Below are 115343 nucleotides of genomic sequence, written 5' to 3'. Positions count from 1 at the left end.
TGAGGGTGAGCTGGGCCTGGGCGTTGGACAGCTGGGCCTCCGCGCTCATCACGTCCGCGCGAGCGACCTCCAGGCGCGCGTCCAGGTCCGCGTGGTCCAGCTCCACCACCACGTCGCCGGCCTTCACCGCCTGGTTGTCATGCACCAGCACGCGGGCCACCTGGCCGGCCACGCGCGGCGACACGTTGGCGATGCGGCCCTCCACCTGGGCGTCGTCGGTGGACTCGTGACCGTGGGTGAGCAGGAAGCGCGCGCCACCGCCCAGCACCGCCACGCCCACGAGGATGGGCAGCACCTGCTTCGCGCGGGAGCGCTTCGCGGGCTGCGCGACGGCGGGGGCTTCGGTGGAGGGAGCGGCTTCCAGTGAAGGGGCGGTACGGGTCGTCATGGTTGTTGCTCGGTACAGCGTTGAAGAAGGGGTGTGGGAAGGGGCTCAGGGGTCCCGCAGGGCGGGGATGCCGGTGGACACCTTGGCGAGCAGGGCGCGAAGCGTGTCCCGCTCATCCATGCTCAAGGGAGCCATGAGCGCGGCGATGCGGCGGTAGTGGTCGGGCATCATCCCCTGGATGAATTCGCGGCCCTTCGAGGTGAGGTGCACGGAGTACATGCGCCGGTCCTCGGGGTGATCCGTGCGGGAGATGAAGCCGTCCTTCTCCAGCGTGTCCAACAGCCCGGTGATGGTCGCGCGGCTGCAGCTCGCCAGCTCCGCGAGGTCCGCGGGGCGCAGGGTCTCCCCCGCGTCCTCCGCCGCGAACAACTGCACCAGCACGACGAAGCGCCCGTGGGACACGCCGTTCCGCGCGAAGTGCGCTTCGTAGGCCTCCGTCAGCTCATTGGAGAGACGCAACATCGTGAGACATGTCTCGATGGCGCTGGGGTCGAGCGCCGGGAAGCGCTTCGCCATCTGCTTCAGCCGCTCGTACCTGGGTACAAGCTTCATCGGCGTGGCGTTTTTCGGACGAGAAGGGACCAAGACGAGGCGTCTAGTAAGGCCCCTAACGATTTTGCGCAAGTTGATTTCGTCGCCTGACTAAATCCTTGATTTCCCGGTCGGGGAATGGACCGTCTGGCTACTCGACCGCCATCACATCCGCGGCGGTGGGACGCGTCCTCAGGAGGACGGCGGTGCGCAGCTCCGGGTGACGGTCCTGCACGGAGCGCACGGCGCGCAGGTCGAAGGACTGCACGTCCGTCCTCTGGACGAGCCCTGCTCCCTGGATGACCCGGGCGACCGCGTCGCCATGGGCTGGAGCGATGTCTGTCTTCTCTGATGTCCGTTTGAGTTCCACATTGAAGCGGATGCGGCGGGCGATCCGGGCGCGGAGCGGGTCGCGGGCTTCATGGGCGGCGTCCGCCTGGTCCGCCGCGAAGGCGAACACCTGGCTCAGGGTGGGGACGATGTAGGGGTCCGGGAGTCCCACGCGGGCGGCGAACGCGACGGCTTCCGGGGAGCGGGCGCGGTCGTTCGTCTGGTCCGGACGATCCTCCAGGAGCCGGTCGCAGACGAAGCTGGCTTGGAGCTTCGCGACGGTGAGGGTCGCGATGGAAACGGGAGCGGTCAGCGGGCTTCCATCCGCGTGGCGGCACTTCGTTGGGAACAGGTCCAGGTCGTGGGAGACCACGGGGACGCCGTCGGCGGTGAGGACGGTGTCCAGTTCCAGCGTGTTCATCCCGTGGTCGAGCGCGGCCTCGAAGGACGGCAGCGTGTTCTCCGGCCGCAGGTTCCGCGCGCCCCGGTGGCCCTGCGCATCGAAGCGCTTCGGGTCGATGAGCCCGTCCGCGTCCAGCAGGTCTCCAGGAGTGCCGTCGCCATTGGCGTCGAAGTCGCGCACCGCCTGCATCAGGAGGTCCGGCTGGTCGCTGATGATGCCGTCCACGCCGCGCTCGAGCAGGGCCTGCATCGTGGGCAGGTCGTTCACGGTCCAGACGACGACCGGGTGACCGGCGGAGTGGAGGCGCTCCAGGTCGATGCCGCCTCCGGGCTGGAGCAGCCGAGCGTCCGGGGCGCAGAAAGGGGCCTCGCCGTGAGCGTGCGCACGCAAGGTGTCCATGAGGCGCACCGTGGGGTCGTCCGCTGGCGTGTGGGAGGAGCGGCCCGTCCCCGAGCATGCGCAGGTGAGGAACGCCAGGAGCACCGCGAAGGCGCGGCGGGGGGACCGCTGATGGATTGATGTCGTGCGCATGGGCTGCCTTCCTTCCGGGTGTCGGTTAGGAAGATGGGGCGATGGATGTGAAGGATGCCACCGTGCAGGCAGCGCTGCTTCAGGCTTGCGACGACGCGGGACTGCCCCAGTCCCTGAGGGGCTGCGTGTATCCGCTGCTGCGGGACCCGGAGGGCGACTGGGTGCCCTGCTGCGGCGGGGGCTGCATGCCGTGTACGTCCACACTCGCGGATGTGGCGCTGCGCACGCTGGAGCTGCTGGGCACGCCTCGACGCTCGCCGCTGCCTCCGGGGTGATCAGCGGTACTTGTGGTCCACCAGCACCTCCGTGCGCGGAAGCGACCAGTGCATCTGGACCATCCGCCACTCGGGGCCCCGGCGTTCGAAGGCGCAGGTCACGCGAAGGCCCTCGAAGGTCACGGGCTTGCCGCCCGCGACCAGGGCGATGTCCATCGCGGGCACCGTGAGGCAGGCCATCGTGGAGGGCGGTGCGCCCCCGTGCCAGAGCTGCTCCGAGCGCAGCGTCACGCGGATGTCTCGCAGGCTCCCGAACTGGGTGCGGAAGGAGTGCGCCACCTGCGCCCAGCCGATGAAGTGGAGGTTGGAGTGCGTGCCCACGACCACGATGTCGTCGTCGTGCCAGAACAGCTCGGACAGGGCCTCCAGGCTCCCGCGCTCGTAGGCCTCCACGAACGCGGTGAAGCACCGTGAGAGCTCCGTCTTCCATTCATCCCGCGTCGAGGTCATCGCGTTCCCCTCCCCTTCCCGCTGTCAGCTGCTCACGGATGAGCCTCGCCACCTCCGCCACGTGGGGCTCCTCCATGACGGTGAAGTGGTTGCCGCGCAGGTCGTGGGACTGGAACGAAGCGGTCGTCAGCGCCTTCCACCAGGCCGCCGCGTGCGGGTCCAGCACCGCGTCCCGCTCCGTGGCCCGCAGGTACACGAGCGGCACCGCGTGACGTCCCGGCGCGTATGCGGCGATGGCCTCGTTGGTGGCGAGCACCACGTCGCGCAGCCGCGTGTCGAGTTCCATCGCCGTCCGCAGCCCGTCCGCCGCGCGCGGGGAGATCTCCTGGAACGCGTCGATGAGCCGGAGCACGTCTCCCATGCTCCGGATGTTCAGCCTGCGCGAGTCGTCCACCGTCACCGTGTCGACTTGGATGACTCCCGCCACGGAGTGGCCTCGCTTCAGCAGCTCGACCGCCATCTCGTACGCGATGACGCCGCCCGAGGAGTGGCCGCCCAGCCAGAAGGGGCCCTGGGGCTGGAAGGCCAGCAGCTCATCCACATATGCGCGGGCCATCGCGGGCACGTCGCGGAAGAGCACTTCGCCGGGCTCCAGCCCCGACGCTCGGAATGCGTGGACCGGCGTGTCCGCGCCCAACCGCTTCGCCAGCGGCAGGTACGTGTAGACGGTGCCCCCGATGGGCTGCACCAGGAAGAGCGGTGTCCGTCCGCGTCGTCCCTCCTGGAGTTCCATCCTGAGCGGTGCCGCCTTGGTGAGTGGCCGCCCCGTACGCTCCAGCTCGTCCTGGACCGCTCGCACCCATGCGCCCAGCGTCGGGTGTTCCAGCACCGCATGCAGTGACAGGCTCACCGACAGCCGCGACTTGAGTTCGCGGTTGAGCTGCACGACCAGGAGCGACGTGCCTCCAAGTTCGAAGAAGTGGCTGTCCGGCGTCAGCGTGTCCACGCCGAGCAGCTCCTTCCAGAGGGCTTCCATGGAGGCATGGACCTCTTCACGGCTGAGCGGCCGGGGCTCGTTCGTGACTTCAGGCCGAGGCAGCCGTGGCGTCTTCTCCGCCAGCGAGTACCGCTTGCGCTCGAAGGGATACGTCGGCAGCACGACGCGCCTGCGCGGGCCGCTGCCGCGCACCATGCCCCAGTCCACGGAGAAGCCCGCGGACCAGAGCTGTCCCACGGCATGGAGCAGGGCCTGTTCATCACTCTCCGGTGGATGACGCCGTCCCATGGGCACGCCGAGCGTGTGCAGCACGAGCCGCTCCCGCCCCACCCGGGGGTTCAGCAGCGTCAACGCGGAGAGCGTCTGCCCCGGTCCCACCTCCACGAACAACCGCTCGCGGTCCTCCAGCAGCAGCTCCAGCCCCGAGGAGAACCGGACCGTGTGCCGCAGGTGGCGGGCCCAGTACGTGCGGTCGTGCGCGTCGTCCGCGGTCAGCCAGGTGCCCGTGACGTTGGAGATGAGGGGAACCGCCGGGGACTTCGGGCGCATCGACCTGGACAGGTCCGTGAGCGGTTGCATCGCGGGCTCCACGAGCGCGGAGTGGAACCCGCTCGCGTTCGGCAACCGCTTCGTCCTCACGCCCCGCTCCCGCAGCCGCGCCGCGAAGTCCTCCAACGCCTCCAGCGCCCCGGACACCACGCACTGCCCGGGTCCGTTGACCGCGGCCAGGGACAGCCCGGGTGGCAGCTCCTGAGTGAGCACGCTCTCCGACAGCGGCACGGCCAGCATGCCGGACGGTGGCAGTGCATCGCAGAGACGACCGCGCAGCGCGATCAGCGCCACGGCCTGCTCCAGTGACAGGACGCCGGAGAGGCACGCGGCGGCGTATTCACCCAGGCTGTGGCCCAGGAGGCTCGTCGGGTGGAGACCCCATGCGCCCAGCAACCGCGACAGTGCGTACTCCGTCGTGAAGATGGCGGCCATGCCCAGCGAGGGCAAACGCAGCGCCTCCTCCGCCTGTGCTCCGCGCTCGTCGGTGAGCAGCGCGGCGCGAAGTTCGCGCTCTACTTCCGGGCCGAAGAGCGCGGCGCATGCATCGAAGGCTTCGCGATACGCCGGAGCGCGCCGGTACCACGCCGCGCCCATGCCCGCGTCCTGCGTGCCCGTGCCGGGAAACAGGAAGCACACTTCAGGCAGCGGGGACGCAGCGTGCCGCACGGGTCCGTCCCGCCGGAGCTTCGCGATGGCCTCCGCGGGTGTCTCGCACGCGATGGCGCGCCGGTATCCGAACGCCGTCCGTCCCTCCTGCAACGTGTACGCGACGTCCGCCAGGGACTGCTCCGGATGCCGCTCCAGATGATCCGCGAGCCGCCGCGAAGCCGCGTTCAATGCATCCCCGCTCCGCGCCGAGAGAACCAACACCTCCGCCGCCGTGCTCACGTCGACGGTGGGCACGGGGCGTGCCTCCTCGAGGACCACATGCGCGTTCGTTCCTCCAATGCCAAACGCGCTGACTCCCGCGAGACGCGGGAAACCCTCGGGCAGGGACCACGGCCGCCCTTCGCGACTCACGACGAACGGAGAATGCTCCAGGCCCGCTTCCGGATGGGGCTGCTCGAAGTGGACGGTGCCTGGGAGAAAACGGTGCTCCAGGGCCAGCGTCGTCTTGATCAACCCCGCCACCCCGGCCGCTGAGTCCAGGTGTCCCACGTTGCTCTTGAGCGCGCCCAGGACCACCGCGGGCTCCGACACCTCACGCGCTCCGAAAGCGAGCCGCAGCGCCTGGACCTCCAGCGGGTCGCCCAGCGGCGTCGCCGTGCCGTGGGCTTCGACATAGGTGATGTCGCGAGGGGCCACGCCCGCGTCGACGTGTGCGCGTGTGATGACGTCGCGCTGGCCCGCCACGCTCGGGGCGGTGAAGCCGACCTTGGCGTTTCCGTCGTTGTTGATGGCCGAGCCCCGGACGACGGCATGGATGGAGTCTCCATCCCGCAGCGCATCCTCCAGGCGCTTGAGCACCACGATGCCCACGCCGCTGGAGGGCACCGTTCCCTGCCCCTTCGCGTCGAAGGGACGGCAGTGTCCATCCGGAGAGGTGATGCCACCTGCCTCATGGAGATAGCCGGAAGGACCGGACGCGAAGAGGGAGATGCCTCCTGTCAGGGCCACGTCGGACTCGCCCGCTCGCAGGCTCTGGCAGGCCAGGTGCACGGCCACCAGTGACGTGGAGCAAGCGGTCTGCACCGTGAGCGCGGGCCCACACAGGCCCAGTTGATACGCCGTCGCCGTGGCGAGGAACTGCCATGGATTGCCCAGGATGGACCGGTACGCCTCCGCGGCCACGGACAGCGAACGGAAGCGCGGCATCACCTGATCCAACCAGTAGCGCGGCACTCCCGAGCCCGCGAACAGCCCCGCCTTGCCGGGCAGCCGCTTCGGGTCGTAGCCCGCCGCTTCGAGTGCCTCCCATGCGCACTCCAGGAACATGCGGAGCTGCGGATCCATCAGCCGCGCGTCCAGTGGGCTGTAGCCGAAGAAGGCTGCGTCGAAGAACTCGACGTCCTCCAGCAGCCCGGAAGCACGGACGTAGGAAGGATCGTCCAGGAGCTGGGGATCCTCGCCCGCATCGAGCAGCGTCTCCCGGCTGAACCGGGACAGGCCCTCGCGGCCCTCCACCAGCAACGTCCACAGCGCTTCGACGCTGGGTGCTCCCGGGAACCGTCCGGCCGTACCGATGATGGCGATGGGGCCAGAGGAACGCGCGAGGGTTCGCGCGGGCTCCGGCGTCACCGGTTGCACGGCAGAGTCCGCGTCCAGGTGCCGCGCGAGGGATTCGATGGTCGGGAACTGGAACAGCGTGGCCATGCTCACGCGGATGCCCAGCTCCGAGGCCAGCGCCGACTGGACCCGAGTGAGCAGCAGCGAGTTCCCACCCGCGTCGAAGAAGCCCTCCTGCCTGCCGACGCGTTCCAAGCCGAGAATCCGGCACCAGATGCGCTCCAATGCCTTCTCACGCTCCGTGGACGCGGGCGCTTCGGGAGCAGCCTGGGCATTGCCGGAAGGCAACGGCAGCGCGTCGCGGTTGAGCTTCCCTGTCGGCCCCATCGGGAACGCATCCAGCAGCACCAGCTCCCGAGGAACCATGTGCGGCGGAAGTGTTTCACCCAGCGATTCCTTGAACGCAGGCGTCAGCAGGTGTGACGCCGAGGCGGCATCCCGGGGGATGACGTAGCCCACCAGGTGCCGCTCTCCCGCGAGCAGCCGGGGTTCGACCACGGCGTCCCGGACATCGGGGTGCTTGCGCAACGCGGCCTCGATCTCGCCCAGCTCGATGCGGAAGCCGCGCAGCTTGAGCTGACGGTCGGAGCGCCCGTGGAAGTCGATGCCGCCGTCCGGGCGATGGCTCGCGATGTCTCCGCTCTTGTAGAGGCGTGCGCCCGGCTCAGAGCTGAAGGGATGCGGGATGAACCGTTCCGCGTCGAGTTCGGGACGGTGCAGGTAGCCGTGCGTCAGTCCCTTGCCTCCAATGTAGAGCGCGCCGCGCACGCCCACGGGGACGGGGGTCAGGGTTTCATCCAGCAGGTGGACCTCGTAGCCGGAGAGGGGTGTCCCGATGGGGTACGGGCCCTCGCCGGCCACGCACTCCGCGGCCGTCGTGAAGACCGTGGCCTCGGTGGGCCCGTAGACCTGGATGAACCGGCGGCCCGGAGCCCACGTGTCCACGAGCCGCGCGGGAAGCTCCTCGCCTCCAATCGCGAGCGTCTTCAGGTCCGGAAGCGCTCGCCACGTCATGGAGCCCAGCGCCGACGGCGTGAACATCGCGGTGTGGATGCGCTGGGTCTCCAGGAAGTCCGCCAGTTCCTCACCGGCGGCCACGTCCTCCTGGGCCATGAGGTACAGCGTGGCGCCGGAGGAGAGCGTCGGGAAGATCTCCGCGACGGAGAAGTCGAAGCCATACCGCGCGCACTGCGCCACGCGCTGTCCCGGTGCGAAGCCGAAGTCCCAGGCCACGGTCTCCGTCAGGTGCACCGAGCTCCGGTGGCTGATGCACACGCCCTTGGGCTGACCCGTCGAACCGGAGGTGTAGATGACATACGCAAGGTCATCCCCGGTGACATGGACCCGTGGCGTGTCCTCCGGACCACCGCGCACCTGCTCCAGCGCGACCACCGGGACGCCCGCACCGTCCATGAGCGCGAGCGTCGTCTCCTGCGCGAGGATGCGCTTCAGCCCCGCATCCCGCACCGTGAACTCCAGCCGTGCCCTGGGATAGGCAGGGTCCAGCGGCACGTAGGCCGCGCCCGCCTTCAGCGTCGCCAGCAGGGCGATGATCAGCTCGAAGGAGCGATGGATGCAGACGCCCACGAAGTCTCCAGGCCGAACGCCCTGGGAGATGAGGTCATGGGCCAGCCGGTTCGCTTCCGCGTTCAGCGCGCGATAGCTCAGGGACCGGCCCTGGAAGACGAGGGCCGGCGCGTCTGGCGTGCGCTCCACCTGTGCTTCGAACAGATGGTGCAGACAGTCCGCGTGAGGCACGTCCCGCACGGGTCCGTGAGCCCAGGCGAGCACCTGTGTCTGCTCCACCTCCGAGAGCAGCGGCAACGCCGAAACCCGTTGCTCCGGGTCCTGTGCGGCCTCGCGCAGCAGCGTCACGAAGTGCTGGCCCAACTGGTGGATCATCCAGGGCTCGAAGACGTCCAGCGCGTACTCCCACCGCACGGACATGCCGTCGGGCCGCTCATCCAGCTCGATGGAGAGGTCGAGCTTCGACGTCCCCGTGTCGACGTCGTGGGGCTCCACCCGCCAGTCCGAGGCCGGCACCGCGATGCGCGGCTCGAGCGTGCAGCACACCTGGAACAACGGGTTGGCGCCAGGGACGCGCGCCGGGTTCACCGCCTCCACGATGCGCACGAGCGGCGCGTCTTGATGTTCGAGCGCCTCCAGACAGACGCGGCGCACCTGCGCCAACAAACCTCGAACCGTCAGCCCTTCGGAGAAGCGCAGCCGCAGCGGCAGCAGGTTCACGAAGTGTCCGGAGATGGCTTGCGACTCCTCGCGACTCCGCCCGGAGAAGGCACCGCCGACGATGAGGTCCTCCGTCCCGGAGTAGCGGTGCAGCAGCGCGCCGAACACGGACAGCATCGTCATGAAGAGCGAGGTGTCCTCGCCGCGCCCCAGCGCCTTCACGGACTCCAGGAGGTCCCTGGGGATTCGCACGACGTGCTTGGCCCCGCGGAAGCTCGGGACCTGGGGGCGGGGATGCTGCGTGGGCAGCTCCAGGTGCGGAGCCCCCGCGAGCGTCTGCATCCACCACTCGAGGTGTGACGCGATGGCTCCCTGGTAGCGAGGCCCCTGCTGCCAGACGGCGACGTCACCGTACTGGAGCGGCAGTAGCGGCAGCGACGGTGCCTCCGTCAGGTAGAACCCGTGCAGTTCCTGGAGGAACGTCGCCATCGTGAAGCCATCCACGATGAGGTGATGCATCACCAGGGCGAGGCGACTCTCCGCCGCGCTCAATCGCATCCACGTCGCACGCAGCAGTGGTCCGTGTTCCAGGTCGAAGGGCTCACGCGCCTCCTGGGTGGCCAACTGCAACGCCTTCGCGCTCCGCAGGCTTCCGGGCACGGCGTGCAGGTCCACGCGCCGCAGGTGGAACGGCATGTCCGGATGCACGCGCTGGAACGGACCGTCCGGAGTGGAGCCGAAGGTCGTCCGCAGCACTTCATGCCGGGCGATGAGTGAACGGAATGCGCGCTCCAGTGTGTCGGGCTGGAGGTCACCGGGCAGATACAGCGTGAAGGGCTCGTTGTAGACGGCGCTCCGAGGCACCAACTGCTCCAGGAGCCACAGTTGCCGCTGGGAATCAGACAGGGGCAGGGGCTGTGTCCGGTCCACGGGGACGATGGGTGGCACGTCGATGCCTCGACCCGTTCCCCGTGCCGCGTCCACCCACCGCGCCAGCTCCGCGATGTTAGGGCTGTCGAAGAGCGTCCTCACGGGCAGGCGGACCGACACCGCCTGCTCCAGCCGTTCAATGAAACGAATCGCGAGCAGCGAGTCGCCACCTGACTCCATGAAGCGGTCCTGCGTTCCGGCCTGCTGCGTCCCCAGGACCTCCGACCAGACGCGAGCGATCTCCTGCTCCAGCAGCGTGCGCGGTGTCTCACCCTCCCCCGAACCGAAGCGCGGCACTGGAAGCCGCGAGGGGTCCACCTTGCCGCTGGCGTTGAGCGGCATGTGCTCCAGCGCCATGACCGCATGGGGGAGCATGAAGTCCGGCAGCTTCGCGCCCAGATACGCGCGCAGCTCCGCGTCCTCCAACGCCGTAGCACCGCGCGGTGAGACATACGCGACGAGCCGCTTGTCGCCCGGGGAGACCTCGTGCACGCGGACCACGGCGTCACCGACTTGCGAGTGGGTGCGTAGGACGCTCTCGATCTCCGCCAGCTCGACCCGCGCGCCGCGGATCTTCACCTGGTGGTCCACCCGCCCCAGGAACTCCAGGTTGCCATCCTGGAGCCACCGCGCCCGGTCTCCCGTCCGATACATCCGCGCCCCGGGCACATCGCTGAACGGATCCGGGAGGAATCGCTCGCCGGTGAGGACGGGCCGGTTCAGGTAGCCCCGCGCGAGCCCCTCTCCGCCCAGGTACAGCTCCCCCACTTCGCCCACGGGCAGCGGCTTCCCCTCGTCGTCCAGAACATGCAGCTGGAGCCGCGCGAGCGGCCTGCCAATGGGGATGGACACGCCCGGCGCTGGAGGCGCGAGGAGCTCATACGCCGTCGCGGAGGTGGTGCACTCCGTGGGGCCGTAGCTGTTGAGCAGCCGCTGGGGCTTTCCCTTCGCCATGACTCGCGCCACCCACTTGGGGTCCATCACGTCGCCGCCCACCATCAGGACACGGAGCCCGCCGAACGCATCCGGGATGGCGGCGGCCAGTTGATGGAACAGCGACGTGCTCAGCACCGCGGCGGAGATGGCATCCCGCTGGAGCTTCGCCGCGAGGAGCGGAGGCGACAGCAGGGTCTCCCGTGAAACCAGATACAGCGTCGCGCCGTTCAGCAGCGCGCCCCAGACCTCCAGCGTCGAGGCGTCGAAGGCATACGACGCGGCCTGGAGGACGCGGTCCTCGCGCCGGAAGCCCATGAAGCCCTCGTCCAGCACCAGCCGCGCCACGCCCCGGTGCGGGATGCACACACCCTTGGGCCTGCCCGTGGAGCCGGACGTGTAGAGCACATACGCCAGCGAGTCCGGCCCCGCTCCGCTCTTCACGTTCACGGCATCCTGTTCCTCCAGAGGTTCATCCGAATCGGGAGGCTCGACGACGTGCCCCTGGAAGCGCAGCCCCTGGACCGCCTCACGCCGTCCGACGAGGACCCGCATCCCGGAGTCCGCCACCATCGCGGCCAGCCGCTCCGGAGGATGACTCGGGTCCAGAGGGAGATAGGCGCCTCCTGCCTTCAGGATGCCCAGCAATCCCACCACCGTTTCCGGTGTGCGGTCGGCGAGGATACCCACGGGCTGGTCGGGCCCCACACCGAGCGCTTGGAGCCGCCGCGCCAGCCGGTTCGCGCGCCGGTTGAGCGCGTCATAGCGGAGCACACCGCCCTCAGAATGCAGCGCCACGGCCTCGGGTGTGTTTCGTGCGTGCGCTTCAAAAAGCGTGGCGATGTCCAGCCGCGGGTGCGCGGAGATGAAATTCATGATGAGTCATTGCCCCCCACCTTCTCAACGCACTGCCCCGGGAACCTTCGCCGTGGACCTGGCATGCCGTACGCTAGTGCACACCCATGAATCCCATCGTCCACGCCGAATGGTCCTGGCTCCTCTCGCAAGGCCTGCGCGAACGGCGTGACCGCGTCCTGGTCACCTGCGCGGGGCTCGCGCCGGACCTGGATGGTTTGTCATTGCTGGCGGGTGAAGAGTTTTATTCGCGTTATCACCACGTGATTTTCCATGGCTACGTGGGAGTGCTCGTCACCATGGCGGTGTGTACGGCGCTGGCGCGGCAAAGAGCAGCGGTGGCCCTGCTGTCGGTGGCTGCGTTCCACGGTCATCTGCTGTGCGACCTCGCCGGCAGCGGCCCGGACTGGCCCATCCACTACCTGTGGCCCCAGAGCATGGAGCCGTGGTCGTGGTCCGGGCAGTGGAACCTGGGCTCCTGGCAGAACACGCTCATCGGGCTGGCCGCGACGCTGGCGTGCCTGGCGTGCGCCCTGCCCTTCCGGCGGACCGCGCTGGAGTTGCTGTCACCGCGCTGGGACGCGGAGGTGGTCCGGACCGTGCGGCGGCGCTTTTCCAGACAGGCTGATTCGCAAGCCCATTGAGCTGAAGGCAGACGCGACCCCAGAATGCAGCCATGGTCCTGATGGGTCTGGGAGTGCTGCTCGTGGGGGTGCTGGGCGCGGCCGTGGAGAAGGAGGACACCACGGTCACCGTCTACAAGGACCGGACGCTCGTGGAGCGGACCACCACCATGAACCTGGCTGGCACGGAGCGCGTCGTGTGGCCGCTGTTGATGGGCAAGGTGGAGGCCACCTCCGTGCGCGTGCAGACGGAGGGCGCCGAGGTCCAGCGCGTCGAACTTCGCCCCACCTACGTGCCCGCCTTCACCGCCGAGGAAGCCCACGCGGCGCTGGAAGCCCTGGAGCCTCGCCCTCCTCCTCCTGGAGATGAAAGATATTCGCTCCCCCGGGACTGGTACCAGGCAGCGGCGAAGGTCGAAACCCTGGCCACCCAGCCTTCGCCCCCCGCGCTGGAGGTGGCCGCCATCTTGAAGGGAACAGGCGCCACGAGGGTGGTGCTGAGGTACTTCCTGCCAGCCGTCAGCAACAAGTACATCCCTTCCCTGTCCGTGCGAAGCCAGGCTTCCCAGGTGGAGGCGGAGTTCCGGGGGCAGATCTTCCAGAATACAGGCTCCGACTGGAACGAAGCCCTCCTCCACTTCGCCCCTGGACAGTCGAGTCCCGTCTTCGATGCTCCCCGCCCCACCCCTGTGTGGCTGCACCAGCCGGATGCGCTGGAGGAAGAGGCAGTGCTGCGCCGCCAGATGTTCGACAGCATCGGGTATGCCACCGCGTCCATCTGGGCCCATCCGGAGTCCCGCCAGCCGGGGGACGCCCCCACGGTCCTCACCGGAACGGTCCTGGACGTGAACACGGGAGCGCCCCTGAAGGATGTGGTGGTCAACGTCTTCTCCGAACACCTCCGGGATGACGTGTTCGCGTTCACGGACGTGCGGGGTGAGTACCGCATCACCGATCTGCCCCCTGCGTCCGCTGGCTACAGGCTGTTCTTCCGGCGCGAGGGCGTCAGGCCCTGGATGCGCGAAAGGATGGACATCCCCCGAGCCAGCACCGTGCGAGTCGATGTGCGCCTGTGGACCGGAGTCGGGCCGGAGCCGGAGCCGCCTCCACCCCCTTCGTCAGAGTACAAAGGCGGGTGTGGTCCTGACGCGATACATCTGGACCCCGTGTTCATGGATTTCGTCATGACGCGCCTCGGTCAGCCCGAGCCCGCGACCATCCCTCCGCCCCGGGACTTCGCGCGACTGGCGGTTCCCGCTCGCGGCTCCCCCAAGGTTCCGGATTGGCGTCTCACGGTTCCGGGACGGAATACCCGGCGGGACAGGACCGCGCCCCGCTTCCCCCTGTTCACGGAGACCTGGCCCATGACGGTTCACCGTCAGGTGTTTCCCGCGCAGGACGCCGCCACCTATCTCGTCGCGGAGGTCCATGCCTCGCCGACCAGCGAGCTGATCATGCATGAGTGGGTCCCCCTTGCCGTGGACGGACAGCCGCACAAGTCCGTGAAGCTTCTACCCCTGGGGCCGGGAAACACCTTCACCCTCCCGCTCGGCACCGACCCGAAGGTCCGCGCCGTGCGAACCGTGCAACGCGCTCCCGTGGAATGGAATGCCCGCGAAGTCCACGACGTCACCGTGCGGGTGCCCAACCCGTATCCCGTGCCCATGAGCGTGCGTGTGCTGGACACCTGGCCTCAAGGAAGCCGGCTCGTCCGCACCACGCCCGGTGCCCAGCGGGACGACGCCACGGGAGGCCTGACGTGGGACCTGAAGGTGCCACCGTCCAGCACGGGCACCGTGTCCTTCCGCTACGCACGCTGACATGCGCTACGGCGTGGCGGCGGGCCCCACCAGCGTGACTTCGAAGAGGTCGGGCCACAGCTTGCCGGTGAGGAACAGGCGGCCGGTGCCGGGCTCCAGCGCGATGCCGTTGAGCACCGCCTCGTAGCTGCGCACCCGGCCGCGCACCGCCTGCGCCAGCGCCGACGCGTCGATGACCGCCAGCACGCGGCCCGTGGCGTAATCAATCTTCAGGATGTTGTTGGAATGCCAGACGTTGGCGTAGACGCCATCCTCCGCGCACTCCAGCTCGTTGAGCATCTCCTGCGGAACGCCCTGCAACGTCACCTGCACCTGGGACTTCACGTGGAAGTCCTTCGGGTCGTGGAAGCGCAGCGTGGACGTGCCGTCGCTGCGCACCAACTGGCCCTGCCAGTAGCACAGGCCCCAGCCCTCGCCGTCGTACTCCACCTGCTTCTCCTGCGCGGGTGGCGCGCCGTTCCACACGAAGAGCGTCTCGTCCTGCCAGGTGAGCTGATACAGCCGCGGCCCGTCGCTCGCGAGCCCCTCCGGGAACACGTCCGGCAGCGGCTGCTTCCACAGGGGCTCCGCCTGCTCCAGCGAGATGCGGCGCAGGTCGCCCTTCTCACCGGTGCTCTCGTAGAGCTGGCCCTGGTGGAACTGGAGCCCCTGCGTGAAGGCCGTGGGGTCGTGCGGGTAGGTGTGGACGATGTGCGCCACCAGCTTCTTGGGCGTGGCCTCTGGAGTGCCCGCGTCCGGCGTCTGGCGCTGCGTGGGCGCGCATGCCAGGCACAGGAGCGACAACGACAGGGACCAGGGGAGGCGGCGCATGGGCTTCCTTGCGACAGGCATTGCCGCGCCACCTTAGCGCGCCATCACCCGGGGTGGCGTCACTCGCGTGTCACCGCGAGGGCCACCTCCACCGCGCCTCGCAGCTCGTCCATGTCGAACGGCTTGTTGAGCACACAGGCAGCCCCCAGGCGCAGGGCCTCGCGGTGCAGCTGCACGTCTCCAAAGGCGGTGATGAGGATGACCGGCGTGTTCCACTGCTCGCGCCTCAGCCGGGCGAGCACCTCCAGGCCCGTGAAGCCCGGCATGCGCACGTCCGTGATGATGAGGTCGGGCGCGCGCGACTCCTCCGCCGTCAGCCCTTCAATGAGGACGCGCACCAGGTCCGGCCCGTCCGACGCCTCCACCACGTCATAACCGCGCCGCACCAACATCTTGCGGATGAGCGTGCGCATCTCCGTCTGATCATCCGCCACCAGGATGCGCGGAGGCCTCGCGGGCTCCGAGTGGGGGTCTTCCCAGGCCGCGCCGCGCGCGACTCCTTCTGATTGCTCGTGCACCATGGGCGTGAACTCCTGGAGGGGTTGAAGGTGCCGCGGCGGCGACGCTCGCGGGGGGACCTTTCGCTCCATGAGCATCCGCCGTGCCATGTCCAGCGGGAGCCACGGGGGTGGGGCGTGGGGCACGCCACCCCCGGGCGAAATGCCCCGGTTGGGGCACTTTGCCCCGCGCCCTGGGGCCTTCTGGGGCCCGGCTCCCCTCTGAAGGGGGGTTCTGGAGGGGTTGGCCCACGGCCTGCAATGAAGTCCCAGCGTCGGACCGGATGCGGGGCTTCCTCCAAGAGCTCCCTTCAGGCAGCTGGGCCACCGGTGGCTCCCGGTGTCGCTGGTGGAACGGGACCGCTGCCTCCTTCCCAGGGCGCCCACCGCATCCGGTTCGACTCTTTCTTTCCCATCTCCGACCGGAAGGCCCTCTTCCGGCCGCCACTCCTCAAGGAGAACGCACGATGGTCCGCACGCTTCCGTCCCGCCGCCACCTTGCCCGCGCGCTCACGCTGATGCCCCTGGTCGCCCTGGGGGCCTGCAAGCCGGCCGCGGACGTGGCTCCCCCCGCACGCCCCACGCTGTCGTTGAAGACAGCCACCACGCCCTCGGGCGCGAAGGTGGAGCCTGCGGTCTATTCGCCCACGCCCGGGTCACCCGGCGCGCTCATGTCGCTGGCGCCGCTCGTGGACACGGTGAAGGGCGCGGTGGTGAACGTGGAGGTGCTGGCCCGCGCACGCCCCGCGATGGGCGGGATGATGCAGGGCCTGCCCCCGGGCCTCGCCGAGCGCTTCGGCATGCAGGGCGGACAGAGCCCCTTTGGCGGGGGCGGCTCGCCCGCGAAGCAGGGACTGGGGTCGGGCTTCGTCATCGACCCGTCCGGCCTGGTGCTCACGAACAACCATGTGGTGGAGGGCGCGGACACCGTCCGGGTGAAGCTGGAGGACGGGCGCTCGTTCGAGGCGGAGGTGCTGGGCCGCGACGCGCTCACGGACGTGGCGCTCATCCAGTTGAAGGGCGTGTCCGGGAACCTGCCGTTCGTGAAGCTGGGGGATTCGGATGGCCTGCGCGTGGGCGACCCGGTGATGGCCATTGGCAATCCGTTCGGGCTCGCGTCGAGCGTGAGCGCGGGCATCCTGTCCGCCCGGGCGCGCGACATCCACGCGGGTCCGTATGACGACTTCCTGCAGACGGACGCGGCCATCAACCCGGGGAACTCCGGCGGCCCGCTCTTCAACATGAAGGGCGAGGTGGTGGGCATGAACACGGCCATCATCGGCGGCGCGACGGGCATCGGCTTCGCGGTGCCGGCGAACCTCATCCAGGCGCTCCTGCCGCAGCTCCAGGAGACGGGCGTGGTGCACCGGGGCTGGGTGGGCCTGGCGGTGCAGGACCTCACGCCGGAGCTGGCGCGCGCGCTGCGCGTGGACGCGGCGAAGGGCGCGGTGGTGGCTGGCGTCAGCGCGGGCGGCCCCGGTGCGAAGGCGGGCCTGCGCGAGGAGGACATCATCACGTCGGTGGGCGAGCGCGCGGTGGACTCCGCCGGGTCGCTGACGCGCGCGGTGGCGCTGCTCAAGCCGGGCAGCGAGGTGAAGGTGAGCCTGGTGCGCGGCGGCAAGGCGATGGAGGTGCCGGTGAAGCTGGGCACCCGGCCCACGCAGCGGGGTGAGGAGGAGATGACGCCTCGGGACGCGACGCCCGCGCCCCTGTCGAAGCGGATGGGCCTGCGGCTGTCGGAGGCGCAGGACGGCAGCGGCGGCGCGCAGGTGGTGGCGGTGGAGTCCGGCAGCCCCGCGGAGCGCGCGGGCCTGGCGCCCGGGATGGTGCTGACGCAGGTGGGTGACCAGAAGGTGTCCGGTGTCGCCGAGGCGGCGCAGGCGCTGACGTCCGCGGAGCCCGGAGCCGCGCTGCTCCTGCGCGCGCGGGTGCCTGGACAGGATGGGTCGCTGCTGCGTGCGATTGAGGTGCCACAGCGGTAGGACTGTTGTTGTTGGCGCGCTCCGCCGGCCGGGGTGGAGCGCGCCGTATTTCTTTCAGCGGGTCTTGATGAGCCCGGCCCGGGTGAGCAGCTCGCGCACGCGATTGGCCAGCGCCACGTGTTCCGAGTTGGTCACGGTGAAGCGCTCCGGGGTCAGGACGATGAGCGTGCCCTTGTCCTCCACGGGTTCGATGCGCACGGGCGCGGGCAGTGGGGGCACGGTGCCTCGCTGCTTGGAGAAGTAGGTCACCCAGCCAACCCAGGCGTTGGTCCTGTTGTCCGGATCATCCAGATCCCGATGATCTCTGGACATGGCCGCGATCCAGTCCGGCTCCCACGCGGCCACCATGCCGCGCATTACGGCCTCCAGCACGGAAGGGGTCAACACCCGCTCCGCGGTCGGTCCGTCGAATGGGAGGGACAAGATGCAGTTGTTGGGACTGGGGTCGTCGAAGGCTCCGCATTTGATGCTCAGACGTGCGTCATCGGAGGCGGAACCTCCGTTGAGGAAGCCGACGCGGAGGCCCAGTTCCTCGATGACGGGTCCTCGGCCCTCACGGTTGACGCCCCGTCGGAACAAGTCCGTGAGCACCGACACGTCGGGCGGCATCAATGACAGCTTCTGCGTGCCCTTACGGGAACGGATGGATTTGTACCAGTGGGCCAGGAGCGGATCGCATGCGGCCAGGAGCTCCAGGAAGACCGCCGCACGACGCGCGCACGCTTCTGGCGACTCCCGACGTGCCCCCCAGTAGGCACCCACAAAGAAGCTATCCGGGTAGGCCTGGGGCTTGGACTCGGTGGTCAAGGGGTCCTCTGATCAGCGTGCCGGAGTGTGAACGACTTCGATTCCGTCCATACCATCACCCTTGAGAAGGCTCCGGATGGCATCCGCCGCTTTCTTCTCCGCGACATGCCACTCGATGCGGACTCCCATGTTCCGCGTCTTTCTCCACTGCCGCTCCGCTTGTTCCCGGAGCTGCCTGGCCCCCGTTTCCTCGAACCAGACCTTTGGCTCCAGGTTGTCGAGGAACTTGTTCGCGTAGCCCGGGCCCTTGGCCTCCCGTAGCACTCCGTCCCGGAAGCCGTCGAACTTCACGCCGCCGCTGTTCCTTCCCACGCCGCCGACCCAGTAGGCCTCGTCCGCTGTGTGTCCGGAGATCTGCTCCTGGTAGCGCCGGGCCCGCGCGGACATCGACTCCTCGGCAGGCCCCCACTTTCCTGGCTCGGCTGGAGCCGGTGTCGCGTTGGCCTTCTGGAGGACGATGGCCGCCCCGGGTCCTCCACTCAGCACCGCCGCCGCGCGTCCCACGGGCACCGCGACGCGCTCGACACTGAGCAGTCCCTCCGCGGACACCGCGAGCACGGGCACGGTGGCCTCCACTCCCGCCGCTGCTCGCGTCAACGTGCGCGTCGTCACCGAGGCCGTGCCCCACAGCGTGATGACGTTCGTGGTCAGCCGCGCTGCTTCACGGATCTGCTCGCCCTCCGTCATGTACCGGAAGCGCTCCCAATACTCGGGCGATGACGCGATGAGCGCCGCCACGCCCTGCGGGAGATGGCGCAGGCTCGCGAAGCTGTCCGTGGGATGGGACAGCAACTGCCCCATGCCGTGGTACAGCTCCACGAACGCGTCCTCCGCGCCATCCAGGGATCGACTGAGGACATCCGCGTCGTCGTACACCTCCGCGAGCGGGCGCCAATCCGCCGCACGCAGCTGCGCATCGACTCCGCGGAAGACACCGCCCTTGCCGCTGTAGAAGCGCCCCAGCTCGAAGTTGCCCGCGCGGAAGGTCCCGTCCTTCCACTGCACGCCCCCCACCTTCTGCTGCGTGCGCCCATCGAGCGCCCAGGCCAGGTACCCGTCCGGCCGCAGCACCGCCACCTGCTCCCGGACGAACCGCTCAACCCGGCGCTCCAACTCCTCGCGAGACACCGCGCCGCCTTCCAGCACCTCGCGCAGCACGAAGCCCGCCGCCATGCGAGGCGGGTACGTCCCCAGCGTCACCGGCTCCTCCATCAGCCGGTTCAGCACCTCCGCCGCGTCCTCGGGCGTGAAGGGATTGCGACGGACCGGCGGCTCCTCCAGCCCGGCGCGCAGCAAGAGCTTCTCGAACGCGCCCACCTCCAGCAGGCCCAGCTCCACCGCCTGCCGCGTCCGCTCCTCCGCGCTCCCGATGAGCACCGTTCCCGGAGGCAGGCGCACCGGAGCCGCATCCCCCACCGTGCCGCCCGCGCCCTCGGACGCCGTGTCCCCATGCAACGGTGCCGGCGAGGCGCTGTGGTAGCGCGCGTAGCCGTGCAGCCCCACCGGCAACGAACGGGCACGTCCCCCCGCGCAGCCCACCAGCCCCGCGACGAGCACCAGACACAGCCACTCGCGCCGAAGCCATTCCCTGCTCCGTGGCGACTGAATCCCTTTCATGCCTGTTCCTCCTGTTGAACAGGGCTAGCAGGAACTCCTGACATCCTTGCCGCGTTGCGGTGTGAATTGACGCAGCCGGTGCGCGGTCGACCCGCTGAGCCGTTGGCTGCCCCGGATGTCCGGTGTCGCGTGGTTCACAGGATGTGACGCCTGGAAGCCCTCCGGGCTTCTGACTGATGCTTCACGCGTCCGTTGAATGGCCGACCCCGGGGTTCGGAAATCACGGCGGCGCTGGCATAGAGTGGCGCTCGTGCCGCGCTGCCTCACATGCGGGCGGCGTTGGGAGGGCTCTCATGCGCCATGCCCGCCCGGCGTCTCGCCTCCCGTCGCTCCGCCATCCGATGCCTCGCTCGTCGTGCCCGACGTCCCGGGCTACCGCTGCGAGAAGGTCATCGCGCGCGGTGGCTTCGGCGTGCTGCTGGCCGCGCACAAGCGCTCCGCCGACGGCACCGAGGGTGAACGCATCGCGCTGAAGCTGGCGCGGCCCGGCATCGCGCTCGCGGAGGCGCAGCTGGCCCGCGAGGCGGAGGCCCTGCGCGTCATCGGGCCTCCCACCGTGCCCGCGCTCCATGCCGTGGGCACGCTGCCCGGCGGACAGCGCTTCGTCGACATGGAGTACGTGCCGCTGCCCACGCTCGCGGACTGGCTGGCCCGGGTGTCCGGGCCCATGTCGCCGCAGGAGTTCGGGCCTCGCGCCAACGCGCTCCTGGAGGCGGTGGCCGTCGTGCACGCGCACGGACTGGTGCACTGCGACCTCAAGCCCGAGCACGTCTTCCTGGACGACGCCCACAAGCGCGCCCGCGTCTTCGACTTCGGCCTGGTGCAGCGTCCGACCCCCGGCGTGCTCGCGGACGACGGCACCCCCGGCGACACGTCCTCCTTCGCCGGCACCGCCGAATACATGGCGCCCGAGCAGTGCGCCGGCCACGCGGTCCTGGACGCGCGCACGGACGTGTACGCGCTGGGCGTCATCCTCTACGAGCTCATCGCAGGCCGGCCGCCCTTCTTCGGCTCGCTCACGGAGGTGCTCCAGGCGCACCTGTCGCTGCGGCCCCCGCCTCCGTCGGAGTACGCCCCGGTGGCGCCGCCCGTGGAGGAGGTCGTGCTGCGCTGCCTGGCCAAGGAGCCCGCGCGCCGCCCCCGCGACGCCGCCGCCGTGGCCCAGGCCCTGCGCGCGGCGCTGGACCACGCGGGCCAGTCCTCCGTGCAGCCCGCGCCCCGGCTCACCCTGCTGCCCGAGGTCCGCCCCGCCCAGACGCGCCGCTCGGTGGCGGTGCTGTTCACCTTCTCGCGCGCCAACCCCGTGGCGATGCAGAAGGCCCTGGCCGCCTACGGAGGCCACATGGCCTTCGCGGAGGGCGAGCGCTTCGCGGGCGTCTTCGACCCGGACGTGGGAGAGAACCCCGTGCGCCGCGCGCTGCGGGCCGCCGAAGGACTGGCCGAGCGGGGACTCGCCCCGGTGTCCATCGTGGACGTGGCCAACGTCACCGTGCAGCGCCGCCGCGACGGCGCCCCCCGCTACCTGGGCGCCATCTTCGCGCGCGAGGACCGCTACCCCCACCTCGCGGAGCTGCGCGGGCTCCTGCTCTCCCCCGCCGCCGCGGAGGCCGTACCGGAGGTGCCTTGCGTGCCGGTGGCGGGACGGTCCGGGCTGATGCGCCCGGCGCCCTCGGGCGCCGCGCCCCGGCCGGACGCCACCGTGCTGCAGCTGGGCAGCGCGATGCTGGTGGGCCGCGACATGGAGCTGGAGCAGCTCCTGGAGAGCGCCCGGTCCGCGGTGTCGGACGCGGCGCCCACCATCGTCACCGTGCGCGGTGACCGGGGCCACGGCAAGAGCCACCTGTCCTCCACGCTGGGCCTGCGCCTGAGGGCCGCGCTGCCGCACGCGCGCGTCCACTCCCTGCGCGCGCGTGAGCCCGTGCAGGGCGACCCGGAAGGCACGCTGCGCACGCTCTTGCGCGTGGCGCTGCACGGCTTCGACCGCGACGACACCGACACGCAGGAGGACGGCCGCACCGCCATCCTCGACCGGCTGGGCACCCGGCTGGGCATGGAGCTGTGGCCGGGCGTGGCCGCGACGCTCGGGTGGTACGCGCCGGGCGGGCCAGAGCTGCACAGCTGGGCCGCGGCCCCGGGCGCGCTGCGCTCGCTGGCCATGCGCGCCACGGGCGAGCTGCTGGCGGCGCACGCCCGCGAACGGCCCCTGTGCCTCATCGTGGACGACGCGCACTTCGCGGAGGAGACGGCGCTGGACGCGCTGGAGTACGCGGCGCTCGCGGAGACGCGCGTGCCGCTGTGGATCTGCGTGCTGGTGCGCCCGGGCTTCGAGCAGAGCCGTCCGGCGTGGAGCGCCCGCGCCGCGCGCCAGTTGGACCTGCCCCTGTCCGGCCTGGCCCCGGGCGACGCGCATGCCCTGTGCCGCGCGCTGCTCAAGCCGGTGGAGAACGTGCCCGCGCAGGCGGTGGAGCGCATCATCGACCGCGCGCAGCGCGTGCCCCTGTTCCTGGTGGAGCTGGTGCGCGGCCTCAAGCGTCAGGGGCTGGTGCGGCAGCGCGCGCCGGGCGGCAACTGGTACCTCGTCACGGACGAGCTGGACCGCCTGCCGGAGCTGCGGCTGGTGGAGTGGCTGGCGGACCGCGAACTGGGCGCGCTGCCTCCGGCGCTCGCCGCGCATGCCCGGCTGTGCGCGCTGCTGGGCGCGACCTTCACCGGCACGGCGGCGGACGGCGTGGTGCGCGAGCTGGAGCGCGACGGGGCGGCGTCCCAGTTCCCGCTGGACATGGGGCATGCGACGCGGCGGCTCCTGGACCTGGGGCTGCTGGTGGAGCACCGCTCGGAGGGGCTGAGCTTCCGCAACGAGCTGGTGCGCGAGGCCGTGGTCGCGGGCCTGCCCGCGGAGGAGAAGGCGCGCATCCACCACGCCGCGTACCGCCACTACCTGAGCCCGGCGGGCGCGCAGGAGCGCCAGCGGCTGGCCCGGCTCGCGCTGCACGCCGCGTCGGGGGGCCTGCGCGATGAAGCGGCGGCGCTGACCATCGACCTGGCGGAGTCCGCGCGCGGCCGTCACGCGTACCTGGACGCGGAGGCCATGTACACGCGCGCCCTGGAGCTCATCGAGCCCGAGGACGAGCTGCGCAGGCTCACGGCGCTGCGCGGCCGGGGCCTGATGCGCTACCGCATCGGCCGGTACGAGGACTCGCTCACGGACTTCGCCATCGCGCGCGAGCGGGCGCGGAGCGTGGGGGATGCGCGCGCGGAGGTGGAGCTGCTGCTCGACGAGGCGGTGGCGCTCGACTGGGTGAACGACTACGCGCGCAGCGAGGCGCGGGTCCAGGAAGCGAAGCAGCTGACGGAGACGGTGACGTCGCCCTATGTGCAGGCGCGGCTCCTGCTGGCGCTGGGCCGCACGCAGTTCCGCAAGGGCGAATGGATGGACTCGCTCATGACCCTGGAGGCCGCGGCGGAGCGGGCGCGGAAGCTGGGAGACGCGGGCTACGAAACGCTGGTCGTCTCCCTGCTCCTGCTGGTGGCCATCCTCCCGAGCCTGGGCGACATCGACGCCGCGGAGCGGGTGCTGGACGAGCTCATCTGCGCGTGCACGGAGCGCGGAGACCGCTTCCACCTGGGCTCGGCCATCAACAACCGCCGCAACCTGAGGGTGGCGCGGCGCGACCTGACGAACGCGCTGAAGGACCAGGAGCGCTTCATGCAACTGGGGCGCGAGCTGGGCGTGGTGGGCTGGGAGTACTTCGCCGAGTACAACCTGGGCGAGCTGTACTACCAGGCGGGCGACGTGGAGGCGGCGGCGCCGCACATCGCGCGGGCCATCGTGCTGGAGCGCCGGCATCCGGAGGTGGCGCACCGGCCCTGGGCGCTGCTGCTCCAGGCGCGGGCCATGGCGTGGACGGACCGGCACGACCGGGCGCGAGACCTGCTGGAGCAGGTGCGGCAGGCGATGGCGACCAACCGGCACGGCGTGAACCTGAGCCCTTCGGAGGAGGTGCTCTTCTTGATGGTGGAGCTGGCCTCGAAGGACGCGACCGTGGAGGAGTGGCACGCCCTGCGCGAGCGCTCCGCCCAGGCCTCCGTGGAGCAGGAGCCGCTGGAGGTCCTGGAGATGATGGGACTCGCGGCCTGGCGCCGGGGCGACTTCGCGGAGGCGATGCTCGCGCTCGGAGAAGCGCTGGCGCGCGCGGCGCACATGCCGAACCTGATGGAGGACCGCATCCGCCGCTCGCTGGAGCGGGTGCGGGACCTCACGCCCGCGGCGTAGCGCGCGCCTCACCGAGGGGACGCGCCGTCAGCGGCGCATCCAGGGGCTCCAGGACCTGTCGCTACGCCGACCGCGAGAGCACCGTCGTCGCAGCGACGAAGAGTCCCATCAGCGATTCCCCCACCAGCGCTCCGGCACCCACCGAGGAGACGTGCGCGTCCGTCGTCTTCGGCCACTTCCGCGCGAGCATCACCATCCCCGCGCCCAGGCACAGCGTCACCGCGAAGTAGGCGGGAGTGATGAAGCCGATGCCCATCGCCACCGGCGACGGCAACCACCGCGAAGCCCGGCTCCTCGCGGCCAGCGTCGACAGCGCCCCCACCGTGAAGCCCACCAGCGCGGCCCAGCCCGCGTAGAGCGGCAAGCCCGCCAGGCCTCGCACGGACACCTCCGCCACCGCCCGGAACTGCGCCGCCGCGGGCACCGGCAACACAGCCGTCCCCAGTCCGTAGGTGTCCACCAGCAGCAGGTAGGCAGGCACCGCCACCACCGCGCCCACCGTCACGCCCACCAACTGCGCGGCGAGCTGCCTGGAGGCCGACGCCCCCAGCAGGTGCCCCGCCTTCAACGACCACAAGCTCACGCCCGTCTGCGCCGCCGCGCCCGCCACCACCGAACCCGCGGCCACGTTGGACGACAACTCTCCGGGCCGCACTCCGCCAAAGATGACCTGCGTGAGGTTCCCCACCTGGCCCACGGGCGACACGTCCGTCTGCCCCGCGCCTCGCGCGCACACCGCGCACAGCGGCACCAGCAGCGCGAGCACCACCAGCATCGACGGGACTCCCAGCCCGAAGAGCATCCCGCCCAGCACCACCGCCAGCACGCACGCCACCGCCGCCACGCCCAGGCTCCACCGGGGCAGCCCTCCCCGGCTCACGCCCACCGAACGCAGGTCCTTCACCGCGCCCAGGAAGTCCCGCGCCTGCGCCGCCAGCGACACCACCGCCCCGCCCACCATCAACCCCACGCCGGGCCATATCAGCCACGAGGACAGCGGTTCGTACCCCGAGCCCGCCACCAGGCCCGCGTCCAGGAGCCGCGACGCGAGCACGCCCCACGCCAGCCCCGACCCCAGCAGCATGCTCAACGCCAGCTGTGGGCCCGTCATCATCCCCACCGCCAGCAGCATGGGGCTCAGGCCCACGCCCCACGTCAGCGACTCCAGCGAGACGCCGCCCACGCGGCCCGGCAGCGCCACCATTCCCGGCAGCCAGCCGCGCGCATCGCGCATCCACGTGAGCGCCATCGCCACCACCCCGGCGCCCACCAGCGTCCGGCCCCGTCCCGTCCGCGTGCCTTGCGCTTCGGACGGCGTGGCCGCGTGCAGCGTGGAGATGAGCTCCGCGGTGGCGATTCCCGTGGGGAACGGCAGGGCCTCCTGCTCCAGCAGGCGCCGCCGCAACAAGCCCGCCACCAGCACGCCCACCACGCCCAGGACCAGGCCCCAGGCCGTGATGCCCCAGCCCGGCACCCCCGTGCCCAGCAGGGCCAGCGCCGGCATCGCGGCCAGCAGCCCTGCCGACGCGGGCATCGCGCCCACCGCCGCCGCGGCCGTCTGCGTGAGGTTGTTCTCCAGCGGCGTGTAGGGCACGCCCCGCCTGCGCCCATAGGGCGCCAGGGCACTGAAGCCCAACACCGCCGCGGCGATGGAGCCCGAGTCCCACAGGCCCGTCTTCAATCCCATGTAGAGGTTGGTGACGGCCAGCAGCGCGCCGATGAGCAGGCCCATCCCCAGCGACCGGGCCGTCCACTCCCGGCCCTCGGAGACCTCCGCCCCCGCGAACTCCCTCCCCACTGGCGCCACGGGCCCAGGAGCCTCCGGCCCCGCCGCGACCTCCGGAGGAGCGGCGGGGTGCCCGGAGGGAGCGCTCATCGAGACGCCTCCGCCGAGCGGCCGACCAGTTCGCGCAGCTGCGCCAGGTCCAACGGCTTGCTCAGCTTGAGGTTCGGCACGTCCCGCAGGAACGACGTCGTGCGCGGCGTGAACGCTCCGCCCGTCATGAACACCATGCGCCCCGCCTGCTCCGGCACCGAGCGCCCCAGCTCGAAGTACAGGTCCATGCCCGTCATCCCGGGCATCATCACGTCGCAGAGGATGAGGTCGAAGCGGCCGCCCTCGTTCACCAGCCGCAAGGCCGCCTGCGCGCTGTTCGCCGTGGACACCTCGTGCTCCGAGGCCAGCGAGCGCTGCAGCGCCACCGTCACGTTGGGCTCGTCATCCACCACCAGGATGCGCGCCCGCGCCCCCACCGGCGCCGTCGCGGACAGCCGCGGGTAGAGGTCCACCTCGTGCGCCGCCGAGCGCAGCACCACGCGGAAGGTGCTGCCCTGCCCCGGCGTGCTCTCCGCGTGGATGGAGCCGCCCATGGACTCCACGATGCCGTGGCAGATGGACAGCCCCAGCCCCGTGCCCACGCCCACCGCCTTGGTGGTGAAGAACGGATCGAAGATGCGCCCCAGCACCTCCGGCGTCATGCCCACGCCGGTGTCGCGCACCTCCACCACCACCTTGCCCGGCTCGCCCGGACGGATGATGGCGCGAATCTCATGCTCGGTGACGGAGGACGGATGCTCCGGAATGGCCTGCGCCGCGTTGAGCAGCAGGTTCAAGAACACCTGGCACAGCCGCGCCTCGCTCGCCTCCACCGCGGGGACGGGTTCAAACTCCGTCACGAGCCGCGCGCGGTGGCGGATGACGTTGTCCGCCATCTTGCACGCCAGCTCCACCGAGCGGCGCACGTCCACCGGCATGGGGCGCGACTCCTGCTCGCCGCGCGCGAACACCTTCAGGTCCCGCACGATGGTCGCGATGCGCTCCGCGCCCTCCGTCGTCTCGCGCACCAGCTGCTGGATGGAGGCCACCGGCTCGGACGGCGCGCCCTGCGCCTCCATCTTGTCCAGCCCCTCGCGGATGAGGTGCAGGTTCACCAGCATGTACGCCAGCGGGTTGTTGATTTCGTGCGCCACGCCCGCGCCCAGCGTGCCCACGCTGGCCAGCCGGTCCGCCACCACCAGGCGCGCCTGGAGCTGCCGGCGCTCGCTCAGGTCGCGGTGCACCATGATGTTCGCGATGATGCGCCCTTCCGCGTCGCGCAGCGGCACCACCACGGACTCGCAGACGCACGCCATGCCGTCCGAGCGCTTGAACTCCATCTCCCCGCTCCAGCGCCCGTACACCTCCAGCGCTGTGAGGACGGCGCCCGTCAGCCGGTCCGGCTCACCGGGGTGCAGCACGCTGAAGAGCGTCTGTCCCATGGCCTCCTTGCGGCTGCGGCCGAACATCCGCTCCGCGCTGGTGTTCCAGTCGATGACCCCGCCCGCCAGGTCCGTGATGACGACGCCGTCGGAGATGCTCTCGAAGATGAGCGCCTGACGGTGCAGCTCCTGCTCCGCCTGCTTGCGCGCGGTGATGTCCATCACCGTGCCCGTCACCCGCGCGGGCTGCCCTGACGCGTCCAGCAGCACGTCGCCCTTGCACGAAATCCAGCGGTAGCCGCTGCCCGCGGGCTCGATGCGGTACTCCACGTCCACCTGCGAGCGCTGCTGCAGCGCCGTGGCCAGCCCCGCGCGAAGCCTGGGCAGGTCCGCCGGGTGCACCACCTCCTCCAGGTCCATGGCGCGGCCGGACAGCTTGCCCACGGCCAGGCCCAGGAGCCGGTCCACGTGCTCGCTCCAGGTCACCTGCCCCGTCTTCGCGTTCCAGTCCCAGATGCCCACGCGCGCGGCGGACAGCGCCTGCCGCAGCTGCTCCTCGCGCTGCTCCAGCACCTCGCGCCGGGAGAAGCGGAACACCGTCACCGTGCCCACCTGGAGCCGGTCGCCCTCCTGCAGCTCCGCGGTGGACACCGGCAGGCCGTTGAGGAACGTGCCGTTGGTGGACTCCAGGTCCGTGACGAGGCACGCACCGTCCGACTTGCGCTGGATGCGCGCGTGCTTGCGCGACACCCCGTGGTCGTCGATGCGCACCTCCGCTTCCGACCCGCGCCCGATGACGTGCTCGCCCGGCTCCAACCGGTACGCCTTGCCGATGGCCGCCGGCGTCGTGGTGCTGATGAGGATGAGGCACGCCCCGGTCGAGGACGGGGCCGTCACCGACTGGCCCGCACAGGTCGTGAGCTCGTCCACCAACGTCATCATGTATGCAAGCCCCCTGGCGTCCCCCTGCGCTCGGGCTGGCAGTGTCCTCGCCGCCTGTCGTGCATGACGCCGCGCTCCGTTTGGGCCCGAAGTCCTGGCCCGGACCGCGACCATACCCCAACGGCTTCCAATGAACGTCCCCACCCCCTTCAGGACAGGGACCCTGACTCCTGGTGAACGACCAGGCAGGCAAGCAGGGCAGCCAACCCGGCACGGGCACTCGCGACCCACCCCGTGGATGGTAGGGTGCGGGGTATTCATGGCGGTGGATTCCGAGAGCACCTTCCGCATCCAGGCACGCGCGAACGCGAATACCTCGGACAAGGGGCACGACACACCCAGCCGTGCCGAGCGCGGGCCGGGCACCCTGGCGGGTGAATACGTCCTCAAGGCGATGCTGGCGGCTGGCGGCCACGGCAGCGTCTACGAGGCGGAGCACCGCATCCTGGGGCGGCACGCCGCGGTGAAGGTGCTGCACTCGCACCTGGCGGACCAGGGGGAGATGCTCCAGCGCTTCGTGCGCGAGGCGCGCGTCGTCAATCAGATCCACCACCCGAACATCGTGGACGTCTACGACTTCGGGCTGATGCCGGACGGCAGCCCCTACTACGTGATGGAGCTGCTCTCCGGGCGAACGCTGAGCCAGGTGGTGCAGGAGCGCGGGCGGCTGTCCGCGTCCCGCGCGCTGGCGTACCTGGAGCCCGTCTGCGGCGCGCTGGAGGCGGCGCACCGCGCGGGCGTCGTGCACCGGGACTTGAAGTCCAGCAACATCCTCGTCGTGGAGGAGGGGGAGAAGCCCCGGCTGAAGCTGTTGGACTTCGGCATCGCGAAGCTCATCCAGCAGGAGCCCGGGCAGGAGGGGCTCACCACCGCGGGACAGCGACTGGGCACCGCGCACGCGATGGCGCCCGAGCAGTTCCGCGGCGGCACCATCGGGCCGCCCACGGACGTGTACGCGCTGGGCGTGCTCCTGTATCAGCTGCTCACCGGCCGCTACCCCTTCCAGTCCGATGATCGCCTGGAGCTGGAGCGCATGCACCTGGAAGCCCCTCCTCCGCGCCCCAGCGTGAAGGCCCCGGTGTCCCCCGCCGTGGACGCGGTGGTGCTCCGGTGCCTGGACAAGGACGCCACCCGCCGCTACCCCAGCGTGAACGCCTTCCTCACCGCGCTGCGCGAAGCCACGGAAGAGCCCAATCAGGTGGAGAGCCAGACGCGGCTCGTGCTGGCCGTGAACGCGGAGGTGGTGCTCCCCGCCACGGACATGGACGACGACACCACCTACGCCGCGCTCGCCCACGTGATGGACACGCTGGAGCAGGGCCTGCGCGCGGAGCACTTCATCCTGGCGCTCCAGACGGGCACCGCGCTTCTGGGCGTGCGGCCCGTGGCAGCCGGCATCACTCCCGCGCTCGCCCTTCAGCCCCTGAGAGAACTGCAAGCCGAGGCGCAGCGTCTGGCCGAAGCCGTCCACGCCCGCGTCCACCTCTGCCTCCACCATGGTGAGGCGGAGACACGCGGCGACTCCGGCGAGGCCGAGGTGGTAGGCGGCCCGGTCACGCATGTGGCAACCTGGAACGTAAGGGACCCCGGTGGCTTCGCCATCACGCGTCCCGCGTCCCAGTACCTCGAAGCTCCTCCTCCGCAGTAGGCCGTCCCCGCCGTCCCCGCACTCCTCCTCCCCCGCGGCACCCCGCTTGAATCGTGTGGTCCCATGCCTTTCACCGGCACACGTCCGCCCCCGTGAGAATTAGACCCACACCATAATTTTTTGACGAAACCGTATTTATTTTAGATCCTGAATCCGTCACGATTCCCCTGTCTGACAGTTTCAGCACCTTTCTAGGTGAAAGCCTGGACTGCCTGACATTCTGGAAGCCGGTCCTCCGACTTCCCTCGAGCGGGAGCCCCTACATGCGCCTCACCCCTGCTTTTCGGCCTGGAAGTGGATGCAGCGAGTGGTGGAACCAAGTTGCCTCACGCCAACCCCTGAAGGCGGTGTTGATGACGGGGGCGTTGTTCGCCCTCGTGGGTTGCGGTGGCGCGATGCCGGAGGACGCGGCGCTGGAGGCCGATCCAACGTCGGTGGATCAGGCGCAGCAGGCGGACAACGGGCTGACCGTCAACGGCTTGACGGTCAACGGGCTCACCGTCAACGGACTGACGGTCAACGGGCTCACCGTCAACGGACTGAACACCGAGAGCTTCAACGCGTGGTTCAGCCAGAACGCGGACACGGCGCCGATGCTGATGGCGTACATCGTGAAGTGCTCGGTGCCTGAAGGGCAGACGCGCACCTTCCAGTCCACGTCATCCGGGGCGAAGTACACGTGGCAGGGCAGCCTGGGCCTGGCGCCGGGCTGGGCCACGGGCAAGGCCGCGACGGTGGCGGAGCAGCAGGCGGTGAGCGCGTGCCTGGCGGCGCACGCGAACAAGTACGGCCTGCACATCGCGCTGTCCGTGCTGGGCCGCACCGCGGAGGGCGCGGCGATTCCCTACTCCGCCGAGGAGCTGTCGCAGTTCAGCGCGAAGGAGGCGTGCTTCTTCGGCAACCTCTTCACCAACGAGGGCCTGTTCGCCGCGAGGGACCGGGACTTCAGCGCGGCGGAGAGCTCCACGCGCGCGTGCGGCCTGTCGCTGAAGGCGGACTCCTGCGCGCCCATCACCAACATTGGCAGCTGCGCGCAGTTCTGCACCAAGGGTGACCCGAGCCAGCCCTACTACACGCAGTGCACGTACAACGGGAAGACGTACCCGGCCATCACCACGCGCGTGAAGCCCACGGAGCTGTTCCGCTGCGGTGACGGCGTGTGCCAGTTCACCGAGCGCGCGGGCTCCGGCAACACGGCGGACAGCTGCCGCGCGGACTGCGGCGCCTGAAGCGGACGCAGCTGTTGAACCGGTGGTGAAGCGCGCTGGACATGGACGGCCCCGGCATCACCTCGGGCCGCGTGTCCAGAATCATCCGGGCGTGCGGTGAGTTCCTCCCGCGCGCCCGAATCCCCAGTGGAAAATCACAGCCGGGACGTGAAACCCAAGCGGTGTCCGCTCGACGTCATCACGTACTCGCGCACACCTTGCCGGGCACGGGGCGGCGGTGTTGGATGGACGTCCACAGGCCGTTCCCGAGAGCAGGGACCCCCGCCACGAGGAACGGTGACGGCCGCGGATGGACGTGGGTGGAGCGGGCCGCGATGACGTTACGAGCGAAGGTCGGGCGGTTGGCGGCGATGACGCGGCGGCGGGGCACGCTCCGCCAGGCCTTCGAGCGCCTGGGCCCCGGCTCCAACACCCGGTGCACCGAGGAGACGCCCTGCGCGGACAACCGGCTGCTGGAGGAGACGGTGCGCGAGCGCACCGCGGCGCTGGAGGCCGCCAACGCGAAGCTGTCCAGCAGCCTGGAGCAGCTGCACGCGACGCAGACCCAGCTGCTCTTCGCGGACCGGCTCATCGCGCTGGGGCGGATCGCGGCGGGCGTGGGCCATGAAATCAACAACCCGCTGGCCTTCATCCTGAGCAACCTGGAGTACATCCACCAGGAGCTGCAGCAGAAGGAGCGCCTGTCGGAGCAGGACCGGCAGGAGATCCTGGAGGCGCTGGCGGAGACGCGCGACGGCGCGGAGCGCATCCGGCTCATCGTGCGCGACCTGCAGACGCTGTCGCGCGCGGAGGACGTGGGCAGCGGGCCCGCGGAGCTGGCCGCGGTGGTGCGCACGGCGGCGAAGATGGCCATGCACGAGCTGCGGCACCGCGCGCGGCTGGTGGTGGAGTGCGACGGCGTGCCGCCGGTGCAGGGCAACGGCTCACGGTTGGGGCAGGTGTTCCTCAACCTGCTGCTCAACGCGGCGCAGTCCATTTCTCCGGGGAACGCGGAGGGCAACGAGGTGCGCGTGGTGGCGCGTCCCGGAGAGCCCGGTCACGTGCTGGTGGAGGTGCGCGACACCGGCTGCGGCATCGAGCCCGAGCACCGCGAGCGCATCTTCGACCCCTTCTTCACCACCAAGCCGCTGGGCGTGGGCACGGGGCTGGGGCTCGCGGTGTGCCATGGCATCGTCACCTCGCTGGGCGGCACGCTGACGATGGAGAGCGCGCCCGGCCGGGGCAGCGTCTTCCGCGTGTCCCTGCCGGTGGCGGGCGCCTTCGTGCAGCCGCAGCGCCCGCAGGCCGACTGGACTTGAGCTTCAGCCTCCGCCGGGCGGCTTCATCCCGAGAGCCCCCTGGAGCATCCCGCCGAGCACCTCGCGGAACCGTGCGTCCGACGCCGCGTCCGCCGGACGCCCCATCACGGGCAGCAGCACCTCCCGCGCGAGCAGGAACCACTGCGACGCGCACAGCGCCACGAGCAGCGTCATGTCCACCGTGTCGCGCGAGGGAGGCGGCGTGCCCTGCGCCTCCGCCACGCGGCCTGACTGGAACTCCAGCGCGTCCGCCAACAGCCGCAGGCCCTGCGCGCGCACGAGCGGCATGTGCTCGGCGCGGCCGGTGAGCAGCGCCCACGCCATCAGCCGGCTGTGCTGTCCCTGCTGGACCACGGTGAAGAAGCGCTCGAGCAGCGCGCCGGCGCTGGGAGGCGCGTCCGCCGCGAGAAGGTGCTCCCGGAAGGACGCAGCCAGCAATTCGTTGCGGCGCAGGAGCACCTCGCGCACCAGGGCCTCGTAGGTGCCGAAGTAGTGCGTGACGAGCGCGTGGCTCACCCCCGCCGCCTTCGCCACCGCCTGCAGCCCCACCTTGTCCGGCCCCTGCTCCACGAGCAGCGGCTCGGCGGCCTGGAGGATGGCGTCTCGCGCCTCCTCCGGGGTGCGCCGCTTCCGGGGCGCGGCGGGCTTCGCGGGGCGACGGGGAGCGGAGGGGCGCCGGGCCGGAGCCCGGCCCTGGGGACGCTTGGATGCCATCGCCGCGCATCCTAGCCCCCGCTTCGTCGTTCAACGCACCCATCGCTATTGTCAGGTTTGACAATAACTACGGACGGGCATTATCCATGGGGTGTCCGGGCATGAGTGGCCCGGGGGTGTGCTGGCCTTCGCGAGGTCCGTGATGCTGATGCTGCTGCCCGACAATCCGTCGCTGCCGATGGTGTTCCTGCTGGTCCTGCTCATCTCGGGGACGCTCAAGCTGCTGACGGTGGCGGGCGGCTGGGGGGTGTGGCGCACGCGGCTGGCGGAGCGCTTCCGGGTGTACCGGCGGGAGCTGTCGAAGGGGCAGCTGCGCAGCGAGGCGCTGGCGGCGGTGGGCGTGGTGCTGACGGACGCGGTGCTCATCGGGACGTTCCGGTACTTCAGCGGCCCCCTGATGGCGCCGTTCAGCCTGTCCACGGCGCTGTGGTCGTACGCGTGGATGTTCGTGGGCTTCGAGGTGTGGTTCTACGTGACGCACCGGCTGCTGCACCTGCCGCGCTTCTACCGCTTCCACGCGCAGCACCACGTGGCGCAGGTGACGGAGCCGCTCACCGCGCTGTCGTTCTCCGTGGTGGAGCGGGTGGTGCTGATGGGCGGCGGGCTCGGCCTGCACTTCGCGGCCATGCACGTGTTCCCGGGCACGCAGGTGGGAATCCTGGCCTACATGCTGACCAACTACGTCCTCAACGCGTTCGGGCACGGCAACACGGAGTGGCTGCCGAAGCGCTTCGTGACGTCCTGGGTGGGCCGCGTCTTCTTCACCCCCACGTTCCACGCGCTGCACCACGCGCGCTACCAGGGGCACTACGGCCTGTACACCGTGGTGATGGACCGGTGGCTGGGCACCGCGTTCGCCGACTATCCGCAGGTGCATGCGCGCGCCCGCGATGGCGAGGGGTTGACGCGCATCGGGGAGCGGCTGGCGGTCGCGCCCCCTGCCCCTTCCCTCCCCGCGGAGCCCGAGGCGCACCAGCCGGTTTGAGGTCCGCCGGGCCCCGCCGTCACGGGGTGGGCCCTTGGGGCCAGGGGCCGTGGGCCGACGGACAATCCGAGCGGGTGGCGACGCTCGGGAGGGATGGCATCCGGGGGGGCCGGACCTACAATCGCGCGGTGAACTCCCGGCAGGACGTGATCATCATCGGCGCGGGCGCCAGCGGAACGCTGCTCGCGGCCTGTCTCTTGCGGGGCGCCCGTTCGCCCCTGCGCGTGGCCCTCGTGGAGCGGGGGGAGCGCCTGGGCCGGGGGGTCGCGTACTCCACCACCAGCGCGCGTCACCTGCTCAACGTCCCGGCCGGCCGCATGAGCGCCTGGGTCGACGACCCGGAGCACTTCCTTCGCTGGCTTCGCGTGGAGGCGCCGGACACGCCGCCATCCGCGTTCGCCGAGCGCCGCCGCTACGGCCAGTATCTGGAGTCCGTGCTGAAGGACACCGCCGCGAAGGCCGCGCCGGGCGTCCAGTTGGAGACGCCGCGCGACGAGGTGACCGCGGTGGAGGACACGGCGGACGGCGTGAAGGTGACGCTCGCGAGCGGCCAGAGCCTGGAGGCGAAGGGCGCGGTGCTGGCGCTGGGCAACGCGATGCCCGCGGACCTGCGCGTGCCAGACGGCGGGCTGTACGCGAGCGCGCGCTATCACCGCTCGCCGTGGGTGCCCGGGGCGCTGGAGGGCGTCGGCTCCGGTGAGTCGGTGCTGCTCATCGGCACGGCGCTCACCATGGTGGACACGGTGCTGTCGCTGGGCGAGCGCGGTCACCAGGGCCCGGTGCACGCGCTGTCGCGCCATGGCCTGCTGCCGCACCCGCACCGCGCGCACGGCGCGAAGACGCCCGCGGCGGCGGAGCCCCTGCGCATCCGTGAGCTGTTGCGCTCGGTGCGCCGGGAGATGGACCGCTGTCGCGACGCGGAGACCGCCACGCAGGCCGCGTCCCCTTCCGCGGAGGGCGTGGTTCCGTTCAGCACGCTGCGCATCCGCGACGTGCTGCGCACGATGCGCCAGGAGGTCGACGCGCAGGCGGCGGCGGGCGCGGACTGGCGCGCGGCGGTGGACTCGCTGCGGCCGGTGACGACGCCGTTGTGGCAGCGGCTGTCGGAGCCGGAGCGGCGGCGGTTCCTGCGCCACCTGCGGGCGTACTGGGAGGTGCACCGCCACCGCATGGCGCCGGAGATCCACGACGTGATGGACGCGTGGCGGCGCGAGGGGCGGCTGACGCTCCACTCGGGCCGCGTGCTCCGCTTCGAGTTGGAGCCAGACGCGGTGGCGGTCCACCTGCGTCCCCGGGGTGAGCGCGAGCCCCAGGTGCTGCGCGTGCAGCACGTCATCAACTGCACCGGCCCCGAGTCGAACCCGGCCTCGCGCGGCCAGCCCGTCCTGCGCGGCCTGCTGGAGGCGGGACAGGCCCGCGCGGACTCGCTGGGCATGGGGCTGGCGACGGCGCCCGACGGCGAGGTGCTGGACGCGCGCGGACAGCCCTCCGCCCACCTCTTCACGCTGGGCCCGACGCGGCGCGGAGACCTGTGGGAAACCACAGCCGTACCTGAAATCCGTTCGCAGGCCCGCGACCTGGCGGAGCTCCTGCTGCGCCGGTTGAGCACGCCTGCCCGGTAGAGGACCTGACAGGCGCCATGACCTGGAGGTGAGGCTCCTGCTCGCCAGGCAACGTCGCGCTCCGTGGGAGGCTGTTGGGGCTTCGGCGTTTCGTGCGACATTCCAGGTCCCCCTCCTGGAGTCCCGTCCCGATGGCCATGAAGCGCCCCCTCCCCGCCCTCATGGGAGGCGTGTCCCTGTCCGTCCTCGTGAGCCTCGGGGTGCTGGCGCACCAGCACCTGCGCACCGACGCGCTGGAGGAACGACTCCTGCGTGAGGTGAACACGCTGACGCACGCGGAGCACCCGCGTCCGGCGCACATCACCGCCACGCGGCCCGGCACCTTCGGGGACGCGATGGTTCCGCTCCTGCCCGCGCTGCTCCAGCAGGCCCGCGCGACCCCTGCTCCCACCGCGGCGGAGGCAGCGACCCTGGAGGCCGTGACGGAAGGACGCGCTCCGGTGACGGACCTCCCCGCCTCCCGCCGTGAAGCCCTGGAGCAGGGCCTGCCTTTGATGCGGCGGGTGCTCGCCGCCACCCACGCGGAGTCCGGCGGCCTTCCGGAGGACCTGCGTCCCCTGTCCGGTCCGGAGGTGTCGCGCCGGGACGCGCTGATCCACGCGCTTCGCCACGTGGTGGAGGACGCGGCGCTGGAGACGCGGCGGCTCGTGTCGCGGGGTGAAGCGGATCCAGCGGTGGACACGTGCTTGGACGCGCTCGCGCTGAGCCGGGAGCTGGCCCTGGGCGGAGGGCTCGTGGGACAGCGGCTGTCCGCGGCCGGATATGCGCGCACGTGGAGGGCCTGCGCGGACGCAATCGACGCGGCCTCCCTGGCCCGCAAGCGCCAGGCCATCTCGCAGCTCACCCGGCTGCATGAGGGCTTCCCGCCGGTGTCCCTGATGCTGCACGAGGAGGCCGTCGCCGCGCAGCTCCACACCTTCCGCGACCTGCTCTCCGACGACACCCTCGCCGAGCTGCCGCCCACGTGGTTCGACGCCCCCAAGCAGCCCGGAGCCCTGTCGCGCCGGCTCCAGTGGCGTCAGTGGGTGGAGGACGCGGACCACCTCCTCGCCGTGGCGGATCAACCGGCCGAGGAGCGCCGCCGTTCGCTGGCGGCCCTGGAGACCCTGAAGGCCGGGGAGTACTTCCGCCAGGCGGAGGCCCCGTCGGTGCGCCTGTCTCCCGAGGACGTGGAAGCATTGGAGCTGCGCACGCTGCGCTCCGAGGCCCTCATCGCCCTGGCGGAGGTGGACGTGGCCCGCGCGGAGAAGGGCCAGTGGCCGCGCGCGCTCCCCACGCGGACGACGTCGCTGGTGCTGGAGCCCGTGGATGAAACCCAGGTCAGCATCCGCTCCTGCATCCCGGGGCTGATGCCCGACCCGCTGGTCGTGAAGGCGGACGGTGCGCCCGCGCTCCAGCGGGTCCACGACGTGCCTTGAGCCGGTGACGGCGACTCCCTGGTGGGTCGCTCGCGCCCGCTTCACGTCCGGCCTCCCACGTGGGACCGACGATGTAGGATGCGGCCTTTCCGTGGACGTCGTGGGAGGGAGCCGTCATGTCGTGGAAGCTCGCGCTGCTGGACGAAGTGTCGAAGGTGCTGCCGGATGCGCCCCTCAAGGGCTCGGACATCCGCGTGGAATTGCCGACCGCCAGCTATGCGCTGCCCGCGGGAGAGAAGCTGGGCTCCCTGACGTTCGCGTTCGACGTGTCCGCGCGCGGCTTCATCGAAGGCTATGACGCCCCGGCGGACGTGGACGCGGCGGGCGTGGTGGGCGAGGCCCCCGGCGACGCGACGACGCAGCTGGCACCGGCGCTCGTCTACGGTGGTGATCAGGCGTGGCTCAAGTACGGCGTGGAGGCGCGCGTGAAGGCGGACGTCGGCTTCCCGCTGCCCTACGTGGCGCTCGCGGCCAACGGCGACGTGCGCGTGATGCTCGCGGACTACCACCGGCACACGCAGGACACGAACGCGCGCGCCGCGCTGAAGAAGAACGCGCCGGAGCTGCGGCTGCCCCTGCTCACGTCCTCGCTGGACAAGCTGGGCGTGGGTGACGCCATCGCCTTCCAGGCGCGCGGCGAGCTGTCCGTCACCGCGACGCTGGACTGGACGGACGTCTACACGTCCAACCTCCAGACGCTGACGAAGCTCTTGTCCGCCAGCACCATGATGGCCTTCGAGGCCAAGGCGGGCGCCACCGTGTCCGCCAAGGTGAAGGTGGTGGACGACTACGCCGTCGTCTTCTCCCGCCCCGCGGCTGGCCAGGTGCGCGTGCAGGTGAAGAAGGTGGTGGCGCGCGAGGCGGGCGTGACGGCCAGCCTGCACGTGGAGGCGAGCCTCACCGACCCGGCCGCCGTCGTCTCCCAGGTGGAGCACGTGCTCGAAGGGCTCCTGTCGGTGCCGCTGTCCGAGTTCGACTCCCTGATGACGAAGCTGGAAGCGCACACCTTGTCCGCGAACGAGACCAAGGTCCTGCGCATCATCCTGGACCGGCTGGGCTTCGGGGAGCTGGAGGCCAACACCACGGCGCTGCGCACGCAGTGGGAGAAGCTCCGCACGGACGTGCGCGCGCGCGTCCAGGCGCTGGCGGAATCGAAGTTCGAGGCGGGCTTCCGCTACGAGTACCTGCGCCTGCGCGAGCAGACCACGCTCCTGTCCACCGTGTGCACCGACGCCCAGGCCCGCGCGCTGCACCCGCTGCTGGTGTCCGGACGGATGGACAGCGCGATGCAGCGCATGCAGGCCGAAGGCATGGCGCTGGAGCAGTGCCTGCTGAAGGAGGTCAACAAGGAGTCCAAGGCCTGGGGCTTCTCCCTGAAGCTGGGCAAGTGGGCGCTGGGCGGCAGCGACGTGCACGAGCTCACCCAGGTGGTGCAGCGCAACAGCCTGGAGAAGGAGTCGCCCCAGCGCGTCTCGTTCCTGGGTGTGCGCAGCTACAAGGGCGCGCTGCTCACGCCGTACATGCGCTGGACCGCGGACTTCAAGGCGGACATGGCGGAGTTCCGCAAGTCGCCCACCGTGGCGGACTTCGACCTGGGCCTGTACCTGCTGCTGGCCCATGACGCTCGCAAGCTGTCGGACGACGACCTGCGCCAGGCCGTGGACGAGGCCATCATCTGGGGCGCGCTGGATGACGCCGAGGAGGAGGACGTCCTCAAGCGCATCCGCGACGCTTCCGGCGGCAAGGAGATTGAGACGCGGGTGGAGCTGAAGCTGGACAACCGGACGCTGCGCGACGTCATCACCCACGCGGCGGACCCGGACGCCCACTCCGCCTTCGCTCGCGCGCTGGCCCGGGCCCTGCCCTGGTACGGCGTGCCGTGCCGCGACCGGCCCACCGTGCGCGAGTCCGTCTACGCGCCCCTGTGGAAGGAGTACCTGGCGCAGGACTGGTCCGCCGCCGTGGCCGCGAACATGGCCGCCGCGAACCTGAAGAAGAACCCGCTCGTCGGGCACTTCGCGTACAGCGAAGGGCTGCTGGGCAACGGCATGCTGACGTTCGCGGAGGTCATCCAGAAGAACCCCGGCACCGTGTCCAAGTGGCACGACCTGCGCGCGGGCCTGCTGGACCTGCGCAACAGCGAGCAGCGCTCGCCCGCCGTCTTCAAGGGCGCGTTCAAGGCGCTGTCCCAGTCGTGGGCGCAGTCCTTCCACCTGAAAGCCACGGGCGCGTTCTTCCTGGAGCTGGCGTCACGCGGCGGCAACGGCCTGGCCACCGTGGAGCGCACCTTCACCGTGACGGTGCCGGCGACGGGCGCGAGCATCGTCTTCTCCAAGTCGCGGGCCTGACGGGCGCACGCGTCCTTTCGTTTGCTTCCGCACGCTCCCCAGGCGTGCGGAGGGGACTCCCGTCCGGCCGGGGGTCGCGAAGGTAACGCGGCGCATTGCCGCTCCTCGGGGGCATCACTACATCCAACTCCTCACGCAGCACGCCCCGCGAAGAGGAGCTCCGGGAGATGATCGTCGGTCGGATGCTGTCCTGGCGGATCATCCTCCGCTACACGGGGCGCCCCGTCGTCGTCCACATCGCCATCGCGCTGGCCATCTCGCTGGGCTACGAGGTGCTGGACGCCAGGTGGCTGTCGGTGCCTGCGTTGCCGGTGACGCTGCTGGCCGCGGCGCTGGGCGTGCTGCTCGGCTTCCGCAACAACTCCGCCTACGAGCGTTGGTGGGAGGCGCGCACCCTCTGGGGCGGGCTGGTGAACGCGTCGCGGACGCTGGCCCGGCAGGTGCTCACCTTCCTGCCCGCGCCCCGTGCGCAGCGCAGTGACGGGACGCCGGAGACACCCTCCGCCGCGTCGCGCCTGGTCCAGGTGGCCGTGCAGCCGGAGGGGCCCGCGCTGGCGCCCGCCTGGTCCAAGGTGGGTGACGGCGCGGTGCGGGACCAGCTCGGCCAGGCGCGCGACCTGCGCGGTCCCAGCATCCCGCGCGCGAACCTGGCCACGTTCGTCCATCCGGCCGTGGAGTCACCCCGGGGCATCATCACCGGCATGTTCGAGGGCATCACCGAGGACGCGCGCGAGCTGGTCTACGCGCAGATTGGCTTCGTGAACGCGCTGCGCTGCCATCTGCGGCGGCAGGACCCCTTCCCGGAGATCACCCCGTTCTTCCGGCCGTCCGTGCTGGAGGCGCTGCGCGTGGAGCAGAACGTGCCCGCCGCCATCCTGCTGTGGATGAGCACGCGCATGCGCCGCGTGTACAGCGACATCGAGCACCCGGAGAAGGTCTACCTGCGCGTGGCGATGGACGAGACGCTCACGGAGCTCACCAACCACCTGGGCGCGTGCGAGCGCATCAAGAACACGCCCCTGCCCCGCCAGTACGACATCCTTCCGCACGCCATGGTGCGCGCCTACCTCACCATGCTGCCCCTGGGCGTCGTCGCGGACCTGGGCGTGCTCACGCCGCTCATCACCGCCATCATCGCGTTCCTCTTCATCGCCCTGGACGCGGTGGGCCGCGACGTGGAGGCCCCCTTCGAGGACGGCGTCAGCGACACGCCCATGACGGCGCTGTGCCGCACCATCGAGATCAACCTGCGGCAGATGCTGGGCGAATCCGAGCTGCCGCCGCCGCTCCAGCCGAAGAACGGCCTGCTGTATTGAAAGCTGGGATGTGGTGAATACGAACCCAAATTGCTTTCCAGTCAACACGTGACATCCATGGCCACAAAGACAAGCGTCTTTGTGACCGGGATGGCCACAGTCCCGGGCGGGTGGTGACAGGGATTGGCTCGGGGGTGGGCCCTGGCATGCACCGTGCTCAAGGGGTCAGGAACGGCCTGGAGCGTCCTTCCCTCCCGGTAGGCACGTTCAGGCCGTCCGCAAGGAGTCACACCCCATGAACCCCCGTGACGTGTCCCCTGTTTCGCGCCCCGTGTTCCAGTCCGCCGTTTCGTTGCTGCTCTTGAGCATCTTCACCCTCCAGGTGGGGTGCAGCCGCAGCCCGGAAGCCAGCCCGTGGACGCTGGAGAAGACCCAACTGCTGCAGAGCCGCGTCCTCCACCGCGAGGTGCAGCCGGCGCAGGTGGTGGACAACCACCTGGAGCGCTACGGCCGCGTCCAGGTGCGGGGGGAGGAAGGGCAGGCGCCCCACATGCTCGCGTTCGTGCTGCGCCAGGAGCTCACGCGCGGCGACGGCACGACGGTCATCGACATCCTCGACGAGGAGACGGGCAGCAAGAGCCACTATGAGATGCACGACGAGACGGGCGAGGCCCTCATCGTCACGGACGCCGGCCAGCAGAAGATGACGTTCAACGCCGACGGCACCGTCCGGGTGGGTGATGCGCTGGCGAAGAACGAGCGGGAGGCCGCGGAGCTGCTGCACAAGACGGGCGTGATGGATCCGGTGTCTGACTACTCGTTCGTCGTGCTGCTCGACACCATCCACCAGTACATCCCGGAGAGCGACACCGGCAAGGGCGGCGCGGTCGCGGCCGTCGTCGTGGTCGTGTGGCTGACGGGCTCCTTCCTCCTCTGTAGCCGCGAGTACAGCCGCAAGAACTGCAACACCAACAACGGCATGACCCAGTACTGCCGCGACTACTGCCGTCAGGTCGGCTGCGCCTGCTGGAGGTAGTCTCCCGTCGTCCTGGAGCCAGCGCCCCATGTCCGCCCGGAATCCCAAGGCAGTCCTCGGGGCGCTGATGCTCCTGTCGGGGGCGTGCTCGCGTGAGCCGCCTCCCCGGCGCGCGGCGACGGAAGCGCCGCGCGTCGTCTCCATCTTCTCCCGCGCGGACGCGCCGCCGCTCCAACAGGCGGCGTGCGGCGCAGGTGATGACGCGTGCCCCAACCTCGCGCTGGAGGACTTCGACTGTCCCCGGGACGCGGCGGCGGAGGTGCTCATCTTCAGCGGCCACAGCCTGCCGCCGCTGTACCTGCACACCGGGCCGGAGGCGCTGGCGCGCGTCGCGGCCTGCTACCGTCCGGAGCTCATCGTGCTGGACACCTGCTATGGCTTCTCCCTGCCGCTGCTGGAGGCGCTCGCCGACGCGGTCCCTGGCGCGCTGGTGGTGGGCGCCACCTACAAGCTGCCGCCACAGGGGCTGCGCTACGACGCGGACTTCTTCCAGCCCGGCACCGCCGACGCGCGCGCGGAGCGCTTCCACACCCGCTCCGGCAAGCCGCTGACGCGCTGGCGGCTGGACGCGGACGCGCTGAGCCAGGCGCGCGACACGCTGGAGGCCTGGGACGTGGATGCGCTGGAGGCGCGCCTCGTGCGCAAGCTGCCGAACCTGGTGAGCGTGGACCTTCCCGGCGCGGACGCCGCGGCCCTGGTGCCGGTGGCGCCGGAGCGCTTCCGCCGGTGATGCACTGGGGCCTCGCACTGCTCGGGGGGTTGCTGCAGGGGGTGGCCTTCCTCGGCCCCACCGCGCAGCCCCTGGCGTGGGTGGGCGTCGCGTGCGTGGCGGCGGCCCTGCACCGCGCGCCCTCCGGCCTTCGCGCCGCGGGCATGCTCGCGCTGGCGGCGCTGGCGCGGCAGGCGGTGGCCCTGCACTGGTGGGTGGGGACCGCGCGTCACTTCGCGCCAGGAGTCGCCGGAGCCGCCCTGACGCTGGCGGCGCTGGGCTGGGCGGCGACGGCGGTGGCCTCCCAGGTGCCGGCGATGGCGCTGGTCCTGACACGCGCGCGCCGCGTACCTCCGCGCTTCTGGCTGCCCTTCGCCTGGGCAGCGGGTGAAGCCACGGCGGAGCTGACCTGCGGCTTCTCCATGACGCAGTTGCTGAACTCCCAGTGGGCCTGGCCCGCCATGCTGCACGCCCTCGCGTTCGTGGGCTGGGGGCCCTTGCTGCTGCTGTGCCTCTACGCCTCGGCCAGCGTGGGCGAGGCGGCGGTCCGGCGCGACTTCCGGTTGCTGGCTCCGGCGGGACTGGTCCTGGGCGCGCTCGCCATGGTGCCCCCACCCGCCCCCGTCGACGACGTGCTCGCGGGCGTGGGCGTGGTGCACCTGGCCTCGTCGGCCCGGCCGCCGCGAGAGGTGCCCGGGGGAACGTCGCTGCTCGTGTGGCCGGAGAGCACGGTGCGCGGCAACCAGCGGCTGCCCGAGGGCGTCCTGCCCCAGCCGGTGCCCCTGGCCGCGTTCGCGGACACGCGCCTGCCGGTGGCGAGCATCGCGGGCCTCACGCTGCGCACGGAGGGGCACTACCTCAACGCCGCGGGCGCCTTCGACACGGAGGGGCGTCTCAAGGAGAGCCGGGGCAAGGCGGTGCTCGTCCCGGTGGGTGAGCGCGCCTTCCTGGGCCTGCGCGGAAGCAGCGAGCCCCTGACGCCGGGCAGCGCCGTCCCCCGGCTGTCCGTGGCGGGCCGGAGCGTCGTGCCCCTCATCTGCTACGAGGCCTTCAGCCGCCCCACCGCCCTCCAGGGACAGGCCGCGGGAGGCACCCTGCTGGCCGTGCTCGCCAGCGACCTGCCGCTGGTGGGCAACCGCTTCGCGATGGAGCAGGCCGTGGGCACTGTCATCCTGCGCGCCGCGGAGCAGCACCTGCCCGCGGTGCGCGCGTCGCTCGCGGGCCCGGCCCTCATCGTCTCCTCCACCGGCCAGGTGCTGTCCCGAAGCGAGCCGGGAACCAGCGGCATCCTCACGCTCGGGAACGGCGCGCCGGGCTACTCGCCCGCGGTGACCTCCACGGTGCCCAGCCCGTCCACGGTGAGTCGCACGTGGTCGCCGGGCTTCATCAGGTAGGCGGCGGTGGCCGCGCCGGACAACACCAGGCTTCCCGCGGGCAGCACCTGACCGCGCTCGGCGAGCAGCGCGCACAACTGGATGAGGGACACCACCGGGTCGCCAGAGATGGCGTCCGAGCGCGCCTCGCCCTCCACCTTGCCGTTCACCTCCATGCGCATCTGGAGCTTCGTCAGGTCCAGCTCGCGCGGGGCGCGCTCCAGGGTGCCCGGCACGAACAGCGACGACGACGCGTTGTCCGCAACCACGTCCGGCAGGCTGAAGTACTTGAAGCCCACGAAGCGCGAGTCCAGCACCTCCATCGCCGCGAAGACGGCGTCGCACGCGTCCAGCACCTCGTCGCGCGTCACGCTGCCTTTGAGTTCTTTCGACGTGCGGAAGGCGATCTCCGGTTCGATGCGCGGGTGGATGCCCGCGCCCACGCGCACCACGCCGCCGGGCTGCACGCGCATCCGGTCCGTGAGCACGCCGAAGATGGGCGAGCCCAGGTTCATCTGCTGGCGCTTCGCCTCCGACGTGAAGCCCATCTTCAGGCCCACCACCCGCTCACCCTGGGCCTCGCGCAGCCGGATGCCCTCCGCCTGCACCGCGTAACCGTCCGGCACGGTCAGGGTCGGGTGCGCGTGCGACAGGGGCGGTATCTCTCGCCGCTCGCGCCGCGCCGCGTCCAGGATTCCTGCCAGGGCCGCTACATCCACAGTCGAGGTCATGCGCGAATCTTTTCCATGCCCGGCCCGCAATTCCACCAAGGATTCACCAGTGGAGCGGGTCCCGGAGACGCTGGGAGCCAGACGGCCGCGCAAGCGAGCGCCATCCGACGCCGACTGTTCGGAATCCTGGAGGCCGCGGACGGCCGCGACATACATTGCCGCGTCTCCTTGGAGGGCGCGCCCGTGGAAAAGGTCCTCAACTACATCGGTGGCGAGCTGGTGCCCGCGGCGGGCGGCCAGTGGCTGGACAAGCCGGAGCCCGCGACGGGCCAGCTCTACGCGCACGTGCCGGACTCGCGCGAGATGGACGTGCAGTCCGCCGTGGAGGCCGCGGGCCGGGCCTTCCCCGCGTGGGCCGCCCTGCCGGCGATGGAGCGCTCGCGGTACCTGCGCCGCATCGCGGGCCTCATCCACGAACGCCTGGACGCCTTCGCGCGGGCGGAGTCCATCGACACGGGCAAGCCGCTGTCGGTGGCTCGCACGGTGGACATCCCGCGCAGCGTGCTCAACTTCGAGTTCTTCGCGGACGCGGCGACGCAGTTCTCCAGTGAAGCGCACCCCATGGACGGCGTGGCGCTCAACTACACGCTGCGCTCGCCGTTGGGCGTGGTGGGCTGCATCTCGCCATGGAACCTGCCGCTGTACCTGCTCACGTGGAAGATTGCCCCCGCGCTGGCGGCCGGTAACTGCGTGGTGGCCAAGCCGTCGGAGGTGACGCCGATGACGGCCTTCCTCCTGTCGCAGGTGTGCCGCGACGCGGGGCTGCCGCCGGGCGTGCTCAACCTGGTGCACGGTCTGGGGCCTCACGTCGGTGGGCCGCTCACGCGCCACCCGGAGGTGAGCGCCATCTCCTTCACCGGCAGCACGCGCACGGGCGCGGAGATTGCCCGCGTGGCCGCGCCCGCGTTCAAGAAGCTGTCCCTGGAGATGGGCGGGAAGAACCCCAACGTCATCTTCGCGGACTGCGACTTCGACGACGCGCTGGCCACCACGCTGCGCTCGTCGTTCGCGAACCAGGGGCAGATCTGTCTGTGCGGCCCGCGCATCTTCGTGCAGCGGTCGCTGTATCCGCGCTTCAAGGAAGCGCTGGTCGCGCGCACGAAGGCCCTCAAGGTGGGGGACCCGCTGGTGGACGGCACGGACCAGGGCGCGCTCGTGTCGCGCGAGCACTTCGAGAAGGTGATGGGCTACATCACGCTCGCGAAGCAGGAGGGCGGCAACATCCTCACCGGCGGCCAGCGCGCGAACGTGCCCGGCCGCTGCGCGAACGGCTGGTTCATCGAGCCCACGCTGGTGGAGGGCCTCGCCCCCACGTGCCGCACGAACCAGGAGGAGATCTTCGGTCCGGTGGCGACCATCATGCCCTTCGACGACGAGGAGGAGGTGCTGTCGTGGGCCAACTCCACGCGCTACGGGCTGGCGGGCAGCGTGTGGACGAAGGACCTGGCGCGCGCGCACCGGTTCGCGTCCCGGCTGCACAGCGGCATCGTCTGGGTGAACACCTGGATGCTGCGCGACCTGCGCACGCCGTTTGGTGGAGTGAAGGAATCCGGCGTGGGCCGCGAGGGCGGCTGGGACGCGCTGCGCTTCTTCACCGAGCCCAAGAACGTCTGCATCAAGCTTTGAGCGGGGAGAGCCACACGTGAGCGCTGGCGAGCGGATCGATTCGAAGAAGGCCCCGGAGCCGGTGGGGCTCTATCCCCACGCGCGCCGTGTGGGGAACTTGTTGTTCCTCTCCGGCGTGGGCCCGCGCGAGCGCGGCAGCAAGGCCATTCCGGGCGTGGAGCTGGACGCGGCGGGGAACATCGTCTCGTACGACATCGAGACGCAGTGCCACTCCGTGTTCCGCAACGTGCGCTACATCCTGGAGGACGCGGGCTCGTCGTGGGAGCGGCTGGTGGACGTGACGGTGTACCTCACGGACATGAAGCGGGACTTCCCCACGTACAACCGGCTGTGGGCGGAGTACTTCAAGGACAACCCGCCGTGCCGCACCACGCTGGAAATCAACGCGCTGCCCACGCCCATCGCGATTGAACTCAAGTGCATCGCCACCATTGGAGACGAGTGACATGGGCCGACTGACCCCCATCAACTTCAAGAAGTGGATCGACGAGCACCGCCCCCTGCTCAAGCCGCCCGTGGGCAACCAGCAGGTGTGGGAGGACCGGGACTTCATGGTCACGGTGGTGGGCGGGCCCAACTCGCGCACGGACTTCCACGTCAACGAGGGCGAGGAGTTCTTCTACCAACTGGAGGGCGACATCACCCTGCGCGTCATCGACGACGGCCAGGTGCAGGACGTCCCCATCCGCGAGGGCGAAATCTTCCTGCTGCCGCCCAAGGTGCCGCACTCGCCGCAGCGGCCCGCGGGCACCATCGGACTGGTGCTGGAGCGCCGCCGCCAGCCGCAGGAGCTGGATTCGTTCCTGTGGCTGTGCCCGAAGTGCGGCGAGAAGCTCTATGAGGAATCGCTGCACGTCACCAACCTGGTGACGCAGCTGCCGCCGGTGTTCGAGCACTTCTACGGCAACCCCGAGAACTGCACGTGCAAGCAGTGCGGCACGAAGGTGGCGCGGGGTGGTGCGCCCAAGTGAAGGTCGACATCCACACGCACCTCCTCCCCCCGGAGCTGCCCCGCTTCGCCGAGCGCTTCGGCTACGGCGGCTTCATCGCGCTGGACCACCACGCGCCCTGCCGCGCGCGGATGATGCGGGACGACGGGAAGTTCTTCCGCGAGATTGAAAGCAACTGCTGGGACCCGCAGCAGCGCGTCACCGAGTGCGACGCGCACGGTGTCCAGGTGCAGGTCCTGTCCACGGTGCCGGTGCTGTTCAGCTATTGGGCGAAGCCGCAGGACGGCCTGGAGGTGGCGCGCTTCCTCAACGACCACCTGGCCGGCGCGGTGGCGACGGCGCCGAAGCGCTTCGTGGGCCTGGGCACGGTGCCGCTCCAATCCACCGACCTGGCGGTCAAGGAATTGGAGCGCTGCGTGCGCACGCTGGGGTTCGCGGGCGTGCAGATTGGCAGCCACGTCAATGACCTGAACCTGTCCGACCCGGCCCTCTTCCCCTTCTTCCAGGCGGCGAGCGACCTGGGCGCGGCCGTCTTCGTGCACCCGTGGGACATGATGGGTGAGGCGAAGATGGCGAAGTACTGGCTGCCGTGGCTGGTGGGGATGCCGGCGGAGGTGTCGCTGGCCATCTGCTCGCTCATCTTCGGCGGGGTGATGGAGCGGCTGCCGAAGCTGCGGCTCGCGTTCGCGCACGGCGGCGGCGCGTTCCCGGGCACGCTGGGCCGCATCCAGCACGGCTTCGAGGTTCGCCCGGACCTGGTGGCCGTGGACAACAAGGTCGCGCCGCGCGACTACCTGGGCCGGTTCTGGGTGGACTCGCTGGTGCACGACGCGGAGACGCTGCGCGGCATCGTGAAGCTGTTCGGCGCGGACAAGGTGGCGCTGGGCAGTGACTATCCCTTCCCGCTGGGCGAGGAGCGGCCCGGCACGCTCATCGAGTCGCTGACGGACCTGGCGCCTTCCGTGCGCGAGCAACTGCTGTCCCGAAATGCCCTGGAGTGGCTGGGGCGCTCGCACGAGGACTTCGCACCATGACGGCCCCTGTCTACGAGAACACCGATGTGTTCGCCTACGGCCTGGACGCAGCGGATCCGCTGAGGCCCCTGCGCGACGAGTTCCTCTTCCCCCCGGCTGCGTCTGGCGCGCCGGCCATCTACCTGGCGGGCAATTCACTGGGGCTGCAGCCGCGCAAGGCTCGCAAGTACGTGCAGATGGAGATGGAGGACTGGGAGCGGCTGGGCGTGGAGGGCCACGTGCACGGCCGCCACCCGTGGCTGCCCTACCACGAGCAGCTCACCGACATGGTGGCGCGGGTGGTGGGAGCGCAGCCGCAGGAAGTCGTGGTGATGAACACCCTGTCGGTGAACCTGCACCTGATGATGGTGTCGTTCTACCGGCCCACGCGTGAGCGCTTCAAAATCCTGATTGAAGGCGGCGCCTTCCCATCGGACCAATACGCGGTGGCGTCTCAGGCGCGCTTCCACGGCTACGACCCGAAAGAGGCCATCGTCCGGCTGATGCCCCGCGAGGGCGAGGACACGCTGCGCTCCGAGGACATCCTGGAGACCATCGAGCGGCACGGGAAGGAGCTCGCGCTGGTGATGCTGGGCAGCGTGAACTACCTCACCGGGCAGGCGTTCGACCTGCGCGAGATTACCCGCGTGGCGCACGCGCAGGGCTGCAAGGTGGGCTTCGACCTGGCGCACGGGGCGGGCAACCTGAAGCTGTCGCTGCACGACGACGGGCCCGACTTCGCGGTGTGGTGTTCGTACAAGTACCTCAACGGCGGACCGGGCAGCCTGGGCGGCGTGTTCGTGCACGAGCGCCACGCGCATTCACCGGAACTGCCGCGCTTCGAAGGCTGGTGGGGGCACAACAAGGCCACGCGCTTCGAGATGGGCCCCACGTTCGACCCGCTGCCGGGCGCGGAGGGGTGGCAGCTGTCCAACCCGCCCATCTTCCAACTGGCGGCGCTGCGTTCGTCGCTGGAGCTGTTCGACAGGGCGACGATGGCGGCCCTGCGCGAGAAGAGCGACCAGATGACGGGCTACCTGGAGTTCCTGCTGGACCGGCTGCCCGCGGGCTACGTCACCATCACCACGCCGCGAGATTTGAAGCAGCGCGGGGCGCAGCTGTCCCTGCGCTTCAAGGGCGAGCCGAAGCGGCTGCTCCAGCGGCTGTCCGCGGCCGGAATCATCTGCGACTTCCGCGAGCCGGACATCATCCGCGCCGCGCCCGCGCCCCTCTACAACACGTACCTGGACGTCTTCCGCTTCGTGAAGGCGCTGGAGGCCCATGCCCTCGAATGAGTCGAAGCTGACGGTGGTGGGAGCGGGCCTGGTGGGTTCGCTGCTCTCGCTGTACCTGGCCCGCCGGGGCCACACGGTGGAGGTGCTGGAGCGCCGCCCGGACATGCGCCGCGAGACGCTGGACGCGGGGCGCTCCATCAACCTGGCCATCTCCACGCGCGGACTGCACGCCTTGCGGCAGGTGGGCCTGGAGGAGGAGGCGCTGAAGCACGCCATCCCCATGCGCGGGCGCGTCATCCACCCGGTGAAGGGCGAGCTGGCCTTCCAGCCGTATGGGAAGGATGACTCGCAGCACATCAATTCCCTGTCACGTGGCTGGTTGAACAAGTTCCTGATGACACAGGCGGAGGCCACGGGGCGCGTGTCCATCCGCTTCCGGCAGCGGGTGACGCAGGCGGATCCGGCGGCGGGGGCGCTCACGGTGCTGGATGAGGCCACGGGCGTGACGCGCGAGGTGCGCGACGCGGTGGTGTTCGGCACGGACGGCTCGGGTTCGGCGGTGCGGCAGGCGCTGCAATCGCAGACGGGGTCCCAGGCGGACTCGCAGACGCTGGGGCATGGCTACAAGGAGCTGACGATTCCCCCGGGCGAGGGCGGGCGCTTCCAGATGGAGAAGCACGCGCTGCACATCTGGCCGCGCGGCACGTACATGCTCATCGCGCTGCCGAATGAAGACGGCAGCTTCACGTGCACGCTGTTCCTGCCGTGGGAGGGGCCGGTGAGCTTCGCGTCGCTCCACACGCCCGCCGCGCTGGAGGCGTTCTTCCAGGAGCAGTTCCCGGACGCGAAGGCGATGATTCCGGGGCTGGTGGAGGAGTTCTTCTCCCGGCCCACCGGGCAGATGGTGACGGTGAAGTGCGCGCCGTGGCGTGAGGGCGGACGCACGCTGCTGCTGGGCGACGCCGCGCACGCGATGGTCCCCTTCTACGGGCAGGGGATGAACTGCGGCTTCGAGGACTGCGTGGTGCTGGACTCGCTGCTGGAGCGGCAGTCGGACTGGGCGGCCGCGTTCGACGCGTTCGAGCGGCTGCGCAAGACGAACGCGGACGCCATCGCGGACATGGCGGTGGAGAACTTCATCGAGATGCGCGACAGCACGGCGGATCCGCGCTTCCTGTTGGAGAAGGGCGTGGAGAAGGTGCTGCTCAACGCGTTCCCGGGCGAGTTCGTCAGCCGCTACTCGCTGGTGAGCTTCAGCCGTGTGCCCTACCGGCTGGCGTACGGCGTGGGCTCCATCGCGGGCGGCATCGTGTCGGAGCTGGCTCGGGAGCTGAAGCGGCCCGAGGACGTGGACCTGGACCAGGCGGCGAAGCTGATTCGCGGCCGGCTGACCCCTTTCATGGAGGAGCACGCGGATGGATTTCGGCTTGAAGGGTAGGCGGGCGCTGGTGACGGGCGCGTCGTCGGGGCTGGGGCGCGCCATCGCGGACACGCTGGTGAAGGAGCGCGCGACGGTGGCGGTGTCCTCGCGAGGCGGGGAGAAACTCCAGAAGGCAGCGAAGGAGCTGGGCGCGGCGCTGGCGGTGCCGTGTGATTTGACTCAGCCGGGGGCCGCGCGCGGGCTGGTGCGCGAGGTGACCGAGAAGCTGGGCGGCCTGGACGTGCTGGTGGTGAACGCGGGAGGCCCGCCGTCCGGAGGCTTCGAGTCCATCACGGTGGAGCAATGGCAGACAGGGTTCCAGAGCCTGTGGCTGGCCACGGTGGATGCGATTCAGGAAGCGCTGCCGGGCATGAAGGCGCAGGGCTGGGGCCGCATCGTGCTGGTGACGTCCACGGCGGCGCGCGAGGCGATGAACAACCTCACGGTGTCCAACGGCCTGCGCGCGGGATTGCTGGGGCTGGTGAAGAGCCTGAGCAATGAAGTGGGGCCGTATGGAATCACGGTGAACGCGGCGCTGCCGGGCTACCACGCGACGGACCGGATGAAGGACCTGGGCCTGTCCGACGAGAAGGTCGCGCCGAACATCCCTGCGAGGCGGCTGGGCAGGCCGGAGGAGTTCGCGGCGCTGGTGACGTTCCTGGCGTCGGAGCCGGCCGCGTATATCAGCGGCCAGTCCATTGCCTGCGACGGTGGAGCGCTGAAGGGCTTCTAGGGTCCCATGTGCACAATCAGGTAGAGCAGGCACGTGCCGGCACCCACGGACAATGACACGGCCCACACCGCTGCCGAGGAGATGGCTCGCAGCAGTCCGTAGGCGCCCAACAGCGCCGCGGACACGAGCCATCCACCGAAGAAGCAGGACACGAACGCGAGCGACGTGAGCCAGTACGACAGGTCGCAGTTCGAGCCCAGGCATTCGCCGAACGGCAGTGGCAGTGAGTACTTGTCGAGGACGACGGCCACGGCCCCGAGCCCCGAGAGCAGCGCCCCCGCCAACGACAGCCACTTCCAAGCCTTCCCGGAGAGCGAGAAGGCGCCATCACTCCGCCAGTTCGGCGCCCGGCGCAAGGTGACGATGACGAGGGCCAGCAAGCCCAGGCCCAGCACCAGCGCCGCCGGGAGCGCGGCGGCGCCTCTGAACGCCGTCGCCAGCATCGACAAACCAAAGAGGAAGGAGCCGAGGGACAGGGCGGCGAAGAGCGCGAGGCGTGAGGTCATCAGGGCTGTTGTTATATGCCGATTCCTCGTAGCTCAGAGGACAGCCCGCCCCCTGAGACGATGGAGCTTTGAGAGGATTTTGAAGTGACGTCAGCGGCCTTCCGGGGGGAAGGCCATGGACACGACAAAGCAGCAAGAAGCCATGACGCCTTCCGCCGAAGAATTGCTCGCGATTGCTCGTCTCTACTGGGGCTCTGACCTGGCCTATGTCTTCCGTCAGGAGCCCAGCCCCGAGGATCTTCGCTACCAAGCCCTCTGGGAGGAGAAGGATGTGGAAAGGCCCCGCTGGGGGGCCTTCGTGAAGACGCTTCGAGCAGCGATTCCCGATTGCGATGCCTGGGACTACGCGCCGGGCCTGGCGAACCCCAGCTTCTGCGTGCTGGTCTACCCGCATCAGGAGCAGCACATGATGCGCCCGCGGATCACCTGGACGGTCGCCGGGTACCTCAGCATCCTGGCCCCCCTCTACACCGTGCACTGCGTTCGCCGGGTCTTCCTGGGGAAGCACCTCATGGAGTCGAAGGTCTTCCTCGGCCCCGTCCCGCTGGAGCTGCAAGGCATCGCGGACACCGTCGCACGACACATCGAAGCTGAGTTCGGCGCCACCGCCCTGCCGCTCGAAGTCGCGCAGACGCCTGTTCCCCTCTACGTCAACTTCATGAAGCCGCCGGAGACCACCCTCTTCCACGCGCTCTTCACCTCCGAGCCCGGGAACATCCTCTGAGCTTCCTCCCCGGGGCCTGACGCAGCGGGCCAGCCTTTTTCCGCTCTGGCGGCAAAGTCTTTTTGATTTGGGCTGGTGGATTTCTCACGTTTTGCGACAGAGTTCGCCGCCTTCGCCGGGAGGGGCGCAGCCGTGTCCAGACGAATCCGTTTCATCCGTGGGCTGTGGCTCATGGTCGTGTTGTGGGGAGCCGGGGCCTGGGCCCAGGGCAACTCGGTCATCACCGGGACCCTGACGAACACACTCGACAAGAAGCCGCTGGTGGATGTCGTGGTCACCGCCACCTCGCCCCAGCTGCAGGGCGAGCGCACCGTGCTCTCCGACAAGAGCGGCCTGTACCGCATCCCCCAGCTTCCGCCGGGCACGTACACGCTGCGCTTCGAGGCCCAGGGCTATCAGCCCTATGCCCGCGACGGCATCTTGCTGAGAATCGACCGCACCATCCGCTTCAACGCGGAGCTGGCTCCGGACTCCCTGAGCTCCGACGTCGAGGTCGTCGGCTCTCCGCCGACCCTGGACGTGGGCTCCAGCGCCGCGGGCGTCACCGTGGACCAGGACTTCATCCGCAACATCGCCGTCATCCGCCCCGGCACCAAGGGCTCCGCGTCCCGCTCCTTCGAGGGCCTGGCTGAACTGGCCCCCGGCGCCACCGAGGACCGCTACGGCGTGAGCATCAGCGGCAGCTCCTCACCTGAAAGCCAGTACGTCGTGGACGGCCTGTCCGTGAACGACCCCGGCGTGGGCACGCTGGGCACGCCCCTGTCCGTGGAGTTCGTGAAGGAGGTCAACATCATCACCGGCGGCTACATGCCGGAGTACGGCCGCTCCACCGGCGGCGTGCTCAACGTCGTCACCAAGTCCGGCTCCAACGAGTTCCACGGCTCCGTGTTCGCCAACTACGCGCCCGGCGCATTCCAGACGTCCGGCAAGGAGATTCTGCGCGAAGGCAGCGTCATCTCCGCGCAGGGCAGCGCCCACAACCTGGGCGACTTCGGCTTCGACCTGGGCGGCCCCCTGCTCAAGGACAAGCTCTGGTTCTACGTGGGCGTCGCGCCGTCCTTCAATCGCATCCAGGTGGACCGCCAGCTCAACAGCTACGAGCTGTGCACGGAGGTGGACGAAACCAACGGCTGCTCCGCCGTGGGCGCGCGCCGCAAGAACCTCTCCACCGGCTTCTCCCAGGTAAGCCCCATCGAAGGCAGCCGCACCAGCCGCTTCGCCGACGAGCGCAGCGTGCAGTACCTGGGCAAGCTCACCTACAACTTCAACCCGGACCACAGCCTGTCCGTGTCCGTGTTCGGCACGCCGCGCTCCTCCGGCGGCAGCGGCAAGTATTCCTTCAGCGACGACGGCGAGCCGGAGGTGTGCACCAGCCTGTCCTGCACCGCCTTCGTGCAGGGCGCGTATGAAGCCATCGCCACCCAGCGCAGCAACAGCGCCATGGACATCGTCGCGAAGCAGGCGTCGTCCTTCTTCGACAAGAAGCTGCTCGTGGACGCGACGCTCGGCTGGCACCATCAGGCGGACTCCACCCTCCCTTCGGACGGCTCCGGCCTGGGCTCCGGCGAGGGCCTGTCCGCGAAGTCCAACATCGCCTGGCGCCGCACCCGCAACCCGGGGTTCCACACCATCAACGAGTTCGAGACGCTCCCGTACGAGGACGCCTGCGGCACCACGCCCGAGGAGCAGCGGCTGCGTTGCCCCGTGGCGGCCTACTCCACGGGCGGCCCCGGCACCATCAGCATCCAGCGGCTGGACCGAGTGCAGGGCAAGGTGATGGGCACGTACCTGCTGGAGGCCCTGGGTCACCACATCCTCAAGGCCGGCGCGGACATCGAGCGGATGAGCTTCTACAACAACCGCGCGCGCACCGGCCTCACGCCCTGGCAGGAGTGCACCGGCGGCGACTGCTTCTTCACCCTCAACCAGTACGGCTACATGGAGGGCCCGGACCTTCCGGTGTTCCTGCCCAACAAGGAGGGCACCTCCACGTCCACCACCGTGGGCGGCTTCCTCCAGGACAGCTGGTCCGTCCTGGACAAGGTCACCGTCAACGTGGGCCTGCGCTACGACGTGCAGACCATCTACGGCCTGGACGGCGAGGTGGGCCTGCACCTGCCCAACCAGTGGTCCCCGCGCCTGGGCGTCATCTACGACCCGACGCAGAGTGGCCGCGCCAAGCTCTTCGCCAACTACGCGCGCTTCTTCGAGAACGTCCCCCTGGACATGGCGGACCTGTCCTTCCCGCAGCAGCAGCTGCTCTCCGCCACCTATTACGCGCCCCCGTGCAATCCCTCGCGCGAAGAGTCCCTGCTGGGGGACTGCACCGCGGCCAACCGGCAGCCCATCAACAACCGCAGCAGCGAAAGCCCCAACCAGCTCTGGAACGCGCAGGGCGGAGACCGCGTGCCGGTGGACCCCCAGATTCGCGCGCAGTCCGCGGACGAGTTCGTGCTGGGCGGTGAGTACGAGCTCTTCACCGCGAGCCGCCTGGGCGCCACGTACACCCGGCGCTACCTCAACGACGTCATCGAGGACATGAGCCGCGACGACGGCAGCACCTTCTTCCTGGGCAACCCGGGCAAGGGCTACTCCACGGACTTCCCGCTGGCGAAGCGCGAGTACGACGCGGTCAACCTCTACTTCCAGCGCGCCTTCACCAACGGGTGGCTGGCCCAGGGCAGCTACACCTGGTCCACCCTGCGCGGGAACTACTCCGGCCTGTTCCGCGCGGACACCGGCCAGCTGTCCCCCAACCTCACGCGCGACTTCGACCTGGTGTCGCTCACCGTCAACCGCGAGGGACAGCTGCCCGGCGACCGCACGCATTCCTTCAAGGTGTTCGCCGCGAAGGAGCTGGTGCTGGGGCCGAGCACCAGCATCAACGTGGGCGGCAACTACCGGGCGCGCTCCGGCACGCCGCTCAACTACCTGGGCGCGCACCCGCGCCGCAGCGGTTCGGAGACGTTCATCCTGCCGCGCGGCAGCGCGGGCCGTCTGCCCTGGGTGCACGGCGTGGACGGGCACGTGGGCCTCAACCAGCGGCTGGTGAAGGACTACGTCCTCACGGTGTCCCTGGACGTGTTCAACCTCTTCAACTTCCAGCAGTACACGGACGTGGACCAGACCTTCACCACCACGCGCGTGTACGCCATCGAGCAGGGCGGCAAGCCGGACGACCTCACCGCGTGCCTCAACGCGATGAGCAAGGACTGCAAGGTCATCTCCACCACCACGAATGAGCGCATCGCTGTTTCGGACATCAACCCCAACTTCAAGCGGCCCACCGCCTACCAGGCCCCGCGCTCCATCCGCCTGGGCGCGAAGCTCAGCTTCTAGGCCGGAACGCCCATGAGGACCTACGCGATGAAGCTTCGTTGGATGGCAGTGAGTGCGGGACTCGCGGCGGCGGCCGTCGCCGTGGGCGCGTGTGGCAGCGAACCGGAGGCCGAGTGCGTGGTGGCGCGCGCCGTGGCGGAGGGCTCCACCGGCTCGTTCGCCGCGACGTACCAGCTCAAGCCCGGGCAGAACCCGGACAACGTCTGCGCGCGGCTCAAGCCGGAGCCGCTGGGGCTGCAGAAGTTCTTCAGCCAGGACCCGGCCGCGCCCGACACCGTGGGCGTGCGCAGCGCGCGGCTGGGCACGCTGCTGGAGTCCTTCAAGGCCCGACTGTCGGAGGAATCGAAGGCCTCCGCCACCGCGGTGGGTCCCTTCACCTCCGCGACGCCGGGGGCGGACCACTTCTGCTCGGTGCCGGCGTTGTCGCCCACCCGGCTGGAGGTATCCGCGGCCACGGCCCCCGACGGCGGCGCGCTGCCCGCGCAGGACTACGGCTACGCGTGGAGCAACCTGCGCATCTACAACACGCCGGAGATTCCGGGGACGCAGTTCACCGCGGACCTCGTGTACTCGGAGAACGGCTGCACCGCCGAGTACGCCGTGAAGGGCATCTGGCCGGTGATCAAGTGCCAGAACAGCACGACGAAGCTGCCGGACGACGCGCTGTGCGACCCGTACGCGGACTACGACGCGGGCCGGCTGCGCGGCTCCGGCATCAACCCGCTGTTCCCCGTGAAGTGCGACCCGGACGCGCTCATCTGCGTGCTCACGGGTGAGGTGCCGTCGGCGCCGTGAAGCCGTGGCTTCCGGGACGCAGCGCCTGCGGCAGGTCCCGGAAGTCCTTCACCAGCCAGTCCGGCCGCTCGCGCACCAGGACCTCGCGCGGGAACGACGTGGCGACGGCGACACACGCCGCGCCCGCGGCCCGCGCGGCCCTCAGCCCCGCCACCGCGTCCTCGAACACCACGCACGCGTGCGGCGGGACGCCCAGCGCGGCGGAGGCCTTGAGGTACACCTCGGGATCCGGCTTGCCCCGCGACACGTCCGTGGACGTCACGCGCACGGGGAACAGGTGCTCCAGCCCCACGCGCTCCAGGGCACGCTCCGCGTTCTGGGCCAGGGCGCTCGTGCCCAGGGCCCAGGGCACGCCCGCCCGCTTCAGGGACATCAGGTAGGCGCCCACGCCGGGGACGGGGGACACCGGCTCGTGGTCGAGCAGCCGGTGGAAGGCCCGCTCCCGGTCGTCCGTGAGAACGGCCACCTGCTCGTCATCCAATTCCGCGCCGAACCACGCGCGCAGCGTCTCCCCGGCCCGCAGGCCGTTGGTGGCGAGCAGCTGCTCGCGCGTGGGCACGTAGCCCCGCTCACGAGCGAACTCGTCCCAGACGCGGTAGTGCAGTTCGGTCGTGTCGATGACGACGCCGTCCAGGTCGAAGAGGACGGCGCCGAAGACAGGGATGTTCGAGTTCGATGGAGTCATGAAGGTCGCGCTCCCTCTCGAAGAACCACACGGCACGCGCCACGAACCTATTCATCGGATGGGACGCGGGCGTGGCTTCCGCCCCTACCGCCCGTGCCCACCTTGCGAGCAGCCGTGGGGACGGCTCCCCGACGGAGTAGGTAGGAGCGCGAAGGAACGCCGCCTGCCAGGCCCCGGGGCAGCCAGCCCGTTGTAGGCTGCCTGGGAGGTCCATGCCGCCCAAGAACCCCACGAATTTCTCCACCACCGCCGTCCGCACCCAGGGCACGCCCTCCCAGGCCGCCCAGGTGATGCCGGCGTTGACGCTCATTGGCCATGCCCAGCCCCAGCGCATCGGGGAGCGGCTGCTGCTGGACGGGTTGCTGTCCGGAGAGCGCGCGGTGGCCCTGTCCCGCAACGCACCGGACTTCAGCCGTCCGGGGGCGGTGCTGGCACTGCCCCTGGGTGACCCCTTCCTCAGCCGTACACCCGTGCGCTTCGAGGCGGGGACGGACGGCAGCGTGCGGCTGCGGGTGCCGGAGGGCGGGACGCCGGTGTGGGTGGGCAGCGAGCCGGTGCGTGGCGGGCGGGAGTTCCCCGCGGAGGCCCTGGTGGCGGGCGTGCCGCTGGTGCTCGCCGGGCGCGTGGCGCTGCTGCTGCACATGGCCACCGTGCGCGGCGCCAGTGCCCAGACGGAGCTGGCGGGGCTGGGCATGGTGGGCGACGGCGAGGGCATCGTCCGCGTGCGCGAGGACGTGCTCCGCGTGGCCGACCTCCTGGTCCCCGTGCTGGTGCGGGGCGAGACGGGCACGGGCAAGGAGCTGGTGGCGAGAGCGCTCCATGCGCGGAGCCCCCGCCGCGCGGGCCCCTTCGTCAGCGTCAACCTGGGCGCCCTTGCCAAGGACCTCATCGCCGCGGAGCTGTTCGGCGCGGTGCGGGGTGCGTTCACCGGCGCCGCGCGAGACCGGGAGGGCTTCTTCCGCGCCGCCCACGGCGGCACGCTCTTCCTGGACGAGGTGGCGGAGGCGCCCCCGGAGGTCCAGGCGGCGCTCCTGCGCGTGCTGGAGACCCAGGAGGTCTATCCCGTGGGCGCGCAGACCCCGGTGCGCGTGGACGTGCGGCTCGTCACCGCCACGGACGCGGACCTGGAGGCGCACATCCGCGACGGCCACTTCAAGGCCCCGCTGCTGCACCGGCTGGCGGGCTTCGAAATCACCGTGCCGCCGCTGCGCGAGCGCCGCGAGGACATCGCGCCGCTGTTCCTCCACTTCGCGCGCCAGGAGCTGGAGTCCACGGGCGAGGCGGGGCGGCTGAGCTCCTCGGACGCGCGCGCGGAGCCGTGGCTGCCCGCGTCGCTCGCCGCGCGGCTGGCGCGCTCCGCGTGGCCCGGCAACGTGCGCCAGCTGCGCAACGTCGCGCGGCAGCTCGTGATTGGGAGCCGGGGCCTGCCGGGGCTGCGCGTGGATGCGCGGCTGGAGCAGTCGCTGGACGCCGACGCGCTCCCCATCCCCGGACAACCCCTGACCGAGCGGTCGCCCTCCCCTGCCTCGGAGGACACGCCCGCGCCTTCGGAGACGCGCGCACCCGCGCGGCGCAAGCCGTCGGAGGTGAGCGAACAGGAGGTGCTGGAGGCCCTGCGCGCCTGTGCGTGGGACTTGAAGGCCACGGCGGACTGGCTGGGCATCCCGCGCTCCTCCGTGTACGTGCTCATCGACAAGAGCTCGCTCCTGCGGACCGCGCGTGACCTGAGCCCGGAGGAGATCACCCGCTGCTTCCACGAGTGCGAGGGCGACCTGGACCGCATGGTGCAGAAGCTGGAGGTCTCCCGCCGCGCGCTCCATCGCCGCGTGCGTGAGCTGGGATTGGACGCGAGCTGAGCTGGTATGACGTCTGCAATGGCCACGGGCACCATGCCCACCAACACCACCACCATCGACGTCTCCACGACCCCAGTCACCTACAGCCCCAGCCCCGATGTGAAGCACGGCGACAAGGTGGTCTTCACGTTGGGCAACGCGCTCAACGCCACCGCCACCGTGACGTTTCCCGACGGCACCTGCCTCACCACGTCCGGCCCGTACACGCTCGGAGGCCCCACGATGGCGACCGCGCCGCTGACCGTCGCCCTGACGGCTGAGCGCGGGGTCTATTCCTTCGACGTGGACTTCAACAGCGGGCAGGAGTCCCTGGCCCGAAAGGGTCACGAGTGGGACCGGAAGAACGGCGGCATCGACGTGACCAGCGACCCGCCGGAGAAGCGCGCCTGACGAACGGACACGTCAGCTCCTGGACCATGACGTGTCACTGACACGTCCGGGAGCGCGCGTCCGCTGTCGCAGCCGTGAAACATCCGAGCCATCACTCAAGACATGCATGTTGGTACGGGGGCTGCAATGCTGCGCGGACCTATGGCCAACATCACAGTCGACCTCTCCACGGTTCCCGTCACCTACAGCCCCGGTCCAGAAGCGAAACACGGTGACACGGTGGTCTTCTCACTGGGCAGCTACCCTCCGGGCGCGACCGCCACCATCACGTTCCCCCACGGGAACTGCCTCACCATTTCCGCCTCGAACCCGTACCCGTACGAGCTCGGAGGGACCCACGCGCTGGCGACCTCCCCGCTGACCGTCTCGATAACGGCGGTGAAGCGGATCTACGAATTCGACGCGACCATCGACGATGGGTCGAGCACCCGGAGCGAGGACAAGGTCCATCCGCTCAAGCTGGACCGGAAGAACGGCGGCATCGACGTGACCAGCGACCCGCCGGAGAAGCGCGCCTAACCGGCGGACACGTCAGCCCCGGACCGTGCCCTGTCATTGACGTGTCCGGGGTCCTGCCCCGTGTCGCGGCCGTGAAACATCCCAGCGGTGTTCACGGTCCGCGCACTGGTACAGGCGATGCAATGCAGTCCGGGCCCATGGCCCTCATGACAGTGACTCTCTCCCCCAAGGACATCACCTACGACCCGTCGCCGGAGGTGAAGCACGGCGACCTGGTGGTCTTCGTGATGGCTGGTTACGCGGCTGACGCCACCGCGGTCGTGTCGTTCCACCACGATGATTGCTTCACCGCGCGGAGCCCGTTCAAGCTGACCAGCGACAACGCGGTGCCCGTGCCGCTGACCGTCGCCCCCCACGCGAAGCGAGGGAGGCATCCCTTCCAGGTGAGAATCCATTCTCGCAAGGTCCAGGACGACAGCTCCATCGAGGGGCAATCGGACCGCAAGAACGGCGGCATCGACGTGACGAGCGATCCGCCGGTGGAGGTCCGCCGGTAGCGTCCTCAGGGCGTGGGTGCGTCGACCACGCTCTCCGGGGTCGGGGTGCGAAGCGCCACCAGTCCGTCCCTCACCTCGCGCGCCCGGCTCCACCGGGGGCGGGCCGACACCACCGCGTCGGCCAGCGCCAGTCCTCGCGTCAGCCCGGCCGCCGCGTCCTGCCCTTCACGGATGCGCCACCGCGCCCAGGCGCCGTGGAGCTCCGCCGCCGCGAGCCGGTACTCCAGCCTGGGGTCGAGCTTCAGCGCCTCCTCGAAGGCCTCCGCCGCGCGCGTGAACTCGCCGTCCGCCGCCCCGTGGCCCTGCGCCATCCAGCGCGCCCGGACGCCGGAAGCCTCCGCCAGGTAGCGCCAGGCATTGCCCAGGCGCGGGTTCTGCTCGCGGGCCCGGTTCAGCGCCGTCTGAGCCTTCGTCAGGTCCGCCGCCGGATTTCCCGCCTGTGACAGCGTCCACGCCGCGTGGCGCACCCACGCCTTGCCCAGGTTCGCCAGCAGGTCCGCGTCGTCCGGCAGCCGCTTCAGCGCCTCCGAGTAGTCGTCCACCGCGGCGCGCAGCGCGACGCTCGGGTCCTCGCCCTTCGCGAGCTGGAGCTCCGCGCGGAAGACCTCCCACTCGCCCAGGTTGTTGAAGGCGAAGCCCTGCGTGGGCGCCAGGGCTCGGGCCTTCTCGAAGGACGCCTTCGCCTCGTCGAGCAGGGCCTTTGTGTCGCCGCCCTCCTCCGCGCGCAGCTCCGCCTGCCAGAACACCGCGGAGCCCAGCGCGTTGTGGAGCGCGGGCTGCTTCGCGTTGAGCGCCAGCCCCTGCCGGTACAGCGTCAGGGCGCGCTCCAGGTCCACGCTCACGTCCTCGCCCTTCAGGTAGCGGGCTCGCGCGAGCTGCTCCGCCACCTCCGCGCCGTTGAAGCACGCGCTGAAGTTGTCCGGGTTGAGGGACAGGGCCCGCGTGAGCGCGCTGTTCGCGAGGCGCAGGTCGCCCATCGCATCCGGCGCGTTCCGGGCGTCCGCCCGTTTGCGGTACGCGACGCCCAGGTTGATCCACGAGAACGGCTGCTGCTCGCTCAGCTGGAGCGCCGCCTGGTACTCGGCGATGGCCTTGTCCAACAGCGGCAGCGGGTCTCCGCCGCGCGCGGCCTCCGCGTCCGCCTGCCCCTGCCACGCGAGCCCCAGGTTGGCGTGGAACGCGTAGTCGCGGTCCTCCGGGCGCAGCTGTTCGAAGGAGGCAATCGCGAGCTTCAGCTGTCCGCGCGGGTCCTCTCCGCGCAGCTGCTGATAGCGCGCCCACTGGCGATGCGTGAGGGCCCGCTCCAGCGGGATGCGTTCACTCGGCGTGGCCACGGCCTCCGCGGTGCGCAGCGCGGCCAGGGACTTCTCCAGCAGCGCCTCCACGCCTTCCCCGCCCTGGTTCGTGCGCTGCTCCGCGAGCCGGCGGTGGAAGCGCGACACCAGCACCAGCGAGCGGGCATGGTCCGGCGCGGCGGCGAGCGCGCGCGACAGCGCCTCCAGGCCCCGCTCGTAGTGCGGCAGGATGTTTCCCTCGCCGTACAGCTCCATCACCAGCGCGGCCAGCTCCAGCCGCCCCAGCACCGAGTGCACCACGGGCTGGCTCTCCGCCGTGGCGACAGCGGCGGCGTAGGCCTCGCGGCTCAGCGCCAGGTCCGCCTGCGAACCCGCGCGGTCCCCGCCGTTCCAGCGCCGCGTGGCACGCGCGAGCAGGATGTCGCCGCGCAACAGCGGCGCCTCATAGAACCACGGTGACTGCGTGCCCGGCGCGTCCAGCAGCGCCAGCGCGTCCTCCGGGCGGTCCTCGTAGAAGGCGAACAGGGCCTTCACGAACGACGGCGGCGCGGGCACGTCCGGCCCCTCCGCCTGGCGCAGGTACGCGAGCGCCGGGTCGCGGTAGCGCCCGTTCAGCTCCTTGAGCCGGGCCTCGCGCTGCGCGGGGGCTCGGCGCTCCACGTCCAGCAGCAGCTGCTCGCGGTACAGGTGGCCCAGCGTCTGAGCCAGCGCCCAGGCCACGCGGGGCTCGCGGAAGCCGTGCGCCCACGCGGACTCCAGCTTCGCGCGCGCGCCGTCCAGGTCATCCAGCGCGAACAGGGCGCGGCCCAGCGCGTACTCACCGGGGCCCACCGCCTGCTCACCCGCGCGGGCAATCTCCTGCTCCAGCGCGGTCATGCTCGCGCGCAGCGCCTCGCGGTCCTTGCGCGTGTCGTGCAGGCGCGACAGGGCGGAGTAGCGCGCCGAGGACTCGATGCGCTCCACGCGTTCGGTGAAGGCCCGGGCCAGCCGCTCGCGTTCGGCCACCTCGCCGCGCGCGAGCTGCGCCTGCGTGAGCGCGCCCGCCACCACCGCCACCACCGTGCCACCCAGCGCCAGCGCCGCGCGGTGCTTGCGGACCTTCTTGCCCAGCCAGTAGCGCGCGCCATGGCGGGCTCGCACCGGCTCGCCGGACAGGAAGCGCTCCAGGTCGTCCGTGAAGGCGCGCACGGAGTCGTAGCGGAGCGGCCGCTCCTTCTCCAGGCACTTGAGGACCACGGCCTCCAGGTCCTCCGGGATGTCCGGCTCCAGCGCGCGCGGACGCGGAGGCGGCTCCGTCTGGAGCTTCGCGAGCACCTCCTTCTCCGTCCCGCCGGTGAAGGGAGGCTGCCCGGTGAGCAGCGCATATAATGTTGCGCCCAGCGCGTAGACGTCCGCGCGGCGGTCCAGGCGGTGGCCCTCACCGCGGGCCTGCTCGGGCGGCATGTAGTGCGGCGTGCCCAGCACCGCGTTCGGGGTGGTGCTGTCCTCGCGCCAGTCCCGCGCCAGGCCGAAGTCCATCACGAACGGGTTGAAGCCTCCGTCCTCCGTGCGCTCCACCAGGATGTTGCCGGGCTTCAGGTCGCGGTGAACCAGCCCCACGCGGTGCGCGGCGTGCACGCCCTCCGCGGCCTGGCACAGCACCCAGACGCGCTGCTCCAGCGTGAGCGAGTTGGAGAGCTGCCCCAGCGACGGGCCCTCCACGTAGCGCATGGCGATGAAGGCGTGGCCGCGCACCTCGCCCACTTCGTAGACCTCGCACACGCGCTCGTGGCGCACGCGGGCCTGGGCGCGGGCCTCGGACAGGAAGCGGCGGGCCAGCTCCGGGTCCCCGTCGCGCACGAACTTGAGGGCCACGTTGCGGCGCAACAGCGGGTCATAGGCCAGGAACACCTGCCCCATGCCGCCCTGCCCCAGGAAGCGCACGGGCTCGTAGCGGTCCCAGCCGGGCACCGGGAACGAGGGCACGCCATGCACACCCAGCGAGGACGGAATCGCCGTGCCCAGCGTGGCGGCCTCCTGGATGGGCGCTTCACCCCGGTCCGTGACGCCGCGAGCCAGGTCCTGCCGCAAGAGGTCCAGGGTGTCCTCCGTCAGCCGGCCCCGTTCCTTCAACAGCTCCAGGGGCCCGCGGTGCAGGCGAAGGGCCTCCTCGCGCAGGGCCGCCGCCTCCTCGGAGGACAGCAGCCCCTCGTCCAGCGCGAGCAGGACCTCCTCCTCGTAAGACGCTTGATGACCTGCCCCGGGCACGGACGAAGCATACGGGGAAGGCAGGGGGACGCGGGAGCGCCGCCGGAAGGGCGCCATGAGAGGGAGCGAGGGGGCGCTCCCGGGAAGGGGGTAGGCCCTCCCCTCCGGCGGGCTCCGCGAGGCTATGCGGCGCGGCGCTGACGGCGGCGCAGCCCCGGCACTCCCATCAGGCCCAGGAGGGCCAGCCAGGAGGCATCCGGCGCGGTGCTGCACCCGCCGCCCGCGAAGGCGCGCGTGTTCACCACCGTCCAGGTGTACTCCGCCGGGGTCGCATCCGTGTTGCCGCTGCCGTCCACCGCGCGGACACGCAGGACGTGGTCCCCGCCGCCGACGGTGTAGCTGTCACGACACGGGCCCCAGGCGCCACCGTCGAGGCTGCACTCGAACGTGGAGCCCACTTCCGTGGAGGCGTACTCGAAGTCCGCCGTGCGGTCTGAGGTGGTCGGCGACGGGCCCTTCACGATGGAGGTGTCCGGGGCCTGGTTGTCCGGCACCACGCTGTCCACCACGAAGGGGACGGTGGCGGACGGAGGGCTGGTGATGCCCGCGGGCGATTCGGCAGTGGCCGTCACGCTGTGCGGGCCATCCGTCAGCGGCGTCGTGGGCACGCAGCTCCACTTGCCGGCCGCGTCCACGGTGGCGGTGCAGATGACGGTCGTGCCTTCACGCACCGTCACCAGCGCGCCGGGCTCGCCGGTGCCGGTGATGGCGGGCGTGCCGGTGGTGACCGTGGTGTTCGCCTCCGGGCCGGTGATGACCGGGGCCGGGACCTCGGTGTCCACGATGAAGGGGACGGCGGTGGACGGGGGGCTGGTGGTGCTCGTGGACGTCTCGGCCGTGGCCGTCACGTTGTGCGGGCCATCCACCAGCGGCGTCGTGGGCGTGCAAGTCCAGTTGCCGGCCGCGTCGGCGGTGGCGGTGCAGACCACGGTGCCGCCCTCACGCACCGTCACCTGCGCGTTGGGCACGCTGGTGCCGGTGATGGGAGGCGTGCCGGTGGTCACCGTGGAGTTCGCCGTGGGGCCGGTGATGACCGGGGCCGGCGTCACGGGCTGGGGCGCCTGCGCCACGCACTGCTGGGTGGACAGGTCGCAGTACGCCTCGCAGACGTTGGACGCGTTGCACGCCTGGCCCACCTCCAGCAGGCAGCGCGGCGAGCAGGTGTCTCCGCCCACCAGGTTGCCGTCGTCGCACACCTCGGCGCCCGCGCGGATGCCGTCGCCGCAGGTGGTGCCGCAGGCGCTGGGCGCGCCGTTGCAGCTGTAGCCCGGCTCCACGGCGCAGGTGGCGTTGCAGCCGTCGCCGCTGGCGGCGTTGCCGTCGTCGCACGACTCGCCCACGTCCACCGTGCCGTTGCCGCAGGTGTTGAAGCACACGTTGCCAGGGGCGGGGCAGCTCCAGCCCGGCTCCACTGCGCAGGTGGCGTTGCAGCCGTCGCCCGCCGTGGCGTTGCCGTCGTCGCACGCCTCGGAGCCCGCGCGGATGCCGTCGCCGCAGAGGGTGGCGCAGGTGCTGGGCTGACCCGAGCAGCTGTAGCCCGGCTCCACGCGGCAGCCATTGGAGCAGCCGTCGCCGGACGACTGGTCCGCGTCGTCGCAGGTCTCGTTCGGATCCAGGGCGCCGTTGCCGCACGACTGGACGCACACGGAGGGGCCGTTGGACGGCGTGGAGCAGGCATAGCCGCCCTCCACGCGGCACTCGGTGGCGCAGCCGTCACCGGACGCGAGGTTGCCGTCGTCGCACTGCTCGCCCGGGTCCATGTTGCCGTTGCCGCACGTCTTCGCGCAGGGCTGGCCCGGCGTGGCGCAGGCATAGCCCAGCTCCAGGGTGCAGGCGTTGGAGCAGCCGTCGTTCAGGTTCGTGTTGCCGTCGTCGCACAGCTCACCGGCGTTGAGCACGCCGTTGCCGCACAGCGGGGCGCAGACGGACGGGGTGCCGTTGCAGGAGTAGCCCGTCTCGATGCGGCACGCCGCGGAGCAGCCGTCGGAGCTGAACACGTTGCCGTCGTCGCACTGCTCTCCCGCGTTGATGGCGCCGTTGCCGCAGGTGGCCGCGCAGGACTGGCCCGGCGTGGGGCAGGCGTAGCCGTCTTCCACGCGGCAGCTGGCGTTGCAGCCGTCGTTCGCGGTGGTGTTGCCGTCGTCGCACTGCTCGCCGGGGTTCAGGTTGCCGTTGCCGCACGTCTTGGCGCAGGTGCTGGGCGCGCCAGCGCAGCCATAGCCGGACTCGATGCCGCAGGTGGCGTTGCAGCCGTCGCCCGCCGTGGTGTTGCCGTCGTCGCACTCCTCGCGCGGGGAGACAGCGCCGTCACCGCAGCGGTCGTCGTAGGCGTCCACGAAGAGGTAGCGGAAGGCGTTCGGCGGGCTGGCCTCGTTCTCGTTGCACAGCTCGATGCGGTTGAGGCCCGCGTGCCAGGCCGCGTTGGTGCCGAACTCGCGGAAGATGTTCTTCTGCCAGGGCTGGCCAGCGGGCTCGCTCACGGTGACGGGCGTGATGGCCACACCGTTCACCCTGGCGCCGTCGAACTGGTTGTCATTGAAGGTGGCCAGGCGCAGGCGGAACTGCGCGATGTTGGTCGTCGAGGGGATGAGGAAGTCCTGGTACACGCACGTCTGCGCGCCCTGGGGCGCCATGAAGCGCGCGGTCTGCATCTCCAGCGGCCAGTCGTTGGCGTTGCGCACGCCGGTGTCCGCGCCGGTGGTGGTGCCGGAGTAGAACCAGTGCGTATCCACCGCGCCCGTGGGCAGGCGGCGGTTCTGCGCGTCCACGCCGGTGTTGAACACCGCCACACCCGCCCTCACGCAGCGGCTGGGGCTGCCCGCGCAGGCGAAGCCGGGCTCCACCTCGCACTGCCGGCTGCACCCGTCGCCTTCGAAGCGGTTGCCGTCGTCGCAGATCTCCTGCGCGTAGGACGGGTACTGGCGGTTGTCGAACGCGCCGTTGCCACACAGCGACAAGTCACACGTCGCCGAACAGCCGTTGCTTCCGCTGGTGGTGTCGCCGTCGTCGCACAGCTCGCCGGTGTTCACCACGTTGTTGCCACACAGGCTCGCCAACGAGCACGCGTTGCCGGGCACGTTGCACAGGTAGCCCGCCTCCACGGTGCCGGTGGACGAACAGCCGTCCCCGCTCACCGTGTTGCCGTCGTCGCACTGCTCGCCGGGCTGGAGCCGGCCGTCACCCACGAGCGAGGACGCCTGGCTCGTGAGCACCGGTTCGGAGGCAGCGGGCCGCGGCGTGGCCGACTCGCAGCCCGCGAGGAGGAACAGCGAACACAGGGCCAGCGCGTGGAAGCCCGCGCTCAGGGCCATCCGGGGTGAATCTCCCCGGACAAGGGAATGCATCAGGGTCTTGAACATGGACGGTCTGCCTTACTTCCGAAGGGTGTCGGGGGAAGAGGAGGAGGCCGGCGTCGTCTGCACGCCCTCGGCCTCTCCGACGATCTTGAACTCGACGCGGCGGTTCTTCGCGCGGCCGTCCGCCTTCGCGTTGTCCGCGATGGGCTGCGTGGGCCCGAAGCCCTGCGCCACCAACCGCTCGCGCTGCACGCCCTTGCTCACGAGGTAGTCCACCACGGCCTCGGCGCGCTTCTGGGACAGCTCCAGGTTGTAGGAAGCCTTGCCGGTGTTGTCGGTGTGGCCTTCCACGCGCACCTTCTCGATGTCCGGATGGGACACGAGGATGGACGCGACCTTGTCGAGCACCGCGTTGCTGCGCTTCTGGATGACGGCCTTGTTGTTCTCGAAGAACACGGCCTCCATGATGCGGATGCTGCCGGAGTCGATGCGCGCGACGGGCGCCTCCTTGCAGCCGCCGTTGGCCTCGGTGCCGGGCTCGTCCGGGCAGTTGTCCAGGCGGTCCACGATGCCATCGCCGTCACGGTCGGGCTCCACGTCCGGGCAGCCGTCCTTGTCCTTGTAGCCGTTGAACGTCTCCGGCTCCTTCGGGCACTGGTCCTTGGAGTCCACGATGCCGTCCCCGTCGGAGTCAGGGTCGTCCGGGCAGCCGTCCTCGTCCTCGAAGCCGTTCTTGTTCTCCGCCTGGGTGGGGCACTTGTCCGCCAGGTTGGGGATGCCGTCCTGGTCGTCGTCCTTGTCCGGGCAGCCCTGGAGCTGCGCCAGGCCGGCCGTCGTGGGGCACTGGTCGTCGCGGTTCTTCACGCCGTCGCCGTCGGCATCCAGGTCGGGACACTCGGCGGCCACGTGGGGCTGGCCCGCGATACAGACGGGGCCCTTGGGCGCGGGAGGCGTGCCGAAGGACACACCGGCGAGCACGCGGAAGCGCGGCGTGCCCGGCGTCTGGCCAAAGCCCGGGCCGCCCATGACGTACAACTCGGTGCCGTCAGCGGTGGGGACGCGCAGGCCCAGGAGCGCTTCCATCGAGCTGGGCGAGTCCTGGGTGGGAATGGTGCCGCGCACGATGACCTCTTCGCGCAGGCCCCAGAGGGCGGCGGACAGGTTGACGCCGCCGTTCACCTCCACGCCCATCTCGTCGAGGTAGGGCTGCGTCTGCGGCGTCAGCGCGTACGTCTTCGTGCGCACGAGCGCGCCGACGTCCGCGCCCACGCGGAAGGTGCCGCCCAGCTGCTTGCCGGCGCCCAGGCGCGGGGAGAAGGTGAAGCCCTCGTCGCGGGTGAGGGCGGCCTTGCTGCCCAGGGGCAGGGCGGCGGCCAGGTGCAGACCCAGGTCCACCGGTCCGCCCCGGCTCTCGGAGAGGAAGCCCACGCGGGCCTGGACCCACGGCGTGCCGAGCGCGCTGGTGGTGGGACGGGACACGCCATTCGACGCGGTCTCCGGGCCCCACTGGGCGACGATGGGCACCTGCGCGCCCAACTCCAGCCAGTTCGTGAGGGAGTAGGCCGCGGTGATGTGCGTCGTCACGCGGTTGGAGATGATGTCGGCCTGCCGCTCGTCGTTCTCCACCAGGACGAGGGGCCGGTTCTCGTAGTGCGCCGTCAACCCGATGCGGAACTGCCCCGCGGGGAGCAGGTCACCGGTGGACAGCACGAGGCTGTCACGCATGGCGGGGTTGAGCTGCAGGCGCTCCAGTTCGATGCCCGGAATGGTGCTCTGGGCCTGGGCGCTGAAGGCGCAGAGGACGGCCAGTCCTCCGAGCCCCAGGTGATGCCTTCGTGCGAACAAGCGTTCCTCCACATGCACACGCGGACGCAAGAGCGTCGCGCGTCCCCTCGCCAGGCGAGGGGTACGCAGGCGGTTGCACGCCAGGGGCCAGGAGGTGTCCGGAAGACAACGTCCAGCAATCGCGCGGGGATGCGGCGGGGGCCGGCCTCCCCGGTCCGGGCATGACGCGTCAGCGAGGAACGCGGACACTGCGCTGACGCGTCACGGGAGGACGCGGGGCCTACAGGTGGAAGTGGCCGGCGGCCTCCGGCTGGTAGGGCACGGCGACGATGCGCAGGCGGCGGGTGCGGCCATGGGGGAGGGGCCACTCCACGGTCTGGCCCACGGACAGGCCCAGCAGGGCGCTGCCCACGGGGGCGAGGATGGAGATGCGGCCGGCGTCGCTGTTGGCGTCCTTGGGATAGACGAGCGTGACTTCGCGCGTCTCGCCGGCCTCTCCGTCTTCATAGACGACGGTGCTGTTCATGGTGACGACGTCGCGGGGAATGGCGCTGGAGGACGTGACGACGGCGCGGGCGAGCTCGGACTCCAGCTGCTCCACGAGCTCGGCGTTGCGGGCGTTGCCGTATTGTTCGACGACGCGCTCCAGGCGCTGCAGGTCGGTGTCGGTGACGATGAGGGAGTGGTCGTGGGTCATGGCGATTGCCTCCTGTGGGAAGGGGGATGGGGACTGCATGCACACCTGGAAAGGTGGGCGTGCGCGGCGCGAAGGTTCAGTGGGGGTGGAGCGGACGCCGTCCGTCGTGAGCTACGCGAGACGGGCGGCGTGGGTGACAAGCCAGGCGGTGGCTCGGCCGTGCGCGGGCAGCGTCCGGCGCACGGAAATCCGGCGCGGAGCACGCTGCAGGCAGGCTGTGAGCGAAACCGTCATCTGACGAGGAACCCGGGGGGTGCGACTGCGGTGAAGTGCTGAATGTAGCCGTGTGCGCCCTGATTGCAACCGAGCCTCGGAAACAAGCGGCCTGGCGGACAGTCGCCGTGATGCACGGAGGCACGGAAATCAGCGGAGCGGGGACACGTCCTTGAACTGAACACCCGTGGCGCCAATGGATTCCAGCGCGAGCTTGATGTCCTCGGGGATGACGAGGACCACTTCCCAGTGCAGGGGCCGGAAGACCCTCGCGCTGCCGAGCCGTGTGGTGTCGATGCGCATGCCCCAGACGAAGATGTAGGTCCCTATTTTCTCCGCGAGCCCGTCATTGGGCGTCCAGTAGCGCACCTGCTCCGAAGCCACGTCGTCGATGCAGTTCACGCGGCGGATGGCGTTCAGGATGAAGAAGTCGTCGGACTGTCCCTCGATATCCACGGGGAAGAGCTGGACGTCGTTCGGAGCCAGCCGCTCGAAGATCGCCGCCACCCGCGAGGTAACCACGGGGATGCTGCCCGACGCATGGGAGTAGTCGAGAGTCCTGCCTGGAATGTCGATGGGGATGCGCACGCGTCCCGCCCAGGAACTCGGCCTGCCCGTTCTAAACATCTGCCAGGGAGTCTTGAGTTCATGTCCCTGGGCATCTTGTGGATGCCCCAACTCCCAGCGCCCTTCCAGGTACACGTCGTCGCTGAGGTCGAAGTATCGCGAAGACATGGGTCGAACTCCTGGACTCACTCCGTGCGAGTCACCAGCTTGTTGAGGGGGCTCCCCTTCTGGAGGATTTCCTCCGCCAGGATACGCAGTGTGCGCGTCAGCGACTCCCGACACTGCGCAATGGTTTCGCAGCTCTCCGTGGCCAGTTCAAGCGCCCCATGGACACGCTCATGGTACTCGCGAGGATGCGGACCTCGGTGGCCCGGCACGTCGACCTGATTCGCCGGGTCGTCCAAGGACATCCCTGCTCGCCTGAAGATCTTCTGGTAGCGCGGTGTCCACGGGCCTCCATTCGCGGTGGACGTGCTGAACTTGTCGGATGCGATGTGATGCTTCGGCCCTTTCACCTCCACGGGCCCGCCGGTCGCCACCGCGCCCGGCGCCAGGGTGAGCAGGATGTCCCCCGTCGCGGACACGGCCACGGACTCCACCTGCGCGACCGCGCCCAGCCGGAAGCCGCCCTCCGCCGCGGCCACGAGTGACGCCTGCGCCGAACCGGGCAGCGTGGGCACCTTCGCGGCCAGCGTCTCCGCGGTGCTGCCCAGCGCCGCCGTGGCCAACATCACGAAGGCCCGCGCGGCGTTCTGGCCCATCACCTCGCCGTACTGCTCCCCTGCATCCCGAAGCTCGTCGAAGGTCGTGGCCTCCGCCACTGCATCCGCCAGCCGCATCCATCCCTGGATGAGACTCCACACCGTGTCGACACCCAGGTACGCGATGAGCAACGCCGTCATCGTCGCCGCGACGCCCTTCGACACCGGCTCGGGCAACAGCCACAATCCCAGATACAAGGCACCGGTCGTGACGATCATGGAGAGCACCGCCCCGCGATCCGTCATGCCCCGCAGCGCGTCCTCCGTCTCGTCCCACACCGAGTCCAACGCGATGGAGAAGGCCAGCGTGCGCTTGCCGTCCTCATCCAACGTGGGCCCTCGCTCCAGCAGGTGGAGACAATCGCCAGCGAGCGCCTTGCGCTTGCACCATCGGCCATAGGCCGCCGCCAGCTCCGCCTCCGGTGCATCGTTGAGTCGGAGGTGTCCGCGCCCAGGCTCCTGCACGGAGATGAGCCCCAGGTGTCCACGCACGTGGGCATAGGGACGTGACGGAAGCGAAGCCGCCAGCAGCCGGCGGGCCGCCTCCATGGGGTACGAGGAAACAGGCGCGGTGCGCGCGAGCCCCGCGACCGCGGACACGAAGGCGTCCTCGTCCAGCGCCACGGGCCGGACGTCCCGCTGTGGCGTGTGGACACGGGTGAATCCTCGGCCCGTACTGAGCCGCACGTTTCGGGACGCCGCACAGCCGGTCCCCACGAGCAGCATCCACGCGATGATGGCTGCGTGCGTCATCCGAACAGTGACACTGGATCCGAGCGACCGGTGCGGTTTACCCGAGACGTGGGGCTGTGGCATGGGTGAGTGAAGTCTATCTGGAGCCTCTCCTTCGCCTTACTGATTGAGCCACACACAGCGGACGGCGCGGCTTCGGTCTCCGTCACCAGGGCCCAGCCCTCGCGTGACAGGTCAATACCCTCCCCCGCCCACAAGGCGGCGCTGCCCCGGGCGAGGATGAAGATGCGGCCCGAGTGGCTGTTAGCGTCGTTGGATAGACGCGCGTCACCTCGCGCGTCTTACCGTCGCATACGAAGACCCGGGACGGAGCACGCTGCAGGCAGGCTGTGAGCGACACCGTCATCTCACGAGGGACCCGGGAGCTGCGGCTGGGGTGAAGCGCTGGATGCAACTGCGTCCTGCCTGATTGCAACCGAGCCTCGGAAACAAGCGGCCTGGCGGACAGTCGCCGTGACGCACGGAGGCGCGGAAATCAGCGGAGCAGGGACACGTCCTTGAACTGAACACCCGTGGCGCCAATTGATTCCAGCGCGAGCTTGATGTCCTCGGAGACGATGAGCGCGATGAGCCAGCCCCAGGTGCGGAAGACCTTCGCGTCCCCGGTCCTGGCCGGGTCGATGCGCAGCCGATGCACCGCTTGATAGGTGCCGACCCGCTCGGGCCGTCCATCCTCCGGCGTCCAGTAGCGCACCTCGCCCGAGGCGGTGTCGTCGATGCACTTCACGACGCGCAGGACGTTGACGAGGAAGTACGGGTCCGGGGTCTCTTCCATCGTGACGGGGAACAGCTCCACGTCACCCGGAGCCAGTCGGGACAGCACCTCCGCGACCCGTTGGGAAACGACCGGGACAGCGCCCGCATCCGCGAGCGAGAAGTCGAGCGCTCTTCCCTGCGCGTAGGACGGAACACGCAGCGCGCTCTCCACACGCGCGGGAGAGCCCTGCATGAACAGCCACGAACCGTGGTCCTGGCCCTGGGCGTCCACGGGCGTTCCAAGCTCCCATCGGCCGGGCAGTGTCACGTCGTCCGTGAGCTTGAAGTACCGGGGCGTCACGCGGGCATCCTGCCTCATCCACCACTCCGGGTGACCAGCTTGTTGAGCCAACTGTTCTCCGTCGCGAGTTCCTTCGCGAGGATCCGCAGCGCCTGTGTCAGGTCGACCCGGCACTGCTGAATCGTCCGGCACGTGCTGGTCGCGAGCCTCAACCGTTCGAAGACCTCCGCGTGGTACTCCTGCGGATGCGGCCCCTTGTGCCCGGGAACGTGAACCTGGTTCTCCGGGTCGTTCAGGGACATGCCCGCCTTGTCGAAGAGTTGTTGATAGCGCGGTGTCCAAGGCCCACCGTTCGCGGTGGACGTGCTGAACTTGTCGGAAGCGATGTGGTGCTTCGGCCCCGGCACGTCCACGGGACCGCCGGTCGCCACCACGCCCGGCGCCAGGGTGAGCAGGATGTCCCCCGTCGCGGACACGGCCACGGACTCCACCTGCGCGACCGCGCCCAGCCGGAAGCCGCCCTCCGCCGCGGCCACGAGTGACGCCTGCGCCGAACCGGGCAGCGTGGGCACCTTCGCGGCAAGTGTCTCCGCCGTGCTGCCCAGTGCCGCCGTGGCCAGCATGACGAAGGCCCGTGCGGCGTTCTGGCCCATCACCTCGCCGTACTGCTCCCCCGCGTCCCGGAGCTCATCGAAGGTCGTGGCCTCCGCAACCGCTTCCGCGAGCCGCATCCATCCCTGGATGAGACTCCACACCGTGTCGACGCCCAGGTAGGCGATGAGCACCGCCGTCATCGTCGCCGCGACGCCCTTGGACACCGGCTCCGGCAACAGCCATAGGCCCAGATACAAGGCGCCGGTCGTGACGATCATTGAGAGCACCGCCCCGCGATCCGTCATGCCCCGCAGCGCGGCCTCCGTCTCGTCCCACACCGAGTCCAACGCGATGGAGAAGGCCAGCGTGCGCTTGCCGTCCTCGTCCAACGTGGGCCCTCGCTCCAGCAGGTGGAGACAATCGCCAGTGAGCGCCTTGCGCTTGCACCATCGGCCATAGGCCGCCGCCAGCTCCGCCTCCGGTGCATCGTTGAGCCGGAGGTGTCCGCGCCCAGGCTCCTGCAAGGAGATGAGCCCCAGGTGTCCACGCACGTGGGCATAGGGACGTGACGGAAGCGAAGCTGCCAGCAGCCGGCGGGCCGCCTCCATGGGGTACGAGGAAACAGGCGCGGCGCGTGCGAGCCCCGCGACCGCGGACACGAAGGCGTCTTCGTCCAGCGCCACAGGCCGGACGTCCCGCTGTAACGTGTGGACACGGGTGGGTCCTCGGCCCGTACCGAGCCGCACGTTTCGGGATGCCGCACAGCCGGTCCCCACGAGCAGCATCCACGCGATGACGGCTGCGTGCGTCATCCGGACAGTGACACTGGATCCGAGCGACCTGTGCGGTTTACCCGGGACGTGGGGCTGTGGCATGGGTGAAGAGAGTCTACCCGCCATGAAACGACGCCCCGAGTTCGACAGCCTGCGCGGAGTGCTGCTCGTCCTGATGACGCTGACGCACCTGCCCACCCGGCTGAGTGTCATCGGCAATCAGCCGTTCGGCTTCGTGTCCGCCGCCGAGGGCTTCGTGTTCCTCTCCGCGTTCCTCGTGGGCGTGGTGCACGCGAAGAAGCTGGGGACCTCGAGCCCCGTGGCGATGTTCAAGAGCCTCTGGAGCCGCGCCCTCAAGGTGTACGGCTACCACGTCGCCCTGCTCTCTTTCGCGTTCACCATCATCGCCACGCTGGGCGTCGCCGCGCGCAGGCCCGCCATCCACAACCTGCTCGGGTTCTTCCATCAGGACCCGTTCACCGCTCTGTGGAGCAGCCTGTTCCTCCTCTACTGTCCCCCGCTGCTCGACATCCTTCCGCTCTATGTCGTGCTGCTGCTGCTCACGCCCGCCGTGCTGCTCGGTGCGCGCAAGGAGGGCTGGTCCCGGGTGCTGGGACTGAGCGCCCTCATCTGGGTCTGGGCGCAGGTGGGCCTCAAGCGCGCCCTGTATGACCTGCTCGTCGCCATCCCCGTCCTGCCGTGGCCGCCGTTGAGCATCGACCTGTCGGGCGCGTTCGACCTGTTCGCGTGGCAGTTCCTCTGGGTGCTCGGTGTGTGGATGGGCGTGGCCCGCGCCACCGCGCCGGAGCAGCGCGAGCCCGTGTCGCGCCGGCTCCTCACGGGCGCCATCGTCGTCAGCCTGGGGTTCTTCGTCGTGCGCCACCTGGACGTGGACCTGGGCGCCGCGGGGGTGCTGTTCGACAAGTGGTCGCTCGCGCCGCTGCGGCTCGTGAACTTCCTGGCCGTGGCCCTGCTGGCGAGTTGGCTCGCCCCCCGCCTGTTCCAATGGCTGCGCCCCAAGGTGCTGGAGGCGCTGGGACAGGCGTCGCTGCCTGTGTTCGCCGTGCACGTGGTGCTGTGCCTGCTCAGCCTGTCACTGCTGGACGAGAACGAGGACCCGCTGGACTACTGGGATGAAGCCGCGGTCCTCGTGGCCACGTTCTGCAGCATGTACTTCGTGGCGCTGCGCCAGCGCATCGCGGGCCGGAGCGTGGGCCCGCCGTCGACGTCCTGAGTCAGCCGCGCACGGCGGCCAGCGCGGCATCGGTCTCCGCCACCAGGGCGCGCACCAGGTCCGCCGCAGGGCCCTCTCTCGAGAGGCCAATGCCCTGCCCCGCCCACAGGGCCATGAAGCGCGTGTCGTTCTGCTTCGACGACGCGGCCCTCAGCGTGCGCGTGGCTCCATGCTGTTGCGGGAACGGAAGGATGGCGCCGGCCTCCTCCAGCGTGGTCGTCAGCTCGTTGGGAATCGCGCGGGCCGGGCGGCCGGAGAAGGCGCGGGTGATGCGCGACGATTCATCCCGGGCCTCGCGCAACAGCGCCTTGTGGGCCGCCGCCGCGCTGGACTCCCGACACCGCAGGAACGCCGTGCCCAACTGCACGGCCGCCGCGCCCAGCATCCGGGCCGCCGCGATGCCGCGTCCATCCATGATGCCGCCGCTGGCGATGACCGGCACCCGCACGGCGTCCACCATCTGCGGCACGAGCGCCATCGTGCCCACCATGCCCGCCTCGAACGAACCGCCGAAGGAGCCTCGGTGGCCTCCCGCCTCCGACCCCTGCGCGACAATCGCATCCACGCCCGCGGACTCCAGGGCCTGGGCCTCGCGCACGTTCGTCGCCGTGCCCACGACGAGGATGCCGCGCGACCGGAACGACTCCAGCACTGGCGCAGGCGGAATGCCGAAAGTGAAGCTGAACACCGTGGGCGCCGCATCGAGCACGGCCTCCACCTGCTTCGCGAAGTCCGGCATCGCGACCGCCGGAATCACGGGAGGAGGCAACCCCAGTGCCGCATGGAAGCGCTCAATGATGGCGAGCGTGCGCCCCGGGTCCGCGGGAGCCACCGCGGGCTGGGGAGCGAAGAGGTTGATGGCATAGGGCCGAGAGGTGAGTGAGCGCACCGCGCGGGCCTGCTGGACGATGTCCTCCGGCTGTACGTACGCGGCGCCCAGCGAGCCCAGGCCTCCTGCCTCCGACACCGCCGCGACCAACTCCGGCGGCGTCAGGCCCCCTGCCATCGGAGCCTGGATGATCGAATGCTCCACCCCGAGCCGCTCCGCGAACCTGCGCCACGCCTGCGGATCCATCATGGCTACACCTCCCGTGACTCACGCCGGACAGCATTAACGGCCTGGCTTCACCTTGGCGCCCCGCGCAAGACAGAATCATCAGTCCTGCTTTCACGGTCCATGCCAGGCACGGAGCGTTTCGTCCGCCCCCTCCCGCCCGAACTGGCAAAACTTGTCCGACTGTCGGACAGGTTTTCGCGGTCCGCCTCCGGCGGGGACCCGCTGGGTTCTCACCTTCTCATTCGCAGTCGTAGTCCGGCGCGGGCGCCCCGGGCTCCAACACGACGGGTGCCGGGCCGCCCGCCCGGGCCACGGCCTCCCCACAATCCAACGCCGCGTCCTTCGCCAGGTGCCGGTACAGGACACACGACGCGCGCTCCACGAAGAACGCCTGCTTCGGCCAGTCCGGTCCTCGCGAGGCCAGGATGGCCACCGCATACCGCCCTCCGTCCGGCAGCGTCACCAACCCCACCTCGTTGAGCACGTTGTAGCGCTCGTCATCCCCGCAGCATCCCGGCGGCAGCCACCCGCCCTTGTGCTGAAGCGACGCACGGGCGCTCGCCGGAAGGCGCGTTCCCAGCCAACCGCCGCAGCCCTCCCGAGGCGTCCATTCCATCCACTTCAGCAGCCGCGCCGTGGGCTCCGGCTCCAACAACTCCCGCCGCTCCAACCGCGCCAGGAACGACACCATGTCGTCCGCGCAGAAGTAGTTGTCCCGCCCCATCACGCGCGGAGAGTTCGTCGCCCAGCGCTCCCGGCCGTAGTTCCACTTCGTCAGCGCCGTGTGCTCCAGGCCCAGGCCGCGAAGGTAGACATTGATGGCATCCGGGCCGCCCACCAGGTCAATCACCTCGCCGGAGGCCTCGTTGTCCGACGTGCGGAACACCTTCTCCGCGAGCGGCGCCACCGTCGCCAGGTCCCGCTGCCCCAACGCCGCCGCCACCCAGAACACCTTCGCGGAGCTGGCGGAGATGTGTGGCTCCAGGCCGGAGACGCTCGCCGTCTCCCCCGTGCGCAGGTCCACCACCGCGAGCGACAGGTCCGTCCCGGGCGACAGGCGCGTGGCCTCGCCCGCCAGTGACTCCACCACCGCCTTCAGGGACTCACGAGGAGTGCCCGGCTCCGGCTTCGTCGCGCAACCCCCCATCGCCAGGAGCCCTGCCCAGAGCAGCACCGTCCGCATCCGCGACTCCCTTCAGTGAATCAGCCGGTGCACCTGCTCCAGCATCAGCGCCGTCACCAGCCCGCCGTACGTCCCCAGCACATACCCCAGCACCGCGAGCAGCACGCCCACCGGCGCGAGCGCGGGATGGAACGCCGCCGCCACCACCGACGCGGAGGCCGTGCCGCCCACGTTCGCCTGTGACCCCACCGCCGCGAAGAACACCGGCGCCTTCAGCCAACGGCGCGTGCCCATCGTCACCGCCGCGTGGATGCACATCCACAGCGCCCCCACCGCCACCAGCGCGGGCGCGTCCCACAGCCGCCGGAACTCCGCCTGCGCGCCAATCGTCGCCACCAGCAGGTACAGGAACAGCGAGCCCATCCGGCTCGCCCCCGCACCCTCCAGCCTGCGCACCGGCGTGAACGACAGCACCACGCCCACCGTCGTCACCAACAACACCACCCACGTGAAGCCCGTCACCACGTTGCCCAGGTCCGGCAGCTGCTTCGCCAGCGCCGTGCACGCCACCGTCACGCCGAACGCCACCGCCAGCATCGACAGCAGGTCGGACAAACTCGCGGGCCGAGCGGACGCCGCTTGAATGCGCGCGGACTCCTCTCGCACGCGGTCCAGCGCGGTCCGGTCCGCGCCGATGCTCGCGTCCATCGCCTTCTCACGCCCGGCGAAGGACAGCAGCACCGCCGTCCACACGTTGGACACGCCCACGTCCACCACCACCATCATGCTCAACGTGCTGTCCAGCGCGCCCACGCTCTGGCCAATCGCCACGAAGTTCGCGCTGCCTCCAATCCACGACCCGCTGAGCGCCGCCAATCCCTTCCACGCCTGGTCCCCCAGCTCCACCGGCACCAGCCACCCCAACGCCAGATACGCGAGCGGCCCGCCCACCATGATGCCCAGCGAGCCCGCCAGGAACACGCCCACCGCGTTGCGCCCCAGCCGCGCGATGGCGGGCAGGTCCACCGACAGCACCAGCAACACCAGGCTCGCGGGCAGCAGGTACACGCGCGTGAAGCGATACAGCTCCGACTGCGTGGGGATGACGCCCGTGTTCGACAGCAGCGTCGGCACGAAGTACGCGAACACCAGCAGCGGCACCACGTTGAAGAACCGCTCCACCGCCGGGTAGCGCTGCAACGCATACAGCCCCGCCAGCACCGCGAGCAGCACGGCGAGCACCGCCATCGGGTCCTGGATGAGCGGTGGCGTCACCGGGGCTCCACGCCCAGGCCCGCGCCCGCTCCCAACTGGATGCGGCCCTGCACCACCGGATGCGCGCGGTACGGGTCCTCCGCGAGCAGCAGGTTTCCGTCCAGGTCCACCCAGTCCACCAACGGCGCCAGGTGCGCGCCCGCCGCGATGCCCAGCCCCGTCTCCACCATGCAGCCCAGCATCACCTTCAGGCCGCACGCTCGCGCTGTCTCGATGATGCGCAATGCCTCGCGGATGCCGCCGCTCTTCTGGAGCTTCACGTTGATGCCGTGGAAGCCCTCCGCCAGCTTCGGCACGTCCGATGCCTTCGTCAGCGACTCGTCCGCCACCAGCGGCAGCGGCGAACGCGCACGCAGCCACTTCGCGCCCTCCACATCCGCCGCGGGCAGCGGCTGCTCCACCAGCTCCACGCCCTGCGTGGACAACCACTGGATGTGGGCCAGCGCCTCGTCCGGCTTCCATGCCTCGTTCGCGTCCACGCGGATGTTCTGCCCCGTGAGCGCGCGCACCGTGCCGAAAACCTCCTGCACGCGGTCCGCGCCCAGCTTCACCTTCAGCACCGGGAAGTCCGCCGCCTCGCGCACCTTCACGGCCAGCGTCTCCGGCACGTCGATGCCAATGGACATGGACGTCACCGGCTGCCGCGTGGGGTCCACGCCCAGCATCCGGTACAGCGGCACGCCCATCACCTTGCCCGCCCAGTCATGCAGCGCCAGGTCCACCGCCGCCTTCGCCGCGGGGTTGTCCGGCAGCGCCGCGTCCACGGCCTCGGACACGTCGCGGAAGTGGCGCAGGTCGCGGCCCTCCAGCACGGGCGCGAGCTTCTGGAGCGCCGCCTCCACCGTCTCCCACGACTCGCCGTAGCGCACGTTCGGCGCGGCCTCGCCGTACCCCACGTGGCCTTCCGAGCGAACCTCCACGAACACGTTGCGCTTCACCGTGCTCGTGCCCCGGGCAATGGTCCAGGCGTGACGCAGCGGCAGTTCCACGGTGCGAAAGCTCAACGGCGAGGCCATGGCGGAATCCCTCCAGGGCCCTTCCCTTAACACGGCACTCCTTGCAAACACCGCTTCCGTTGCCTTCCCGGGCCGGAAGGGGCGAGCCTCTCCACCATGCGTCTCCTGCCCCTCGTCATCGCGTTGTTCGCGCTGGGTCCAAGCCACGCCGCGTCATCCCATCCCGCGCCGAAGGACGAGCTGCGGACGCTGCTCGCGGAGCTCATCGCCGCGGACACCTCCAACCCGCCCGGCAACGAGACGGCCGCGGCCCAGGTGGCGGCGAAGTGGCTGCGCGAAGCGGGCATCGAAGCGGAACTCATCGAGCCCTCGCCCGGGCGCGGCAACCTGCTGGTGCGCTTGAAGGGCAGCGGCAAGGGCCGGCCGGTGCTCGTGCTCGCGCACCTGGACACGGTGCCCGCCGTGAAGACCGAGTGGCTCACCGACCCGTGGGCGCTCACGGAGAAGGACGGCCTGCTCTACGGACGCGGCGTGCAGGACAACAAGGGCATGGCCGCGGCCAGCATCCTCGCGCTGCGCCGGCTGAAGCAGGAGGGCGGAACGCGCTCGCGCGACATCCTGCTGTACCTGGGCGCGGATGAAGAGGTGGGCTCCGGACAGGGACTGGACTGGATGATGGAGCACCGCCCGGAGCTCAAGGAGGCGGAGTTCGCGCTCAACGAGGGCGGCCTCACGGAGCTGTCGCCGGACCGCAAGGAGGTGCGCTTCGTGGCGCTCCAGGCCGCGGAGCGCGTGTCCCGCAACGTGACGCTCAAGGCCACCGGCCCCGGAGGCCACTCCTCCGCGCCGCCCGTGGATGCGGGACCCCTGGTGCGGGTGGCCGCGGCGGTGGCGCGAGTGGGCGCCCTCACCTTCCCCGCGCACCTGACGCCCGCCGCCAGGCTCCACGTGCAGGGCCGCGCACAGGCGACTCCCGGCGAGCTGGGCGAAGCGCTGCGCCGCATCGCCGCATCGCCGGACGCGCCGCCCGAGGACGTCGTGACGGCCGTGGCCCGGCTGGATCCCGCGCTGGGCGCCGTGCTGCGCACCACCTGCGTGCCCACGGTGTTCAAGGCGGGCACGAAGTCCAACGTCATCCCCGCCACCGCAGAGGCCACCGCGAACTGCCGCCTGCTGCCGGACGCGGACCCGAAGGCCGTGCGCGAGCGCATCGTCGCCGCGGTGAATGACAAGGACATCCAGGTGGAGATGGACGTGTCACCGCCGGACTCGCCCATGTCCCCCGTGGGGGACAACGCCATGTTCCGCGCGGTGAAGGCCGCCGCGGCAAAGGTGTGGCCGAAGGCGCCGGTGATTCCTCGCATGTCCACCGGCACCACCGAGTCCGCCACGCTGCGCCGCGCGGGCATCCACGCCTACGGCATCGACCTCTTCGCGCTGACGCCTGACGACGCGCGCACCGCGCACGCCCCCAACGAGCGCGTCCCGGTGGCGTCGCTCCAGCCCGGCGCGGAGTTCGTCTACCTCACGCTGAAACACCTGACGCGCTGAACGCACCGGCACCACCTCATCACGGGACCTCGCATCACATCCGGCTCTTGCTCAGGAGGCATGCGTGAACCCCAGCAGGACCGTGGTGGCTCTCCGGCTGGGTGAGCCACCGCCACGGAGCCTCGCGGGCAGCCAGGCTACTTGCGCGTGAGCTCTTCGATTCGGCGGATGACCACCGCGCGCGTCTGGCTTGAGACCGTGCGGTGCTCGAGCATGTCCGACATCCACAACCCGTCAATCGCCAGACGGCAGAGCGTGAGCTCCGGCGACTCCTGCTCCTGGGGGCTGAGTTGCTCCTCCCGCGCCTCGTCCCAGATGGAGCTCCAGAGCTCCCGGACCTCCGGGTCGAAGAGCATGAGCCCGATGAGCGAGCGCATGACGCGGGCCTCGTCGTCATCAGGGGAAGCGGCGACCGTCACCCGGAGATACGCGCGGGTTCCCCTGCCGTTGGCGTCCGGATCCTTCGCCATCTCGGCGGCGACGGCCCCGGCGAAGCGCTGGGTCACGTCGTCGAACAGCGCATCGAGCAGGATGGGCTTGCTCTGGAAATGCCCCAGGAGGTCCTCCTTGGGGACGCCTGCCCGCCCGGCGATGGCATCGAGCGTCACGGCCTGAAGCCCCTGCGCCAGGATGAGGTCCGCGGCCGCCCGAAGAAGCTTCTCGCGGGTCACGTCAGGCTCCTTGTTCCTCCACTCGGTCATCGCCATCACCTCTCGCAACAGGAACGCCGCCGCCCGTCTTTCCCAGTTAATCACGAGTAACGTCGGAATAGGCTCGGAGTCTCATCCGACCTTCCCGTGTCAGGGTGATGCGATGGGACCCGGGAGGTATTGCTGGAGCCAGACCTTCTCGAGGCCCCAGGTGAACAGCATCCAATGGGAGGAGTGGCCGCTGAAGCCCTCCGCCTCGATGGGACGGGTGACGGTGATGATGCGCGTGCCGGGCGCGCAGGTGCGCAGGTGGGTGACGAGCCGGGCCTTCGTCTCCGGGCTGAACGCCACCCAGTTGCAGAAGATGTGGGTCGCGTCACCCAGGGGCTCGCGGGTCATGTCGCCCACGGTGAGCGTGATGCCCGCCGGCTGAAGCCACGGCGCCACGCGCGCCACGTGGTCCGAAATCAGCTCCACGCCATGCGCCCCGGCGCCCCACCAGCGCGCGGCGAGCAGCACGCGTCCGCGCCCCGCGCCCAGGTCCACCACCCGGCTGCCGCGCCCCACGCCCGCCCTCTTGAGGAACCACAACGCCGTCACCAGCGGCGTCTCGCCGTACATCAGCTCGCGGAATGACTGGCCCGTGGTCTGGAGCGCCCGCGTCATCTCGAAGGTGCGCCGCCAGCGGTAGGGCGTCCGCAGGATGCGCTGCCACCACAGTCCCATGTACGGCTTCAGGAGCCGGGGGCGGAGGAGCAACAGCAGCAGGTCGGTGACGCGCAGCACGACCGCGATGACGATGCCCTGCATCTGGAGCGACAGCCGCTCGAGGAACGGCAGCTCGAACTCGCCCATCGTGTCGTCGCGGCGCGGTGGGGGCGCGGGAGGAGGAGCGGGATCCGTCATGCTCCGCGGAGGCTGTCCGGATTCCGGACGCCACGCAATGGCTGCGCGTCACCTCCGGGCCCATCGCCTTCAAGGGACGCAGCATGGAGTTCGGTCTGGACCTGAACGCGCCGCCGAGCGGAACCCGGCAGCGGGTCCACGGCCTCACAGGAGCTTCTTCGCCGCCTTGGCCAGGGCCTTGTCCGCGGCCAGCGCGGGCACGTCCATGAGGCGCTGGGCGATGTGCTTGCCCACCGCCGTACTCGACGCCGCCACCTTCAGGTACACGGCCGCGCGAGCCAGCAGGTCCGGATGTTCGAGGGACGCCTTGAGACGGGCCTCCAGCGCCCGGGCCAGGTCGGTGGGCTGGAAGTTCTCGAAGACGCTCCGGAACGCCTTCCGCTCCAACTCCTCCGGGCGCCGCTCGGCCAGGTCCAGCGCGGGCTGCAGCAGGGCCAGTCCCAGCGAGCGCATGGCCTCCGCGACGACGCCGGGCTTCCACCCGTCCACGAACGCCAGCAGCAGGGCCTCCGCGCCGCGCACGTCACCCAGCATGCCCAGCGCGTACACGGCGTGCTTGGCCTCCACGTCGTCGTGGCCTCGGCCCTGCACCATCAGGATGAACCGGTCGAGGACCTCCGCGTCCCCCATCCGGGCCAGCGCCTCCGCCGCCTCGCGCCGCACCTCGCGCGCCGGGTCTCCGTGCAGCACCTGGCGCAGCACGGGCATGGCCACCGTGCCCAGGTCCGCCAGCATGGCCACGGCCGCCCCACGCGCGTCCTTCGTCGTCTCGGACAGCGCCGCCTGCATCAGCGGCACCGCCTTCTCCTTGCGGCGCCGCGAGAGGTCCACCACCGCCGCCTCGCCCGTCTCCCGGGCCTGCACATCCTCCAGCGTCTCCTTCGCGAACAGGCGCAGGCCCATGTCATGGCCCTTGCGTGTCACCGCGTCCAATTCGCGCCGCGCCTGCACTCCGCCCATCGCGCCCAGCACGCGGAGGGCGGTGCGGCGCACCATGCGGCTGTGGTGCTCACCGAGCGCGCTCCGCACGGAGCCCAGCGCGTTCTCGCCCAGCGCCGCCACCGTCCGCGCCACGAAGGCGCTCGCCGCGCCGTCGCTCCACGTCGGGTAGAACTCCCGCGCCAGGACGTCCGGCCCCAGGCTCGCGTAGTAGCGCGCCGCGTGCGCCGCCGCCTCGTAGCGCGTCAGCTCCCCGCGCGCCCGGCGCACCATGGCCTCGCCCGGGGTCAGCACCTCCTCCGGCTTCTGCACGTGGATGCTCGGATGCGTGGGCACGGACTCCAGCTGGGACAGGTCCACCTGCACCGCGCCCGACAGCCGCACCAGCGCGATGCCCAGCACCTGGTACACCTTGATGAAGTCGTCCAGCCGCTCCGCCGGGTCCACTCGCTGCGCCAGCGCCTCCAGCAGCGCGCCCGGCTTCTCCAGCCCCAGCTCCTTCAGCCGGGACACCAGCGGCTCCACCGTGCGAGGGCTCACCGCCGACAGGCCGCTGGCGAACGCGTCCGCCAGCTCATCGCGCACCTCCGCCAGCGCGATGGCCGCCCGCGACGCACCCGCCGCCCGAGCCGCGTCCGCCCAGCCGCTGCGAGGCAGCGCGTTCGGCGCGGCGGGGGCCCGCACGCGTCCGCGCCGCCGGGGCGACACGGGCGCGTCCTCCGCGCGTCCCAGCGTGCGCAGGTCCAGTCCTTCCGGCGTCCGCACCACCACGGCCGAGGGGAACAGCGTGGGGAGCGCTGCCTCCAGGCCCACATCGCCCAGCACCGCCACGAGCTTCGCGTCCTCCAGCGAGGTGGACAGCGGCTCCTCCAGCGACGGGTCCGCGGGCAGGAAGAGTCCGCGTCCCGTGCCATCCACGAACTGCGAGCGGGTCCCGCTGGCGAGCAGCGTCTCCGCCCGCACGGACACCGGCAGCAGGTCCGGCGCGAACACGTCCTTGCGGTGCTCCTGGAAGGCCGTCATCACCGCGCCCACGTCCGGCAGCGCCACCTCCACCAGCCGCTCCAGCGCCGCCCTGTCCACCGACGGCGCGTCCTTCCACGACTCCAGGTCCAGCCGGTGCGGCGCGAAGCCCGGGTACTGCCCGCCGTGCGCACCCTGGAGGACGGCGCCCGCGTGGCTGTTCTTCGGCGCCACCGTCTTGAGGTTCGCGGGGAGGATCTGCTTCTCGCTGTAGTGCCCGCCCGACACCAGGTCCACGAAGCGGCTCTCGCGGACCATGAACCGGTCCGGCGTCACCTTGGAGGAGAACGCGTACTCCACCAGCTTGAGCCCCTCGACGGGCGCGCGGTCCTTCTTCGTCCACGTCTTGCCGATGAGCTCCTCGACGTGGCGGGGCTCCAGCGCATCACCGCCCAGGTGCTTCTCCACCTTGCGCGCGGTGAGCAGCATGTCCGCCACCAGGTCCGCGTACACCGGCGCCTCGAAGGTCCCCGTGCGAGCCGCCGCCGCGTCCAACAAGCCCGCCAGCTCCACCGCCCGCGCGGACAGCCGCCGCAGGCCGTTGGCCCGGAGCGCTTCGCCCAGCGCGCGCACCTGCTCCGGCCGGTCCGCGCCCAGCGACGCCACGCCCGACAGACCCAGCTCGCGCACCAGCGTGGACACCTGCCCCACGCCCGCCTTCATCAGGTCGCCCGTTTCGGCCTTGCCCTTCTTCACGCTCTTCTTCGCGCCACCGGAGCCCGCGGGCGCGGCCGGAGCCGCCTCCGCCGTCACGAAGGCCTGCGGGGCCCGGGCCCACGCCACCAGCAGCGCCGCCGCGTGCTTGCAGAAGGGGCGCGAGCGCGCCGCCATGCACGAGCACCGCCCCTTCACGTCCGAGCGCGCCTCGCCGAACACCAGCGACACCTTGTAGGGCGTCGCCCCGGAGCCCGCCGCGTCCGCGAAGAGCCGGTTCTCGAAGCGCGACAGGTTGGTGAGCTGCTTGCCGTCGAACAGCTCCGAGCCCTTCTGCAGCTCCGCCTTGTCGCTGATGATCTCCGTCATTGCGCCCATCCCGATGACGGGCCGTACCTCAGCCATGACGCTCCCCCTTCTTGTCATTGGACGCGAGCAGCGGCGCCAGGTCCTGGTTGCGCATCACCCGCTCCACCACGTCCACCAGCTTGCGGGGCGTGCACCCGAAGCACGGAATCCCCAACGCGGTGAGCTGCTCCGCCATCGCGTGGTCATAGGAAGGCCGCCCGCTGTCCGACAGCGCCAGCAGGCACAGCACCTTGGAGCGTGAGTCCACCAACTGCCTCAAGCGGGCCACCAGCTCCTCGGCGTTGCCGCCCTCGTACAGGTCGGTGATGAGGATGAAGAGCGTCTTCTCCGGCCGGCGCACGTAGTGCTCCTGCGCGTACGCCACCGCCCGGTTGATGTCCGTGCCGCCGCCCAGCTGCGCGGAGAAGAGCACCTCCACCGGGTCCGCCAGCACGGGCGTCATGTCGACAATCTCCGTGTCGAACAGCACCAGGCTGGTCTTCAGCACGTCCAGCGACGCGAAGATGGCCGCCATCACGGAGCTGTACACCACGCTCTCCGCCATGGAGCCGGACTGGTCCACCACCAGCGTCACGTCCCACTCATGGTGACGGCGCTGGTTGGGCCAGAAGTAGAAGCGCTCCGGGATGAGCCGCTTTCTCTCCGCATCCCAGCCCTTCAGGTTGGAGCGGATGGTGCGGCGCCAGTCGATGTTGCGCGCGATGGGAATGGGGCTCGTCCGGTCGCGCCTGAGCGCCCCCATCACCGCCGTGCGCAGCGGGGACTCCAGCTTCTTGCGCAGGTCCTCCACCACTTCCCGGATGATGGCGCGCGCGGTGTCCTTGGCCTGATCCGGGATGAGCCCCCGGGCGCTCACCAGCGTCGTCACCAGCTCCAGGTTCTTGTCCAGGAAGGGCAGCGTCTCCGGCTCGAAGAGCAGCTGGGTGAGCCCCTTCTTCTCGATGGCGTCCTTCTGCACCAGCGCGATGACGTCGTCCTGGAAGAAGTCGCGCAGCGCGCCCAGCCACTTGGGCAGGTACGGCTTGGAACCGCCCCGCCCGGCCGAGCGCTCGCCGTAGACGAAGGAGAGCGCGTCATCCAGGCCCTCCAGGTCGTCGCCCGTCAGGTCCACCGTGCCCGCCCCGGCGCCCAGCGCGCTCAGGGAAGGGCAGGAGCCCGTCTTCTCCGCCTCCGGGCCCAGCGCCAGCCGCCAGCGCAACAGCGCGTCGCGGTCCTTCGGGTCCAGGTCCTTGGGGTCCACGCTCATAGCAGGTCATCCAGGTCGTCGAGCGCCTTGCCCAGGTCCGCGCTCAGGTCCTTCAGCGTCGCCTTGTCCTTCTCCTCCAGCACCGCCTTCACCGCGCGGCCCTTGTCCTTCAGCTGGCGCACGCCCATCACGTTCTCCATCAGGTAGCGGCGCTCCGTGGCTCCCAGCGCACCCAGCGCCCGGCGCAGCACCGGCAGCGTCTGCCGGAAGCGCTCCGGCTCCACGCTCGTAAGGAAGTCATCCAGCGCCTTCACCACGTCGCGGCTCTTCACCAGCACCAGCGCGTTCACCTGGAGGAAGCCCTCCAGGTACGCCGCCGCGTCCGAGGGCTCCACCGCCGCGGACAGCCGCCGGCCCACCTCCAGCGCCACGTCCGCCTCCGGCAGCTCGCGAGCCAGGTACAACAGGCCCGTGGCCAGGCCCGACGTGGCAGGGTGCACCGCGTGGCTCCCCATCAACCCGCGAGCCTCCGAGAGCCAGCCCTCCTTGTCCGCGCGGGGCTGGGACAGCGCCACCTCGTGCAGCGTGCGCAGCGCCTCCAGCACCGGGGGCACTCCTTCTGGAGCGCAGGCGCTGGCCTCGCGCACGCGAAGGAGCGCCCGGCCGAAGGTCTTCTCCCCCAGGGCCGCCACCGCCTCGTCACCCACGTCCGAGTGCGCGCGCGAGGTGCCATAGGCCATCAACCCCGACAGCGCCCGCGCCGCGCTCGCCAGCGACGGCAGGTCCGCGTCCGTGGCCGCGAGCGCATCACAGGCCTTGAGCGCCTGCGCCACCGTCTGGGAGCAGCCGGTGATGACGGACTCCAGGAGCACGTCCGCCGCCTCGGCCGTCGTCTTCGCCTGCGTCAGCCGCTCCTGGAGCACGCGCGTCGTCACGCCCTCCAGCGAGTCGCCCAACACAATCTTCTCCACCAGCGCCACATCCGTGGACGGCGTCCACTGCGCCTGCCAGGCCTCGCGCACGCGCGTGAGCGCCGCGTAGCCGCCGGCCTCTGCTTCCGCGCCCTGCTTTCGCGACGACCCCGTCCCGGACAGCGACGCGTACGGGATGCCCGCCACGCGCAGCCGATGGAGAAACACGGAGGAGCCCACCTCCACCGGGTTGTTGAGCCGCAGCGTGAACGTCTCCGGGCTGTCCGTGCGCGGCAGCCGCCGCTCTCCCACCTCGCGCCAGAACTCCGCCTGGAGCGAGTTCTGCCCGATGCGGCTCGCCACCTGCCCCACTTCATGGCCGATGACGCTCTTCCACAGAAAGCTGTCCACGTGCGTCGCGTCGCCGCGGCACAGCGTGGCCACGGTGGCCTCGCGCAGCTCGTCCAGGCCCGGGGCGCTCTTCTCGCGCAGGTCCGACAGCGTCACCGCCAGCCGGTACGCCTCCAGCACGTCCGACAGCGACGCGGAGAAGCCGCGCATCCGCAGGTGCGACGCGAAGTCCAGCAGCACCTCCAGCGTGGCCCGCCGGAAGTCGCAGTTCGCCTCGTGGGCCTTCTGGTAGAAGTGCGGCGCCCGGTTGCCCGCGCCGTACCCCAGCTGCTCCGCCAGGCGCGGGAAGCTGTACGGAATCACCGTCACCGCGCACGGCCCGGCCGCGGGCAGCTTCGCCTCTTCCTTCGGATCCACGTCCCCCGCCAGGAACGCCGCGGTGTGCGCCGCGCCGGCCACCACCGCCACCTTCTCCGGCGCCACGCCGCCCGCCACCACCTCCAGCACCTTGCGCGCCATGAAGGCGTCTCGCTGACGGTGGTAGGCCAGCCGGGGCCCCGCGTTGACCACGTCCGCCCAGGCGGTGAGCACCGGCCGGAACTGCTCCGGGCTCCAGTCCGGCGCCTCGAAGGACGCCTCCCAGAACTCCTCGAAGGAGCGGAAGCCCTGCGAGCGCGCGAACGCCTCCGTGAGCGGAATGGCTTCATCGGGAACGGGCTCGCTGCCCTCCGTGGCCTCCGTCTCCACGCCTGGCCCGGGCGCGTGGCGGTCCACCGCGAGGCTGACGCCCACCGGGATGTCGATGAACTCCGTCCGCGCGCCGTTCGCCCGGGCCCACTTCAGCGCCTGGTACTCCGGCGAGTACGCCGCGAAGGGCCACAGCGACGAGGACGGGGTGCCGTCCGTGCGGTAGCCCAGGATGGCCACGGGCGGCCGGGTCTGCGCGTCGCACAGCACGTCCACCAGCGCCGTCGCGTCGCAGGGCCCCTCCACCAGGACGACGGCGGGCTTCACGCGCTCCAGCCACTTCAGGAGCACCGCGGTGGTGCGCGGCGAGTGGTGACGGACCGGGAAGTGCTGCACCCGGGAGAGCAGTGCCAGGTCCATCAGCCCCTCAAGAGCTTCTTGCTCGCGGTGTACAGCTCCTTCCACGGGCCCGTGCGGCTCTTGGCCACCGTCTCCATGTACTCGCGCAGCGCCTTCACGTCGTCCTCCTGCTCCTTCACCACCGCGCCCACCAGCGACGCCGCCAGCTCCTGCGACGTCACCGTCCCGGAGCCGAACTGCTGCGCCAGGATGGAGCTGTTGAACAGCACGCTGATGGCCTCCGCCGTGGACAGCACCGCGCCCGGCGTGCGCACCTTCGTCTTGCCGTCCTTCGTCACGCCCTTGCGCAGCTCGTGGAAGAGCGTCAGCAGCACGCGCGACAGCTCCTCCGGCGGCGGCACGCCCACCTGGTAGTCCGTGCGCAGCTCCGCCTCGCGCTTGGTGACGATCTGGATCTCCTGCTCCAGGTCCTCCACCACCGGCACGGTGACGAAGTTGAAGCGGCGCTTGAGCGCGGCGCTCATCTCGTTGACGCCGCGGTCGCGCGTGTTCGCGGTGGCGATGAGGTTGAAGCCACGCTGCGCGCTCGTGATCTCCCCCAGCTCCGGCACCGACACCTGCTTCTCCGACAGGATGGAGATGAGCGAGTCCTGGATCTCCGGCGACGTGCGCGTCACCTCTTCGAAGCGGGCGAACTTGCCCGTGCGCATGGCGCGCAGGATGGGCGACGGCACCAGCGCTTCCGGCGTGGGCCCCTGCGCGAGCAGCAGCGCGTAGTTCCACGAGTACTTGATGTGGTCCTCGCTGGTCCCCGCCGTGCCCTGGACGACGAGCGCGGACGTGCCGCTGACGGCCGCGGAGAGGTGCTCCGACAGCCAGCTCTTCGCGGTGCCCGGCTCGCCCACCAGCATCAGCGCGCGGTCGGACGCGAGCGTGGCGATGCACACCTGGATGAGCCCCTTGTCGCCCACGTACTTGGGCGTGATGGCCACGCCCCCCACGGGCTTGGGGCTGCCCAGGATGTACGTCTCCACGGCGCGAGGCGACAGCGCCCAACCCGGTGGGCGGGGCTTGTCGTCATGCGCGGCGAGGGCGTCCAGCTCGTTCTTGTACTTCGCTTCGGCAGGCAGGCGGATGTCCGGCATGAGCTGCACGCTATCCACTCGGTCTGACATCCGGCAAACGCTTCGGCTGCCTTACGGGTTGTATTGAAAGAGGTAGAGCGCGCCACCGGGACGCAGGTGCTCACGCAGCCGTGAAACCTCCACGCGGACGTCGTCCTCCGCGAACAGGATCCGCCCCTCAAGTTTTCGAGTCCTGCTCGGCTTTTCGAGCCCTCCGGCGCGCCCTCCCTCCTGTGAGGAGGTGTTGGCATCCCCATTGCTCAGGGCCCTGGACACACTGCCTGCACAGGAGCCTCCCTTGAACATCCATCGACTGCGTCGTCTCTTCTCGCGGACCTTGCTCGCCTCGCTCGCCCTGCCCCTGGTGCTGGCGGGCTGTGGCGGACCGGAGGGCAGCGTGGACCTGACGGGCTACTCGGAGATCGCGTGCACGGACCAGGGCATCGGACGTCCCCGCGTGTGAGACCGCGCTGGAGAACACGACCGCCACCGGCGGCTTCCACTACCTCTGCGGGGGCGAGGGCGGCTGCAGCAAGTACTTCTTCCTGGTGACGACCCGGGGTGACGAGGTGAAGACGCATTCGACGCGGGCGGAGCTCCAGCAGGTGCTGGGCACCATCGACACGGAACAGGAGGCGGTGCTCAAGGCCTTCGAGTCCAGCTACTCCTTCGTCTGCGGGAACAAGGAGCAGGGAGCGGTGAAGAAGAACGCGGATGGCAGCTTCCATGTCATCGGGACGAACGGCTACGCCTGCGGGCCGGGCACGGAGCTGACGCAGTACGTGCTGAAGGTGACCGCGGCCGGTACGGTCCAGAAGCTGGAGACGCGCATCCTGGAGGAGGGCGACTCGGTCTGCCCTGACGGCCGGTAGGCCCCCAGGTCGCCCTGCGAGCGCGGCGTCCAGGTCCTGTTCCCCTCAACTTTCCGAGTCCCTCTCGGCTTTCCGAGCAATGCGGAAAGGGGACTTCCCTGGGAAGACGCCCTGGCATCCGCATTGCTCAGGGTCCCGGACACACGTCCTTCCCAGGAGCCTCCCTTGAACATCCATCGACTGCGCCGTCTCTTCTCGCGGGCCTTGCACGCCTCGCTCGCCACGCCCCTGGTGCTGGCGGGCTGTGATGGCTCGGAGAGCAGCGTGGACCTGAAGGACTACTCAGAGGTCGCGTGCGCGGTTCAGGGCCTGTCCGTCAGTGACCTGACGCTGACTCCGGAGCAGGACTTCGTGCAGCTCCGCTACATCAACCCCAACGGAGGCCAGGCGCCCTCCACCTACGTCAACGTGAGTGCCTCCGGCGAGCCCTGCGCGACAGCCACCAACGTCCCTGCGTGCACGACCGCGCTGGAGAACGCGAACGTCACCACGGGCTTCCACCATGTCTGCGTGGACTTCTGCAGCGAGTCCTTCCTGGTGACGACCCGGGGTGACGAGGTGAAGACGCACTCGACGCTGGAGGAGCTCCAGCAGTTGCTGGGCACCGTCGACACCGAACAGGAGGCGGTGCTCAAGACCTTCGCGTCCGGCTACTCCCTCCTCTGCGGAGACAAGAAGCATGGCGCGGTGAAGAAGAACGCGGATGGCAGCTTCAACGTCGTCGCGACGAAGGGCTACGCCTGCGGACCGGGCACGGAGCTGACGCAGCACGTGGTGCGCGTCTCCGCTTCCGGCGAGGTCCAGGAGCAGGAGAAGCGCGTCCTGGAGAAGGGAGACCCCAACTGCAACATCGGCCGGCGGCCGGTGGGGCTCCAGGTCGCGGAAGCATGCGAGAGCCCGGAGGCGCTGGGCCGCTACTTCGCGAACGCGGCGCACCTCGAAGCCGCGTCAGTGCACGCGTTCCTGCGGCTGCGGGATGAACTGGCGATGCACGGCGCGGACGTGGGCCTCCAGGACGCGGCTCGAAGGAGCGCCATGGAGGAGGTCCAGCACGCCCAGGTGACGGACCGCCTCGCGCGCCGCTTCGGTGGCACGCCCCAGCGTCCGGTCGTGGAGGAGTTGCCGCCACGCTCGCTCGTGGACGTAGCGATGGAGAACGCCGTGGAAGGCTGCGTGCGTGAGACCTACGGCGCGCTGCTCGCGCACCACCAGGCGCTGCACGCGCGGGACCTGGAGGTGCGCGAAGCCATGGTCCGCATCGCTGAGGACGAGACGCGGCACGCTGCGCTGTCGTGGGACATCGACCAGTGGGCCCGGCCGCGCCTGTCCACGGAGGAGCGTGAAGCGCTGCGCGAGGCCCAGAAGCGCGCGGTGGCGGCCTTGCGCGAGGACGTCGCGGTGCAGCTCGATGCGAGCATCATCACGATGGCGGGCATGCCCACGCCGGAGGCGGCCTTGGCGCTGTTAGACACGCTGGAGCAAGACCTCTGGGCTTGAGCCGCCTCTGCTCATGAGTCTCTGAGGCTCTGCCCCAGCGCCTTCCGCCGCATGGCCAGCTCACGGGCCATGCGGAAACGTTCGCGCCAGGCCTGCAGCTCCGCTTGAGAGGAAGGCCCTTCAGCCGCGGACTCCTTCTCCACGAAGTCACTCAAGTCCTTGAGGGTGCGCATGGATTCTCCAAGGGCGAGGCCATGCCTATAACCCACGGAGCGTGATGCCGCACCGCAGGGTCGCATGTGGCGCTCTAGCAACCGCGTCTGACATTCCATCCCCTGGACCCGAATCTGTCCGCCCGGCCCGACTTTCCAGGAATCCAACTTGAGCCCACGCACGAGCGTTTGCGAAACTCGCCCCCGTGAACGCCCGCGCTCGCGTCCTCTCCGCCTTCCTGCTGGCCACCTGCATCTGGGCCTGCGCCTCCTCGCCGCCGTCGGCTCCACCGGACACGTCTCCGGAGACCGGCTCGCCCGCGCGCCTGTGGCAGAAGACGTCCGTGTCAGGGGACCTCGCGCGCTTCTCCCGTGACGGCACGCGCGTCACCGCCGACGGCGCGCTGGAGCTGGACCCCTCCACCGCGAAGGACGGCACCGACCCGTTCCCCGCGGGCGGATGGCTCGACGGCGGCAGCTTCTACAATGGCGGCTCCTTCCGCGTCGGCACCGCCACCTCCGAAGTCCAGTCCGTCCCCGGCGGCTTCGACAGCGTGGTGCCGTCCTTCGACGCCCAGACTCCGCCCGGCACGTGGGTGAAGCTCACCGTCTCCGCCCGCATCGAAGGCACCTGGACCAAGGACTACGAGCTGGGCGTCTGGGCCTTCGACACCACCACCGTCGCGCGCCACAGCGTGGACAACCAGGGCGACGCCGACGGCAACGTCCTCACCGACACCCTCAACCTCAAGCGCCGCGCGGACGCCCTGCGCGTCACCGTCCACCTCTTCTCCGAACGCACTGACATCAGCCCCCGCGTCCGGGCGCTCGCCGCCGCCGTCACCGACACGCGCCTCAAGCCCCAGGACGCCACGTCGGACCGCACCGGGTGGGGCGTCGTGCTCGACGTGCCGGGCTACTCGCAGATGATCTACCCCGACGGCGGCGAGGTCTGGTGCTCCCCCACGTCCACCACCATGCTGCTCGGCTACTGGAGCCGGAAGCTGGGCCGCGCGGACCTGGAACACCCCGTGCCCACCGCCGCCGCCCATACCTATGACTGGGTCTACAAGGGCACCGGCAACTGGGCCTTCAACACCGCCTACGCCGCCAGCATGTCCAACGGCGCCCTGCACGGACTCGTCGCCCGCTTCGACTCGTTCGCCCCCGTGGAGCGCCTCGTCGCCGCTGGCATCCCCGTCAGCATCAGCATCGCCTACGAACCCGGCGAGCTCCCCGGCGGCGCCGCCCGCCGCACCGACGGCCACCTCATCGTCGTGAAGGGCTTCACCGACACCGGCGACGTCGTCGTCAACGACCCTGCTTTCGGCTCCAACGAAACCACCAGCGCCACCTACCCCCGCGCCGAGCTGTGGCGGGCCTGGCAGCACTCCCGGGGGGCCGCGTACGTGCTGTGGCCCGCCGGCACTGCCCTGCCCGAGCAGGGGCTCGTCCCCCTGCCGTAGCCCGCGTCCGAATGCGGACACGTGGCCAACGCAGCGCGGCGCGCAGTGTCCACTGGCCGGGGCGTCAGACACCCCGTCCCTTGACGTTCGAGCGTCCGTGCGCGACCCAACACGACCTTTAGCCTTCAGTCCGCCTAAATTAGGCTTGATTTCGGGTCGCGGAATGTAAATACCTGCGCCCGTGATTTTGATGTTCCCGCCGGTACTCCGGAACCGGGGACACGCCTGGAGGCAGGACCATGGAGCAGAAGCCGCTGCGGGACTTCCTGGAGATTCCCTACGACGAGCTGGAGGAACTCAACCTCAAGGTGAAGCGCCAGCGCATCAAGCGCGAGTCGCCGGACAAGGTTCGCGAGGAGCGGATCAAGTACCTGACCGACGAGAAGCGCATCAAGGCCGTCACCGTGTGCTTCACCGACCTGGAAGGTCGGCTGCACATGCTGGACTACGACAAGAAGTTCCTCCTCAAGAGCGCGGACAACCTCACCTTCGACGGCTCCTCCATCCGCGGCTTCTCCGCGCAGGCGGAGAGCGACCTGCGCCTGAACGTGGACTGGAGCGCGTTCTACTGGCTGCCGTCGGACATCTTCGGCCCCGGCAAGGTGCTCGCGTTCTGCGAGGTGCTGGAGCGCGACGGCACGCCGTACCACTCGGACATGCGCGGGCAGCTCAAGCGCGCCACCGAGCAGCTGTTCCAGAAGGACGGCACCGTGTTCCACGCGGCGCCGGAAATCGAAGGCTTCCTCTTCAAGAGCCGTGACGCCGAGCGCCACTACCACGAAGAGGGCAAGTTCGAGTTCATCTCCATCGGCGGCTACTACCACGCGCTGCCGGGCGACGGGCTGCGCACCTTCATCGACAAGGCCGCGGAAGCGCAGCGCGCCATGGGCTTCGAGAACGAGAAGGACCACCCGGAGGTGGCGCCCTCCCAGTTCGAGATGAACTTCTCCTACAGCGAGGCGCTGGTCGCCGCCGACCAGATCCAGCTCTACAAGCTGCTCTGCCGCCAGGTCGCCGCGCAGCAGGGGCTGACGGCCAGCTTCCTGCCCAAGCCCGTCACCGGAGTGAACGGCAACGGCATGCACATCAACATGTCGCTGTCGAAGAACAACAAGAACCTGTTCTACGACAAGGGCGGTCAGGACGGCCTGTCGTCCATGGGCTGGGAGTTCATCGACCGCCTCCTGAACAACGCGAACGACATCTGCCTCGTCCTCAACTCCAGCGTGAACTCGTACCGCCGGTTGGATCCGCACTACGAGGCGCCCAACCAGATCAAGGCCTCCGCCAACAACCGCGGCGCCATGGTGCGCATCCCGTTCGGCAACGAGCGCAGCGCGCGCGTCGAGTGCCGTTCAGTGGCGCCGGACGCGAACCCGTACATGGTGCTCTTCACGCTGCTGAAGACCGGCCTGGAGGGCCCGCAGCCGCAGGAGGACGCGGAGACCAAGCGCAGCCGCACGCGCTTCCTGCCGGACAACATCTACGACGCGGTGCGCTTCTTCAAGGGCAGCCAGTTCATCGCGCAGACGCTGGGTGAGCAGGTGCAGGGCAAGTACGCGGAGCTGAAGGTGACCTCCGCGGACCGCTGCCCCAAGCAGCTGGGCACGCGCGTGAAGGACGCGGAGATCCAGTTCCACCATGAGGTGACGAACCAGTACCTCTGGAACCTCTTCTAGAGTTCGCGGTAGCGCGCCTGGAGGAACAGGTAGGCGGCGTAGGCCACCAGGCCCGCCGCCACCACTCCCAGGAGCACGTCGCCCGCGGGTTGGCGGGCGACGACGGCCAGGGCCTCTCCCAGGCCCTTGGCCTCACCCGGGTTCGCGTCCACGCCCGCGAGCACCAGGAAGCCGCCAATGACGGCGAACACGACGCCTCTCGCGGCGATGCCGAACTGGCACACCCGCTCCACGCGGTGCTGATGCGCCGCCGCCAGGCCCGTGAGCGTGAGCTTCTCCCGGAACTTCGCCTTCCATGCCGTATGGAACTGCTTCAGCGCGAAGCCGACGATGCCCAGCCCCACCAGCACCACCAGGACGCGGCCGAAGGGCTGCTCCATCAGCGTCGCCGTCCAGCCCTGGGTGCCCTTGCCCTTCCCCTGTGACGCGCCCACCACGGTCTTCACGGCGAACAGCGCCAGCGAGCCGTGGATGACGCCGCTCACGAAGTACATGGCGCGCGTGGCGATGCCCTTCGCGTCCGAGCCCTTGTCCTCCGTGTCCGCGAACGCCTGCGCGAATCTCCAGACGACGTAGCCGACCAGGCCCACGGCCAGCAGCGACAGGAGCACCATGCCGAAGGGCCCGCGCGCCACGGTGGCGACAGCGCCGTGGCTGTCGGTGGCGCGTCCGCCCTCGCCCGCCGCGAGCTTCAGCGCGAGCGCGCCGATGATGGCGTAGACGCAGCCCTTGGCCGCGTAGCCCATGCGGCCCAGCCTCTTCGCCCACGGGTGGTTCGCGGCTTCCTTCGCGCCGCGCGACAGCCGCTCCATGCCCGGCCCGCGCATCACGTCCATTGTCGCCATGCGGTCTGCTCCTCCCGGCCTTCTGGACCGAAGGACAGGGTGCGCATCCGGCGGCGCGGGCGGACGCAAGGCGCTCCCCCCGGTTCCCCATCCGAGCGAGGGACACAGGGCCCGGCTGGCTGGATGCTCAGGGAGCCCCAGCACCCGGGATTGGCACCCAGGTCAGCGCCTCGGGCGCCTCCGCGAAGAGCGACTTCAACGCGGGAATCTTCGCGTGGTGCCGCTTCATTTCGACCCACACAGTCGGGTGGCTGATCTGCAGGAGCGCGTCTCGCAGCAGGTGCAGCCGCTTGGCGGACGCACCTGCGCGCTTCTCCGCGCAATACTCCCTCAGCCTCGCGCGATACCCATCGAAGGCCTGCTTACGCGCAGTCGGCAGGGGGACACGATTGAGTCCGAGCACATTCAGCGTGTACTTCGCCCGGGCCGCGTCGCGCGTCTTGCCCTTCGCTGTCACGACGAACTCAAAGGTGTTGAGGATGTCGAGCGTCAGCCACCGCGTCGCATCGTCCTTGCGCGGGTCGAGGAGCACCGGCTTGCCGGCGGCCGGTTTCCTGAGCGTGGGCGCGGGTTGGCCCTTCTTGCGCTTGGGATGGGCGAGCAGTGTGGGGCTGCGGCTCGTGCCGACGAAGACCGCGAACTGGTTGTTCTTCGGGCCGTTACAGGGACCGCACGCGTAGCAGTAGTTGTCCCAGACGAAAGCGCGCTCCGGATAGAGATCCTTCGGCCAGATGTGCTCGACCTCGTCGGCCACGGAGTCTTCGCAGTACGAACAGCGCCGCGCGCCAGAACACGTCCGCGTGAGGACCTCCTTCACGCTCGTGAAGGTCGCGTTCTTCTTCGCATTGTACCGGGAGAAGAGCCGCTTCGCCTCCGCGACACGGGCGGTGTAACCGCGAAAGCCGAGTACCTCGCCCTGATACGCCTTCAGCTGCTTCGCGACTTTCGTGTCGAGGCGCAGTTGGGGCAACCGGATCATGCCTTCGGCTCCCGCGGTTCCGAAACATACGCGACGGTCGGGGAGGACCGCCGCAGTTCCTGCTGCCGCGCCATCTCCTTCTTCGTCAGTCCATCCGTCAGTTCCTTGGCGTTCAGGCCCGCAAGCTCATCGACGCGCGCCTGCGACGTGCGCGAGCGAGTCGTCCGCTGCAGACCAAAAGCACCGGTTCCGAAGGCCTCAAGCACGTTGCCGAAGACGAGACGTTCCCGGTCGAGGCCCGTGAGGAACCGCGACTCCTCGTCAGCACCCGGCGCGGCGAGCTTGAACACGGTGCCAGACTCCGCCGCCTGGCAGACCAGCGGGCTGTGGGTCGTGACGATGAACTGGATGTTGGGAAAGAGCCTGCAGAACCAGGGGCCAATCTCCCGCTGCCAGGTCGGATGAAGATGTGCATCGACCTCATCAATCATCACGACGCCGGGCCGGGAGACGATCCTCCCCGTCTTGTCGAAGAGCGCGAGCTTGGGGTACGCGAGCGAGAGCTGCCGGAGCAATTCGAACGTGATGCTGAGGACGGCACGGTACCCGTCGCTCAGGTTCTCCGCTGGCACGCGCGCCTTGGAGGCATTGCGGAACACGACCTCGTGCGGTGTGACTTCGTCGATATGCATCCCATGGGGAAGAAACCCGGGCTGGTTCACGAACGTGATCACCTTGTCCACGGTCACGGGTGCAGCGCTCGGTTTCCGCCGTCCTCCCGGCGTGTACTCGAGCAGCGCGAGCTCGCACAGCCACTTGAGACCGGACGTCAACGCCACCGACTCGCCGAAAATCGAGAGGTGGCGAGCCACGCGCGACTGCGCCTCAAGGAGCTTCTCCCACTCCCGGTCACCGCCGGTGAATCGGCGGAACGGCCCGTAGGACGCCGAGAACCATCCGTGCGGGCTCCACCAGATGTTTGACTCGGGCGGCGCGCCGCGCGTCCTCCACTGCGGGGACCCGACGACCCGCGGTTTGGGGTGACGGAGCACGTCGACACCCACGCGCAGCGGCCCTTTCACGGTGGACCGGTCGGGAAGCCGATCCGCCTTCGGATCGGTTTCGACCCGGAGATGGATTTTCGCCGAACTGGTACCGAAGCGCACCCAGTCATTCCAGTTGAGGCGCAGCATGGGCGCCTCTTCCCATCCGACGAGCGCGAGTGCCGCGGCCCTCAGGACGGAGCTCTTCCCCACTCCGTTGTCTCCAATGAACACATGCCACCCGGCTCGTGGGGCCTTGGGCGGCAACTCCCAGTCGAGTTCCTCGATGCCGCGGAAGTTCCGGATGGAGATTCGGCTCAGGTACATGAACGGCACGATACCAGTGCATACGACGACAGGGATGCCCGACTGGCATTGTCGCTCAGCGCAGGGTGCGCACGGCCTGGACCACGCGGAGCCACTCCTTGGAGCGCGGGTCGATGAGCTCGAAGTGGCCCGCGCCCTTCAGGGGGACCAGGTGCACGGGGTCCTTCTGCTGGACACCCCGGGCGTGGAAGCCCTCGCTGACCTTGAGGGGGACGGTGTCGTCCTCGGTGCCATGGAGGAGGACCTGCGGCAGCTTCAGGGGCTGGAGCGCGGCGGGGGACGCCACGGAGTAACGCTCCGGGACCTGCTCCGGGGTGCCGCCCATGAAGGTCTTCACGATGCCGTTGCCCAGGTCCAGCGCCGCGCCCTGCGCGAGGTCCAGCACACCGGCCAGGGACACCACGCCCTTCAGCTTCAGCGGGGCGTCGCGGTACAGCGGATGCTTCGGCGGGAGGCGGTGCCGCGCGGCCAGCCACATGGCCAGGTGTCCGCCCGCGGAGTGGCCCATGGCCACCACGTTGGAGAGGTCCAGCCCCAGCGACGGAGCCGCGCTCATCAGGTGGTCCGCCGCGGAGGCCACGTCCTCCAGGGTGCCGGGGAAGCCACCGCCGTCATGGCCCACGCGCCGGTACTCCAGGCTCCACGTCGCGAAGCCGCGCTTCGTCAGGTCCGCGCACAGGTGGCCCGCGTGCTCCAGGCCGTACTCCGCGCGCCAGAAGCCGCCGTGGACGAAGAGGACCACGGGGTGTGGGCCCTTGCCTTTGGGTTTGCGCAGCTCGGTGAACTGCTGCGGGGCTTCGCCATAGGCGATGCGCGCGTCCGGCGGCGGCTGCGGCGTTTCCAGGACCCACATGGAGCTCATGCCGCGCATCTTGGGAACGGGCGGCCAGGCACCGCAAGTCGCGCCGCGCCGCCGTGCGTGGAGGACGGGGGCTCCGGTACGCTCCCAGCGTGCTTGAGTCGAATGAAGCGGAGCTGCGCATGGCCCTGGCCGAGGGCCTGCTCTCCCGCGAGGACGTAGACACCCTGCGCGAGGAGGCGGTGCGGCGCGGAGTGTCCCCGTTGCAGCTCCTCGTGGAGCGCGGACGGCTCACCGGGGATTCGCTCGTGTCGCTGCGCCGGAGCCTGGAGGTGGAGAGGAACTCCCCACCGGGCACCGCGGACGACACGTTGCCTCCGGGCGCAGCACCCGCATCCGTGACGGACGGTCCCGCGTTCCCGGTGCCGCACTGGACGCTCTACCGGCCCCTCCGATTCCTGGGTCAGGGCGGCATGGGCCGCGTCTTCCTGGCCCGGGACCTGCGGTTGCACCGCGACGTGGCGCTGAAGTTCGTTCGCGACGAGGACCCGGAGCTGTCCCGCCGCTTCATCTCCGAGGCCCGAGCCCAGGCCCGCGTGGACCACGAACGCGTCTGCCGCGTGTACGAGGTCGGTGAAGTCCAGGGCCGCGCGTACATCGCCATGCAGTACATCGCGGGGGCGCCGCTGCACACGCTCGCAGGCACGCTGTCCGTGGAGCAGAAGGCGCTCGTGCTTCGCGACGCCACGCTGGGCGTGCACGCGGCCCATCTGGCCGGGCTCGTGCATCGTGATCTCAAGCCCTCCAACATCCTCGTGGAGCGCGGCGAGGACGGCGCCCTGCGCCCCTACGTCATGGACTTCGGCCTCGCACGCGATCGGTCCAGCGACGATGCCGCCACTGCCACCGGAACCGTGCTGGGCACGCCCCAGTACATGGCTCCCGAACAGGCCCGGGGCGAGGTCACCCGGCTGGACCGGCGCGCGGACATCTACAGCCTGGGCGCCACGCTGTACCACCTGCTCACCGGCCAACCACCTGTCACGGGTGCCAATGGATTGGAGGTGCTCGGCCGCATCGCCACCCAGGAGCCCCGCCGTCCTCGTGAGCTGGACGCCGGGATTCCGGCGGACCTGGAGGCCATCGTCCTCAAGTGCCTGGAGAAGGACCGCTCGCGCCGCTACGGATCCGCGCGAGCACTGGCGGACGACCTCACGCGGTTCCTCGAAGGCGATCGGGTGCTCGCGCGCATGGGCCCCGCGTATCGCGTGCGCAAGTGGATGGCCCGTCACAGGGTCGCCGTCGTCGTCGCGAGCATCACCGGGCTCGCCGTGGCGGGCGCCGTGGGCCAGGGTGTGGTGGCCCGGCGGGAGGTGTCTCGGCGCGAGGCCCTGACCCGGCGCTTCACCGAGGGCGTCGAACGCATCGAGGCCCAGGCCCGCTACTCCGGCCAGGCGCCCCTGCACGACACGCGGCCGGACCGAGAGGCGATGCGCGCTCGCATGCGCGACATCGAAGCCTCCATGCTCGACGCCGGTCCCGTCGCGGAGGGCCCGGGCCATTACGCCTTGGGGCGCGGGTTCCTCGCGCTGGGGGACGAGGAGTCCGCACTCACGCACCTGGAGACCGCCTGGGCGAAGGGCTTCCGTGAGCCCCGCGTGGCGTATGCGCTCGCGCTGGCGCTGGGCCATCGCTACCAGCGCGAGCGGTTGGAGGCGGACCGCATCCCAGACGCGGCCAGCCGAGAGGCGAAGCGGCGCGAAGCCTGGACGCACTCCCGTGACCCAGCGCTGGCCTTCCTGGAGCAGGGCCGAGGCGCGGAGGTGCCCGCCCCCGAATACACGGAGGCCCTCCGTGCCTTCCATCAGGAGCGCTTCGAGGACGCGCTGAAGTCGCTGGATGCGCTGGGCACGCGGCTGCCGTGGTTCCACGAAGCGCCACGGCTCCGAGGCGACGTGCTGCTCGCCCGCGCCGTGCGCCATGCCCTGGCGAGTGAACGCGACGCGGCCCGGGACGACCTGGAGGCCGGACGGCGGGCCTACGACGCGGCGGCGGACATCGGCCGCAGTGTGTCCGCCGTGCACCGCGCGAGGGCGGAGTTGGAGCAAGAGGCGTTGTTCCAGGAACTGTCCGGCAAGGGCGACGTGCTGCCCGCGTACACGCGCGGGATGGAGGCCGTCTCCCGCGCGCGCACGGCGGCTCCGGATGAAGCGGACACCTGGGTGCTGGAGGCCCGGCTCCACCGGAGCCTTGCGCAGGCGAGCCTCAGCAGTGGAGGCGACGTGGAGCCGCTCCTCACGCGCACGCTCGACGCGGCGAAGGAGGCGCTGCGGCTTGCTCCCGAGAAGGTGGAGGCGCGCCACGCGCTGGCCATGGGCTGGTGGCAGTGGGCCCGCTACCGTCAGGACCGGAACGAGGATCCGCGCGAACAACTGCGGGCCGCCGTCGCTGCCTTCGAGTCCATTCCCGAGTCCTCGCGCGACTACGACTTCCACCTGGACCTGGGGCTCGTCTTCAAGGTGTGGGCGGATTCAGAGGATGGGCGCGGCGGGGATTCATTGCCCTTCCGGCAGCAGGCCATCGCGGCCTACCGACGGGCGTTGGCGCTGGACGCGATGCGGCCGGATGCGTGGATCAACCTGGGCACGGCCTATGTGAACCGAGCCAACCATCCGCGTGCACCGTCGAAGGACGCGGACCTGGAAGAAGCTCGAACAGCGCTGGAGCGCGCAAGCACGCTCGACCCGGGGCACGTCGTCGCGTGGTTCTACCTGGCGGAGGTGCACCGCGCGCTCGCCTTGCGCCTGCGAGACCACGGCGGCGACGCGGGGCCAGGACTTGCCCGTGCGCTGGAGGCCTACCGCCAGGGCGTCGCCATCAACGCGAAGCTGCCGCCGCTCCAGAACGGCGTGGGGACCATCCTGCTGGACCAGGCCCGCGAGGCGTGGGACCGGGGAGATTCACCGGAGCCCCTGTTGGAACAGGCGGAGCAGGCCTTCCTTCAGGCCATCGCCATCGCGCCCAAGGTGGGCTTCGCGCACAACAACCTGGGCGAGGTGCGCATGTGGCGCGCGACCTGGCGACTGCTGCGCGACCAGGATCCCACCGCGAGCGCGAAGGAGGCTCAGGTCGAACTCCAGCAGGCCACCACGTTGCTGCCTGGACTCGCGGAGCCGTGGGCCAACCTGGGCCAGGTGCACCACACGGTGGCCGCGTACGCGCTGAAGCACGGGAAGGATCCACGACCTGCGCTCGCTCAGGCCACGGAGGCGCTGGAGCGTGCGCTGAAGCTCAACCCATCACTCGCGCAGGCATGGCGCTGGCGTGGAGAAATACGCGCACTCCAGGCTCGCGAGGAGGTCCGCAGAGACGCGTTCTTCCAGGCCGCGGCGAGCGACTTCCAGAAGGCACTGGAGCTGGATCCCGAGAACCTGGATCCACGCCTGGCCTACGGCGCGTTCCTTCGCGAATGGGGCGAGACGGCCTCCAGTCCGGACGCACGAGCCCACCTCCAGCAGGGACTGTCACTGACCGAAACCGTGCTCACCGCGCGCCCCCGGTGGAAGGACGCGAGCATCTTGCGCGATGACCTGCGTCGCGCACTCGCGAAGCTGCCACCGGAATGACGGCAACAGCTGTACTTGGGATCTCGCGGTGCACCGGTCCATCTTCATCGATGAACGCCCCCCAACCCTGACCACCGGGAGCATTTCCATGAGCGCAGCCAGGCCACCCTTCGGACCACAGGTCTTCACCCCAGCGGACGCCGCTTTCGAACAACGCGTTCGCGACAGCTTCGCGCGCCAGCGCGTCATGGACACCATCGGCGCGTCACTGACCTCCGTGTCATCGGGCGAGGTCGTCATCGAGTTGCCGTTCCGGGAGGACCTCACGCAGCAGCACGGATATCTGCACGCGGCCATCGTCACGGCCATCGTCGACAGTGCCTGCGGCTACGCGGCGTACTCGCTGATGCCCGTGGACGCCGCCGTCCTGACGGTGGAGTACAAGGTGAACTTCCTCGCGCCCGCTGCGGGCCGGAAGTTCATCGCGCAGGGCCGGGTGACGAAGCCCGGCCGGACGCTCACGGTCACCACGGGTGACGTGTTCGCGGAGACCGATGCGGGCCTCAAGCCCATCGCGACCATGCTCGCGACGATGATGGCCGTGAGCCAGCGGGAGACCTCGGGGTGAGGCGTCCCGGATGACCGTGCTTCAGCGCCTGCCCATGGCGCCGAAGCTCCCGCGCTTCTTCGTCACGCTCACTTCATCAGCGCGCCAGTGTCCGCCGCGAAGTAGTGGTCGTCGTCCAGGTCGGCCAGGAGCCCGGGCTCGACGGGACGCCAGCCGAGCTGTTCGCGCGTGAGGGCGCTCGACGCGGAGGCATCGCGCCCGAAGAACATGCCCAGGACCCCCAGGAAGTTGCCCGCCTCTTCTGGCGCCTTCGAAACGACCGGCACCCCCAACCGGCGGCCGATGACGCTCGCGATCTCCCGGGTGGGCACGCCCTCGTCAGCGACGGCGTGGAGCCTGGAACCCGCGGGGGCTCGCTCCAGCGCGAGCCGGAAGAGCCGGGCCGCGTCGAGCCGGTGCACGGAGGACCAGCGGTGCGCCCCCTCTCCGACGTAGACGGCCATGCCATTCTGGCGCGCGGAGGTGATGAGGTGCGGCACGAAGCCATGGTCCCCCTTGCCGTGGACCAACGGCGGAAGCCGCACGATGGCCGAGCGCACGCCACGCGACGCCAGCGCGATCATCACATCCTCCGACAGGCCGCGCCCCTGTGAAGCCGCCGGGTCGACCTCCACGGAGGCACGCCCCTGCGCGAGGCCAAATATCCCAGAGGCGATGACGAGGGGCCGCTGGGAGCCCTCGAGCTCCGCGCCCATGGCCTCGATCGCGCGCGTGTCGGCGCGCATCGAAGCGTCGTAGTTGGAGAAGTCGTGGATGAACGCCAGGTGGATGACCCCGTCCGCCTTCGCCGCGCCGGCGCGCAGGCTGTCTGGGTCGTCCAACGAACCCCGATGCACCTCGGCCCCCGCCGCCTCCAGGGCCCGGGCTGAAGCGTCCGAGCGGGCAAGCCCCACCACCTGATGCCCCGCCCCCAGGAGTTCAGGGACGACGGCCGAGCCAATGAAGCCAGACGCACCGGTCACGAATACGCGCATGGAAAGCTCCTTGATGTCAGCTACTGACATCACTACTAACAAGTGATGTCAGTGACTGTAATCAGGTTAAGCTTGGACTCATGGGCCGCTGGGAACCCAACGCACGAGACCGGCTTGCACAGGCCGCGATGAGCCTGTTCCAGGAGCACGGGTACGACCGGACGACGGTGGAGGAGATCGCCGCGCGCGCGGGGCTCACGGAGCGGACCTTCTTCCGCTACTTCGCGGACAAGAAGGAGGTCCTGTTCGGGCGCTCGGACGCGTTCCACGAGCTCATCGACACCGCCATCACGGACGCTCCTCCGGGGACCGCGCCGCTCGACGCGGTCGCCACTGCATTGGAGGCCATGGCCCCCATCTTCAAGGACCGCCGTGACCATTCCCGGGCGCGCCAGGCGCTCCTCGTTGCCCACGCCGAGCTTCGGGAGCGCGAGCTGATCAAGCTGGCCTCACTCGCCTCGGCCGCCGCGGACGCGCTGCGAAAGCGCGGCGTCACCGAGCCCACCGCGAGCCTGGCCGCCGAGGCAGGCATCGCCGTCTTCAAGGTCGCGTTCGAGCGCTGGCTCGAGGACCCGAAGGCGCAGGACCTCTCACGGCACATCCAGCTCGGGCTCGAAGAGCTCCGGGCCGTCACCGCGAGCACCGGCACCCCCGTGACTCCGTCCGCGCCGCCACGGCAGCCCGCCCGGCCGGCCAGGGCTCGCAAGCCCTGACGAACCCCGCTCCAGGATGAACCCACCGGAGCAGGGCTTCTCGTACCGGTACCGGTCATTCCAGCGACAGGGACCGCGTACTTCAGTCCTCGCCGCGCCCGGTGACTTCCAGCGTGCCGTTGATGGTCTGCCGGATGCCCTCGGACTGCGTGGGCTGGGTGCACTTGGAGCAGTCGCTCGTCGGGCAGGACCACAGCGACGTGGTCGTCCCCGGCTCATCCCCGGAGCGCAGCGTCCAGGTAGCGACCTGACACGCGGGCACCGGCAGGGGGTTCTGCGAGCCGTCCTTGAGGAGCCCGCCGTTGGACACGCCGATGCACCGGTCCTGCTGCACCTGGGACACGAAGCTCACCGTCTGCCCGGCCCGCACCTGCACCGTCGTGCTGCTGAAGTGCACCTTGCCGTCCGACTTGGCGGTGATGAGCACCTGGGCGCTCCCCTCGGGAGGCGTCGGGTTCACCGCGCAGGGCTGCACCGGCCCGCTGTCGGACGACGCGGCTTCGGCGGAGGTGGAACGGGCGCCACCGCTGGCACAGGCCAGCAGCAGTCCGGTGAGGCACAGCGGGAAGAGGACGCGGCTTCGCATGGGGAACCCTCCAAGGGTGATGGGGACAGACGACGCGACGGCTCAGCATCCAGCGTGCCACGCGGCATGCCCCTGACGCTCAGGGGGCCTTCGCCGTAAGCCCCAGCTCCTTCAACCGCCGCCCCAGCGCGCGCTTCGACACCTCCAGCGTGCGCACCATCGCGTCCAGGTCGCCACCGCAGACCTCGAAGCAGTGGGTGATTTCGTCCGCGCCCAGGTCCCCGGCGGTGCGCAGGTTCGGGCTGCGCTCAATGAGGTCGTAGACGGACGGGCGCGGAATGCCCAACGCGTCCGCCGTGGCCTTCAGGTCCCACGCGCTCGCCCGCAGCGCGGCCAGCAGCTCCGCCTCTGTCACCTGCGATGGCTTGCGCCGGGGCACCGCCGCCTCGCGCGCCTCCGGAGCCCCCGCGGACATCGCCGCCGGGTCCCGAACGGGTGCCACGGCGCCGGAGGCCGCCGCGCCCAGCGCTTCGTCCAGCTGCGGATCCAACTGCAGCCGCGCCTGCCCCCGGCTTCCAATGACGAGCTGCCGCGTGAGGTTGCGCAGCTGCCGGATGTTCCCCGGCCACGCCGCCCGCACCAGCCGCGACGCCAGCGGCGCGGGCAACCACGGCTCCGCGTGCGGGTCCTCCGTGTCCAGCCGCGCCGCTTCTCCCAGCGCCGCCAGCTCCTCGCGCGCGAAGTGGAAGAACAACCGGCCCACGTCCTCGCGCCGCTCCCGCAGGGCAGGCACGCGCAGGTCGTAGCCCGCCAACCGGTGCAGCAGCGGCGCCTTGAAGCGCCCGTCGCGGATCTGCTCCTCCAGGTGCGCGTCCGTCGCGGCGATGAGCCGCACGTCCACCTGCACCGGTTGGCTGGCGCCCACGGGGTACAGTTCCCCCGTCTCCAACACGCGCAGGAGCATCACCTGCACCTCCGGCGGCGCCTCGCCCACCTCGTCCAGGAACAGCGTGCCTCCGTGCGCGGCGCGGAAGAAGCCCTCGCGGTCCTGCGTGGCCCCGGAGTACGCGCCCTTCCGCGAACCGAACAGCTCCGCCGCCGCCAGCTCCTTGGGGATGGCTCCCAGGTTGACGCTGACGAAGCGCTCCTCCCTGCGCGGTGACAGCCGATGGATGGCCTGCGCCACCAGCTCCTTGCCAGTGCCCGTCTCGCCCCGGATGAGCACCGACACGTCCAGGTCCGCCACCCGCTCGATGTGCTTGCGCAGCCGACGCAGGCCCGCGCTCTCACCCACCATGCCCGGCGTGTCCGCCATGCCCTCGCCGTCCAGCTCCACCGTGTGCAGCAGCAGCACCACGCGGCCGGACAGCTCCAGCGCGACTCCGTCCATCAACTCCGCCGGCCCGAAGTCCCTCGCGCCCTGGAGCAGCACGCCCGCCGCGACCACGTGCGTGCCATCCTCCGGCACCGTCAGGCGCACGCCCCCATCCGGCAGAGCGGAGAGCTCCAGCGGCTTGCGGCTCACGAACGGATCCGCCAGCGGCAGCCCCAACGAGCTGCCCGGCTTCGCGAAGTCCGGCGCGTTGCGTGACAGGGCCAGGGCCCGCCCCGCCACCACCGCGTCCAACAGCAGCCGCTCCCCCACGCGCCGGGGCACCGGATGGGACACCACCGTCAGCGCGGGCACGGCGCGGGGAGCTCCCCGCGAGCCTCCGCGCTCCTGCATCGCGGCAGTGGAGACATCGGCGAGGGGGTCGTGCGGCATGACCCACGACCCTACCGCACGCGCGTCAGCGCTTCGCCGCCTTGGGCGCCAGGCTCACCGTAACGGTGTAGTTGCCGGAGCCCTGGCTGAACGACACCGTGGAGGAGATGTCGTAGTTGGCGCTCTTCGCGATGACGCCCGGGCCGGAGGCGTGCGACCAGCGGTTGTCCCACCACAGCACGAACTGGTCCGTCGACGGGCTGGCGCCGCATGAGTACGTCACGGCTCCCTCGTCCCCCATCAGCCCCCAGTTGGGCTCCGCGGTGAACAGGTTCTGCGGTCCCCCCTGCGTCGACACATTGGGCGGCGTCGACGGGCTGAGGGCCCCGTGGTCGATGGTGGGAGTGCCCGGCAGCCAGTTGGCACCGCTGGTGTTGTTGGCGACGAAAATCACGGAGGGAGTGCCCATGGTCTTGCTCCTAGGTGGGTTGAGGTGACGCCTCCTCCCCCAAAGCAACCGCGATGCCACGCCCCGCTCCCTCGGAGGAGTCGCTCCGGCCCCCCCTTTCGACGCGTCGAACCGCGTCGGCCGACCCGTCGGCCGCGTGCCGCACTGCGTTTTCGAACACTCCGCGTCATGTTCTTGAGGACTGGGAACCTACCGGGTTGAGGCGGCCCCTCTCACACGGGTAGCGTGGGAGGACATGCCGACGACCCCCGAACGCCTTGTCTTCCAGCAGAGCTTCGAAGGGCTGATTCGCGCCCTGGGTGACCACCTGGACGAGCCGTGCGCGCGGCAGCTGCGCGACGCCGGCATCGACCCTCGCGGGAAGCTGGCGGTGGCCTATCCCCTGGAGGTGTGGGTGGAGTCGCTGAAGCTGGCGTCGTCCGTGCTCGCGCCCGCGGCCACGCTGGACGACGGCGCGGAGGTGGTGGGCCGGCGCTTCCTGGAGGGCTACGGGTCCACGCTCATTGGCAGCGCGCTGCTGGCGGGCGTGCGGCTGTTGGGGCCGCACCGGATGCTGGAGCGGATGACGCGCAACCTGCGCACCGGCACCAACTACCTGGAGGCGCGGCTGGAGCAGACGGGGCCCACGCGCTACGTGCTCACCTGCCGCCCGGTGGTGATCGCCGGCTTCTACCGGGGCCTCTTCACCGCCGGCCTGGAGATGAGCGGCGCGCACGGCGCCTCCGTGGTGCTGATGCGCGCAGCGGGCGACGCGGCCGTGTACGACCTGTCCTGGCAGCCGGAGAAGGGCGCTGGCAAGCCCCCCGAAGCGAAGCCCCTGCCCCCCCGAGGCCCCCAGCCGAGGAGCTGAGCGGGCCCTATATTCGGCCCATGCTCCGCATCCCGAAAACCGCCGTGGTGGTGCTCGCGCTGGCCCTCGCTTCCGGGGCCCTGGCCGCGAGCGGCAGTCCGCGGCTCCAGACCTACTTCCAGGGCTCGGTGGACGGCCCCACCTACCAGCAGCAGGCCTTCCAGCGCGTGGCGAAGGCCTGGAAGCAGCCGGGCCCCAAGGGCACGCCGGCCCTGGGCAAGAAGACCATCGTCCAGGCCGTGCTCGACAAGGACGGCAAGCTGGTCTCCACCGCCATCCTCACCGAGTCCGGCGCCAAGGCCTGGGACGCCGCCGCGCTCGCCGCGGTGAAGAAGGCGGCGCCCTTCCCGCCCATGCCCAAGGGCACCACCACGCCCACGGTGGAGGCCCACTTCCACTTCGCGTGGGTCAGCTCACCTTGATGACAATCTTCCCGAAGTGCGCGCCCTGCTTCATGTGCTCGAAGGCGGCGCGCGCTTCCGCGAAGGGGAACACGCGGTCCACCACCGGGTGGACGTCATGGAGCGTGAACGCGCGCGTCAGCGCCTCGAAGGACTGACGGTGGCCCACGAACACGCCCTGCACGCGCAGGTTCTGCATCAGGATGGGGACCAGCGACACGGAGCCCGCCCCACCGGACAGCACGCCGATGACGGACACGGTGCCGCCCACGCGCAGCGCCTTGAGTGACTTCTCGAACGTCCCCGAGCCGCCCACCTCCACCACGTGGTCCACGCCCACGCCTCCGGTGAGCGTGCGCGCCGCCTTCTCCCAGTCCGGGGTGGTGACGTAGTTGATGCCCTCCTGCGCGCCCAGCTTCAGGGCCCGCTCCAGCTTGTCGTCGCGGCTGGACGTGGCGATGACGTGCGCGCCGAACAGCCGGGCAATCTGCAGCGCGAAGGTGGACACGCCGCCCGTGCCCTGGACCAGCACCGTGTCCCCGGCCTTGAGCGCACCTTGAGTGACGAGCGCGCTCCACGCCGTCACCGCCGCGCACGGCAGCGTGGCGGCCTCCTCGTCGGTGAGGTACGCGGGCGTGAGCACCACGCCGTCCTCGTGCAGGAGCATCGTGTCCGCGAGCGCGCCATCCAGCGGCCCGCCCAGCGTGGTGGCGGTGATGGCCTTCGTCGGCTCACCGGCCTGCCAGCCCTGCGCGAACAGCGTCATCACCCGGTCCCCGGGCTTCACGCGGGTGACGCCCGGGCCCACCGCATCCACCACGCCCGCGCCGTCCGAGTTGGGCACCAGCGGCAGCTTCTGGCGCGGGTTGTAGCGACCCTCCACCATCATCAGGTCGCGCGAGTTGAGGCTCGTGGCCTTCACGCGCACGCGCACCTGGAAGGGTCCAGGCACGGGGTCCGGCCGCTCCGCGCGCACCAGGTTGTCCAGACCGAAGGCCCCGCGAATCTCGTAGACGTTCATGGCTCAAGAACTTAGAGCCAGGACCCTCCACCGAACAGGGTCCCACCATGTCACTGCTCCAGAAGTTGATGGAACACGCCTCGCTCCACGAGCCCTGCGGGACGGCCGGGAAGCGGGCCCAACTCAAGGCCGGACTTCAGCCTTCCGCCGCGACGAAGCAGGTGGACGGAGACCTGACGCTGACGGAAGGAACGGACCTCGTCTTCGAAGAGGGCCGCGTCCACGTGAAGGGCCACCTCCTCCTGGAGGACCAGTCCCGCCTGCTCGTCGCGGGTGACCTGGTGGTGGAGGGCAACATCATCCACGAGGGGTTCGACTACGCCCTGCTCTTCGCGGGTGGCTCCATCCAGGCGGACAACCTCCTCTTCCACGGCGAGCTGGTCGCGCTGGGGGGCCTCACGCTGCGCGGCGCGGCCTGGACCTACTACAACGACTACTCAACCTACGCGGACACGCTGACGGCTCGCGCGGTGGTGGCCGACGACCGCGCGGACGCCGTGGACCAGGTCCACGCGGACACGCACCTCCAAGGACACTCCCAGGTCATCGCGGGGGCGCTGGAGCAGCTGCTGCACCCCGACGCGTGGGCCAGGTACCAGGAGGGCTCCTACGCCGCGTTGGCCAGACACCTGCGCCAGGGCCAGCCGTTGCCGCGCGATTCACCTCCACCGCGCAAGTAATTGCAGGGAGCACCCGGGACGTCCTTCTTCCGGAAATACAGGACCGGCATGTTCGTTCTGTCTTTCGCCCAAGGAGGGCTTTACCCATGTCACGTTTCTTCAGTCGTCCCGCGGTGCTGGCGTGCGCGCTGGCACTGGGGCTCCAGGCCTGCGGCGGCAGCGAGCTTCCCCCCGAGTCCATCGCCCCGAGCGCGCCGGAGGTCCAGGCGCAATCCCTGACACAGGACACGGCGCCGGACATCCTGGCGCAATTGCAGGCGGTTCCCGGCCTCACGGTGTTGCAGGAGCGGCCGCCCAGCCCGTCGGGCGCGCGCATCTTCGTGCTGGCCTATGACCAGCCGGCGGACCACCTGCACCCCAATGGCACGCGCTTCCAGCAGCGGATGACGCTGGTCTTCCGGAACGCGGAGGCGCCCATGGTGCTGGCCAGCACGGGCTACGGCATCAGCACGTCCCCCGGCCAGACGGAGCCCACCTTCCTGCTGCAGGGCAACCAGCTGCAGGTGGAGCACCGCTTCTTCGGGCCCTCCATTCCGCAGCCCGCGAACTGGCGGCTGCTCAGCATCGAGCAGGCGGCGGCGGACCACCACCGCATCGTCCAGGCGTTCAAGCCGCTCTTCCCGGGCAAGTGGATCAGCACCGGCGGCAGCAAGGGCGGCATGACGTCGCTCTATCACCGGGCGTTCTTCCCGCGAGACGTGGATGCCACGGTGGCCTACGTGGCGCCCAACAGCTACGGCACGCAGGACCCGCGCTACGTGAAGTTCCTGAGCAAGCTGGGCACGCCCGCGTGCCGCGAGAGCATCCGCGGCTTCCAGCGCGAAGTGCTGGAGCGGCGCACGGAGACGGAGCCGCTCTTCCAGGCGACGGCCGCGGCGTACTACGGCAGCACCTACGACTTCCTGGGCGTGGACAAGGCGCTGGAGTTCAGCGCCCTCGAGTTCGCCTTCGCCTTCTGGCAGTACGGCGACGCGTCGCTGTGTGACGAGATTCCCCCGCCGGGAGGCTCCGCGCAGGGGCTGGTGGACTTCCTGGATGATGTGGTCGGCCTCTCGTACATGAGCGACGGGGACCTGGACTACTACGCGCCCTACGACTTCCAGGCCGCCACGCAGCTGGGCAGCTACGCGTCCGACGAGGCCCACCTGCGCGGCGTCCTGCGCTATCCCCGGGGCTACGACCCGCGGGCGCTCGTGCCCTTCGACATGCGGCCGTACCCCTTCAACCCCTTCGTGATGCCCATCGTAGAGGGCTGGGTGAAGGCGTTCGGCGAGCGCATCCTGCTCGTCTACGGAGAGAACGACCCCTGGTCCACGGGCGCGTTCAGCGTGAGCGCGCGCAATGACTCCTACCGGTTCTACCAGCCGGGCGGCAACCACGGCTCCCGCATCACGGGCCTGCCGGAGGCGGAGCAGGCCGTGGCGCTGGAGCGGCTGCGGAGCTGGGCGGGGCTGCCCACGGAGAGCGCCGCCACCCTGAGCCTGCGGGCCCGGAGCGCGGCGTCCGCGGACCTGCCCGTCACCACGGGCGTGGTGGACCGCCGCCGCGGCCCGCCGCGCGACTGACCCTTTCAGGGCCGTTCGGCCGTCACCTCGCGGGCCACGTCCAGGAAGGCACGGAACGCGGGGGACACCTGGGCGCGGCTGGGGAAGTAGAGGAACAACCCCTCCATCCACGCCGCGTACGGTTCCAGGACAAGCTTCAAGGTGCCGCGCTTCAAGCGCGGCACGATGGTGGGCTCAAAGGCATACATGAGCGCCAGGCCCGCCTCCGCCATCGCCACCAGCACCTCCTCGTTGGTGGCGAGCACGGGGCCACGCACCGGGATGCGCCAGGTCTTCCTGCCGCGCTCCAGCTCCCACGCGTACTTCGCGCCGGTGGATGGCAGGAGGATGTTCACGCAGTCGTGGTCCAGCAGGTCCTCCGGGCGCTGGGGCGTCCCCTTGCGCTTGAGGTAGGCGGGAGACCCCACCACCACGTAGCGGAACCGCTTGGACAGACGCACCTGCACCATGTCCCGCTCGACGGCCTCGAACGGGCGGATGCCCGCGTCCAGGCCCTCCGCGACGATGTCCACGAAGCGGTCCTCGATGCGCACCTCCACCTCCACCTGGGGATGGCGCTGGGCGAAGCGCAGCAGGATGGGCGTCACCACCGTGGACAGGGAGATGGAGGGCACGGACAGGCGCACGCGGCCCGTGACCTCGCCCGCGCTGGCCGTGGCGGTCTCCAGCGCCTCCAGGGCCTGCGCCACGGAGGGGCCAGCGCGCACCAGCAGCCGCTGGCCCGCGTCCGTCAGCGCCACGCTCCGCGTCGTCCGGGTGAGCAGCGGCACGCCCAGCCGTGATTCCAGCTGGCGCACCTGCTGACTCAGCGCGGACGGGGAGATGCCCAGCTCGATGGCCGCCGCCGCGAAGCTGCGCCGGCGTCCCACGGCGAGGAAGGCGTTCAGGGCATTGAGGGGGGTGGTGGCCATTCGGAAGTTTTCCGACATGCCGCGTGCGGATTCCATCCGTTTCGCGAACAGCCGCGCAGGGACATGTTTCCGGGCGTCGGAAGCGACACATTCCCTCAGGAGCACTGCCCATGATTTCCGCTCGCGGTTACGCGGCCCCGGATGCCTCTTCCCCTCTTGCCCCCTTCCCCTTCGAGCGCCGCGAGCCTGGCCCGCGCGACGTGCAGCTGGACGTCCTCTACTGCGGCGTCTGCCATACGGACCTGCACATGGCCCGGAACGACTGGGGCTTCTCGACCTACCCGCTGGTGCCGGGGCACGAAATCGTGGGCCGCGTCGTCCGCGTGGGCAGCGAGGTGACGAAGTTCCTCCCGGGGGACCTGGCGGGCGTGGGCACGATGGTGGACTCGTGCCGCGCCTGCGCGGACTGCCGGGACGGGTACGAGCAGTACTGCAAGGTCCAGGGCGTCCTGACCTATGGCAGCCGGGAGAAGGACGGGAAGGGCATCACGCAGGGCGGGTATTCGGACCGGCTCGTGGTGGACGAGCACTTCGCGCTGAAGGTGCCCGCGAACCTGGCCCCCGCGGCGGTGGCGCCGCTGCTCTGCGCGGGCATCACCACGTACTCACCGCTGCGGCACTGGAAGGTGGGGCCGGGGCAGATGGTGGG

The 115343-nt window shown here is 70.3% G+C and carries 89 protein-coding genes and 1 pseudogene (1 of these 90 running past the window's edge); 45 read left to right on the top strand and 45 right to left on the bottom strand.

Annotated elements, in window-relative coordinates; translation table 11 throughout:
• From D7X99_RS01405 to D7X99_RS01395, 3 genes are all read right to left on the bottom strand, one after another.
• Positions 1-388: the beginning of an HlyD family secretion protein gene (locus D7X99_RS01405; protein ID WP_121776109.1), read on the bottom strand. 896 nt of this gene lie to the left of the window's left edge; only the first 388 of its 1284 coding nucleotides appear in the window; its start codon is at positions 386-388; the stop codon falls past the left edge of the window.
• 45 nt (positions 389-433) lie between these two features.
• Complete coding sequence (locus D7X99_RS01400; RefSeq protein ID WP_121776108.1) at positions 434-940, bottom strand: MarR family winged helix-turn-helix transcriptional regulator; 507 nt, start codon at positions 938-940, stop codon at positions 434-436.
• A 130-nt stretch (positions 941-1070) separates the two neighbouring features.
• Complete coding sequence (locus D7X99_RS01395) at positions 1071-2183, bottom strand: glycerophosphodiester phosphodiesterase family protein (RefSeq protein ID WP_121776107.1); 1113 nt, start codon at positions 2181-2183, stop codon at positions 1071-1073.
• Between the two features lie 41 nt (positions 2184-2224).
• On the opposite strand from D7X99_RS01395, the gene D7X99_RS01390 reads away from it, so the two are divergent.
• Positions 2225-2458 (top strand): hypothetical protein, encoded by a 234-nt coding sequence (locus D7X99_RS01390; protein WP_121776106.1) that lies wholly within the window; start codon positions 2225-2227, stop codon positions 2456-2458.
• Here the strand turns inward: D7X99_RS01390 and D7X99_RS01385 are convergent, their stop codons facing one another.
• Together D7X99_RS01385 and D7X99_RS01380 are read right to left on the bottom strand one after the other, a co-directional pair.
• Positions 2459-2908 (bottom strand): nuclear transport factor 2 family protein, encoded by a 450-nt coding sequence (locus D7X99_RS01385; RefSeq protein ID WP_121776105.1) that lies wholly within the window; start codon positions 2906-2908, stop codon positions 2459-2461. It abuts the gene before it with no gap.
• Positions 2889-11549: a non-ribosomal peptide synthetase/type I polyketide synthase gene (locus tag D7X99_RS01380; protein ID WP_121776104.1), complete on the bottom strand. Its 8661-nt coding sequence runs from the start codon at positions 11547-11549 to the stop codon at positions 2889-2891. Before D7X99_RS01380 ends, D7X99_RS01385 begins: the two co-directional genes overlap by 20 nt.
• Before the next feature lie 86 nt (positions 11550-11635).
• On the opposite strand from D7X99_RS01380, the gene D7X99_RS01375 reads away from it, so the two are divergent.
• Entirely contained in the window at positions 11636-12172 is a 537-nt protein-coding gene (locus D7X99_RS01375) for a metal-dependent hydrolase (RefSeq protein WP_121776103.1), read from the top strand.
• A gap of 32 nt (positions 12173-12204) precedes the next feature.
• A complete protein-coding gene (locus tag D7X99_RS01370; protein WP_121776102.1) occupies positions 12205-13971 on the top strand; it encodes a carboxypeptidase regulatory-like domain-containing protein in 1767 nt (588 codons plus the stop codon).
• Positions 13972-13977: 6 nt separating this feature from the next.
• Here D7X99_RS01370 and D7X99_RS01365 read toward each other — a convergent pair whose 3' ends face one another.
• The gene (locus D7X99_RS01365; protein ID WP_121776101.1) at positions 13978-14781 is read right to left on the bottom strand and encodes a glutaminyl-peptide cyclotransferase; all 804 of its coding nucleotides are present in this window, start codon (positions 14779-14781) and stop codon (positions 13978-13980) included.
• A 59-nt stretch (positions 14782-14840) separates the two neighbouring features.
• Entirely contained in the window at positions 14841-15302 is a 462-nt protein-coding gene (locus tag D7X99_RS01360) for a response regulator (RefSeq protein ID WP_120593225.1), read from the bottom strand.
• A 443-nt stretch (positions 15303-15745) separates the two neighbouring features.
• On the opposite strand from D7X99_RS01360, the gene D7X99_RS01355 reads away from it, so the two are divergent.
• A complete protein-coding gene (locus D7X99_RS01355; RefSeq protein ID WP_121776100.1) occupies positions 15746-17260 on the top strand; it encodes a Do family serine endopeptidase in 1515 nt (504 codons plus the stop codon).
• Positions 17261-17314: 54 nt separating this feature from the next.
• On the opposite strand, the gene D7X99_RS01350 is transcribed toward D7X99_RS01355, so the two are convergent.
• Both D7X99_RS01350 and D7X99_RS44380 read right to left on the bottom strand, forming a co-directional pair.
• Positions 17315-18067 carry an immunity 52 family protein gene (locus D7X99_RS01350; protein ID WP_121776099.1) on the bottom strand — a complete coding sequence of 251 codons (753 nt, stop codon included), beginning with the start codon at positions 18065-18067 and terminating at the stop codon, positions 17315-17317.
• A 12-nt stretch (positions 18068-18079) separates the two neighbouring features.
• Positions 18080-19684 (bottom strand): Tox-REase-5 domain-containing protein, encoded by a 1605-nt coding sequence (locus D7X99_RS44380; RefSeq protein ID WP_199756311.1) that lies wholly within the window; start codon positions 19682-19684, stop codon positions 18080-18082.
• A gap of 355 nt (positions 19685-20039) precedes the next feature.
• Between D7X99_RS44380 and D7X99_RS01340 the strand changes: the two genes are divergently transcribed.
• A complete protein-coding gene (locus D7X99_RS01340; RefSeq protein WP_169826049.1) occupies positions 20040-23957 on the top strand; it encodes a serine/threonine-protein kinase PknK in 3918 nt (1305 codons plus the stop codon).
• Positions 23958-24018: 61 nt separating this feature from the next.
• Here D7X99_RS01340 and D7X99_RS01335 read toward each other — a convergent pair whose 3' ends face one another.
• Both D7X99_RS01335 and D7X99_RS01330 read right to left on the bottom strand, forming a co-directional pair.
• Complete coding sequence (locus D7X99_RS01335; RefSeq protein ID WP_121776098.1) at positions 24019-25833, bottom strand: OPT/YSL family transporter; 1815 nt, start codon at positions 25831-25833, stop codon at positions 24019-24021.
• Positions 25830-28094 (bottom strand): PAS domain S-box protein, encoded by a 2265-nt coding sequence (locus D7X99_RS01330; protein ID WP_169827979.1) that lies wholly within the window; start codon positions 28092-28094, stop codon positions 25830-25832. The genes D7X99_RS01335 and D7X99_RS01330 overlap by 4 nt, the downstream gene beginning before the upstream one ends.
• A gap of 262 nt (positions 28095-28356) precedes the next feature.
• On the opposite strand from D7X99_RS01330, the gene D7X99_RS01325 reads away from it, so the two are divergent.
• From D7X99_RS01325 to D7X99_RS01315, 3 genes are all read left to right on the top strand, one after another.
• Complete coding sequence (locus tag D7X99_RS01325) at positions 28357-29745, top strand: serine/threonine-protein kinase (RefSeq protein WP_121776096.1); 1389 nt, start codon at positions 28357-28359, stop codon at positions 29743-29745.
• A 353-nt stretch (positions 29746-30098) separates the two neighbouring features.
• The gene (locus D7X99_RS01320) at positions 30099-30974 is read left to right on the top strand and encodes a hypothetical protein (RefSeq protein ID WP_121776095.1); all 876 of its coding nucleotides are present in this window, start codon (positions 30099-30101) and stop codon (positions 30972-30974) included.
• A gap of 314 nt (positions 30975-31288) precedes the next feature.
• The gene (locus D7X99_RS01315) at positions 31289-32272 is read left to right on the top strand and encodes a sensor histidine kinase (RefSeq protein WP_121776094.1); all 984 of its coding nucleotides are present in this window, start codon (positions 31289-31291) and stop codon (positions 32270-32272) included.
• Between the two features lie 3 nt (positions 32273-32275).
• On the opposite strand, the gene D7X99_RS01310 is transcribed toward D7X99_RS01315, so the two are convergent.
• Positions 32276-32986 carry a TetR/AcrR family transcriptional regulator gene (locus D7X99_RS01310; RefSeq protein WP_121776093.1) on the bottom strand — a complete coding sequence of 237 codons (711 nt, stop codon included), beginning with the start codon at positions 32984-32986 and terminating at the stop codon, positions 32276-32278.
• A gap of 142 nt (positions 32987-33128) precedes the next feature.
• Here D7X99_RS01310 and D7X99_RS01305 point away from each other — a divergent pair, with 142 nt between their 5' ends.
• From D7X99_RS01305 to D7X99_RS01270, 8 genes are all read left to right on the top strand, one after another.
• Entirely contained in the window at positions 33129-33971 is an 843-nt protein-coding gene (locus D7X99_RS01305; protein ID WP_121776174.1) for a sterol desaturase family protein, read from the top strand.
• Positions 33972-34099: 128 nt separating this feature from the next.
• Positions 34100-35593, top strand: a complete 1494-nt coding sequence (locus D7X99_RS01300; protein ID WP_121776173.1) for an FAD/NAD(P)-binding protein — start codon at positions 34100-34102, stop codon at positions 35591-35593.
• A gap of 131 nt (positions 35594-35724) precedes the next feature.
• A complete protein-coding gene (locus D7X99_RS01295) occupies positions 35725-37011 on the top strand; it encodes a hypothetical protein (protein ID WP_121776092.1) in 1287 nt (428 codons plus the stop codon).
• Positions 37012-37127: 116 nt separating this feature from the next.
• The gene (locus tag D7X99_RS01290; protein WP_121776091.1) at positions 37128-39359 is read left to right on the top strand and encodes a hypothetical protein; all 2232 of its coding nucleotides are present in this window, start codon (positions 37128-37130) and stop codon (positions 39357-39359) included.
• Positions 39360-39526: 167 nt separating this feature from the next.
• Positions 39527-40675 (top strand): bestrophin family protein, encoded by a 1149-nt coding sequence (locus D7X99_RS01285; RefSeq protein WP_121776090.1) that lies wholly within the window; start codon positions 39527-39529, stop codon positions 40673-40675.
• Between the two features lie 235 nt (positions 40676-40910).
• Positions 40911-41651, top strand: a complete 741-nt coding sequence (locus tag D7X99_RS01280) for a hypothetical protein (protein WP_147475987.1) — start codon at positions 40911-40913, stop codon at positions 41649-41651.
• Between the two features lie 28 nt (positions 41652-41679).
• The gene (locus D7X99_RS01275) at positions 41680-42381 is read left to right on the top strand and encodes a hypothetical protein (RefSeq protein WP_121776088.1); all 702 of its coding nucleotides are present in this window, start codon (positions 41680-41682) and stop codon (positions 42379-42381) included.
• Positions 42381-43754 (top strand): nitrilase-related carbon-nitrogen hydrolase, encoded by a 1374-nt coding sequence (locus D7X99_RS01270; RefSeq protein ID WP_121776087.1) that lies wholly within the window; start codon positions 42381-42383, stop codon positions 43752-43754. Before D7X99_RS01275 ends, D7X99_RS01270 begins: the two co-directional genes overlap by 1 nt.
• Here the strand turns inward: D7X99_RS01270 and D7X99_RS01265 are convergent.
• Positions 43676-44464, bottom strand: coding sequence for a 2-keto-4-pentenoate hydratase (locus D7X99_RS01265; RefSeq protein ID WP_121776086.1), 789 nt, complete (start codon positions 44462-44464; stop codon positions 43676-43678). The genes D7X99_RS01270 and D7X99_RS01265 overlap by 79 nt on opposite strands.
• A gap of 183 nt (positions 44465-44647) precedes the next feature.
• Between D7X99_RS01265 and D7X99_RS01260 the strand changes: the two genes are divergently transcribed.
• Genes D7X99_RS01260 through D7X99_RS01230 form a run of 7 tightly spaced genes read left to right on the top strand, consistent with a single transcriptional unit; the run spans position 44648 to position 51441 of the window.
• Positions 44648-46090, top strand: a complete 1443-nt coding sequence (locus D7X99_RS01260; protein ID WP_121776085.1) for an aldehyde dehydrogenase — start codon at positions 44648-44650, stop codon at positions 46088-46090.
• 16 nt (positions 46091-46106) lie between these two features.
• The gene (locus tag D7X99_RS01255; protein ID WP_014393721.1) at positions 46107-46535 is read left to right on the top strand and encodes a RidA family protein; all 429 of its coding nucleotides are present in this window, start codon (positions 46107-46109) and stop codon (positions 46533-46535) included.
• 1 nt (position 46536) lies between these two features.
• Positions 46537-47061, top strand: coding sequence for a 3-hydroxyanthranilate 3,4-dioxygenase (gene nbaC, locus D7X99_RS01250; RefSeq protein WP_121752033.1), 525 nt, complete (start codon positions 46537-46539; stop codon positions 47059-47061).
• Positions 47058-48074, top strand: a complete 1017-nt coding sequence (locus D7X99_RS01245; protein ID WP_121776084.1) for an amidohydrolase family protein — start codon at positions 47058-47060, stop codon at positions 48072-48074. Before nbaC ends, D7X99_RS01245 begins: the two co-directional genes overlap by 4 nt.
• A complete protein-coding gene (gene kynU / locus D7X99_RS01240) occupies positions 48071-49348 on the top strand; it encodes a kynureninase (protein WP_121776083.1) in 1278 nt (425 codons plus the stop codon). The genes D7X99_RS01245 and kynU overlap by 4 nt, the downstream gene beginning before the upstream one ends.
• Positions 49335-50726, top strand: a complete 1392-nt coding sequence (locus D7X99_RS01235; protein WP_121776082.1) for an NAD(P)/FAD-dependent oxidoreductase — start codon at positions 49335-49337, stop codon at positions 50724-50726. Before kynU ends, D7X99_RS01235 begins: the two co-directional genes overlap by 14 nt.
• On the top strand, positions 50716-51441 hold the full coding sequence (locus D7X99_RS01230) for an SDR family oxidoreductase (protein WP_233604847.1): 726 nt from the start codon (positions 50716-50718) through the stop codon (positions 51439-51441). Before D7X99_RS01235 ends, D7X99_RS01230 begins: the two co-directional genes overlap by 11 nt.
• On the opposite strand, the gene D7X99_RS01225 is transcribed toward D7X99_RS01230, so the two are convergent.
• Positions 51438-51947: a hypothetical protein gene (locus tag D7X99_RS01225; protein WP_121776081.1), complete on the bottom strand. Its 510-nt coding sequence runs from the start codon at positions 51945-51947 to the stop codon at positions 51438-51440. The two genes, D7X99_RS01230 and D7X99_RS01225, sit on opposite strands and share 4 nt — an antisense overlap.
• Positions 51948-52062: 115 nt before the next feature.
• Here D7X99_RS01225 and D7X99_RS43390 point away from each other — a divergent pair, with 115 nt between their 5' ends.
• From D7X99_RS43390 to D7X99_RS01210, 3 genes are all read left to right on the top strand, one after another.
• Positions 52063-52671 (top strand): hypothetical protein, encoded by a 609-nt coding sequence (locus D7X99_RS43390; protein ID WP_233613031.1) that lies wholly within the window; start codon positions 52063-52065, stop codon positions 52669-52671.
• A gap of 132 nt (positions 52672-52803) precedes the next feature.
• Positions 52804-56010, top strand: a complete 3207-nt coding sequence (locus D7X99_RS01215; protein WP_121776080.1) for a TonB-dependent receptor — start codon at positions 52804-52806, stop codon at positions 56008-56010.
• A gap of 42 nt (positions 56011-56052) precedes the next feature.
• Positions 56053-56805, top strand: coding sequence for a hypothetical protein (locus tag D7X99_RS01210; protein WP_233613030.1), 753 nt, complete (start codon positions 56053-56055; stop codon positions 56803-56805).
• Here D7X99_RS01210 and D7X99_RS01205 read toward each other — a convergent pair.
• On the bottom strand, positions 56777-57490 hold the full coding sequence (locus tag D7X99_RS01205; protein ID WP_120577663.1) for an HAD family phosphatase: 714 nt from the start codon (positions 57488-57490) through the stop codon (positions 56777-56779). The genes D7X99_RS01210 and D7X99_RS01205 overlap by 29 nt on opposite strands.
• A gap of 212 nt (positions 57491-57702) precedes the next feature.
• On the opposite strand from D7X99_RS01205, the gene D7X99_RS01200 reads away from it, so the two are divergent.
• The 4 genes from D7X99_RS01200 to D7X99_RS01185 all read left to right on the top strand — a co-directional run bounded on the left by D7X99_RS01200 (position 57703) and on the right by D7X99_RS01185 (position 60752).
• Positions 57703-59346 (top strand): sigma 54-interacting transcriptional regulator, encoded by a 1644-nt coding sequence (locus D7X99_RS01200; protein ID WP_121776078.1) that lies wholly within the window; start codon positions 57703-57705, stop codon positions 59344-59346.
• A 6-nt stretch (positions 59347-59352) separates the two neighbouring features.
• Positions 59353-59736, top strand: coding sequence for a hypothetical protein (locus tag D7X99_RS01195; protein WP_233613029.1), 384 nt, complete (start codon positions 59353-59355; stop codon positions 59734-59736).
• 141 nt (positions 59737-59877) lie between these two features.
• A complete protein-coding gene (locus D7X99_RS01190) occupies positions 59878-60255 on the top strand; it encodes a hypothetical protein (protein ID WP_233613028.1) in 378 nt (125 codons plus the stop codon).
• A gap of 137 nt (positions 60256-60392) precedes the next feature.
• Complete coding sequence (locus tag D7X99_RS01185; protein WP_147475986.1) at positions 60393-60752, top strand: hypothetical protein; 360 nt, start codon at positions 60393-60395, stop codon at positions 60750-60752.
• A 5-nt stretch (positions 60753-60757) separates the two neighbouring features.
• On the opposite strand, the gene D7X99_RS01180 is transcribed toward D7X99_RS01185, so the two are convergent.
• The 8 genes from D7X99_RS01180 to D7X99_RS01145 all read right to left on the bottom strand — a co-directional run bounded on the left by D7X99_RS01180 (position 60758) and on the right by D7X99_RS01145 (position 74769).
• The gene (locus tag D7X99_RS01180; protein ID WP_121776171.1) at positions 60758-64294 is read right to left on the bottom strand and encodes a serine/threonine-protein kinase; all 3537 of its coding nucleotides are present in this window, start codon (positions 64292-64294) and stop codon (positions 60758-60760) included.
• Positions 64295-64416: 122 nt separating this feature from the next.
• The gene (locus tag D7X99_RS44375; protein ID WP_121776075.1) at positions 64417-67605 is read right to left on the bottom strand and encodes a DUF4215 domain-containing protein; all 3189 of its coding nucleotides are present in this window, start codon (positions 67603-67605) and stop codon (positions 64417-64419) included.
• Positions 67606-67665: 60 nt separating this feature from the next.
• Positions 67666-69435 (bottom strand): OmpA family protein, encoded by a 1770-nt coding sequence (locus D7X99_RS01170; protein ID WP_121776074.1) that lies wholly within the window; start codon positions 69433-69435, stop codon positions 67666-67668.
• Positions 69436-69655: 220 nt separating this feature from the next.
• Positions 69656-70072, bottom strand: coding sequence for a nucleoside diphosphate kinase regulator (gene rnk / locus D7X99_RS01165; RefSeq protein ID WP_121776073.1), 417 nt, complete (start codon positions 70070-70072; stop codon positions 69656-69658).
• 363 nt (positions 70073-70435) lie between these two features.
• Positions 70436-71020: a DUF1629 domain-containing protein gene (locus D7X99_RS01160; RefSeq protein ID WP_121776072.1), complete on the bottom strand. Its 585-nt coding sequence runs from the start codon at positions 71018-71020 to the stop codon at positions 70436-70438.
• A gap of 17 nt (positions 71021-71037) precedes the next feature.
• Positions 71038-72366 (bottom strand): AHH domain-containing protein, encoded by a 1329-nt coding sequence (locus D7X99_RS01155; protein WP_121776071.1) that lies wholly within the window; start codon positions 72364-72366, stop codon positions 71038-71040.
• A gap of 475 nt (positions 72367-72841) precedes the next feature.
• Entirely contained in the window at positions 72842-73441 is a 600-nt protein-coding gene (locus D7X99_RS01150) for a DUF1629 domain-containing protein (RefSeq protein WP_211484988.1), read from the bottom strand.
• Positions 73438-74769, bottom strand: a complete 1332-nt coding sequence (locus D7X99_RS01145; protein WP_121776070.1) for an AHH domain-containing protein — start codon at positions 74767-74769, stop codon at positions 73438-73440. The genes D7X99_RS01150 and D7X99_RS01145 overlap by 4 nt, the downstream gene beginning before the upstream one ends.
• 85 nt (positions 74770-74854) lie before the next feature.
• Between D7X99_RS01145 and opgC the strand changes: the two genes are divergently transcribed.
• On the top strand, positions 74855-75964 hold the full coding sequence (gene opgC / locus D7X99_RS01140; RefSeq protein ID WP_121776069.1) for an OpgC domain-containing protein: 1110 nt from the start codon (positions 74855-74857) through the stop codon (positions 75962-75964).
• A 1-nt stretch (position 75965) separates the two neighbouring features.
• Here opgC and D7X99_RS01135 read toward each other — a convergent pair whose 3' ends face one another.
• The 4 genes from D7X99_RS01135 to D7X99_RS01120 form a co-directional block, all read right to left on the bottom strand.
• The gene (locus D7X99_RS01135) at positions 75966-77042 is read right to left on the bottom strand and encodes a nitronate monooxygenase family protein (RefSeq protein ID WP_121776068.1); all 1077 of its coding nucleotides are present in this window, start codon (positions 77040-77042) and stop codon (positions 75966-75968) included.
• 217 nt (positions 77043-77259) lie between these two features.
• Positions 77260-78204: a serine hydrolase gene (locus D7X99_RS01130; RefSeq protein ID WP_121776067.1), complete on the bottom strand. Its 945-nt coding sequence runs from the start codon at positions 78202-78204 to the stop codon at positions 77260-77262.
• A 12-nt stretch (positions 78205-78216) separates the two neighbouring features.
• Positions 78217-79419 carry a DUF819 domain-containing protein gene (locus tag D7X99_RS01125; RefSeq protein ID WP_233613027.1) on the bottom strand — a complete coding sequence of 401 codons (1203 nt, stop codon included), beginning with the start codon at positions 79417-79419 and terminating at the stop codon, positions 78217-78219.
• Positions 79416-80435 carry a dipeptide epimerase gene (locus tag D7X99_RS01120; RefSeq protein WP_121776066.1) on the bottom strand — a complete coding sequence of 340 codons (1020 nt, stop codon included), beginning with the start codon at positions 80433-80435 and terminating at the stop codon, positions 79416-79418. The genes D7X99_RS01125 and D7X99_RS01120 overlap by 4 nt, the downstream gene beginning before the upstream one ends.
• Positions 80436-80531: 96 nt before the next feature.
• On the opposite strand from D7X99_RS01120, the gene D7X99_RS01115 reads away from it, so the two are divergent.
• Positions 80532-81926, top strand: a complete 1395-nt coding sequence (locus tag D7X99_RS01115) for a M20/M25/M40 family metallo-hydrolase (protein WP_121776065.1) — start codon at positions 80532-80534, stop codon at positions 81924-81926.
• A gap of 137 nt (positions 81927-82063) precedes the next feature.
• On the opposite strand, the gene D7X99_RS01110 is transcribed toward D7X99_RS01115, so the two are convergent.
• The 6 genes from D7X99_RS01110 to D7X99_RS01085 form a co-directional block, all read right to left on the bottom strand.
• Positions 82064-82597 (bottom strand): TetR/AcrR family transcriptional regulator, encoded by a 534-nt coding sequence (locus D7X99_RS01110; RefSeq protein ID WP_158626894.1) that lies wholly within the window; start codon positions 82595-82597, stop codon positions 82064-82066.
• Positions 82598-82726: 129 nt separating this feature from the next.
• Complete coding sequence (locus tag D7X99_RS01105) at positions 82727-83482, bottom strand: class I SAM-dependent methyltransferase (protein WP_306465324.1); 756 nt, start codon at positions 83480-83482, stop codon at positions 82727-82729.
• A gap of 144 nt (positions 83483-83626) precedes the next feature.
• Complete coding sequence (locus D7X99_RS44370) at positions 83627-86503, bottom strand: HEAT repeat domain-containing protein (protein ID WP_121776063.1); 2877 nt, start codon at positions 86501-86503, stop codon at positions 83627-83629.
• A complete protein-coding gene (locus D7X99_RS01095; RefSeq protein WP_121776062.1) occupies positions 86496-87713 on the bottom strand; it encodes a VWA domain-containing protein in 1218 nt (405 codons plus the stop codon). The genes D7X99_RS44370 and D7X99_RS01095 overlap by 8 nt, the downstream gene beginning before the upstream one ends.
• On the bottom strand, positions 87710-90022 hold the full coding sequence (locus tag D7X99_RS01090; protein ID WP_121776061.1) for a DUF5682 family protein: 2313 nt from the start codon (positions 90020-90022) through the stop codon (positions 87710-87712). Before D7X99_RS01090 ends, D7X99_RS01095 begins: the two co-directional genes overlap by 4 nt.
• Complete coding sequence (locus D7X99_RS01085) at positions 90022-91107, bottom strand: AAA family ATPase (protein ID WP_120576491.1); 1086 nt, start codon at positions 91105-91107, stop codon at positions 90022-90024. The genes D7X99_RS01090 and D7X99_RS01085 overlap by 1 nt, the downstream gene beginning before the upstream one ends.
• Before the next feature lie 277 nt (positions 91108-91384).
• On the opposite strand from D7X99_RS01085, the gene D7X99_RS43360 reads away from it, so the two are divergent.
• The 3 genes from D7X99_RS43360 to D7X99_RS01075 all read left to right on the top strand — a co-directional run bounded on the left by D7X99_RS43360 (position 91385) and on the right by D7X99_RS01075 (position 93455).
• Complete coding sequence (locus D7X99_RS43360) at positions 91385-91549, top strand: hypothetical protein (protein WP_233613026.1); 165 nt, start codon at positions 91385-91387, stop codon at positions 91547-91549.
• An 85-nt stretch (positions 91550-91634) separates the two neighbouring features.
• Positions 91635-91958: a hypothetical protein gene (locus D7X99_RS43355; RefSeq protein WP_233613025.1), complete on the top strand. Its 324-nt coding sequence runs from the start codon at positions 91635-91637 to the stop codon at positions 91956-91958.
• A 165-nt stretch (positions 91959-92123) separates the two neighbouring features.
• Positions 92124-93455, top strand: coding sequence for a ferritin-like domain-containing protein (locus tag D7X99_RS01075; protein ID WP_121776060.1), 1332 nt, complete (start codon positions 92124-92126; stop codon positions 93453-93455).
• 11 nt (positions 93456-93466) lie between these two features.
• On the opposite strand, the gene D7X99_RS42610 is transcribed toward D7X99_RS01075, so the two are convergent.
• Positions 93467-93628: a hypothetical protein gene (locus tag D7X99_RS42610; RefSeq protein ID WP_158626893.1), complete on the bottom strand. Its 162-nt coding sequence runs from the start codon at positions 93626-93628 to the stop codon at positions 93467-93469.
• A gap of 185 nt (positions 93629-93813) precedes the next feature.
• On the opposite strand from D7X99_RS42610, the gene D7X99_RS01070 reads away from it, so the two are divergent.
• Positions 93814-95073, top strand: a complete 1260-nt coding sequence (locus D7X99_RS01070; protein WP_121776059.1) for a C39 family peptidase — start codon at positions 93814-93816, stop codon at positions 95071-95073.
• A gap of 239 nt (positions 95074-95312) precedes the next feature.
• On the top strand, positions 95313-96752 hold the full coding sequence (locus tag D7X99_RS01065) for a glutamine synthetase family protein (protein ID WP_121776058.1): 1440 nt from the start codon (positions 95313-95315) through the stop codon (positions 96750-96752).
• Here D7X99_RS01065 and D7X99_RS01060 read toward each other — a convergent pair.
• From D7X99_RS01060 to D7X99_RS01045, 5 genes and pseudogenes are all read right to left on the bottom strand, one after another.
• Positions 96749-97597 carry a DUF1206 domain-containing protein gene (locus D7X99_RS01060; RefSeq protein WP_121776057.1) on the bottom strand — a complete coding sequence of 283 codons (849 nt, stop codon included), beginning with the start codon at positions 97595-97597 and terminating at the stop codon, positions 96749-96751. The genes D7X99_RS01065 and D7X99_RS01060 overlap by 4 nt on opposite strands.
• Before the next feature lie 127 nt (positions 97598-97724).
• A complete protein-coding gene (locus tag D7X99_RS01055) occupies positions 97725-98576 on the bottom strand; it encodes an aminoglycoside phosphotransferase (protein ID WP_121776056.1) in 852 nt (283 codons plus the stop codon).
• Positions 98573-99709 (bottom strand): AAA family ATPase, encoded by a 1137-nt coding sequence (locus tag D7X99_RS01050; RefSeq protein WP_233613024.1) that lies wholly within the window; start codon positions 99707-99709, stop codon positions 98573-98575. Before D7X99_RS01050 ends, D7X99_RS01055 begins: the two co-directional genes overlap by 4 nt.
• Positions 99710-99739: 30 nt before the next feature.
• Positions 99740-99886 (bottom strand): annotated as a pseudogene (locus tag D7X99_RS44605) (AAA family ATPase); the annotation flags it as partial.
• 55 nt (positions 99887-99941) lie between these two features.
• The gene (locus D7X99_RS01045; protein ID WP_121776167.1) at positions 99942-100748 is read right to left on the bottom strand and encodes a S9 family peptidase; all 807 of its coding nucleotides are present in this window, start codon (positions 100746-100748) and stop codon (positions 99942-99944) included.
• Between the two features lie 89 nt (positions 100749-100837).
• Between D7X99_RS01045 and D7X99_RS01040 the strand changes: the two genes are divergently transcribed.
• Together D7X99_RS01040 and D7X99_RS01035 are read left to right on the top strand one after the other, a co-directional pair.
• Positions 100838-104311 (top strand): protein kinase, encoded by a 3474-nt coding sequence (locus tag D7X99_RS01040; protein ID WP_233613023.1) that lies wholly within the window; start codon positions 100838-100840, stop codon positions 104309-104311.
• Positions 104312-104399: 88 nt separating this feature from the next.
• Positions 104400-104879, top strand: a complete 480-nt coding sequence (locus D7X99_RS01035) for a PaaI family thioesterase (protein WP_121776054.1) — start codon at positions 104400-104402, stop codon at positions 104877-104879.
• 68 nt (positions 104880-104947) lie between these two features.
• Here the strand turns inward: D7X99_RS01035 and D7X99_RS01030 are convergent, their stop codons facing one another.
• A complete protein-coding gene (locus D7X99_RS01030; RefSeq protein WP_121776053.1) occupies positions 104948-105853 on the bottom strand; it encodes an SDR family oxidoreductase in 906 nt (301 codons plus the stop codon).
• Positions 105854-105933: 80 nt separating this feature from the next.
• On the opposite strand from D7X99_RS01030, the gene D7X99_RS01025 reads away from it, so the two are divergent.
• Positions 105934-106566: a TetR family transcriptional regulator gene (locus D7X99_RS01025; RefSeq protein ID WP_121776052.1), complete on the top strand. Its 633-nt coding sequence runs from the start codon at positions 105934-105936 to the stop codon at positions 106564-106566.
• An 82-nt stretch (positions 106567-106648) separates the two neighbouring features.
• On the opposite strand, the gene D7X99_RS01020 is transcribed toward D7X99_RS01025, so the two are convergent.
• The 3 genes from D7X99_RS01020 to D7X99_RS01010 form a co-directional block, all read right to left on the bottom strand.
• Positions 106649-107152, bottom strand: coding sequence for a hypothetical protein (locus tag D7X99_RS01020; RefSeq protein WP_121776051.1), 504 nt, complete (start codon positions 107150-107152; stop codon positions 106649-106651).
• A 79-nt stretch (positions 107153-107231) separates the two neighbouring features.
• Entirely contained in the window at positions 107232-108857 is a 1626-nt protein-coding gene (locus D7X99_RS01015; RefSeq protein ID WP_121776050.1) for a sigma 54-interacting transcriptional regulator, read from the bottom strand.
• A 25-nt stretch (positions 108858-108882) separates the two neighbouring features.
• On the bottom strand, positions 108883-109266 hold the full coding sequence (locus tag D7X99_RS01010) for a hypothetical protein (RefSeq protein WP_121776049.1): 384 nt from the start codon (positions 109264-109266) through the stop codon (positions 108883-108885).
• 235 nt (positions 109267-109501) lie between these two features.
• On the opposite strand from D7X99_RS01010, the gene D7X99_RS01005 reads away from it, so the two are divergent.
• Together D7X99_RS01005 and D7X99_RS01000 are read left to right on the top strand one after the other, a co-directional pair.
• Positions 109502-110116 (top strand): DUF2378 family protein, encoded by a 615-nt coding sequence (locus D7X99_RS01005; RefSeq protein ID WP_121776048.1) that lies wholly within the window; start codon positions 109502-109504, stop codon positions 110114-110116.
• Between the two features lie 20 nt (positions 110117-110136).
• Positions 110137-110538, top strand: a complete 402-nt coding sequence (locus D7X99_RS01000; protein ID WP_121776047.1) for a TonB family protein — start codon at positions 110137-110139, stop codon at positions 110536-110538.
• Here the strand turns inward: D7X99_RS01000 and D7X99_RS00995 are convergent.
• Positions 110525-111538: an NAD(P)-dependent alcohol dehydrogenase gene (locus tag D7X99_RS00995; RefSeq protein WP_121776046.1), complete on the bottom strand. Its 1014-nt coding sequence runs from the start codon at positions 111536-111538 to the stop codon at positions 110525-110527. The genes D7X99_RS01000 and D7X99_RS00995 overlap by 14 nt on opposite strands.
• Before the next feature lie 47 nt (positions 111539-111585).
• Between D7X99_RS00995 and D7X99_RS00990 the strand changes: the two genes are divergently transcribed.
• Entirely contained in the window at positions 111586-112218 is a 633-nt protein-coding gene (locus D7X99_RS00990) for a hypothetical protein (RefSeq protein ID WP_121776045.1), read from the top strand.
• 86 nt (positions 112219-112304) lie between these two features.
• The gene (locus D7X99_RS00985) at positions 112305-113783 is read left to right on the top strand and encodes a S28 family serine protease (protein WP_121754020.1); all 1479 of its coding nucleotides are present in this window, start codon (positions 112305-112307) and stop codon (positions 113781-113783) included.
• A 5-nt stretch (positions 113784-113788) separates the two neighbouring features.
• Here D7X99_RS00985 and D7X99_RS00980 read toward each other — a convergent pair whose 3' ends face one another.
• Complete coding sequence (locus D7X99_RS00980; RefSeq protein ID WP_121776165.1) at positions 113789-114694, bottom strand: LysR family transcriptional regulator; 906 nt, start codon at positions 114692-114694, stop codon at positions 113789-113791.
• Between the two features lie 110 nt (positions 114695-114804).
• On the opposite strand from D7X99_RS00980, the gene D7X99_RS00975 reads away from it, so the two are divergent.
• On the top strand, positions 114805-115343 hold a 539-nt coding region (locus D7X99_RS00975), incomplete at its 3' end, for an alcohol dehydrogenase catalytic domain-containing protein (protein WP_158626892.1).

Source organism: Corallococcus sp. AB032C (assembly GCF_003668935.1).
In the GTDB taxonomy this organism is placed as follows: domain Bacteria; phylum Myxococcota; class Myxococcia; order Myxococcales; family Myxococcaceae; genus Corallococcus; species Corallococcus exiguus.
The sequence above is the reverse complement of the archived record's forward strand: the minus strand, read 5'-3'. Positions and strand labels throughout refer to the sequence as shown.

Bases quoted from the DNA above. Each gene is read 5' to 3' on its own strand.
- D7X99_RS01380 (WP_121776104.1), bottom strand. From the start codon at position 11,549: ATGAATTTCATCTCCGCGCACCCGCGGCTGGACATCGCCACGCTTTTT.
- D7X99_RS01275 (WP_121776088.1), top strand. From the start codon at position 41,680: ATGTCCGCCCGGAATCCCAAGGCAGTCCTCGGGGCGCTGATGCTCCTG.
- D7X99_RS43390 (WP_233613031.1), top strand. From the start codon at position 52,063: ATGGACACGACAAAGCAGCAAGAAGCCATGACGCCTTCCGCCGAAGAA.
- D7X99_RS44375 (WP_121776075.1), bottom strand. From the start codon at position 67,605: ATGGCCCTGAGCGCGGGCTTCCACGCGCTGGCCCTGTGTTCGCTGTTC.
- nbaC (WP_121752033.1), top strand. From the start codon at position 46,537: ATGGGCCGACTGACCCCCATCAACTTCAAGAAGTGGATCGACGAGCAC.
- D7X99_RS44380 (WP_199756311.1), bottom strand. From the start codon at position 19,684: ATGAAAGGGATTCAGTCGCCACGGAGCAGGGAATGGCTTCGGCGCGAG.
- kynU (WP_121776083.1), top strand. From the start codon at position 48,071: ATGACGGCCCCTGTCTACGAGAACACCGATGTGTTCGCCTACGGCCTG.
- D7X99_RS01310 (WP_121776093.1), bottom strand. From the start codon at position 32,986: ATGGCATCCAAGCGTCCCCAGGGCCGGGCTCCGGCCCGGCGCCCCTCC.
- D7X99_RS01270 (WP_121776087.1), top strand. From the start codon at position 42,381: ATGCACTGGGGCCTCGCACTGCTCGGGGGGTTGCTGCAGGGGGTGGCC.
- D7X99_RS01390 (WP_121776106.1), top strand. From the start codon at position 2,225: ATGGATGTGAAGGATGCCACCGTGCAGGCAGCGCTGCTTCAGGCTTGC.
- D7X99_RS01265 (WP_121776086.1), bottom strand. From the start codon at position 44,464: ATGACCTCGACTGTGGATGTAGCGGCCCTGGCAGGAATCCTGGACGCG.
- D7X99_RS01365 (WP_121776101.1), bottom strand. From the start codon at position 14,781: ATGCGCCGCCTCCCCTGGTCCCTGTCGTTGTCGCTCCTGTGCCTGGCA.
- D7X99_RS01120 (WP_121776066.1), bottom strand. From the start codon at position 80,435: ATGGCCTCGCCGTTGAGCTTTCGCACCGTGGAACTGCCGCTGCGTCAC.
- D7X99_RS01330 (WP_169827979.1), bottom strand. From the start codon at position 28,094: ATGACGTTGGTGGACGAGCTCACGACCTGTGCGGGCCAGTCGGTGACG.
- D7X99_RS01205 (WP_120577663.1), bottom strand. From the start codon at position 57,490: ATGACTCCATCGAACTCGAACATCCCTGTCTTCGGCGCCGTCCTCTTC.
- D7X99_RS01105 (WP_306465324.1), bottom strand. From the start codon at position 83,482: ATGACGGATCCCGCTCCTCCTCCCGCGCCCCCACCGCGCCGCGACGAC.
- D7X99_RS00980 (WP_121776165.1), bottom strand. From the start codon at position 114,694: ATGGCCACCACCCCCCTCAATGCCCTGAACGCCTTCCTCGCCGTGGGA.
- D7X99_RS01065 (WP_121776058.1), top strand. From the start codon at position 95,313: ATGGAGCAGAAGCCGCTGCGGGACTTCCTGGAGATTCCCTACGACGAG.
- D7X99_RS01025 (WP_121776052.1), top strand. From the start codon at position 105,934: ATGGGCCGCTGGGAACCCAACGCACGAGACCGGCTTGCACAGGCCGCG.
- D7X99_RS01090 (WP_121776061.1), bottom strand. From the start codon at position 90,022: ATGGACCTGGCACTGCTCTCCCGGGTGCAGCACTTCCCGGTCCGTCAC.
- D7X99_RS01235 (WP_121776082.1), top strand. From the start codon at position 49,335: ATGCCCTCGAATGAGTCGAAGCTGACGGTGGTGGGAGCGGGCCTGGTG.
- D7X99_RS01375 (WP_121776103.1), top strand. From the start codon at position 11,636: ATGAATCCCATCGTCCACGCCGAATGGTCCTGGCTCCTCTCGCAAGGC.
- D7X99_RS01145 (WP_121776070.1), bottom strand. From the start codon at position 74,769: ATGACGCACGCAGCCGTCATCGCGTGGATGCTGCTCGTGGGGACCGGC.
- D7X99_RS01000 (WP_121776047.1), top strand. From the start codon at position 110,137: ATGCTCCGCATCCCGAAAACCGCCGTGGTGGTGCTCGCGCTGGCCCTC.
- D7X99_RS01285 (WP_121776090.1), top strand. From the start codon at position 39,527: ATGATCGTCGGTCGGATGCTGTCCTGGCGGATCATCCTCCGCTACACG.
- D7X99_RS01005 (WP_121776048.1), top strand. From the start codon at position 109,502: ATGCCGACGACCCCCGAACGCCTTGTCTTCCAGCAGAGCTTCGAAGGG.
- D7X99_RS01400 (WP_121776108.1), bottom strand. From the start codon at position 940: ATGAAGCTTGTACCCAGGTACGAGCGGCTGAAGCAGATGGCGAAGCGC.
- opgC (WP_121776069.1), top strand. From the start codon at position 74,855: ATGAAACGACGCCCCGAGTTCGACAGCCTGCGCGGAGTGCTGCTCGTC.
- D7X99_RS01135 (WP_121776068.1), bottom strand. From the start codon at position 77,042: ATGATGGATCCGCAGGCGTGGCGCAGGTTCGCGGAGCGGCTCGGGGTG.
- D7X99_RS01210 (WP_233613030.1), top strand. From the start codon at position 56,053: ATGGCAGTGAGTGCGGGACTCGCGGCGGCGGCCGTCGCCGTGGGCGCG.
- D7X99_RS01130 (WP_121776067.1), bottom strand. From the start codon at position 78,204: ATGCGGACGGTGCTGCTCTGGGCAGGGCTCCTGGCGATGGGGGGTTGC.
- rnk (WP_121776073.1), bottom strand. From the start codon at position 70,072: ATGACCCACGACCACTCCCTCATCGTCACCGACACCGACCTGCAGCGC.
- D7X99_RS01115 (WP_121776065.1), top strand. From the start codon at position 80,532: ATGCGTCTCCTGCCCCTCGTCATCGCGTTGTTCGCGCTGGGTCCAAGC.
- D7X99_RS01050 (WP_233613024.1), bottom strand. From the start codon at position 99,709: ATGCTGCGCCTCAACTGGAATGACTGGGTGCGCTTCGGTACCAGTTCG.
- D7X99_RS01385 (WP_121776105.1), bottom strand. From the start codon at position 2,908: ATGACCTCGACGCGGGATGAATGGAAGACGGAGCTCTCACGGTGCTTC.
- D7X99_RS01225 (WP_121776081.1), bottom strand. From the start codon at position 51,947: ATGACCTCACGCCTCGCGCTCTTCGCCGCCCTGTCCCTCGGCTCCTTC.
- D7X99_RS01360 (WP_120593225.1), bottom strand. From the start codon at position 15,302: ATGGTGCACGAGCAATCAGAAGGAGTCGCGCGCGGCGCGGCCTGGGAA.
- D7X99_RS01155 (WP_121776071.1), bottom strand. From the start codon at position 72,366: ATGACGCACGCAGCCATCATCGCGTGGATGCTGCTCGTGGGGACCGGC.
- D7X99_RS01395 (WP_121776107.1), bottom strand. From the start codon at position 2,183: ATGCGCACGACATCAATCCATCAGCGGTCCCCCCGCCGCGCCTTCGCG.
- D7X99_RS00995 (WP_121776046.1), bottom strand. From the start codon at position 111,538: ATGAACGTCTACGAGATTCGCGGGGCCTTCGGTCTGGACAACCTGGTG.
- D7X99_RS44370 (WP_121776063.1), bottom strand. From the start codon at position 86,503: ATGGCTGAGGTACGGCCCGTCATCGGGATGGGCGCAATGACGGAGATC.
- D7X99_RS01200 (WP_121776078.1), top strand. From the start codon at position 57,703: ATGCCGCCCAAGAACCCCACGAATTTCTCCACCACCGCCGTCCGCACC.
- D7X99_RS01160 (WP_121776072.1), bottom strand. From the start codon at position 71,020: ATGTCTTCGCGATACTTCGACCTCAGCGACGACGTGTACCTGGAAGGG.
- D7X99_RS01035 (WP_121776054.1), top strand. From the start codon at position 104,400: ATGAGCGCAGCCAGGCCACCCTTCGGACCACAGGTCTTCACCCCAGCG.
- D7X99_RS01190 (WP_233613028.1), top strand. From the start codon at position 59,878: ATGGCCAACATCACAGTCGACCTCTCCACGGTTCCCGTCACCTACAGC.
- D7X99_RS01195 (WP_233613029.1), top strand. From the start codon at position 59,353: ATGACGTCTGCAATGGCCACGGGCACCATGCCCACCAACACCACCACC.
- D7X99_RS01185 (WP_147475986.1), top strand. From the start codon at position 60,393: ATGGCCCTCATGACAGTGACTCTCTCCCCCAAGGACATCACCTACGAC.
- D7X99_RS01030 (WP_121776053.1), bottom strand. From the start codon at position 105,853: ATGCGCGTATTCGTGACCGGTGCGTCTGGCTTCATTGGCTCGGCCGTC.
- D7X99_RS01150 (WP_211484988.1), bottom strand. From the start codon at position 73,441: ATGAGGCAGGATGCCCGCGTGACGCCCCGGTACTTCAAGCTCACGGAC.
- D7X99_RS01290 (WP_121776091.1), top strand. From the start codon at position 37,128: ATGTCGTGGAAGCTCGCGCTGCTGGACGAAGTGTCGAAGGTGCTGCCG.
- D7X99_RS00990 (WP_121776045.1), top strand. From the start codon at position 111,586: ATGTCACTGCTCCAGAAGTTGATGGAACACGCCTCGCTCCACGAGCCC.
- D7X99_RS01055 (WP_121776056.1), bottom strand. From the start codon at position 98,576: ATGATCCGGTTGCCCCAACTGCGCCTCGACACGAAAGTCGCGAAGCAG.
- D7X99_RS01320 (WP_121776095.1), top strand. From the start codon at position 30,099: ATGACGGGGGCGTTGTTCGCCCTCGTGGGTTGCGGTGGCGCGATGCCG.
- D7X99_RS01305 (WP_121776174.1), top strand. From the start codon at position 33,129: ATGCTGATGCTGCTGCCCGACAATCCGTCGCTGCCGATGGTGTTCCTG.
- D7X99_RS42610 (WP_158626893.1), bottom strand. From the start codon at position 93,628: ATGCGCACCCTCAAGGACTTGAGTGACTTCGTGGAGAAGGAGTCCGCG.
- D7X99_RS01010 (WP_121776049.1), bottom strand. From the start codon at position 109,266: ATGGGCACTCCCTCCGTGATTTTCGTCGCCAACAACACCAGCGGTGCC.
- D7X99_RS01370 (WP_121776102.1), top strand. From the start codon at position 12,205: ATGGTCCTGATGGGTCTGGGAGTGCTGCTCGTGGGGGTGCTGGGCGCG.
- D7X99_RS01295 (WP_121776092.1), top strand. From the start codon at position 35,725: ATGGCCATGAAGCGCCCCCTCCCCGCCCTCATGGGAGGCGTGTCCCTG.
- D7X99_RS01315 (WP_121776094.1), top strand. From the start codon at position 31,289: ATGACGTTACGAGCGAAGGTCGGGCGGTTGGCGGCGATGACGCGGCGG.
- D7X99_RS01060 (WP_121776057.1), bottom strand. From the start codon at position 97,597: ATGGCGACAATGGACGTGATGCGCGGGCCGGGCATGGAGCGGCTGTCG.
- D7X99_RS01335 (WP_121776098.1), bottom strand. From the start codon at position 25,833: ATGAGCGCTCCCTCCGGGCACCCCGCCGCTCCTCCGGAGGTCGCGGCG.
- D7X99_RS01355 (WP_121776100.1), top strand. From the start codon at position 15,746: ATGGTCCGCACGCTTCCGTCCCGCCGCCACCTTGCCCGCGCGCTCACG.
- D7X99_RS01045 (WP_121776167.1), bottom strand. From the start codon at position 100,748: ATGAGCTCCATGTGGGTCCTGGAAACGCCGCAGCCGCCGCCGGACGCG.
- D7X99_RS01280 (WP_147475987.1), top strand. From the start codon at position 40,911: ATGAACCCCCGTGACGTGTCCCCTGTTTCGCGCCCCGTGTTCCAGTCC.
- D7X99_RS01325 (WP_121776096.1), top strand. From the start codon at position 28,357: ATGGCGGTGGATTCCGAGAGCACCTTCCGCATCCAGGCACGCGCGAAC.
- D7X99_RS00985 (WP_121754020.1), top strand. From the start codon at position 112,305: ATGTCACGTTTCTTCAGTCGTCCCGCGGTGCTGGCGTGCGCGCTGGCA.
- D7X99_RS01015 (WP_121776050.1), bottom strand. From the start codon at position 108,857: ATGCCGCACGACCCCCTCGCCGATGTCTCCACTGCCGCGATGCAGGAG.
- D7X99_RS01095 (WP_121776062.1), bottom strand. From the start codon at position 87,713: ATGAGCGTGGACCCCAAGGACCTGGACCCGAAGGACCGCGACGCGCTG.
- D7X99_RS01085 (WP_120576491.1), bottom strand. From the start codon at position 91,107: ATGCCGGACATCCGCCTGCCTGCCGAAGCGAAGTACAAGAACGAGCTG.
- D7X99_RS01020 (WP_121776051.1), bottom strand. From the start codon at position 107,152: ATGCGAAGCCGCGTCCTCTTCCCGCTGTGCCTCACCGGACTGCTGCTG.